General features: G+C 72.2%; 102 protein-coding genes, 1 tRNA gene, 2 pseudogenes and 1 riboswitch (2 of these 106 cut by a window edge). Of the genes and pseudogenes, 46 read left to right on the top strand and 59 right to left on the bottom strand.

Annotation, left to right across the window (positions count from 1 at the left end; genetic code table 11):
- The 4 genes from ACIG36_RS08095 to ACIG36_RS08080 all read left to right on the top strand — a co-directional run.
- Positions 1 to 387, top strand: partial view of a methyltransferase family protein gene (locus ACIG36_RS08095; protein WP_399923788.1) — the 3' portion only. 324 nt of this gene lie to the left of the window's left edge; only the last 387 of its 711 coding nucleotides appear in the window; the start codon falls outside the window, past its left edge; the stop codon is at positions 385 to 387.
- 58 nt (positions 388 to 445) lie between these two features.
- Complete coding sequence (locus ACIG36_RS08090; RefSeq protein WP_399923785.1) at positions 446 to 925, top strand: general stress protein; 480 nt, start codon at positions 446 to 448, stop codon at positions 923 to 925.
- A 147-nt stretch (positions 926 to 1072) separates the two neighbouring features.
- Positions 1073 to 1738: a DUF305 domain-containing protein gene (locus ACIG36_RS08085; RefSeq protein WP_399923782.1), complete on the top strand. Its 666-nt coding sequence runs from the start codon at positions 1073 to 1075 to the stop codon at positions 1736 to 1738.
- 168 nt (positions 1739 to 1906) lie between these two features.
- A complete protein-coding gene (locus ACIG36_RS08080) occupies positions 1907 to 2554 on the top strand; it encodes a hypothetical protein (protein WP_399923779.1) in 648 nt (215 codons plus the stop codon).
- A 54-nt stretch (positions 2555 to 2608) separates the two neighbouring features.
- On the opposite strand, the gene hypE is transcribed toward ACIG36_RS08080, so the two are convergent.
- From hypE to ACIG36_RS08020, 12 genes are all read right to left on the bottom strand, one after another.
- Complete coding sequence (gene hypE, locus ACIG36_RS08075) at positions 2609 to 3646, bottom strand: hydrogenase expression/formation protein HypE (protein WP_399923776.1); 1038 nt, start codon at positions 3644 to 3646, stop codon at positions 2609 to 2611.
- Positions 3643 to 4758 carry a hydrogenase formation protein HypD gene (gene hypD, locus ACIG36_RS08070; protein WP_399923773.1) on the bottom strand — a complete coding sequence of 372 codons (1116 nt, stop codon included), beginning with the start codon at positions 4756 to 4758 and terminating at the stop codon, positions 3643 to 3645. Before hypD ends, hypE begins: the two co-directional genes overlap by 4 nt.
- A 10-nt stretch (positions 4759 to 4768) precedes the next feature.
- The gene (locus tag ACIG36_RS08065) at positions 4769 to 6106 is read right to left on the bottom strand and encodes a Ni/Fe hydrogenase subunit alpha (protein WP_399923770.1); all 1338 of its coding nucleotides are present in this window, start codon (positions 6104 to 6106) and stop codon (positions 4769 to 4771) included.
- Entirely contained in the window at positions 6103 to 6906 is an 804-nt protein-coding gene (locus ACIG36_RS08060) for an oxidoreductase (protein WP_399923767.1), read from the bottom strand. Before ACIG36_RS08060 ends, ACIG36_RS08065 begins: the two co-directional genes overlap by 4 nt.
- A 1-nt stretch (position 6907) precedes the next feature.
- Positions 6908 to 7711, bottom strand: a complete 804-nt coding sequence (locus ACIG36_RS08055) for an FAD/NAD(P)-binding protein (RefSeq protein ID WP_399923765.1) — start codon at positions 7709 to 7711, stop codon at positions 6908 to 6910.
- Positions 7708 to 8109 (bottom strand): Crp/Fnr family transcriptional regulator, encoded by a 402-nt coding sequence (locus tag ACIG36_RS08050; protein ID WP_399924027.1) that lies wholly within the window; start codon positions 8107 to 8109, stop codon positions 7708 to 7710. Before ACIG36_RS08050 ends, ACIG36_RS08055 begins: the two co-directional genes overlap by 4 nt.
- Before the next feature lie 50 nt (positions 8110 to 8159).
- On the bottom strand, positions 8160 to 9338 hold the full coding sequence (locus ACIG36_RS08045) for a 4Fe-4S dicluster domain-containing protein (protein WP_399923762.1): 1179 nt from the start codon (positions 9336 to 9338) through the stop codon (positions 8160 to 8162).
- A 108-nt stretch (positions 9339 to 9446) separates the two neighbouring features.
- A complete protein-coding gene (locus ACIG36_RS08040; RefSeq protein WP_399923759.1) occupies positions 9447 to 12161 on the bottom strand; it encodes a GNAT family N-acetyltransferase in 2715 nt (904 codons plus the stop codon).
- 79 nt (positions 12162 to 12240) lie between these two features.
- Positions 12241 to 12507 (bottom strand): HypC/HybG/HupF family hydrogenase formation chaperone, encoded by a 267-nt coding sequence (locus ACIG36_RS08035; protein ID WP_399923756.1) that lies wholly within the window; start codon positions 12505 to 12507, stop codon positions 12241 to 12243.
- A gap of 5 nt (positions 12508 to 12512) precedes the next feature.
- Positions 12513 to 14843: a carbamoyltransferase HypF gene (gene hypF / locus ACIG36_RS08030; protein WP_399924023.1), complete on the bottom strand. Its 2331-nt coding sequence runs from the start codon at positions 14841 to 14843 to the stop codon at positions 12513 to 12515.
- Between the two features lie 5 nt (positions 14844 to 14848).
- Positions 14849 to 15355, bottom strand: coding sequence for a hydrogenase maturation protease (locus tag ACIG36_RS08025; protein WP_399923753.1), 507 nt, complete (start codon positions 15353 to 15355; stop codon positions 14849 to 14851).
- Between the two features lie 555 nt (positions 15356 to 15910).
- On the bottom strand, positions 15911 to 16783 hold the full coding sequence (locus ACIG36_RS08020; protein ID WP_399923750.1) for a universal stress protein: 873 nt from the start codon (positions 16781 to 16783) through the stop codon (positions 15911 to 15913).
- 181 nt (positions 16784 to 16964) lie between these two features.
- Between ACIG36_RS08020 and ACIG36_RS08015 the strand changes: the two genes are divergently transcribed.
- Positions 16965 to 17648 (top strand): pyridoxamine 5'-phosphate oxidase family protein, encoded by a 684-nt coding sequence (locus tag ACIG36_RS08015; RefSeq protein WP_399923747.1) that lies wholly within the window; start codon positions 16965 to 16967, stop codon positions 17646 to 17648.
- A 31-nt stretch (positions 17649 to 17679) separates the two neighbouring features.
- Positions 17680 to 20250: a cation-translocating P-type ATPase gene (locus tag ACIG36_RS08010; protein ID WP_399923745.1), complete on the top strand. Its 2571-nt coding sequence runs from the start codon at positions 17680 to 17682 to the stop codon at positions 20248 to 20250.
- Positions 20251 to 20270: 20 nt separating this feature from the next.
- Here the strand turns inward: ACIG36_RS08010 and ACIG36_RS08005 are convergent, their stop codons facing one another.
- The 15 genes and pseudogenes from ACIG36_RS08005 to ACIG36_RS07935 form a co-directional block, all read right to left on the bottom strand.
- A complete protein-coding gene (locus tag ACIG36_RS08005; protein WP_399923742.1) occupies positions 20271 to 21083 on the bottom strand; it encodes a DUF5710 domain-containing protein in 813 nt (270 codons plus the stop codon).
- 81 nt (positions 21084 to 21164) lie between these two features.
- Positions 21165 to 21821: a potassium channel family protein gene (locus ACIG36_RS08000; RefSeq protein ID WP_399923739.1), complete on the bottom strand. Its 657-nt coding sequence runs from the start codon at positions 21819 to 21821 to the stop codon at positions 21165 to 21167.
- A complete protein-coding gene (locus ACIG36_RS07995; protein ID WP_399923736.1) occupies positions 21818 to 22477 on the bottom strand; it encodes a potassium channel family protein in 660 nt (219 codons plus the stop codon). Before ACIG36_RS07995 ends, ACIG36_RS08000 begins: the two co-directional genes overlap by 4 nt.
- Positions 22474 to 25293, bottom strand: coding sequence for a cation-translocating P-type ATPase (locus ACIG36_RS07990; RefSeq protein ID WP_399923734.1), 2820 nt, complete (start codon positions 25291 to 25293; stop codon positions 22474 to 22476). Before ACIG36_RS07990 ends, ACIG36_RS07995 begins: the two co-directional genes overlap by 4 nt.
- A gap of 244 nt (positions 25294 to 25537) precedes the next feature.
- A complete protein-coding gene (locus ACIG36_RS07985; protein ID WP_399923731.1) occupies positions 25538 to 26431 on the bottom strand; it encodes a hypothetical protein in 894 nt (297 codons plus the stop codon).
- Between the two features lie 230 nt (positions 26432 to 26661).
- A complete protein-coding gene (locus ACIG36_RS07980) occupies positions 26662 to 26817 on the bottom strand; it encodes a hypothetical protein (RefSeq protein ID WP_399923728.1) in 156 nt (51 codons plus the stop codon).
- A gap of 229 nt (positions 26818 to 27046) precedes the next feature.
- Positions 27047 to 28465, bottom strand: a complete 1419-nt coding sequence (locus ACIG36_RS07975; RefSeq protein ID WP_399923725.1) for an NADH-quinone oxidoreductase subunit N — start codon at positions 28463 to 28465, stop codon at positions 27047 to 27049.
- Entirely contained in the window at positions 28462 to 29970 is a 1509-nt protein-coding gene (locus ACIG36_RS07970) for a NuoM family protein (RefSeq protein WP_399923723.1), read from the bottom strand. Before ACIG36_RS07970 ends, ACIG36_RS07975 begins: the two co-directional genes overlap by 4 nt.
- A 7-nt stretch (positions 29971 to 29977) precedes the next feature.
- Positions 29978 to 31921: a proton-conducting transporter membrane subunit gene (locus tag ACIG36_RS07965; protein WP_399923720.1), complete on the bottom strand. Its 1944-nt coding sequence runs from the start codon at positions 31919 to 31921 to the stop codon at positions 29978 to 29980.
- Positions 31918 to 32223 carry an NADH-quinone oxidoreductase subunit NuoK gene (nuoK, locus tag ACIG36_RS07960; protein WP_399923717.1) on the bottom strand — a complete coding sequence of 102 codons (306 nt, stop codon included), beginning with the start codon at positions 32221 to 32223 and terminating at the stop codon, positions 31918 to 31920. Before nuoK ends, ACIG36_RS07965 begins: the two co-directional genes overlap by 4 nt.
- Positions 32220 to 32783: an NADH-quinone oxidoreductase subunit J gene (locus ACIG36_RS07955; protein WP_399924020.1), complete on the bottom strand. Its 564-nt coding sequence runs from the start codon at positions 32781 to 32783 to the stop codon at positions 32220 to 32222. Before ACIG36_RS07955 ends, nuoK begins: the two co-directional genes overlap by 4 nt.
- Before the next feature lie 30 nt (positions 32784 to 32813).
- Positions 32814 to 33740 carry a complex I subunit 1 family protein gene (locus ACIG36_RS07950; RefSeq protein WP_399923714.1) on the bottom strand — a complete coding sequence of 309 codons (927 nt, stop codon included), beginning with the start codon at positions 33738 to 33740 and terminating at the stop codon, positions 32814 to 32816.
- Positions 33733 to 34959, bottom strand: a complete 1227-nt coding sequence (locus ACIG36_RS07945) for a hypothetical protein (RefSeq protein ID WP_399923711.1) — start codon at positions 34957 to 34959, stop codon at positions 33733 to 33735. The genes ACIG36_RS07950 and ACIG36_RS07945 overlap by 8 nt, the downstream gene beginning before the upstream one ends.
- A complete protein-coding gene (locus ACIG36_RS07940; protein ID WP_399923708.1) occupies positions 34950 to 35309 on the bottom strand; it encodes an NADH-quinone oxidoreductase subunit A in 360 nt (119 codons plus the stop codon). The genes ACIG36_RS07945 and ACIG36_RS07940 overlap by 10 nt, the downstream gene beginning before the upstream one ends.
- 73 nt (positions 35310 to 35382) lie before the next feature.
- Positions 35383 to 36228 (bottom strand): annotated as a pseudogene (locus tag ACIG36_RS07935) (class I SAM-dependent methyltransferase).
- Between the two features lie 42 nt (positions 36229 to 36270).
- Between ACIG36_RS07935 and ACIG36_RS07930 the strand changes: the two are divergent.
- A complete protein-coding gene (locus ACIG36_RS07930; RefSeq protein ID WP_399923705.1) occupies positions 36271 to 36873 on the top strand; it encodes a TetR/AcrR family transcriptional regulator in 603 nt (200 codons plus the stop codon).
- Between the two features lie 28 nt (positions 36874 to 36901).
- Here the strand turns inward: ACIG36_RS07930 and ACIG36_RS07925 are convergent, their stop codons facing one another.
- The 11 genes from ACIG36_RS07925 to ACIG36_RS07875 form a co-directional block, all read right to left on the bottom strand.
- Complete coding sequence (locus ACIG36_RS07925) at positions 36902 to 37645, bottom strand: hypothetical protein (RefSeq protein WP_399923703.1); 744 nt, start codon at positions 37643 to 37645, stop codon at positions 36902 to 36904.
- A 55-nt stretch (positions 37646 to 37700) separates the two neighbouring features.
- The gene (locus ACIG36_RS07920; protein WP_399923700.1) at positions 37701 to 38930 is read right to left on the bottom strand and encodes a DUF1015 domain-containing protein; all 1230 of its coding nucleotides are present in this window, start codon (positions 38928 to 38930) and stop codon (positions 37701 to 37703) included.
- A 79-nt stretch (positions 38931 to 39009) separates the two neighbouring features.
- On the bottom strand, positions 39010 to 40311 hold the full coding sequence (locus ACIG36_RS07915; protein ID WP_399923697.1) for an MFS transporter: 1302 nt from the start codon (positions 40309 to 40311) through the stop codon (positions 39010 to 39012).
- Positions 40308 to 41450, bottom strand: a complete 1143-nt coding sequence (locus ACIG36_RS07910) for a PLP-dependent cysteine synthase family protein (protein ID WP_399923694.1) — start codon at positions 41448 to 41450, stop codon at positions 40308 to 40310. The genes ACIG36_RS07915 and ACIG36_RS07910 overlap by 4 nt, the downstream gene beginning before the upstream one ends.
- Before the next feature lie 847 nt (positions 41451 to 42297).
- On the bottom strand, positions 42298 to 42765 hold the full coding sequence (locus ACIG36_RS07905; RefSeq protein ID WP_399923691.1) for a DUF6153 family protein: 468 nt from the start codon (positions 42763 to 42765) through the stop codon (positions 42298 to 42300).
- A gap of 326 nt (positions 42766 to 43091) precedes the next feature.
- On the bottom strand, positions 43092 to 45350 hold the full coding sequence (locus tag ACIG36_RS07900; RefSeq protein WP_399923688.1) for a heavy metal translocating P-type ATPase: 2259 nt from the start codon (positions 45348 to 45350) through the stop codon (positions 43092 to 43094).
- Positions 45351 to 45448: 98 nt separating this feature from the next.
- On the bottom strand, positions 45449 to 45745 hold the full coding sequence (locus ACIG36_RS07895) for a heavy-metal-associated domain-containing protein (protein ID WP_399923685.1): 297 nt from the start codon (positions 45743 to 45745) through the stop codon (positions 45449 to 45451).
- Between the two features lie 358 nt (positions 45746 to 46103).
- Positions 46104 to 47051 carry a hypothetical protein gene (locus tag ACIG36_RS07890; protein WP_399923682.1) on the bottom strand — a complete coding sequence of 316 codons (948 nt, stop codon included), beginning with the start codon at positions 47049 to 47051 and terminating at the stop codon, positions 46104 to 46106.
- Positions 47052 to 47159: 108 nt separating this feature from the next.
- Complete coding sequence (locus ACIG36_RS07885; RefSeq protein WP_399923679.1) at positions 47160 to 47471, bottom strand: hypothetical protein; 312 nt, start codon at positions 47469 to 47471, stop codon at positions 47160 to 47162.
- A 796-nt stretch (positions 47472 to 48267) separates the two neighbouring features.
- The gene (locus tag ACIG36_RS07880) at positions 48268 to 48534 is read right to left on the bottom strand and encodes a heavy-metal-associated domain-containing protein (protein ID WP_399923676.1); all 267 of its coding nucleotides are present in this window, start codon (positions 48532 to 48534) and stop codon (positions 48268 to 48270) included.
- On the bottom strand, positions 48531 to 49571 hold the full coding sequence (locus ACIG36_RS07875; protein ID WP_399923673.1) for a sulfite exporter TauE/SafE family protein: 1041 nt from the start codon (positions 49569 to 49571) through the stop codon (positions 48531 to 48533). Before ACIG36_RS07875 ends, ACIG36_RS07880 begins: the two co-directional genes overlap by 4 nt.
- Positions 49572 to 50219: 648 nt before the next feature.
- On the opposite strand from ACIG36_RS07875, the pseudogene ACIG36_RS07870 reads away from it, so the two are divergent.
- The 7 genes and pseudogenes from ACIG36_RS07870 to ACIG36_RS07840 all read left to right on the top strand — a co-directional run.
- Positions 50220 to 50387: pseudogene (locus tag ACIG36_RS07870) on the top strand (cation transporter); the annotation flags it as partial.
- Between the two features lie 288 nt (positions 50388 to 50675).
- Positions 50676 to 50746 (top strand) — tRNA-Pro (locus ACIG36_RS07865).
- A 358-nt stretch (positions 50747 to 51104) separates the two neighbouring features.
- Complete coding sequence (locus ACIG36_RS07860) at positions 51105 to 52427, top strand: phosphatase PAP2 family protein (protein ID WP_399923670.1); 1323 nt, start codon at positions 51105 to 51107, stop codon at positions 52425 to 52427.
- A 50-nt stretch (positions 52428 to 52477) separates the two neighbouring features.
- On the top strand, positions 52478 to 53080 hold the full coding sequence (locus ACIG36_RS07855) for a 2'-5' RNA ligase family protein (RefSeq protein ID WP_399923667.1): 603 nt from the start codon (positions 52478 to 52480) through the stop codon (positions 53078 to 53080).
- A gap of 109 nt (positions 53081 to 53189) precedes the next feature.
- A complete protein-coding gene (locus ACIG36_RS07850) occupies positions 53190 to 53546 on the top strand; it encodes a VOC family protein (RefSeq protein ID WP_399923664.1) in 357 nt (118 codons plus the stop codon).
- A 37-nt stretch (positions 53547 to 53583) separates the two neighbouring features.
- Positions 53584 to 55971 carry an ATP-binding cassette domain-containing protein gene (locus tag ACIG36_RS07845; RefSeq protein WP_399923661.1) on the top strand — a complete coding sequence of 796 codons (2388 nt, stop codon included), beginning with the start codon at positions 53584 to 53586 and terminating at the stop codon, positions 55969 to 55971.
- A gap of 92 nt (positions 55972 to 56063) precedes the next feature.
- Entirely contained in the window at positions 56064 to 56420 is a 357-nt protein-coding gene (locus tag ACIG36_RS07840; RefSeq protein ID WP_399923658.1) for a thioredoxin family protein, read from the top strand.
- Here the strand turns inward: ACIG36_RS07840 and ACIG36_RS07835 are convergent.
- From ACIG36_RS07835 to ACIG36_RS07825, 3 genes are all read right to left on the bottom strand, one after another.
- Complete coding sequence (locus ACIG36_RS07835; RefSeq protein ID WP_399923655.1) at positions 56417 to 57838, bottom strand: MFS transporter; 1422 nt, start codon at positions 57836 to 57838, stop codon at positions 56417 to 56419. The two genes, ACIG36_RS07840 and ACIG36_RS07835, sit on opposite strands and share 4 nt — an antisense overlap.
- Before the next feature lie 140 nt (positions 57839 to 57978).
- Positions 57979 to 58245: a hypothetical protein gene (locus tag ACIG36_RS07830; RefSeq protein WP_399923652.1), complete on the bottom strand. Its 267-nt coding sequence runs from the start codon at positions 58243 to 58245 to the stop codon at positions 57979 to 57981.
- A 2-nt stretch (positions 58246 to 58247) separates the two neighbouring features.
- Positions 58248 to 59924, bottom strand: a complete 1677-nt coding sequence (locus ACIG36_RS07825; protein WP_399923649.1) for a cytochrome bc complex cytochrome b subunit — start codon at positions 59922 to 59924, stop codon at positions 58248 to 58250.
- Between the two features lie 414 nt (positions 59925 to 60338).
- Here ACIG36_RS07825 and ACIG36_RS07820 point away from each other — a divergent pair, with 414 nt between their 5' ends.
- Positions 60339 to 61994, top strand: a complete 1656-nt coding sequence (locus ACIG36_RS07820) for an APC family permease (RefSeq protein ID WP_399923646.1) — start codon at positions 60339 to 60341, stop codon at positions 61992 to 61994.
- A gap of 194 nt (positions 61995 to 62188) precedes the next feature.
- The gene (locus ACIG36_RS07815; protein WP_399923643.1) at positions 62189 to 62812 is read left to right on the top strand and encodes a DsbA family protein; all 624 of its coding nucleotides are present in this window, start codon (positions 62189 to 62191) and stop codon (positions 62810 to 62812) included.
- 83 nt (positions 62813 to 62895) lie between these two features.
- Here the strand turns inward: ACIG36_RS07815 and ACIG36_RS07810 are convergent, their stop codons facing one another.
- Positions 62896 to 63213: a hypothetical protein gene (locus ACIG36_RS07810; RefSeq protein WP_399923640.1), complete on the bottom strand. Its 318-nt coding sequence runs from the start codon at positions 63211 to 63213 to the stop codon at positions 62896 to 62898.
- Positions 63214 to 63353: 140 nt separating this feature from the next.
- Between ACIG36_RS07810 and ACIG36_RS07805 the strand changes: the two genes are divergently transcribed.
- From ACIG36_RS07805 to ACIG36_RS07790, 4 genes are all read left to right on the top strand, one after another.
- On the top strand, positions 63354 to 64181 hold the full coding sequence (locus ACIG36_RS07805) for a hypothetical protein (protein WP_399923638.1): 828 nt from the start codon (positions 63354 to 63356) through the stop codon (positions 64179 to 64181).
- A gap of 113 nt (positions 64182 to 64294) precedes the next feature.
- On the top strand, positions 64295 to 66511 hold the full coding sequence (locus tag ACIG36_RS07800; protein ID WP_399923635.1) for a molybdopterin cofactor-binding domain-containing protein: 2217 nt from the start codon (positions 64295 to 64297) through the stop codon (positions 66509 to 66511).
- Between the two features lie 15 nt (positions 66512 to 66526).
- Complete coding sequence (locus tag ACIG36_RS07795) at positions 66527 to 67000, top strand: (2Fe-2S)-binding protein (RefSeq protein WP_399923633.1); 474 nt, start codon at positions 66527 to 66529, stop codon at positions 66998 to 67000.
- 91 nt (positions 67001 to 67091) lie between these two features.
- Positions 67092 to 68249 (top strand): methyltransferase, encoded by a 1158-nt coding sequence (locus tag ACIG36_RS07790; protein ID WP_399923630.1) that lies wholly within the window; start codon positions 67092 to 67094, stop codon positions 68247 to 68249.
- A gap of 11 nt (positions 68250 to 68260) precedes the next feature.
- Here ACIG36_RS07790 and ACIG36_RS07785 read toward each other — a convergent pair whose 3' ends face one another.
- On the bottom strand, positions 68261 to 68785 hold the full coding sequence (locus ACIG36_RS07785; protein WP_399923628.1) for an ATP-binding protein: 525 nt from the start codon (positions 68783 to 68785) through the stop codon (positions 68261 to 68263).
- Between the two features lie 230 nt (positions 68786 to 69015).
- Here ACIG36_RS07785 and ACIG36_RS07780 point away from each other — a divergent pair, with 230 nt between their 5' ends.
- Together ACIG36_RS07780 and ACIG36_RS07775 are read left to right on the top strand one after the other, a co-directional pair.
- Positions 69016 to 69252 (top strand): DUF397 domain-containing protein, encoded by a 237-nt coding sequence (locus tag ACIG36_RS07780; RefSeq protein ID WP_399923625.1) that lies wholly within the window; start codon positions 69016 to 69018, stop codon positions 69250 to 69252.
- Between the two features lie 114 nt (positions 69253 to 69366).
- Positions 69367 to 70284, top strand: a complete 918-nt coding sequence (locus ACIG36_RS07775) for a helix-turn-helix domain-containing protein (protein WP_399923623.1) — start codon at positions 69367 to 69369, stop codon at positions 70282 to 70284.
- A gap of 24 nt (positions 70285 to 70308) precedes the next feature.
- Here ACIG36_RS07775 and ACIG36_RS07770 read toward each other — a convergent pair whose 3' ends face one another.
- The 3 genes from ACIG36_RS07770 to ACIG36_RS07760 form a co-directional block, all read right to left on the bottom strand.
- Complete coding sequence (locus ACIG36_RS07770) at positions 70309 to 71124, bottom strand: SAM-dependent methyltransferase (protein WP_399923620.1); 816 nt, start codon at positions 71122 to 71124, stop codon at positions 70309 to 70311.
- A gap of 134 nt (positions 71125 to 71258) precedes the next feature.
- Positions 71259 to 72410, bottom strand: coding sequence for a helix-turn-helix domain-containing protein (locus ACIG36_RS07765; RefSeq protein WP_399923617.1), 1152 nt, complete (start codon positions 72408 to 72410; stop codon positions 71259 to 71261).
- Between the two features lie 544 nt (positions 72411 to 72954).
- Positions 72955 to 73935, bottom strand: a complete 981-nt coding sequence (locus ACIG36_RS07760; protein ID WP_399923615.1) for a trypsin-like serine peptidase — start codon at positions 73933 to 73935, stop codon at positions 72955 to 72957.
- Positions 73936 to 74244: 309 nt separating this feature from the next.
- Here ACIG36_RS07760 and ACIG36_RS07755 point away from each other — a divergent pair, with 309 nt between their 5' ends.
- Both ACIG36_RS07755 and ACIG36_RS07750 read left to right on the top strand, forming a co-directional pair.
- Positions 74245 to 75873, top strand: a complete 1629-nt coding sequence (locus ACIG36_RS07755) for a M48 family metalloprotease (protein ID WP_399923611.1) — start codon at positions 74245 to 74247, stop codon at positions 75871 to 75873.
- 18 nt (positions 75874 to 75891) lie between these two features.
- Entirely contained in the window at positions 75892 to 76947 is a 1056-nt protein-coding gene (locus tag ACIG36_RS07750; protein WP_399923608.1) for a hypothetical protein, read from the top strand.
- 7 nt (positions 76948 to 76954) lie between these two features.
- Here the strand turns inward: ACIG36_RS07750 and ACIG36_RS07745 are convergent, their stop codons facing one another.
- Positions 76955 to 77455, bottom strand: coding sequence for a pyridoxamine 5'-phosphate oxidase family protein (locus tag ACIG36_RS07745; RefSeq protein WP_399923605.1), 501 nt, complete (start codon positions 77453 to 77455; stop codon positions 76955 to 76957).
- A 68-nt stretch (positions 77456 to 77523) separates the two neighbouring features.
- On the opposite strand from ACIG36_RS07745, the gene ACIG36_RS07740 reads away from it, so the two are divergent.
- The 6 genes from ACIG36_RS07740 (at position 77524) to panD (ending at position 83550) form a co-directional block, all read left to right on the top strand.
- Complete coding sequence (locus ACIG36_RS07740) at positions 77524 to 78123, top strand: TetR/AcrR family transcriptional regulator (RefSeq protein WP_399923602.1); 600 nt, start codon at positions 77524 to 77526, stop codon at positions 78121 to 78123.
- 108 nt (positions 78124 to 78231) lie between these two features.
- Positions 78232 to 78789 carry an NADPH-dependent FMN reductase gene (locus tag ACIG36_RS07735; RefSeq protein ID WP_399923599.1) on the top strand — a complete coding sequence of 186 codons (558 nt, stop codon included), beginning with the start codon at positions 78232 to 78234 and terminating at the stop codon, positions 78787 to 78789.
- Positions 78790 to 79213: 424 nt separating this feature from the next.
- Complete coding sequence (locus tag ACIG36_RS07730; protein WP_399923597.1) at positions 79214 to 79867, top strand: DUF4360 domain-containing protein; 654 nt, start codon at positions 79214 to 79216, stop codon at positions 79865 to 79867.
- Positions 79868 to 80186: 319 nt separating this feature from the next.
- On the top strand, positions 80187 to 80774 hold the full coding sequence (locus ACIG36_RS07725) for an ATP-binding protein (RefSeq protein ID WP_399923594.1): 588 nt from the start codon (positions 80187 to 80189) through the stop codon (positions 80772 to 80774).
- Positions 80775 to 80974: 200 nt separating this feature from the next.
- Positions 80975 to 83062 carry a SpoIIE family protein phosphatase gene (locus tag ACIG36_RS07720; protein ID WP_399923591.1) on the top strand — a complete coding sequence of 696 codons (2088 nt, stop codon included), beginning with the start codon at positions 80975 to 80977 and terminating at the stop codon, positions 83060 to 83062.
- Between the two features lie 71 nt (positions 83063 to 83133).
- Entirely contained in the window at positions 83134 to 83550 is a 417-nt protein-coding gene (gene panD, locus ACIG36_RS07715) for an aspartate 1-decarboxylase (protein WP_399923589.1), read from the top strand.
- A 27-nt stretch (positions 83551 to 83577) separates the two neighbouring features.
- Here panD and ACIG36_RS07710 read toward each other — a convergent pair whose 3' ends face one another.
- Genes ACIG36_RS07710 through ACIG36_RS07695 form a run of 4 tightly spaced genes read right to left on the bottom strand, consistent with a single transcriptional unit; the run spans position 83578 to position 86623 of the window.
- A complete protein-coding gene (locus ACIG36_RS07710; RefSeq protein ID WP_399923585.1) occupies positions 83578 to 84324 on the bottom strand; it encodes an alpha/beta hydrolase in 747 nt (248 codons plus the stop codon).
- Positions 84325 to 84366: 42 nt separating this feature from the next.
- Positions 84367 to 85629: an MAB_1171c family putative transporter gene (locus ACIG36_RS07705; RefSeq protein ID WP_399923582.1), complete on the bottom strand. Its 1263-nt coding sequence runs from the start codon at positions 85627 to 85629 to the stop codon at positions 84367 to 84369.
- On the bottom strand, positions 85626 to 86156 hold the full coding sequence (locus ACIG36_RS07700; protein ID WP_399923579.1) for an ImmA/IrrE family metallo-endopeptidase: 531 nt from the start codon (positions 86154 to 86156) through the stop codon (positions 85626 to 85628). Before ACIG36_RS07700 ends, ACIG36_RS07705 begins: the two co-directional genes overlap by 4 nt.
- Before the next feature lie 17 nt (positions 86157 to 86173).
- Positions 86174 to 86623: a helix-turn-helix domain-containing protein gene (locus ACIG36_RS07695; RefSeq protein WP_399923576.1), complete on the bottom strand. Its 450-nt coding sequence runs from the start codon at positions 86621 to 86623 to the stop codon at positions 86174 to 86176.
- Between the two features lie 245 nt (positions 86624 to 86868).
- Here ACIG36_RS07695 and ACIG36_RS07690 point away from each other — a divergent pair, with 245 nt between their 5' ends.
- A complete protein-coding gene (locus ACIG36_RS07690) occupies positions 86869 to 87870 on the top strand; it encodes a ParB/RepB/Spo0J family partition protein (RefSeq protein WP_399923573.1) in 1002 nt (333 codons plus the stop codon).
- Positions 87867 to 88679, top strand: coding sequence for a winged helix-turn-helix domain-containing protein (locus ACIG36_RS07685; RefSeq protein ID WP_399923570.1), 813 nt, complete (start codon positions 87867 to 87869; stop codon positions 88677 to 88679). Before ACIG36_RS07690 ends, ACIG36_RS07685 begins: the two co-directional genes overlap by 4 nt.
- A gap of 51 nt (positions 88680 to 88730) precedes the next feature.
- On the opposite strand, the gene rbsK is transcribed toward ACIG36_RS07685, so the two are convergent.
- Complete coding sequence (gene rbsK / locus ACIG36_RS07680) at positions 88731 to 89633, bottom strand: ribokinase (protein ID WP_399923567.1); 903 nt, start codon at positions 89631 to 89633, stop codon at positions 88731 to 88733.
- A gap of 256 nt (positions 89634 to 89889) precedes the next feature.
- Here rbsK and ACIG36_RS07675 point away from each other — a divergent pair, with 256 nt between their 5' ends.
- Together ACIG36_RS07675 and ACIG36_RS07670 are read left to right on the top strand one after the other, a co-directional pair.
- Positions 89890 to 90678 (top strand): sigma-70 family RNA polymerase sigma factor, encoded by a 789-nt coding sequence (locus ACIG36_RS07675; protein ID WP_399923564.1) that lies wholly within the window; start codon positions 89890 to 89892, stop codon positions 90676 to 90678.
- A gap of 53 nt (positions 90679 to 90731) precedes the next feature.
- On the top strand, positions 90732 to 90935 hold the full coding sequence (locus ACIG36_RS07670; protein ID WP_399923561.1) for a hypothetical protein: 204 nt from the start codon (positions 90732 to 90734) through the stop codon (positions 90933 to 90935).
- A 67-nt stretch (positions 90936 to 91002) separates the two neighbouring features.
- Here the strand turns inward: ACIG36_RS07670 and ACIG36_RS07665 are convergent, their stop codons facing one another.
- A complete protein-coding gene (locus tag ACIG36_RS07665) occupies positions 91003 to 91245 on the bottom strand; it encodes a chaplin (protein WP_399923558.1) in 243 nt (80 codons plus the stop codon).
- 366 nt (positions 91246 to 91611) lie between these two features.
- Between ACIG36_RS07665 and ACIG36_RS07660 the strand changes: the two genes are divergently transcribed.
- On the top strand, positions 91612 to 93099 hold the full coding sequence (locus tag ACIG36_RS07660; RefSeq protein WP_399923555.1) for an SDR family NAD(P)-dependent oxidoreductase: 1488 nt from the start codon (positions 91612 to 91614) through the stop codon (positions 93097 to 93099).
- Positions 93100 to 93141: 42 nt separating this feature from the next.
- Here ACIG36_RS07660 and alaS read toward each other — a convergent pair whose 3' ends face one another.
- A complete protein-coding gene (gene alaS, locus ACIG36_RS07655) occupies positions 93142 to 95790 on the bottom strand; it encodes an alanine--tRNA ligase (RefSeq protein WP_399923552.1) in 2649 nt (882 codons plus the stop codon).
- A 16-nt stretch (positions 95791 to 95806) separates the two neighbouring features.
- Positions 95807 to 96862, bottom strand: a complete 1056-nt coding sequence (gene tsaD, locus ACIG36_RS07650) for a tRNA (adenosine(37)-N6)-threonylcarbamoyltransferase complex transferase subunit TsaD (protein WP_399924017.1) — start codon at positions 96860 to 96862, stop codon at positions 95807 to 95809.
- Between the two features lie 145 nt (positions 96863 to 97007).
- On the opposite strand from tsaD, the gene cbiE reads away from it, so the two are divergent.
- The 3 genes from cbiE (at position 97008) to ACIG36_RS07635 (ending at position 100571) form a co-directional block, all read left to right on the top strand.
- Positions 97008 to 98222 carry a precorrin-6y C5,15-methyltransferase (decarboxylating) subunit CbiE gene (gene cbiE, locus ACIG36_RS07645; RefSeq protein WP_399923549.1) on the top strand — a complete coding sequence of 405 codons (1215 nt, stop codon included), beginning with the start codon at positions 97008 to 97010 and terminating at the stop codon, positions 98220 to 98222.
- A gap of 215 nt (positions 98223 to 98437) precedes the next feature.
- Positions 98438 to 99208: a precorrin-4 C(11)-methyltransferase gene (cobM, locus tag ACIG36_RS07640; protein WP_399923546.1), complete on the top strand. Its 771-nt coding sequence runs from the start codon at positions 98438 to 98440 to the stop codon at positions 99206 to 99208.
- Between the two features lie 130 nt (positions 99209 to 99338).
- Entirely contained in the window at positions 99339 to 100571 is a 1233-nt protein-coding gene (locus ACIG36_RS07635; protein WP_399923543.1) for a serine hydrolase domain-containing protein, read from the top strand.
- 1 nt (position 100572) lies between these two features.
- On the opposite strand, the gene ACIG36_RS07630 is transcribed toward ACIG36_RS07635, so the two are convergent.
- Positions 100573 to 101727, bottom strand: a complete 1155-nt coding sequence (locus ACIG36_RS07630; RefSeq protein WP_399923540.1) for a cobalt-precorrin-5B (C(1))-methyltransferase — start codon at positions 101725 to 101727, stop codon at positions 100573 to 100575.
- Between the two features lie 62 nt (positions 101728 to 101789).
- Here ACIG36_RS07630 and ACIG36_RS07625 point away from each other — a divergent pair, with 62 nt between their 5' ends.
- Positions 101790 to 102542 carry a cobalt-precorrin-6A reductase gene (locus tag ACIG36_RS07625; protein ID WP_399923537.1) on the top strand — a complete coding sequence of 251 codons (753 nt, stop codon included), beginning with the start codon at positions 101790 to 101792 and terminating at the stop codon, positions 102540 to 102542.
- Between the two features lie 24 nt (positions 102543 to 102566).
- The gene (locus ACIG36_RS07620; RefSeq protein WP_399923535.1) at positions 102567 to 102851 is read left to right on the top strand and encodes a hypothetical protein; all 285 of its coding nucleotides are present in this window, start codon (positions 102567 to 102569) and stop codon (positions 102849 to 102851) included.
- Positions 102852 to 102974: 123 nt separating this feature from the next.
- On the opposite strand, the gene ACIG36_RS07615 is transcribed toward ACIG36_RS07620, so the two are convergent.
- Genes ACIG36_RS07615 through ACIG36_RS07605 form a run of 3 tightly spaced genes read right to left on the bottom strand, consistent with a single transcriptional unit; the run spans position 102975 to position 106638 of the window.
- Complete coding sequence (locus tag ACIG36_RS07615) at positions 102975 to 104498, bottom strand: precorrin-2 C(20)-methyltransferase (RefSeq protein ID WP_399923532.1); 1524 nt, start codon at positions 104496 to 104498, stop codon at positions 102975 to 102977.
- Positions 104495 to 105148: a precorrin-8X methylmutase gene (locus tag ACIG36_RS07610; protein WP_399924014.1), complete on the bottom strand. Its 654-nt coding sequence runs from the start codon at positions 105146 to 105148 to the stop codon at positions 104495 to 104497. Before ACIG36_RS07610 ends, ACIG36_RS07615 begins: the two co-directional genes overlap by 4 nt.
- 20 nt (positions 105149 to 105168) lie before the next feature.
- Positions 105169 to 106638, bottom strand: coding sequence for a cobalamin biosynthesis protein CobG (locus ACIG36_RS07605; protein ID WP_399923529.1), 1470 nt, complete (start codon positions 106636 to 106638; stop codon positions 105169 to 105171).
- 154 nt (positions 106639 to 106792) lie between these two features.
- Positions 106793 to 106866, top strand: a riboswitch (cobalamin riboswitch).
- Positions 106867 to 106978: 112 nt separating this feature from the next.
- Between ACIG36_RS07605 and cobN the strand changes: the two genes are divergently transcribed.
- The 6 genes from cobN to ACIG36_RS07575 all read left to right on the top strand — a co-directional run.
- Positions 106979 to 110647 (top strand): cobaltochelatase subunit CobN, encoded by a 3669-nt coding sequence (cobN, locus tag ACIG36_RS07600; protein WP_399923526.1) that lies wholly within the window; start codon positions 106979 to 106981, stop codon positions 110645 to 110647.
- Positions 110648 to 110752: 105 nt separating this feature from the next.
- The gene (locus tag ACIG36_RS07595) at positions 110753 to 111379 is read left to right on the top strand and encodes a Crp/Fnr family transcriptional regulator (protein ID WP_399923524.1); all 627 of its coding nucleotides are present in this window, start codon (positions 110753 to 110755) and stop codon (positions 111377 to 111379) included.
- A 146-nt stretch (positions 111380 to 111525) separates the two neighbouring features.
- Positions 111526 to 112407 carry a hypothetical protein gene (locus ACIG36_RS07590; RefSeq protein ID WP_399923521.1) on the top strand — a complete coding sequence of 294 codons (882 nt, stop codon included), beginning with the start codon at positions 111526 to 111528 and terminating at the stop codon, positions 112405 to 112407.
- Positions 112404 to 114461, top strand: coding sequence for a hypothetical protein (locus tag ACIG36_RS07585; protein ID WP_399923518.1), 2058 nt, complete (start codon positions 112404 to 112406; stop codon positions 114459 to 114461). Before ACIG36_RS07590 ends, ACIG36_RS07585 begins: the two co-directional genes overlap by 4 nt.
- Positions 114462 to 114471: 10 nt before the next feature.
- Positions 114472 to 115329 carry a hypothetical protein gene (locus tag ACIG36_RS07580; RefSeq protein WP_399923515.1) on the top strand — a complete coding sequence of 286 codons (858 nt, stop codon included), beginning with the start codon at positions 114472 to 114474 and terminating at the stop codon, positions 115327 to 115329.
- Positions 115329 to 115343, top strand: the 5' portion of a protein-coding gene (locus tag ACIG36_RS07575; protein ID WP_399923512.1) for a hypothetical protein. It continues 186 nt past the right edge of the window; only the first 15 of its 201 coding nucleotides appear in the window; it begins with the start codon at positions 115329 to 115331; the stop codon falls past the right edge of the window. Before ACIG36_RS07580 ends, ACIG36_RS07575 begins: the two co-directional genes overlap by 1 nt.

The raw sequence follows: 115343 nt of genomic DNA, 5'->3' as shown, positions 1-115343 counted from the left end.
GGATTCTGGCTCATCGCCGCCGCCTGGAAGGTCCTGCACACCGCCGCCCAGAACGACCGGCTGGCCACCACCGGCCCGTATGCCCGCGTGCGGCACCCGCAGTACGACGGCCTGCTCCTGGTGATGATCGGCTTCCTGCTCCAGTGGCCCACCATCCCCACCTTGATCATGTTCCCGATCCTCGTGTACGTCTACGCCCGCCTCGCCCGCAACGAAGAACGTGAGGTCGCCCAGCGATTCGGCGACGCATGGGACGCCTACGCCGCCCGCACCCCCGCCTTCTGGCCGCGCTTTGCTCGTCGTGCCGGCGTCCCGCCGGGCGACGGCGGTATCGCACCGGGTTCAGCCGCCGGTCAGCGACCAGGGCCTGGAGCGAATCACCCATGATCGCTGCGCCGGACGTGACGCCCACACCCCGTCCGTCTCGCCGAGAGGTAGTACAGCCATGACCTCGCCGCACCCCCCGACCGCCGCCGACCGCCCGGTGGTCGGCTCCTACCCGGACTACGACGGCGCTCAGCGCGCGGTCGACTTTCTCTCCGACCGCCATTTCCCGGTGGAACGCACCGCGATCATCGGCTCGGACCTGCGTATGGTCGAAACCGTGCTCGGCCGGCTCACCCGCGGCAAGGCGGCACTGGCCGGAGCGGGCACCGGTGCCTGGTTCGGACTCCTGATCGGGCTGCTGCTGTCCCTCTTCGCCGCAGGCCCCCACCACTTCCTGGTCCTGCTGCTCAGCGGCCTCCTCTACGGCGCCGTCTTCGGCGCCCTCTTCGGCTTTACCGGCCACGCGATGACCCGCGGCCGCCGCGATTTCGCCTCTCGTAGCCAGATCTTGGCAGCACGCTACGACGTGGTCGCCGACCCCCAGGTCGCCGACGAAGCCAAGGATCTGCTCATCGAGCTCGGCCGGCGCGAGACATGACCAGCCGGCTGTGATGGCGCCGGCGGCGCGAGAAGCATGGACCACCGCGCCCAAGCGGGCGCTGCCACGGCGCGCCACTCTCCGGGTCCGGAACGGAGCGCGTACAGGTAGGTAAGGCACATCCTCGCACCCAGGAGCCCGGAGTCCATGAACACGAGCCGTTCCCTGCCTCGCCGTGCCGTCACGACCGCCGCCACGGTGGCGGCAGCGGCGCTGATCCTGACAGCCTGTGGGGACAACGGCGGTAATGGTGGTGGTACCTCCACCAGCACACATGCCACTTCCGCGACACCCGGGGCGTCGGCGACGCCCTCGGTCCCGGCCGGGCCCCACAACCAGGCCGACGTCACGTTCGCTCAGGGGATGATCCCGCACCACCGTCAGGCCGTCGTCATGGCAGAGATGGCCGAGTCCCATGCCTCCTCCAGCGACGTCAAGGCCCTCGCGGAGAAGATCAAGAAGGCTCAGGCGCCGGAGATCGAGACCATGACCGGCTGGCTGAAAGCCTGGGGCGAGCAAGTCCCCGCAGGTATGGGCGGCATGGACCACGGAGGCCCCTCGGGCATGCCCGGCATGATGGGCGACCACGAAATGGGTCAGCTCAAGGGTGCCTCCGGCAGCGCCTTCGACAAGATGTTCCTGACCATGATGATCACTCACCACGAGGGCGCCATCGAGATGGCCAACACCGAGAAGCGTCAGGGCGCCTACGGGCCGGCCAAGGAGATGGCCGACACCATCGTCACCTCGCAGACCGCAGAGATCGCCCAGATGCGCAAGATGCTCGGTACCAGCTCACCGTCCCCGACCTGATCCCACCCTGGGCGGCACCCGAACGGTGCCGCCCAGGCACGGACCCGGATCGGCCTACGGAGAGCGTCAGGGCCTGTGATGGGCCCTGCCAGCTCACGACGCAGCCAGGGCGGATGCGCTTGTGGGCCGGACTGTCAACCGTGTAAACGTCGACGCGTGGACCCTGTCGTGTCTCTGCAGCACATCCCTCCTCCAGGCGCGCCGCTGCGCGGCGAAGAGCCGTTCATCGGTGCGGGAGGGGCAACGATCCTCGATTTCTGGCGGTACGCCTTTCCGGATCTCAAGACCAACACCACCCGCGGCCTGCTGGCAGAGTTCCTCGTACACCGCGCTGTCGGGGCGCAGCAGAGAAACCAGGAGTGGGAGAGCTTCGACGTACTCACCGCCGACGGGCTGAGAATCGAGGTGAAGAGCAGCGCCTACCTGCAGGCATGGGGCCAACGTAAGGTCACGAAGATCGTCTTCGATCGGCTGCGAACCCGCACCTGGAGTCCACAGACCGGTGACGCGACCGAGCCCAGCTTCAACGCCGACGTGTACGTCTTCGCCGTACACACCGCCACCAGCCACGACGACTACGACCCACTGGACGTCGGCCAGTGGCAGTTCTATGTCGTCCCCAGCCCCTTGATCGAAGCCAAAGGCACGAAGAGCCTGGCTCTGAATTCCGTCCGAGCCCTTGCAGGAGATCCCGTCCCCTACTCGGACCTGGCTGACCGGATTCGCGCCGCCGACCCTCGTGTGGCAAACACGAACGCGGAGCGCAGTCCCAGTACGACGAACCTCCCTCCCGACCGGCGCCGGCCCGCCCGCTGACCGGTTGCGGAACGCCCGGTATCTGCTCTTTTGGTGTTCGACCGTCTCCCGCCGTCAGCAGATGCGGGGCAGTTGTTCGCCGAGTGGCATGTCCACCACGCGCCGAGCACCTACCGCCGTCCGCATGACGACGCGGCCGGGGTGTCCGTCGGCCGCGAGTACGTTTCCGATGCGTACCGCGCCGCTGCCTTCCGGCAGGGAGCGCAAGGCGGCCAGTGCCGCGTCGGCGGCGTCGGGCGCGACGAAGGCGACCATGCAGCCTTCGTTGGCCACGTGCAGGGGGTCGAGCCCGAGGATGTCGCAGGCCGCGGCGACGGGCCCTGGCACCGGTACGGCGCCCTCGTCGATGTCGACCGCCACTCCCGAGTCGCGGGCGATCTCGTTGAGCGCGGCGGCCAGCCCGCCGCGAGTGGGGTCGCGCAGGACGTGGAGCCGGTCGCCGAGCGGGGCGAGGGCCGCAACGAGACGGTGGAGGGGGCGGGTGTCGGAGGCGATGTCGGCTTCGAAGCCCAGTCCTTCCCGAGTGCTGAGCACGGCCGTTCCGTGTAGGCCGATGGGGCTCGACAGCAGCACGGCGTCGCCCGCACGGGCGTCGGAGGCGGACGGGGAGAGCCCGGGGAGGCGTCTGCCGATGCCGGTCGTGGTGATGAACACCTGGTCGGCCGCGCCCCGGCCCACGACCTTGGTGTCTCCGGTGATCACCGGTACGCCCGCCTCCTGGGCCGCCTTGCCCAGCGAACGCAGCACGGCCTCCAGCCGCCCCAGTTCCAGTCCTTCCTCGACGATCAGGGCCACCGACAGGGCGATGGGTACGGCGCCGCGCATCGCCAGGTCGTTGATGGTGCCGTGGACGGCGAGGGAACCGATGTCGCCTCCGGGGAAGAACAGCGGGCTGACGACGAAGCCGTCCGTGGTCATCACGAGTGCGTCGAATCCGGGCAGGTTTGCGGCGTCTTCCAGCGGGCCGTTCTGCCCACCGAAAGCTGGAAGGACCGTGTGCTCCAGGAGTTCGGCGGTGAGCCGCCCGCCGGCGCCGTGACCGAGGAGGACCCGCTCGCTCTCCGCACGAGGTACAGGGCATTCGGCGATCATGAGGACGATCCCTTCTCAACAGGATGGGCGACGCGCCCCGCCGCGTGGAACGCCGCGCAAGTGCCCTCGGCCGACACCATGGGTGCGCCGAGCGGGTGGCGGGGCGTGCAGCGCGTTCCGTAGGCGGTGCAGTCGGTGGGCAGCCGTGCGCCGGTGAGGATGCCGCCGGCGATGCACTCGGGGTGCTCCGCCGAGCGCAGGCTGTCGACGTCGTACCGCCGCGCGGCGTCGAACGCGGCGAATTCCGGGCGGAGTTCCAGACCGCTGTGGGGGAGTTCACCGATGCCGCGCCAGGCGCGGTCGGTGACCTGGAAGACGCGGGCGACGGCGGATTGCGCCTCGCCGTTGCCCTGGCGGCGTACGGCCCGTACGTACTGGTTCTCGATCTCGGCCCTGCCGTCCTCGAGCTGCCGTGCGGCCATCAGGATGCCTTCGAGCAGGTCGAGGGGTTCGAAGCCGGTGATGACGACGGGTACCTGGTAGCGGGCGACGATGGGTTCGTACTCGGTCCAGCCCATGACCGCGCACACGTGCCCGGCCGCCAGGAACGCCTGGACCTCGCACTCGGGCGACTCCAGCAGCGCCGTCATGGCGGGTGGTACGAGGACGTGGCTGACCAGCATGCTGAAGTTGCGCAGCCCCAGGCGGGAGGCGTGCAGGACGGCCATGGCGTTGGCGGGAGCCGTGGTCTCGAAGCCGACGGCGAGGAAGACGACGTCCCGGTCCGGGTGCTCCTCGGCGAGCTTGACGGCGTCCATGGGGGTGTAGACGACGCGTACGTCCGCGCCACGGGCCCGCAGGGCGAGCAGGTCGGTGTGGGAGCCGGGGACGCGGAGCATGTCGCCGAAGCTGGTGAGGATCACGCCGGGCCGGGCGGCGATGGCCATGGCGCGGTCGAGGGTCTCCAGCGGGGTGACACAGACCGGGCAGCCGGGGCCGTGGATCATGCGCATGCCGGCGGGCAGGAGTTCGTCGATGCCCTGGCGGACGAGGGTGTGGGTCTGGCCGCCGCAGACCTCCATGATCTGCCAGGGGCGGGTGGCGGTGCGGTGGAGTTCGTCCAGCAGCCGGCGGGCGAGCTCCGGGTCGCGGTATTCGTCGAGGTACTTCACGCGGCGTTCCTCACGCTCGTTCGACGGTCAGATCGAGGAAGTGGGCCGAGCAGGAGATGCACGGATCGTGGTTGCGGATGGCCCGTTCGCACAGCCGGGTCAGCTCGGCGTCGGTGGCGTCACCGTGCAGCAGTCGGTCCTGGACGATCCGCCTCAGATCCTCCTCGATGGCGCCCTGGTTCTGGGAGGTGGGCGGGACGAGGCGGGCGTCGGTGACGAGCCCTTCGGCGTCGAGGGTGTAACGGTGGTAGAGGGTGCCGCGCGGTGCCTCGGTGGCGCCGTGGCCCGTCCCTGCCCGTGGCGGGACCTCCACGGCGGGCTGCGGCGGTCGCTCGTAGGCGTCGATCAGGCGCAGTGCCTCGTCCACGGCGTAGAGGACTTCGATGGCGCGGACGACCACGCTGCGGAAGGGGTTGCGGCAGATCTCCCCGGAGGCCGGGTCGGCCAGTCCGGCCGCCCGCGCCGCCTCCCGGACGGCGGGCGGGAGCCGGTGGCCGCTGATGGCGTACCGGGCCAGGGCGCCGGTGAGGTGCCGCCTGCCGTCCAGCCGGGCTTGGAGCGCGGTGGAATGGGGGACCTGCTCCTCGACCACGTGGGAGGTGAAGTCCGCGACAGGGAACGTCCTCGTGGCGTGCCCGTCACCGTGGGACAGCACGGTGGGGGTGCCCGTCTCGATGGCGTACGTTCCCGGTTCGGCCAGGGCGAGGAAGTCGGCGTCGCACTCGGCCTCGGGGAAATCGAAGCCGGCCACCCAGGCCACGGTCGCGAACGCGTCGTCACGCGCCTGCCGCAGCCGCTCGGTCAGGGGACGGAATTCGGTAGGTGTGGGGGTGCGGTGGAAACCGCCGACGCGGACGTTGATGGGATGGATGGAACGGCCGCCGAGGAATTCCATGATGCTGTTGCCGGCCTGCTTGAGCCGCAATCCTCGCTCGACATCGGCGCGGTGGGTCCGGGAGAGCTCGATCGCGTTCTCGCGGCCGAGGAAGTCAGGTGCGTGGAGCAGATAGATGTGCAGGGTCTGGCTCTCGATCCACTCACCGCAGTACAGCAGCCTCCGCAGTGCGGCCAGTTGCCCGTCGACGGTGACACCGCAGACGTTCTCGACGGCGTGGCAGGCGCTCATCTGGTAGGCGACGGGGCAGATGCCGCACACGCGCGAGGTGATGTCCGGTGGTTCGGTGTGCCGGCGGCCGCGCAGGAACGCCTCGAAGAAGCGCGGCGGCTCGTAGATGCTCAGCTCGGCCCGGGTGACGGTGCCGTCGCTGATCAGCAGTCGCAGTGCTCCTTCTCCCTCGACGCGGGCGAGGGCGCCGACGTGCAGGACGCGCGAGCCGCGGTGCGTCATGAGGGTGTCCCCCCTTCGCCGAGCAGCCCGGGTGGTTCGATCGCGGCGAAGTCGTGGACGTTGAAGGTGTGCAGGAAGCGGAGGATGTCCTCGTCGCTCATGCCGTCGCTGCGCAGCAGCGGGATCATCGCGGGCATGTTGGTCGAAGCCGACGGTCCGAAGCAGCCGTAGCAGCCCCGTCCGTAGGCCGGGCAGAGAGCCCCGCAGCCCGCGTGGGTCACCGGGCCCAGACAGGGGGTGCCGTGGGCGACGGGGAGGCAGGTGGTGCCGCGTCGTTTGCAGGCGAAGCAGACGCTGTGGTTGGGGATGTCGGGGCGGCGGTCGGCGAGGAAGGCGGTGATGACCTCGATCAGCTGGCCACGGTCGATGGGACAGCCGCGCAGTTCGAAGTCGACGGGGACGTGGGCCGAGATGGGGGTGGAGGTGGCGAGGGTCTCGATGTACTCGGGTTTCGCGTAGACGGTCGCGCGGAATTCGGCGACGTCGGCGAAGTTGCGCAGGGCCTGGACGCCGCCCGCCGTGGCGCAGGCGCCGATGGTCACGAGATGACGGGATTCGGCGCGGATGCGTCGGATGCGTTCGAGGTGCTCGGGGGTGGAGACCGAGCCTTCGACGAGGGAGAGATCGTACGGGCCCGGCTGGATGTCGCTCGACGCCTCGACGAAATGGGCGATGTCGATCTCGGCGGCCAGCGGCAACAGCTCGTCCTCGCAGTCCAGCAGGGTGAGCTGGCAGCCGTCGCAGGAGGCGAACTTGAACACGCCGAGCCGGGGGAGGGAACGTTCGGGCGGCTCGGTCATCTCACAGCTCCCGGACGGCGAGCAGGCGCTCAGCGCGGTCGTAGCCGACGACGGGCCCGTCCCGGCACAGGAGCAGGGGGCCGAGCTGGCAGTGGCCGCAGTGGCCGGTGGCGCAGTGCATGTTGCGTTCGAGGGAGACGTGGATGTGATGCGCCGGGACGCCGCGGTGCAGCAGTTCTCGCGCGGTGGCGCGGATCATGACCTCGGGGCCACAGACGAAGGCCGTGGTCTCGTGCGGGGTGAACACCGCCTGCTCCAGCAGGGTGGTCACCACTCCGACACGGCCGGTCCATTCCGGTCCCGCGCGGTCCACCGTCACGCCGCAGTACGGGCGCCCCCAGCCATCCAGTTCGTCCCGGTACAACAGGTCCTCGGGCGTGCGGGCGCCGATGAGGACGTTCAGCCGACCCTGGTCGCGGGGCGAAGACGACGCGGCCTGGACGAGCGGCCGCAACGAGGCCAGGCCGATGCCGCCCGCCACCACGAGCAGGTCGCGTCCGGCGGCGGCCGACAGGTCCCAGCCGGTGCCGAAGGGCCCCCGCACACCCACCTGCGTGCCCGGACGGACGGCGCACAGGGCGCGCGACACCGCGCCCACCCCACGGATGGTGTGGGTCAGGGTGCCGGCCCGCAGACCGGCGACGGACACGGGGATCTCGCCGACCCCGAAGGCGTAGAGCATGGCGAACTGGCCAGGCGCGAAGGCCGGCAGTGCCTCGCCGACCGGTCGCAGCTCGATCGTGCGGGTGTCGGTGGTCTCGGCCCGGTTGTCCACGACCTGGTAGGGGAGGGGGACGGCGGTCACTGCGCCGAACCGCTTCCGTAGGGGCCGTAGAGGTCCAGCAGCCGCGTCCGGGCGGACCGCAGGCGGTGACCGATGACCTCCACGACATACGTGAGCAGCGCGTGGTCGAGTTCCGGGCTGTGCTCGCACAGGGCGAGCACCTCGGCCGCGTCGAACTCCCAGGCCTCCACCGGGCGCGCCGCCTCGGCTCCCAGGTGCCACTGGTGTGGCGGGCACAACCACGACCAGCCGACCAGACCGCCCGCGCCGACGGTCTCCACGACCACGGCCCGACGGCCGGGCACATGGATGTCGAGGTTGACGGTGCCCGTGCGGATGACCCAGAAGCGGGCTGCTCGCTGGCCCTCCTCGAAGAGCCGTGCGCCCGTCGGGAACGACACTTCACGGCCCAGCTCCATGAGCCGCTCCCGAGGACCCGCCGGGATGGCTTCGAACAGACCGGTGCCTTTCACGACGCCTCGTCCTTTCTCCCGGCCTGCCGGTCGAGGGACTCTTGGTGCAGGGCATGGGCCTCTTCTGTGATGTCGATGGCGACCGGGCACCAGACGATGCAACGTCCGCAGCCCACGCAGCCGGAGCTGTCGAACTGGTCCCACCAGGTGCCCAGCTTGTGGGTGAGCCACTGGCGGTAGCGGCTGCGCCCGGTGCTGCGGACCGAGCCGCTGGGCAGGTGTGTGAACTCCAGGTCGTAGCAGGACTCCCAGCGGCGCCAGCGCTCGGCGTGGTCGCCGGTCAGGTCGGTGACGTCCTCGGTGGTGGTGCAGAAGCACGTCGGGCAGGCCATGGTGCAGTTGCCGCAGGTCAGGCAGCGGGCCGCGACGTCGTTCCAGCGCTCGGCATCCAGCGTGCCCGCAAGCAGCGCGCGCAGGTCGACTTCTGGCATGGTCCGGCCCATCCGCCCGGCGGCGGCCTCGACGTCCTCGCGAGCCCGCGTGCGAGTGAGGTCGTCGGCGGGCTGGCGCGGCAGGCTTGCCAGGATCTCCGCGCCCTCCGGGGTGCCGGCACGGGCCAGGAAACGGTGGCCCGCGTCGTCCAGCACCTCGGTCAGTGCGAGGTCGTAGCCGGGCTGCGCGGCGGGGCCGGTGCCCATGGAAACGCAGAAGCAGGTGGCACCTGGTTCGGTGCACTCGACGACGACCAGGAAGGCACCGCTGCGGCGTTCTTCGTAGGCGTCGTCCCGGTGGCGGCCCCCGATCATCACCCGGTCCTGGATCTGGATGGCCCGCAGATCACAAGGCCGTACGCCGAGAAAGGCGAACGAGATGGGCTCGGGGTGTTCGGCCCGGACCGTCATCTCACCGTCCGGTCCGCGGTCCGCGCTCCACTGCCGCACCCGCTGCGGGTGCAGGAAGTTCTTCCACGACTGCGGTCCGGCACTGTGGGCGAAGGCCGCGGCGTCGACCCGCCGTTTGATCCGGTAGTAGCCGCCCTCCAGCTCCACCCCCCAGCCGTAGGGAAGCTCGTCGGCGGACTCGAGCTCGGCCAGCACGATGGCGCCGTCCCGTTCGGTCGGCCCGACCACCGTCCGGCCCCGGGCGCGCAGTTCCCCTACGAGCGCCTCGATGCCTTCCAGGTCCAGCACACAGGCGCTGCTGTCGGCGTCCGGCGGTGCCGTCGCGGAAGCCATGACATCTCCTGCTCGCTCGAAGGGCGGTGCTGTCTTCAGCCTGATCACACCCCCGACGGCCCGCACGCCGAGCGAGCCGGGAGAGGGCGGGCCATCCGGGCGCGGGGCTCAGCGCAGACGTCGCAGATACGGGTCGTACGCCTGGCGGGGTTCCAGCCGAACGCGGGCGTCCAGCGCCATGACACCGTCCGGGCAGGCCACCACCGGATTCAGGTCGGCTTCGGCGAGCTGGGGGAGGTCGCAGGCCATCCGGGACAGGCACAGCAGCAGCCGTTCGAGAGCTCCGAGGTCGACCTGGGCTCCGCCGTGGCGGCCCGACAGGAGGACGGAACAGCGCGGGGAGGTGATGAGGTCGTCCAGGTCGAAGGTCGTGAGCGGGGCAAGGCGGGCCGCGTGATCGGCCAGCACGTCGGTGGCCGTACCACCCTGGCCGAAGAGTACGAGCGGGCCGAAGACCGGGTCCTGGACGACGCCCGCCACCAGTTCCAGGACGTGCGGGGCCTGGGGCTGCACCACCACGCCGGAGAGCCGGTCACCGAAATGGGCGACGAGGTCGCGGTAGGCGGCCCGTACGTGCCGCTCGCCCTGGAGGCCGAGGCGGACGGCGCCCTCGCGGGTTTTGTGCACGAGACCGGGCCAGTGGGCCTTGAGTACCACGCGTCCGTCCGGCCCGGCCAACCGCTCGGCCGCCGCCACGGCGGTCGCCTCGTCGCACACCCACTCCCAGGCCACCTGCGGGATGCCGTACCGGCTGAGGAACCGTGCACATCGGACCGGGTCGAGCCAGCCGCCCTCCGGCCGTTCGGCGAACCACTCGGCCACGTCCGCCTGTGCCCCTTCCACGTCGACGCCGGACGGTTCCGGCGGCAGGTTCTGCGGGCGGTTCCGGCGCCGGGCGTAGGCTGCCGCGTAGGACAAGGCGCGGGCGGCATCCTGCGGATCGGCGTACGCGGGCACGGCTCCACCACGCTCGGCCGGCAGCAGATCCACGCGCGCGGGCCGGTCCACCAGGACGAGAGCCGTCGTGCACGGTGTTCGTGCCGGGGCGTGGGTGAACGCCCGCACCAGGTCGTCGCCGGTGGCCGTGCCCAGAGCCGTCGGGACCAGGACGCCCAGCACGGCGTCGACGTCCCGGTGGGCCGCCAGCAGATGCACGCAGGCACGCAGCCGGTCTTCCGGGACGGCGGCGGTGGCGTCGACTGGATTGCCGACCGCCGCGCCATCCGGCAGCAGCGCCGCGACCTCCGCCGCCAGTTCCGGCTCCAGCGGCCGTACGCTCAGCCCGGCCTCGCTGCACGCGTCGGCCGCCAGCACGCCCACGCCGCCCGCGTTGGTGACCACGACGACGCGGTCGCCAGCAGGCAGCGGCTGGGCGTGCAGCAGCGCCATCGTGTCCAAGAGCTCCCCGATGGTCCGGGTGGCGATGATGCCGGCCTGATGGAAGAGCGCCTGCCGGGTCATCGTCGGTGTTGCGGCAGCGGCAGTGTGCGAGGCGGCTGCCCTTCGCCCGGCCTCCGACCGCCCTGCGTCCACCGTGAGCACTGGCATGCGTTTGCTGACCCGCCGTGCCGTCCGGGAGAACGCACGGGGGTTGCCGAACGACTCCAGGTGCAGTACCGCCAGATCGGTGCGTCCGTCCTCCTCCCACCACTGGAGGAGGTCGTTACCGCTCACGTCGTACTTGTCGCCGAGCGAGACGAAAGTGGATACGCCGATACCCAGCCGGGACAGCCCGTCCAGCAGGGCGATGCCCACGCCGCCCGACTGGGTGGCGACCCCGGCCGTGCCCGGAAGCGGGAAGCGGGCGGCGAAGGTCGCGTCCAGCCGGACGTCCTTCTCCGTGTTGGCCAGGCCCAGGCAGTTGGGCCCGACGACGCGCATGCCGTGCCGGCGGCAGGCCGCCCGGAGCCCCGCTGCCTGGGCCGCGTCGAGCCCGGACGTCACAACCGCCAGTGCCCGCACTCCGCGCGCGCCGCACTCCTCGGCGACGGTGGGAACCGCGTGCGCCGGTACGGCCAGCACAGCCAGGTCCGGGGCATCGGCGAGGCCGGAGACGGTGGGGTGGCAGGGCAGGCCGTCCAGGGCGGGACCGTGCGGGTTGACGACGTGCACCGGGCCGGTGAAGCCGTTGGCACGCAGGTTTCGCAGGATCACCCGGCCCACGGATCCGGGGCGGTGGCCGGCGCCGACGACAGCCACCGACCGAGGCCGGAGCAAGGGCCGGAGGCTCGCGACGTCGGCGGTGCGCCCGCGTGTGTCGAGGGCGGTCAGATAGTGCTCGTCCGGCGTCAACGCCACCCGAATGTGGATCTCCGGCCCCTCGAAGCGCCGTCGCACGGGCAGCCCGAGGTCGGCGAAGACCCTGATGACTCGCATGTTCTGGCTCAGCGCGTCGGCCGTCAGCTCCTGGATCCCCTCGGCCCGAGCGAGGTCGACGAGATGTTCCAACAGCAGCGTTCCGACGCCGCGGTGGTGCCACTTGTCCGCCACGGCGAGGGCGACCTCGGCGACTGTCGGTCTGCCTCTGGGCTGATCGGTGGATGTCGCGTGATACTCGGCCAGCCCCACCACGTCACCGTCCGCCTCGGCCACCAGCGCCCGGTCTCCCGGCCCGGCGCCCAGGCACAACGCGTCCGCCGCCTTCTGCGCGACGAGGGGGCCGGTGGAGAAGAAGCGCAACCGCAGGTTCTCGGGGGACATGCGCTCGTACAGCCGGAGGACCGCCGCACGGTCCTCCGGCACGACAGGTCTGACCCGCACGGTCGTGCCGTCGGCCAGCAGCGCGTACACCGCAGGGGCCGGCGACTCCGGGGTACGGGTCATGGCACGGTCGCCTCCTCGCCTTCCAGCATGGCCCGCGTCGTGCGGGGACGCATGGGGCCGGGCGGGCACTGTCCCTACGTCAGCGGGAGCGGGGCAGCGGCTCCCCGAGTTCCCCCTCCACGGCGTCGGCCATGGCCCGGAGCACTTCCAGGGTTCGCTCCGCCTCGGCCTCGTCGACCGTGGTGATGGCGAACCCCACGTGGATCACGACGTACGTACCCACGGCGGCCTCGGGTGTGTAGGCCAGGCACGCCTCGCGGCGGACCCCGCCGAAGTCGACCGTGGCCATCCGTAGCCCGGCACGGTCATGGATCTCCACCACCCGGCCCGGAATGCCCAGACACATCGCCGTCATCCTTCCCGCAGGCGAGCCGCGGCCACTGCCGCCTGCCCGTAGCTGATTCCCCCGTCGTTGACGGGCACGGCACTGCTCACCAGCACCCGCAATCCCTGGTCCTCGAGCAGGGCTCTCGTCTCCGTGAGAAGACGCGCATTTTGGAAGCAGCCACCCGAAAGACAGACGGTCCCCGGCGCCCCGGCTGCCACGGCCCGCTGGACCAGGCCGGAGGTCACCTCGGCCAGTGTGCGATGGAAGGCCGCAGCCAGCGCGCCTGTCTGCTCGCCGGCCACGGCGCGGTCGAGCAGGGCGGTCAAGGTGGGGACAGGGTCGTACACCCACAGCCCGCCGGCCCGCGCGAGGCGCCAGGGGAGGGCTTCGACGCATTGGTCCCCCGCCGCCGTCTCCAGGGCGACGGCCGCCTGCCCTTCGTAGGTGGCGTCGTCGCACAGGCCGAGCAGGGCGGCTGCGGCGTCGAAGAGGCGCCCGGCGCTGGACGCTCGCGGACAGTTGACGCCCCGTCCGACCATCGTCCGGACCACTCGGGTCTCGCCCGGCGCGAGGCGCCGCTCGAACGCACCGACCAGGGAGGGCGGAAAACCGGGCTCGCCGAGCGCCTCGGCTCCGTACAGGTACCCCAGGACCATACGGGCCGGCCTGCGCACGGCAGCCGCCCCGCCGGGCAGGGGAGCCGTGGCGAAGCGCCCCACCCTGCGGTAGCGGGCGAGATCGGCGATCAGGATCTCCCCGCCCCACAGCGTGCCGTCGTCACCGAGGCCCAGTCCGTCGTAGGCCACCCCGAGGAAAGGACGGTCCAGCCCGTGCTCGGCGGCGCAGGCGGCCACGTGCGCGTGATGGTGTTGAACGGCGATCCGCCGCCCGGCGGGCCGGGCCAGTGCCCACTGGGTGGACAAGTAGCCGGGGTGCGGGTCGTGGGCCACGACCTGGGGTTCGATCCCGGTCAGCCGTACCAGGTCGGCGCAGGCCGCTTCGAAGGCGTCCAGTGTGCGTGCGTCCTCCAGGGTGCCGGTGTGCGGTCCGAGCACGGCGTGGGTGCCTTCCGCGAGCGCGAAGGTGTGCTTCAGCTGCGCACCGGCTGCCACGACCGGCCGGTCGGCCAAGACGGGGATCGCGAGCGGGGCAGGGGCCAGACCACGGGCCCGGCGCACGGTCAGGACCGTACGGCCCACCGGGCGCACCACCGAGTCGTCGTAGCGGGCCCGGATGGGCCGGTCGTGGACGAGGAAGCCGTCGGCCACGCCCGCCAGCGTCTCCCGGGCCGACGCCTCGTCGATGGCGATGGGCTCCCCCGAGCGGTTGCCGCTGGTCACGACCAGCGGCCTGCCGAGGTCGCGCAGCAGCAGGCGGTGCAGCGGCGTGGTGGGCAGGAACACGCCGAGCAGGTCGGTTCCCGGGTGCACGCCGGGTGCGATGCCGGAGCCCTGGCGGGCCGGCGCCAGCACCACGGGCGCGGCTGGGGACGTCAGCGCCGTCAGCCTTGCGGAGGACATTCGTGCCAGTTGCCGGGCGGCGGCAGCGTCGGCGGCCATGACAGCGAACGGTTTGGCCGGCCGCCGCTTGCGGTTGCGCAACTGCTCCACGGCCTGTACGTCGGTGGCATCGCATACCAGTTGGAATCCGCCCAATCCTTTGACCGCCACGATGCCGCCGCTGTCGATGACCGACTCAGCAGCAAGGAGGGCTTCCTCGCCGGTGAGGTTCTCCCACTCCAGGCGGGGGCCGCAGTCGGGGCACGCCACCGGTTCGGCGTGGAAGCGCCGGTCTGCGGGGTCGGCGTATTCGGCGGCACACGCGGCGCACAGCGGAAAGCGCCGCATGACGGTGCGCTCACGGTCGTACGGAAGGTCTTCGATCACGGTGGCGCGCGGCCCGCAGTCCGTGCAGTTGACGAACGGGTAGCGGTAGCGCCGGTCGGCGGGGTTGAACAGTTCGTGCAGGCACGCTTCGCAGGTGGTGACGTCCGGCGGGATCTCGCGGGGGCCGGGTCGGCGCCCGTCGGTCCGGGCACTGGCCCGGACGGTGAAGCCCGAGCTCGGTGGCGGAAGAGGGCCGGACAGGTCCGCCACCGCCAGGCGGCGGATGTCGGCCAGTGGCGGCGCCTCCGCGCGCAGCAGCTCGACAAGGGTCTGCACCGCTGGTGGCGGCCCGGCCACGGTCAGCTCGACACGCCCGTCGGCGTTGAGAACCCACCCGTCGAGCCCCAGCCGCGTCGCCAGCCGATGGACGAAGGGACGGAAGCCCACGCCTTGAACCCTGCCCGAGACCGTGATCGTCCGGGCGACCCGGCCCGGGGCCTCCGAGGCGGTCGTCGAGCCTCCGGGCACCACCCTCACAGCCGCACGCTCCGGGGTCTGGCGAGGTGGCGGGCGATCTCCTGCTGGACACGTTCCGTGAGGGGCTCAACCGCAGCATTGACCGCTGGGGTCAGCCCCGTACCCAGGGAACCGTCGGCTCCTTCGACGGCGTAGACGATCAGGCGCCGGGGCATCCGGTCGAGCGCACGCGCCAGCTCGACCGCCTCGCCCAGGCCGAGCCCGTGACTGCTCGCTGTGCCCGCCGGCCAGGCCTTGTACCCGTCCAGTTCCAGTCGGTGGATCCTGCCCGGGTGCCCCGGGTGGGCATGGGCGGCGTCCACGACCACGGCCAGCTCCGCGCCTTCCCACAGCCCGATCAGTCGGCCCGGTTCTCCGTCACTGCACACAAGCCGGATGCCGGCCGGCAGGCCGCCGTGGGCCGCGTGTTCCCGCAGCCGGGCGACGACCATGGGCCCTACGCCGTCGTCGCGCCGGAACTCGTTGCCGACCCCGATGACCGTGATGTGGCTGGAGACCGCCATGATCCGCTCCCTGTGCTCAGCCCTCTCGCCCGTGGTGCCTCCACCCTCGCCGAGACACCGTCTGCGTGCTCGGGACCGAGTACCGCCCTTTCGGAGCAAGGAGCCGTGAGATCACTTCGTTTCCTTTGACTGAGTCCCATCAAGGCGGTTCCGCTGAACGATGCTGTCTTGGCCCGTCCGGGTCATGGCGTGACAGTGTGCCGGAGGCCGTCCGCCCCAGCAGCTGGGCGGCGCTGTCGGCCGACGCTTTACTTGTACGAAGTCCCCATGGCCCTGTCCTAGGACTCGGAGCCGCTGCTCGGCCTCGCTTTCACCGGTGATGTACGAGCTGTGAGCGGCGGACCCGGCCCGGTACGCGGCGCACTCGTCTGGACGACGCCAGGAGACGATCCACCGCCGACCTCGCCGCGTTGCCGGCCGACGCGCGGCGGATCACCTGTTGCCCCGAGGGCCGTTCCCTCACCGTCGCTCACCGAGCTCGCCGCACGCGTGCACCACCGGATCGAGAGGGAGGTCCTGCGCGGCGCGGGGTGACGTGCAGGGCCGTCGCGGGCCTCACTGGTGCGGCACCACCGCGACGGGGCAGCCCGCCCGGTGCAGGGCGGCGTGGCTAACCCGGCCCAGGTGGAGGCCGAATCCGTCCTGCCGGCGGGTTGCTCCGAGTACCAGCAGGTCGGCGTCGGTCGCAGGTCCGAGCAGCACCCGGTGGGCAGGCCCCTCCAGCACCGTGCGCCGGACGGACACCTCCGGGTGTTCGGCCACTGCCGCTTCCAGCACCTCGTCCAGGACGGCGGTCGCCTGCTCCTCGTAGGCTCGGGCCCCCGATTCCAGTGCGCTCATGGGGTCCGTCGTCGGACTGCGCCAGGCCCGCACGGCATGCAGTTCGCAGCCGCGCGCGGCTGCTTCGCGCAGCGCGAAGCGCACGGCCGTGGCGGCTTCGTCCGCCGGGCCCACACCGACGACGACCCGGTGGCTCAGGCCCCGGATGTTGCGCTCCTCACCCCGTACGACGATGACCGGGCAAGCGGCGCGGCCGGCCACGGCGAGACTCACCGATCCCAGCAGAAACTCCTTGACAGCTCTGTGGCTGGAGGAACCGGTCACCACGGCGGTTGCCTCGCGCGACTCCTGCACCAGCGCGTCCGCCGCATCGTCCGGCACCATCACGACATGGACCGGCAGGTCGGGGGAGAGCTGCCGGGCGCGCTGCTCGGACGAGGCGACGATGTGCTGAGCCGCCACTTCCTCTGCTGGTCGTTCACCCGTGAAGGAGGGCACTGCGCCTTCGTAACGCTCCCACAGTGATGCGTAGACCACGCGCAGGGGGAGGCGGAAGCGGGCTGCTTCCTCCACTGCCCAGTCGAGGGCCGCGAGGCTGCCGTCCGACCCGTCGACGCCGACGACCACGGGGTGCTCCACTGTGCTCACCGCCTTGCCGGTATGCCGGACCGTTCGTCGGCCCATGCCCATCCCCCGCATCCATCCACCATCCCTCGCCGCCGCCGACGCGGCACGTCAGGACACGCCCGGCGTCCGGAGTGCGGCCAGTGACCGAGCTGGGGAAGATGAGACGGAAGATGCTGCTGCGACAAGGAGGCGGGAGGCGGCCATGGCCACGGAACCAGGGGACGAGGCTGGCTCTCCTCGGCTACGCCCCGGCAGCGACCTCGGCCGGCGTGTGGCCCAACGCCGCGCGGAGCTGGGCCTCACCCGCGAGGAGACGGCCGCCCGTGCCAGGATGGACCCCGGCTACCTCGCATATGTGGAGTCCCAGGCCGGTTCCGTCTCGCTGGAGGCTCTCACCGGGCTGGCGAACGCACTCGAGACCTCGGTCTCCGCCCTGCTGGGTGGGGGAACCGAGGAACCTCCTGGGAGAGGGCCCCTGGCGCGTAGCCCGGTGCTCGAGGAGCTGTCGCTTGCGGAGTGCTGGGAGAAGCTCGCGGCGGGCGGTGTCGGCCGGGTGGTCTTCTCCAGGTCGGAAGGACCGGAGGCCGCGCCCGTCAATTACCGGTTCGCCGGTGACGCCATCGTTTTCCGCACGGCCGCCGGAGGCGCGCTCGCGAGTGTTGTCGGCGGTGAGGTCGCCTTCGAGGTCGACAGGATCGACGAGGCGCGCAGTGAGGGGTGGAGCGTTCTCGTTCGGGGGGTGGCCGAACCGGTCACCGATCCACAGGAGCAGCAGCGCCTGCGGGACACCGCCGACCCGCAGCCTTGGGCGGGCGGCGAACGGGACACCTGGGTGCGCATCCCGCTCGGCACGATCAGCGGCCGCCGCATCCGCAGCGGCCTGTAGACCCGGCCGGGGCCGGGGAGACGACCTGCTGGTGACGACGCCACCGCAGAACCCCCAGGGTCTGACCGAGTCGGAGGCGGCCGACCGCCTGGCCCGCCACGGCCCCAACGTCGTCACGTCCGTCCGCCCCACACCGGTGTGGCGCCGGGTCCTCGCACAGCTGCGCGACCCGTTGATCCTGGTGCTGCTGGTCGCCATGACGCTCACCATCGCCACCGGTGACCTCGTTGACACGTCGATCATCGGGATCGTCATCGTGGCCAACAGCGCGGTCGGTGTCGCGCAGGAGGTGCGCGCGGAACGGGCCGTGGCGGCACTTCGGGCGCTCAGCGCCCCGGTTGCCCGTGTGCTGCGTGACGGCGCCGAGCGCGAGGTCAACATTGCGGACGTCGTACCCGGCGATGTGGTGCTGCTGGGCGAGGGTGACATCGTTCCCGCCGACGGCTGTGTCGTCGAGGCGGCCAGGCTCTTGGTCGACGAGTCCTCACTTACGGGTGAGTCCGTGCCGGTGGCCAAGGAGACATCGCCGGACGACATGTCCGCCGGGGTCGTGTCGGCGGGGACGGTTGTTCTTCGGGGCCGTGGCCGCGTTGAGGTGACGGCGACCGGTGCCGCCAGTGCCACGGGCCGGATCGCCGCCCTGATGGCTGCGCCGCCCGGCCTCACCCCGCTCCAGCACCGGCTGGCGCGCTTCGGCCGCGCCCTGGCCCTGATCGCCGTCGTGCTGTCCGCCGTGGTGCTGCTCGGCGGGATCGTGCGCGGGCAACCGGTGGAGCTGATGGTGGTGGCGGCGATCAGCCTGGTCGTCGCGGCCGTCCCCGAGTCCCTGCCTGCTGTGGTGACGCTCGCCCTGGCCCTGGGCGCCCACCGGATGGCCGGGCGGCACGCCATCGTCCGCCGGTTGCCGGCCGTCGAGACCCTGGGCTCGATCACCGTACTGGCCACGGACAAGACCGGCACCCTCACCGAGGGCCGCATGGCCGCCCAGCGGTTGTGGACCCCGGCGGGTGGTGAAGCCACTGTCTCCGGCGTCGGCTACGCGCCCGAAGGGCGTGTGGAGCGGGACGGGTCCGTCCTCGGCGCCGACCAGGCACCCGACTTGGTCGAACTGCTCACGGCGGCGGTACTGTGCAACGACGCCGCGCTCCGACCGCCCGATGCCGACGACATCGCTTGGACGGCGCTGGGTGATCCCACAGAAGCCGCCCTGCTGACCGCCGCTGCCCGACTCGGCCTGGATATCGCGGAGTTGCGTGCCGGCATGCCGCGCGTGGACGAGATTCCATTCAGCAGCGAGCGTAAGCGCATGATCACGGTGCACCGTCGGCCCGACGGGCAATGGAGGGTCACCTGCAAGGGCGCGCCCGAAACCGTCCTGTGCGGGCACCTCCTTGCCGAGGGCGATCCGGAGTCGCGCCACCAAGCCCTGGCGCGGGCGGGAGAGTGGGCGCGCGAGGGCTACCGGGTGCTGGCCGTGGCCACGGCCGACAGGGCGGACTCCCCGCCGGACGACTGGGAAAGCGGCCTCGGTCTGCTCGGGCTCGTCGCGATTCTCGACCCGCCGCGGGAGGCCGCCGCCGGAACGGTCGCGGCGTGCCGGGCGGCGGGCATCACGCCCGTGCTTGTCACCGGAGACCACCCGCTGACCGCCGCAGCCGTCGCCCGGCGGCTGGGCATCGCCTCAGCGGAGGAGGAGGCTGTCACTGGTGAGGGGATCCGAAGCGGAACGGCTGGGGACCCAACGGCGGTGCGCGTGTTCGCCCGTACGACACCGGAGCAGAAGCTCGGCATCGTCGAGTCCTGGCGGGGCACCGGACATGTGGTGGCCATGACGGGCGACGGTGTCAACGACGGGCCGGCGCTTCGACGGGCCGACATCGGCGTGGCCATGGGGCGGCGGGGGACGGAAGTGGCCAGGCAGGCCGCGGACCTGGTCCTGGCCGACGACGACATCGGCACGGTCGTCGCCGCCGTCGAAGAGGGACGCCGGGTCTACGCCAACGTCCGGCGATTCCTCCTCTACGCCCTGGCGGGTGGCAGCGCGGAGATCCTGGTCATGCTCGCCGGCCCCGCCCTGGGGATGGTCCTGCCGTTGCTGCCGGCCCAGATCCTGTGGATCAACCTCCTCACCCACGGCCTGCCCGGGGTGGCGTTCGGCGCCGAGCCCACCTCCGGCGACTCCATGCACCGGCCGCCCAGACCACCGGAGGAGAGCGTGCTGGGGGAGGGGCTGTGGGCGCGCATCCTCACACTGGGCACTCTCATCGCGGCGGTCACTCTGGCCGTGGGGTACTGGGCACACGGCACGGGCCGCCCCTGGCAGACGCTGGTCTTCCTGGTCCTCGGCGCCACCCAGCTGGGCGTCGGCCTGGGCTCCCGGGCCCGGCCCGGCACCCTGGCCAACCCCTTTCTCCTCCTGGCGCTTGCGGCAGCGCTGGCACTGCAGATCGCAGGAGCGTATGTGCCGCTCCTGCGCGGACTACTGGACACCCGGCCCACGGCCCCGCCCGATGTGGGCTTCGTGGGCGCGGCGTTCGCGCTCGGGTACGTGGCTATGCGCCTGCAGGCGTGGCTCGTGCCGGAAGGCGGCAGGGCTCGGTGAGCCCGGCCCCGGTGCACGCCTCAGACGCGGCGTGCACCGCGGAACAGGCTACGGACGAAGGCCGAGGGCGCGTCCTGCCGGGGTACGGACGGGGGTACCGACGGCATGCCCCGCGTCGCCGAGGGCGTCCCGGCGGCGGCTTCGGAGGCCAGCGTTGCCGCCGCGATTCCGCGGCGGTCCGGTGCGTCCGGCGGGGGAGTGACGGTGATGCCGGCTTCCGTGAGGATGCTGAGGTCCAGGCTCCAGTTGAGGGACGAGCGCTGCTCCCATAGCGTGAAGGCGGCGTCGACGTGTTGCCGGGCCTGTCCCGGGCTCATCCCGGTGACGTGCACCAGGTGGGCTAAGGCCTGTGCCTCCAGACCGCGGAGCTGGGCATAGCCGAAGTGGGTCACGGTGTGGCAGTCGGTGCACAGGCAGATCAGGCGCCTGAGCGTCTGCACGCGGCGCGTCTCGTCGTACGTCCACCGCTCATGTGCCTCCAGCCACCGCTTGGCCCGGCGGTCCTCTTCCGCTCCGCAGGCTTCGCAGCGCATGCCGGCCCGGCGGGTGATCATGCGGCGCAGGCGTTCCCAGTCGCGCTGGGCGACGCAGGAACGGACGTTGGTGAACCAGCAGCTGCTGGGCACCAGGTCCACGAACAGCCCGCTGCCGAGCGTACGGTCCTCATCCGGCAGCAGGTCCGGGACGTCCGTAGCGGCCGCCCACGGGGCGAGGGCGGCCATCCCCTCGCGCGGCGCGTACCAGCGCTTGGCGGCAGGATCCCAACGGGCTCCGGCCGCCTTCGCGGCGTCCTTCTGCGCGTACGGAACGTCCAGCCATATCCGCTCAACCACCCTGGTGGCCCTTCCCTGTCGGCGATGCGGTCACGCTATCGGCACGGCTGTGTTCCTCGCCGGCGTTCACGAGACCTTCCCTTATTGGAAGGCGGCGTGAATCTCACGTTCCGACGCCTCGTGCGAGACGAGCAGGACCTCATCCCCCGACTGGAGCACCAATCCGGGAGCGGGATCGGTAGGTTGGCCGTCGCGGATGACGGTTGCGACGACCGTACCGGCGGGGAGCGGGACGTCGCTCAGTGCCCGGCCGGCGGCCCGGGACTGTTCGGTGAGGGCCGTCTCGATCACGTCGACCCCGGCTTTGCTCAGTCGCAGCAGGGCCACGGTGTCGGTGGCCGCCGTGGCCTCCTCGATCAGCGATACCAGGGGTGCGGCGGCCGGGAGGGCGATGTCGACACCCCAATTCCAGTCGAACAACCAGGCGTTGTCGTCATCGTTGACGCGGGCGGCCACGCGGGGCACCGAGAGGTGTCGCTTGGCCAGCAAGGCGATGACGAGGTTGGTGTCGTCCTGCCCCGTCGCGGCGACGACCAGGTCGGCCGTCCGGGCGCCGGCGTGCTCCAGGACCGCCGGCTCGCAGGCGTCCCCACCGATCAGGCCCGCAGCCACCTGACCCTGCAGCTCGGCGACGCGCTCCTCGTCGGCGTCCACGAGCGTCACCTGGTGGCCGGTGGCGACCAGGACCTGGGCGATCTTTGTGCCGAGCCGGCCGGCTCCGGCGATCACGACCTTCATGTCCCCAGCTCCTTGTCGAGGAAGGTACGCAGCCGGACCAGGGACTTGGCGGCGACGGCGAAGGTGACCACGTCGTGCGCCTCCGCCAGGGTGCCGTGGGCGGGTAGGAGGGAGTGCCCGGCGCGGGTGACTTCCACGACGCGGATCTCTCCATCCACGTCGAAGTCGGTGACCGGCCGGCCTGTCAGATAGTGGGGGAGGGCGGAACTCACCAGGACTGTCTCGCCGTTGCCGAAGGTGAGCTCCGGCTCGAGGTGCCGGTGCAGCAGCATGCGGTGGATGCGGTCGACCGTCCAGCTGACGCTGGCGATGGTCGGGATGGCCAGTTCGCGGTAGAGGCCGGCGCGCCGCGGGTCGTAGACGCGGGCGAGGACCAGCGGCACCCGGTAGGTCTCCTTCGCCGTGCGGGCGCAGACGATGTTGCTGTCGTCGCGGGAGGTGACGGCGACGAAGGCGTCGGCGTGCTCGATGCCGGCGGATTCCAGGGCGGTGCGGCTGTAGCCGTTGCCCACGTGGAAGCGGCCGGAGAAGTTCGCCGGGAGCAGGCGGCGGGTGCGGGCATCCTGGTCGATGACGTGGACGTCGTGTCCTTCGGCGACGAGCCGGGTGGCCAGCGTGGAACCGACCCTGCCGCAGCCGACGATGATCAGCCTCATCTGTGTGTTCCCTCTTCGGCAAGGGTTTTCCGACGTCGCAGCCACCATTTCCTGGTCTCTTCGGCGACCAGGAGGAGCAGCCCGAGGCAGGCGAGCACTGCCCAGTCGGCGGGACTCAGCGGGGCGGTGTGGAAGACGGCTTGCAGAGGTGGTGCGTAGCTGATGGCGGCCATCAGGGCGATGCCCAGTGCGCCGGCGGCCAGCAGGCGGGGGTTGGAGAACAGGCCGGCGCGCAGCACGCTCTGCCGTTCTGTGCGCACCGCCAGGGCGTTGAAGAACTGGCTGACGACGATGCCCGCCTGGGTCATGGTGATCGCCTCCCGGTAGACCGGGTTGTCCGAGGTGAACGCGGAATAGGGAATCCCGGCGGAGTTCACGCGCCAGAAGAACACGGCACACACGCCGATCGCCTGGATGGAGCCGAGGAAGAGGAAGCGCCGGACGACGTCGGTGGAGAAGAGCCGTTCGTCGCGCGAGCGGGGTGGGCGCTGTATGACGTCCGGCTCGGGCGGCTCGGTACCGAGGGCGAGGGCGGGCAGGACGTCAGAGCCGAGGTCGATGGCGAGGATCTGCACGGCGCTGATGGGGACGAGCGGGAAGCCGGTGAAAGTGGCGGCGAGGATGGGCACGAGCTCGGCGATGTTGTGGCTGAAGAGGTAGACGAGGAACTTGCGGATGTTCTGGTAGACCGAGCGGCCCAGCCGTACGGCGACGGCGATGGAGGCGAACGAGTCGTCCAGCAGCACCATGACCGCCGCCTCGCGCGCCACGTCCGTCCCGGACGCGCCCATGGCCACGCCGATGTCCGCGTGCTTGAGGGCGGGTGCGTCGTTGGCGCCGTCACCGGTGACGGCCACCACGTCGCCGCGCTGCTGGAAGGCGGTGACCACCCGCATCTTGTGCTCGGGGCTGACCCGGCACAGCAGCAGCTCCCCGGACTGCGCCAGCAGCCGGTCCAGGTCGTGGTCGTCCATGGCGTCCAGCTGGTCCCCGGTCACCACGGTGGGGTGCGGCGTACGGACGATGTCCACCCGCCGGGCCACGGCTTCGGCGGTGAGCGGGTGGTCGCCGGTGACCATGACGATGCGGATGCCGGCGGAGCGGCAGGCGGCCACGGCGGCGCTGACCTCGGGGCGGGGCGGGTCCAGCATGCCGACCAGCCCCAGCAGCGTCAGCCCGTTCTCGGCCTCGTCTTGTGTCGGCCGGGGGCCGGAGACGGTACGGGCCGCCACGCCGAGCACCCGCAGGCCCTGCCCGGCGAGTTCGTCGGCGGCCGCGGCGACGGCGGCGCGGGTGTCGCCTGTCAGGGGACCGGGCGTTCCCTGCCAGTCGATGTCGGAGCACCGGGACAGCAGCTCGTGCGGTGCCCCCTTCACGTAGGCGCGGTGTCCGTCGACGCCCGGCTCCGCACACACCACGCTCATCATCTTGCGCACCGGGTCGAACGGATACTCGGCCGTACGAGGTGTGGCGGCCTCGCCGGACACCGGGTCGAGGCCGGCTTTCGCCGCCGCGACCAGCAGGGCGCCTTCGGTGGTGTCACCCAGCACCCGCCATCCCCGGTGGTTGGACGGCGGCATCAGCCGGGCGTCGGAGCAGAGTGCCGCTGCCCGGAGCAGTCCGTGCACCTGGCTGTCGCCGGAGACCTCGCCCACGGGCGCGTATCCGACGCCGGTCACGGTGTGGGTCACGCCGCCCGCCCAGACCGCCACGACGGTCATCTCGGCCTCGGTGAGGGTGCCAGTCTTGTCCGTGCACACCACCGTGGTGGAGCCCAGTGCCTCCACTGCCAGCAGCTTCTTCACCAGCGCGTGCCGACGGGCCATGCGCCGAACCCCGACGGCGAGCGACACCGACAGCGTCGCCGGCAGCCCCTCGGGCACCAGCGCCACCATCACCCCGAGCGCGAACACGAATGACGAGACCAGCGACTGCCCGGTCGGCAGGCGCACGGCGAACAGCACGGCCCCGGTGGCCAGGGCCGCCACCGCCACCCGGCGCGCCATGACGGCCACCTGCCGCTGCAACGGCGTGCGCTGCCGCGGCGCCGCGGCAGCCAGACGGAAGATCCGCCCGAACTCCGTCGCGGCACCGGTGGCGCAGACAACGGCCTTGGCCGAGCCGACCACCACGTCCGTCCCCATGAAGACGGCGTTGCGGGCTTGGAGCACCGGCCCGGCGGCCACCGCCTCGGCCGTGCGAGTGACCGCGTCGCTCTCGCCCGTCAGCGCCGCGTTGTTCACCGACAGGTCGTAGGCCTCCACCAGCCGGCAGTCCGCCGGCACCGCGTCCCCCGCCTCCAGCAGCACCACGTCCCCGGGAACCAGCTCCCGCACCGGCACCTCCCGCCGCTCCCCGCCGCGCAGGACCCGGCAGGCGTGGGGGACCATCGCCTGCAGCGTCTCCGCGGTCCGCTCGGCCGCGTACTCCTGCAGGAAACCGATGACCGCGTTGAGCACCACGACACCGAGGATCGCGACGGCCAGCTGCAACGTTCCGCTGTCGCGCGGAGTCTGCAGCCCCCAGGCCAGAAAGGTGATCGCAGACGCGACGATCAGAACCACGGCAAACAAGTCGGTGAACTGGGCAGCCAGCTGCCGCCAGGGCGCTCTCCGAGCAGCGTGCGGCAGCTCGTTCGCCCCATAGCGCACGGCACGGGCCGCCGCCTCGGTGTCCGAAAGGCCGCCGGGATCGCCGCCCAGAGCGGCGAAGACGTCCGCCGGCGGCAGAGTCTGCGCAACGGGGCCGCCCTCGGGCGACGGTGTTTCGGAACCGGGAACGTCCCCGGGCCGCAGCAGGCCCGTGGTGGCAGGCATCAGAGCCTGCTCCGGCGGCTCAGGGTGCCTCGGCGCACGGCACGGACCACGTCGATACCTCCTTCGGGCACACCCTCGCAGGCGAGGGCTCGGAGGACTTGGAAGGCCGAAGGGAAACAGCGGACGAGCACCCGTTCGCCGGACGGGTACCACGGCGGCTCTGGCCGAGCATCTTCAGCGTGTGTGCCGCTGACAGGGGCACACGTCCATGAGGAACCGAGAGTGAGTGCCCCCGCTTGCTGGATCAGCCGCCGATGGTCTCCCGTTCGAGGGCGCGACGCAGCTGTTCGAGCTTCGGGGGCAGAAGGTCGGCGAGCCCGTAACGATGGCGTCCGCTGTTGTAGCTGCGGATCAGCCCGCGCTGTTGCAGAGGCATGCCCTGACGACGCCGGGTGTACGACATGTCGTCCCGCGGCGTTCCAGCGTGGTTGTGGGCGAGCGAGACCCAAAGCGCCTCGGCACTGCCCTCGAGGGTCTCGGTCAGCTCCGCGCGCATGGGCAGCCAGCGGTCGAGAGCAGCCCGGCTCAGGGGCGACAGGGGCATGGTTTCAGGGTGCGGCGGGGCGTCCGTGCCGTGCTGTGGACGGCGGAGGACCACAATGCTGCGGCCGTCCCCTGACACGTGGTCGATGCGCTGGGCCACTAGCTCGCCGGCCCGCGCACGGGTGTCGAGCATCACTGCCAGTACGGCGAGGAGGCGTGCCTGGCCGGGAGACCGAACCTTCGACACATCGCGGTGCAGTCGGCGTCGCAGGGAACGGAGCTGCTCGCTCTCGGGGACAGGTTTCAGCGCGACAGGTCCCGTGATCTCCATGGCGATCGCCGGGAGTCCCGCTGCCAGGCGGATGATCTCCAGGCAGGCCAGCCGGGCCGCGTTCGTCGCCTCCGACGTCGGTGGCTTCCCACCGTCCACCAGGCGGCTGCGCAGCGCGCCGGTCTCCGCCACCTGGACGTAGAGCCGCAGAACTGCCTCGTCGAGGAGCTGCGGCAGCTCTCTCCCAGCTTGGCCGGGCAGCACGTCCTGCTCGAGTGCGGCGGTCAGCTCCTGACGCACCATGCCGAGTTGACGCTGGCGTGACGTTCCTACTGCCAGGCCGCGGACGAGCTCGTCGAGAACCGCGATGGATAGGTATGACACAGAGGCATTGTGCTGCAATGAGCAGTGAGGGTTCCTAGTAACAGGCCCTGAGAGGTCGTGGTGGCCGCGAAATCGGCTCGGGCACCGGTCGGCCGGTGGTCTTGGCGCGCATCAGGGCGCCGGTCCGGCGGGTCTGCCGGGCGGCATCGCCATACAGGTCGCCATGTCGCCCCGGTTCCAGGAACGGGTTGCTGATCATGCGCTGCGCCCCCGCCGGGGGTGCGAGCGGATCAGCTGTGCTCAGCAGCGACCTGCTGCAGCCAGCGCCGTGTGTGGCGGCGGCTTGTCAGCAGCACCACCGTGGCGTGTTCTGCGGCGTATTGCTCGATCTTGGTCATGACACGGGGCCGCAAGTTGCGCCGGTACGTGGCGACGTACTTGATCACGCCCCAGTGGATCGCGCCGCTGATGGCGGTGGGACGGAGGCGTCGGTGCCGTCGACGAGCGGGCCGGCCTGAACAAGGACACCGGGTCGCCATGAACAGCGGCTACGGCGACCGGAACGCCGGCTGGGCGGCCTGGAAGGCGGGCAGCGCGCTCAAGTAACCCCACAGTCGGATGCACGGGTGCGAGCTCCGCCCCCGTGGGCTCCACCCGTGCACGCTTCCGTTCCTGTCAACCGGCCAACCCCCCGCCGAACAGCGCCAGGACGGGTCCTGCGGCGATACCCAACGCCAGGGACGCGGTCGCCGCGCCGTAGGCCAGCGCGCTGGGCGGGCGGATCGCCGGCCGGGGCCCGGCGGCGGCTCGCCCCAGGACTGCGGGGGCGATCCAGCGCAGGTAGTAGAAGAGGGATGCCACCGTGTTCACGGCCGCGACTACGGCCAGCCACGCGAATCCCCCGTCGAACGCGGCGCTGAACGCCTCGAGTTTGCCGATGAAGACGGCGGTCGGAGGGGTGCCTACGAGGCCCAGCAGGCAGACGATCAGGGACAGGACGAGGGCCGGGTGGCGTTGTGCCGCGCCTCGGTAGTCGTCGATGCCGTCGGCCTCCGGGAGGGCGCAGACGACAGCGAAGGCTCCGAGGTTGGTCATCGCGTAGCCGGCCAGGTAGAAGAGCAAAGCCTTCTGCGCCAGTTCGGCGTGCCCGGCCACCGCTACCGGCATCAGGAGATAGCCGACCTGGCTGATGGTCGAGTACGCGAGCAGTCGTTTGACGTCCTGCTGGAAGAAGGCGCCGAGGTTGCCGAGTGTCATCGAAGCGGCGGAGAGCACGGCGACGAGGGTGGACCAGGGGAACGACGTGTCCGCCAGGGGGCCGACGGCCAGCCGGTACAGGGCCGCGAGAGCGCCGATCTTCGGCACCGTGGTGAGGAAGGCGGCGACGGCGGCGGCACTGCCTTGGACAGCGTCCGGCACCCAGAAGTGGCTCGGCACCCCGCCCGCCTTGAACAGCATCCCGGCGAGCAGCGCGACCGCCCCTGCGGCGACCAGAGGCTCAGGAGCGTGCGGGAGTTCCGTACGGAGCATCGCGTACCCCGTTCCCCGGCCGGCGGCGAAGAGGAGGGTGATGCCGCCCAGCATGACCACGCCGAGCAGCGCGCCGACCACGTAGTACTTGAGGGCGGCCTCGGTGCCCGGTCCGTCCTTGCGGAATCCGGCCAGGGCGTACGCGGGCACGCTGGCGAGGAGGTAGCCGGCGGCGAACAGCAGCAGATCCTGTGCCGCGGCGAGCATCAGCGTGCCCAGTGCGGAGAGCTGGACGAGTACGTACCACTCGCTCTCCCTGGGCAGGGCGCGCACGTCGACTGCTCCGAGCGCCAGCACCACCAGGGTGCCGCCGAGGATGACGACGCGCGCCGTGTTCGTCACGGCGTCCACCGCGAAGGCGCCGCCGAACGCGGTCATGCGCGGCCCGGACGCGGCGACGCCTGCCGCCGCGATGCCCCCGGCACACGCGGCGCCGGCGAGTACGCCGACCACCCATTGACGGTGCCGTGGCAGCCAGGCTCCCACCAGCAGACCGAGCACCGCGCTCGCGGCCAGCAGCACCTCGGGGAGGAGATCCAGGGGGTTCTCGTTCATCCCCGTCATCGGCCGAGCAGCTCCAGAACGCCGGCCGAGGCGGGCTCGACGACGTCGAGCAGGAAGCGGGGGAGCAGTCCGATGACGACGGCCAGGGCGAGCAGGGGGAGGAGGGCGGCACCCTCGTGGGCCCGGATGTCGGGGAACGGGCGGTCGCTGCCCGGCGCGGCCGTCGGCAGCCGCAGCGGTCCGAGGAAGACCCTTTGCAGTGCGCGCAGCAGCAGGCCGGCGGTGAGCACGATCCCGAACAGCGCCAGCCCGGTGGCCACCGGCCGCGGGCCGAGGCTGCCCGTGAAGATCTGGAACTCGGCGATGAAGCCGGAGAAGCCGGGCAGGCCGAGCGAGGCGAAGACCGCCACGCCCGTCAACGCGGCGAAGACCGGCGCCCGCGAGCCCACGCCCGAGTACGCGGACATCTCGTACGTACGCCCCCGCTCGTAGAGCACACCGGAGATCAGGAACAGGGCCCCGGTCAGCAGGCCGTGGCTGACCATCTGGACGACCGACCCGGTCACCGCCAGACGGCGCGCGTCGTCCTGGCCTCCGCCCAGGGTTCCCGCCGCCGCGAGCGCCAGGATGATGTAGCCCATGTGGTTCACGGACGTGTAGGCGACCATCCGTTTGAAGTCGCTCTGGGCGAGAGCGACCAGAGCGCCGTACAGCACGGAGATCAGCCCCACGACGACGAAAACCAGGGCGTAGCCGCGCCATTCGCCCGGCAGCATCGGCATGGCGATGCGCACGAACCCGTAGGTGCCCATCTTCAGCAGGATGCCGGCGAGGATGGCCGAACCGACGGCGGGCGCCTCGGTGTGGGCGGGCGGCAGCCAGGTGTGGAACGGGAAGGTGGGCGTCTTGACGGCCAGCCCGACGCTGACGGCCAGCAGGACCAGGCCGCCGTACACGGAGCGTCCGGCCAGCGGGTTCTGCCGGGTCAGCTCGACGATGTCGAAGGTGTGCGGGGCGGCGGCGAGGTAGAGGCCGATGAAGCCCAGCAGCAGCGCCAGCGAACCGATGAAGGTGTAGAGGAAGAACTTCAGCGCGGCGCGCCGGGCTCCCGGGTGCCCCCATCCGGCGATGACGAAGTACATCGCCACGATCGACAGGTCGAAGAAGAGGAAGAAGAGGATCAGGTCGAGGGCGACGAACAGCCCCAGACACGTGGTCTGGAGGAACAGCAGGAGTGCCGCGAACTCCTTCACCCGTCTCCTCTCGCCCAGTGCGTACAGGGCGCAGGCAAGGAACAGCACGCAGGTCAGCGCCACGAGAGGCAGAGAGAGCCCGTCGACACCGACGTGGTAGCCCACACCCGCGCTGGGGATCCACCGGGCGCGCTCCTCGGACTGGACGCCGCCGTCGTTCCGGTACCCGGCCCATACCGCGAGGGCCAGCGCCAGGTCGGCCGTGGACGCCGCGATCCATGCGCCGATGAATAGCAAGCGCGGTGCGCGGTTCGGTACGCACAGCAGCAGTGCCGCGACGGCCGTGGGCAGCAGGACGATGACCGAGAGCACTGCGGGGTCACCTCACGAGGACGAGCACGAGGGCGAGGACGGTGAAGGCCGTGACGGCCTGGGCGAGGTACTGGTGCAGCTGCCCGGTCTGCGGCCTGCGTGCCCACCGGCCCAGCACGCGCGACGCCGTGGCGACGCCTTCCACCACTGCGTCGATCACCCGCTCGGGCTCACGGTAGGTCACGTCGGCCAACACGACTGACCGGCGCGCGGAAGCGTCGACCGCCCGGTCGATGCGCGCCTCGGCCTCACGGTGGATCCAGCCGGCGAGGTCGAGGGCACGACGCGCCGCCCCGGTGACGGCGCGGTCGAGAACCTTGTCGTCGAAGACGGCCAGGGCACGGGCGGTCTTGATGACCGGCCGGACGACGAGCGCATGAGCCGCGCCCTCCAGACCGAGCCAGCCGTCGTACCAGGACCTGACCCGGTGAGGAACCGGGAGCGGCCGTGCCCCCCAGGACCACACGACCACCGAGACGAGGACGGAGATACCTCCGGAGAGGAAGAACTCCCATACCTGCACGGTCGCCGCGCCCATGCCGAGCACACGGTCCAGGGCCTCCCGCAAGGGCGGCAACGCCACCGCCGTCAAAGCCAGGCAGCACACGGCCAGAGCGAGCAACGACCCGTTCGCGAGACGCGCCGCCGACCGTCGGCCCGGCTCGGTGCTGCCGACCGCTTCAGTGGGGGAAACGGGCCGCCACACGAACCACAGGGCCTTGACGCTGTACACGGCGGAGATCGCGGCAGCCGCCAGTCCGAGCGCGTACACCCCGGTGCTGTCCTCCAGGGCGCCGGCGAGCAGGACGTCCTTCGCCGCCCACAACGACAGCGGAGGCAGTCCCGCCAGGGTCAGCGCGGCGACGGTGAAGGCGAGACCAGGTGTTCGAGCCCGACGGGACGCCCCACGGAGCGCGGGGAGCGTCTTGGCTCCGAGCACGGTGAGCCAGGCGCCGGCCACGAGGAAGGCGAGGCTCTTCGCGGCGGCGTGGGCGATCAGCTGAAGCGTTCCGCCGGTGACGGCCCCTGCCCCGGCGGCCAGCACCATGAAGCCGATCTGGGCGCAGCTTGACGCGGCCAGGAGCTGCTTGAGGTCGGTCTGCGCCACCGCCACCAGGCCCAGCGCCACGGCCGTTGCGGCCCCCGTCCAGGCGACGGCCGGTCCGCCCCAGCTCGTGGCGCTCAGCAAGGGGCCCAGTCTCAGCAGCAGGTAGGCGCCGGCCACGACCATCGTCGCCGAGTGCAGGAGTGCCGAGACGGGGCTGGGGCCCTGCATAGCCCGGGAGAGCCAGAAGCTGAACGGCAGCTGGGCCGACTTCCCGAACGCGGCCACGACGGTCCCCGCCGTCACGACCGACAGCCACGGCTCGGCCAGGCGGGGCAGGCTGTCGAGGGCCAGGGGCCCGGTGCGGGCGCCGGCCAGGGCGGCGCCCGTGGCGAGGTAGAGGCCGAGGTCGGCCGCGCGGGTCGTGAGGAAGGCGGTGTTCGCGGCCCGTACCCGCTCCGGCCCGCGCCACCAGTAGCCGATCAGCGCCCAGGACGTCGCGCCCATCACCTCCCAGCCCATGAGCAGCACGGTGAGCGTGGCGGCGGTGACGGTCGTGAGCATGGCGCCCGCGAAGACGAGCATCAGACCGTAGAAGCGGGCCCTGGCCTCGCCCGGTCCGATGTTCCATGTGCTGAAGAGCAGCACGGCGAACGTGATCGCGGTGACGGTCACCACCATCACTCCGGAGAGCCCGTCGATGGTGAGCCGGACCGGAAGGTGTGCCAGGAACGGCGCCTGGACCGAGGCATGGTGAAGGGCGCTGACGCAGGCGAGGACGACCTCGGTGAAGGAGATGGCGACGGCGACCGGGGGAGCCACCCCGTCCGCGGGACGTCCGGCGGCAGCGAGGAGCACCCCGGCCGCCAGCGGCAGCGCGACCAGCACCCATGGCAGCAGGTTCACTCCTTCAGCTCCGCGGCCATGTCGGTCATGTCGACCTCCCGGGCCCTGAAAAGCGCTGTGACGACCGCGAAGCCCATGGCCATCTCCACCGCCATGACCGTGACCGCCAACACGATCAGGACCTGCCCGTCGGCGGCTGCCGGAGCGATGAAGTGCCAGACGGCGGCGACGGCGAGGATGATGCCGCCCAGCATGAGCTCGAGTCCCATCATCAGCATCACGATCGACTGCTGGGTCAGCGCGCCGAACAGCCCGACGCTGAACAGCGCGGCGGCCACCAGCAGCAGACTCTCCAGGTTCACCGGCCGCCGCCGCCTCGTACGGGGTCGTCGGCAGGCCGCGTGCGCAGGTCGTCGCCGAGACGGTCGTACCGCCCCCGGTGGGTGGCGAGCACGACCGTGGCGACGATGGTCGCGAAGAGGGCCATGCCCAAGGTCATCATGGTGAGCATCTGCGGCCCCATCAGCGACATGCCGAGCGCCTCCGTCGGGTCCTTCGGCGGACCCTCCCGGCGAGCGGGCCAGGGGGCGAGCAGGATGCCGGCGACGAGGGCGGTGAAGACGGCGGCGCAGATGGCGACCGCGCCCTTCGTGTTGTGCACCATGGTCATCGGCATGAGCCCGGCCGGGTTCATCATGTACATCACCATGAACACCGCCATGATGGCCATTTCGATGGTCATCATCAGGATGGTCACCACGCCGAGATAATCGAGCCCCAGCAGCACCACCTCGCCGCCCACGCAGAGCAGTGAGGTCAGCAGGGAGTAAGTGGCCCGGGCCATGGAGTCGAACCGGAACACCATGACCCCGGCGGCGACCGCCGGCACGGCCAGCGCCCAGAAGACCACAGTGTCGGACACCACGCGCTCAGCCCCCGTTCCCCATGCTCATCAGTCGAGTACGACGACGGCGACGAACAGGGCCTGAAGCAACGTCAACGGCACCAGGACGACCCAGGCCAGCTCCATGTAGCGGTCCATCCGCAACGTCGGGAAGGCGCGGCGGCCCGCCACCAGTACGGCCAGGACGACGGCCGTCTTCAGCAGCGTCCAGACCCACCCGGGCAGCACCGGCCCGTGGCCGCCACCGAGAAACAGCGGCACGCTCATGCCGGCGCTCACCACGAGCAGCAGCCACCGGCCACCCAGCAGCATCAACCGGTCCGCCCCCGACCATTCCGCGACAGCGCCTCCCGCCGCGTCACGGCCGACCGGGTGGCCGAACGGTCCCCAGAAGGACATCGCCATCGCGCTGAGCAGGTAGACCACGAAGGCGGCGGGCATCCAGACCACGAACCACAGCCCCTGCTGCGCGTCGACCACGTCACCGACACGCAGCGAGCCCGCTCCGAGCGCCGCCGTGGTCAGGGCCAGCATGTGCGGCAGCTCGTAGGCCAGCCCCTGAGCGAGGAACCGGTAACCGCCGATCAGGGACAGCGCCGAGTTCGGCCCCCACCCGGCCAGCCACACCGCCGCCCAGGCCAGTGCCTCCATCGCGTTGAACCACACGATGCCGACGTCGAGGTCGCTCACGGACCGGAAACCCAGCGGCAGGACCAGGCCAGCGAGGACGGCGGCCAGCGGCAGGAGGATCACCCCGCTCCGGCCGAGGGCGATGTCGGCGGCGGTCGTACGACGACGCCGTTGCCCGAGGAGCCTCAGCGCCTCCCGCAGCGGCCCGGTACACCGGGACAGCGCATTCGCTCGGTCTTCCGGCCCCCTCGTGAGCGCGGCGTCGAAGCCGGCGGTGACGAGCGCGGCCATCACGACGAGGACCAGGAGGACGACGGTCGCCCACAGCGGGGCCGCATCACTCATGCATGGCTCCTCCCGACACCCGGGGGCCGGAGAGTTCGTCGATGTCCGGGTCGAGGCTCGCCAGGATGATCCGCGCGGCCGCGAACTCGGCCCCCTCCAGGAGTCCGGGCAGCACGGTCAGCAGGGCCAGCGACGGCGTACGGTTGTCATCGACCCTGCCGCGAGGGCCCATCGCGTCCTCGCGCCCCAGCACCCGGTCGTCCTCGAAGCCATGGGCGGCACCGGCGACTTCGTCCAGCCAGACCAGGAGCCGGCCGTGGGCGTCACCATCCGCGACGGCCGCCGGACCCGTCACCCCCGCCTCGTGCGCCCGCCGCGCCGACAGCTCACCGAGGCCGCCGATGGACCACCGCAAGGTACTCGACCGCTCCACCCGCCGGGCGAGGCCCTGGACGTCCCGGCGCACCGCACCGCTCGGCACCCCCGCCAGGACCGAGTCGCGCAACCGACGGGCGTGGGCAGCCGTATCGCTCCACCCGGCGACGGCCAGAAGGCGGCCCATGCTGTCCAGATGCGCTGCGCACCGGCGGCGAGCGGCTGCCCCACGCGACACTCGTTCGCCGCGCGCGGCCCGCTGCCACGGCTCGCTCCAGAAGGGGATGCCTTCCGGTGGTACGGGCAGGTGCCGGACCTCCACGCTCTGCACCACGTCTCCTTGGAGGGCGACCTGGAGGACGAGCCCGGAGGGCCAGTCGGCGAGCGACGGGCCCAGCGACAGATGCAGCCGGTCGAGCTGGAGCCCGTCCCGGTCGTCGGCCCTGTCCGCCATGGGAAGTCCCGCGATCAGAGCTGTCTCGTCCATGCCGTGGTTCGCGTGACCGCCGCCGTGATGCCCGTTCCCGTGCCCGTGGCCGCTGTGCTTCTCGGGCGGATCCGTGCGGCTGTGCGGGACGTCGATGACCTTCCCCGGCTTCTCCAGGAGCCACCTCCATCCCTTGTCCAGCGCCAGCGGTACCTGGGCGGGCTCGGTGACGGTCACCCGGGCCCGTGGCAGAGGAACGGCCCGCCAGAGCTCCTCCAGCCACGAGGCGCACTCGGCTGCGGGCGATCCCGCGACGGCCAGCAGGTCCGCCTCGGCCGGCGAACCCGCCGACCGCCACCGGCGCCGGCAGACCTCGGCCTCGACCGCCAGGCGCACCCGAGTGGCACCCGGTACCGTCACCAGGAACACCGCAGGCCGGTCGAGCGCACGGCGCAGGACCGCCCCTCTCAGGCCCATCGGAGGGCGCCCTCGCGCCAGGCATAGACCACGCCCGCGAGCAGGATGCCGAGGAAGGCGAACATCTCGATCACCGCGCTCATCCCGACCTCGGTCACCACCCTCACCCACGGGTACATGAACAACATCTCCATGTCGAAGGCCAGAAAGATCATGGTGACCGCGTACCAGCGCACGTGGAAGCGGGAGAAGGCGTGCTCGCGGGGAACTGAGCCGCCGCTGAACGGGACCGCCGGCACGGGATCCGGTGCTCCGCTGAGCCACAGCCCCACTCCGTACACGGCACCGATCCCCGCCAGCACGACGGCGAGGAGGACGAGCACGGGCTCCCACGCATTCACCCCCGGCATTGTGAGCGCCCGGCGGGCCGGTCCCTCGCAGACTCGCCTGACGGCGCCACGTCCGGCGGAATGAGGGGGCTCGCTACATCGGCCGGTCGGCCGTGACCAGCCAGGCAGTGCTGCGCAGGAGCACCGCGCCGTCCTTCTCGTGATTGCGCAGGGTGTCCGTGAGCCTCTGACGGGCTCGTTCCTGGATCTCATGTCCGACCTGGTTGGTCAGGTGACGGCCGGGACCGGGGTCCAACAGGAAGGCGGCCGCGTCGTCGGCGTCCCGGCCTCACGTCCCGTACGCCTCGACGTGTGTGATGTGAGGGTGCTCGAATCCTGCGGCGGACAGCACGTCGCTGACGCGATCCGCTTCCGCAAGGGAGAACATTCCCGGTCCTCCCGCAGCGCCGAAGCCCCCGACAGGCAGGATGTCGCGCAGTGAGGCGATGGCCTGGAGCCACTCGTTGCCCTCGGGCTCGGCGGCACAGACGAACGCCACCCGGCCACCGGGACGGAGCGCGTGAAGGACGTTGGTGAAGGCGGCGACGGGGTCGGCGAAGTACATCACACCGAAGCGGCTGATCATGACGTCGAACGTGTCCGGTTCGAGTGGATGGACCTGGGCGTCTCCGTGCTCGAACGTCACGTTGCCGAGGCCCTCTTGCTCTGCGGACCTGCGCGCGCACGCCAGCATCGGCCCGGAGAGATCCAGCCCCAGAGCCCGGCCGTTTCGGGCCCGGCGCGCGGCCAGTCTGGTCGTGCAGCCGGCTCCGCAGCCGACGTCCAGTACGCGGTCGTGCTCGTCGATCGCGGCAGCGGTGAACAGGGGCTCGTTGAAACCCGCGTTCACAGCGCCCCAGCGCTCCTGGTTCCGGGCCCAATGGGCGCCCTCGTAACCGTTCCACGCCTGGCTCTGCTCGGATGTGAAGGTCTGCGGCATACGGACGAGAGGGCTCTTGAACTCGTCACGGGAGAAGCCCCTGTGTCACCGCGTGGAGTAGCGATCAACGATGTCCGCGAGCGGCTCTTCGACGCCGCGGAACGGGTCCTGGCCCGCGAGGGCCCGGCCGCACTGTCCAGCAGAGCGATCACCGCCGAGGCGGACTGCGCCAAGGGCCTGCTGCATGCTCACTTCGACGGACTGGACGCATTCGTCGCCGAGCTGGTCCTGGACCGGTTCGCGCGCACCGCACGACAGGCCGCAGAGCTCCCTGCGCGAGCGGGCCACGCGGACGTGGCCGGCAATCTCGTCGCGATCGCGCTGACCCTGCTCGACTCCCTGAACCCCGCGGTCGTCGCCCTGGCCTTGACCCGTCCCGCCGCCACCCTCCGGATCCGCCAGGCGCTGGAGGCCGGTGCGCCCGGCTTCACCGTGATCCAGGACGCGGTCACCTCCTACCTGGACGAAGAGCGGCGGCTGGGACGCCTCGCGAAGGAAACCGACACGGCCTCGGTCGCGCTCGCCCTCGTGGGGACCGTCCACCACCTGCTGATGACGAGCTGGGCCGGTGCGCCCGACCCCCGCGAGCAGACGGAGCGACTGGTCGCCCAGCTAGTCGCTCCCAGCCTCGGAGAGCGGTCGTGACCGGCAGGGCGGCACTGGTCGACGTCGATCAGTGGGAGTGACCGCCCTTGTGGGGCTGCTCCTGCTTGGCGGGAGACGGTGGAGCTGACGGCCCTCCGGAGGCCGGCGCCGCAGGTGCTTCTTCCTCGGAGTGCTCGTCCTTGTCCGCGGGCTCCTCGGCGCCGTGGCTGTGACCACCACTGCCCGCCGGCCGCTCGGCGATGATGTCGGCGGCCAGCTCGCGAAGTCCGGCGAAGGTGATGAGCGCGACGACGAGGACTCCCAGCCCGAAGACGCTGAAGATCCGGCGCCAGGGCTTTTCCGCCTCCTTGAGGACGTAAGCGACGAAGGACACCGCCATGCCCATGGGGACCAGCATCGCCGCGCGGTCCGGGAAGTCGTCGAAGTGCTGGAGGCCGCCGCTGAGCATGCCGATACCGAAGGAGAGCATCAGCGAGGCGCCGATGACCAGGAGCATGCGCGGCAGGGCCGAGCGTTCGCGCTTGAGGATGAACTCGTTGAGGACGGTCGCGGCGAGGAAGACCAGGACGCCGTAGCCGGCGATCCGGGTGTAGCGGGCCGGGTCGAGCGGGTGGTGCACCACCGCGCCGCTGACGAGTCCCGCGCCGACGAAGTACCCGACGTAGCCGAGGTAGCGCCCGGGCAGCGAGTCACCCCTTCGAGCCCGGCGCGCACGGCGCGAGCCTGCCCGGCGGGCCGCCGCACGACCGGGTGCGGGGGAGTGGAGAGGCTCTGCGGCGAGGGGACGTTCGGCGAGGTGGTGCTGGGACAACGGGTTTGCCTTTCGGGGTGGTTGAGGAGAGAGGGAGAGAGCGAGCGGCCGCGGCTTACGACCCGTCGAGGCGGCGCATGATCAGGCCTACGGCGGGTTTCGGGCCGAACGAGGTGGACTTCCGGGGCAGCATGACGCCTGCTCGAGCCAGGTCCCGTACGTCGCCTTCGGCCATGGCGGGCAACAGAAGAGCGGTACCGCTGCCCGGCCGGGCCACGGCCGCCGTCGCCTCGGCGACGTCGTGGACGTGGCGGACGGCGCCGGGCAGGTCGGGCACCGACCAGGTGTGGGACACCAGCAGGTGGTCGGCGACGGCCGCGGGGAGAGCACGCCACTGCCGGGGCTTGCCGAGGAGGGCTTCGTTCAGTGTCTGGGGGTGAGGGGTGGTGATCGTCCAGGCTCGTCCGGCGCCCGTGAGCACCATTTCGCCCGGCCCCGGCGGGCGTGGCCCCTCCGGCAGCGGACGTACACGCGCGACATCGGAGGCGGCTGCGGCTGCCTTCTCCGGTTCCACGCCGGGTATCACCCGATGGATCGCTGAGAGTCGCAAGGGGACAGCGGAGGAATCCACCAGCAGGGCCAAGGCACTGCGCCAGGGGTTCGGGCCCGGTCCGTCGTGCCGCTCGCGGAGGTTCCGCAGAGCGGCGTAGCGATGGTGGCCGTCGGCTATGAGGGCCGGATGCCGGGTCAGTCCGGCCGTGAGGACGGCTTGTTCCTCCGGTTCGGTGCAGGCCCGGAGCGTGTGGGTGATGGCGCCGGTCCGGACGACGGCCAGGGCAGGTCGGCGGACGATGCGGTCCATCAGGCGTGCTGCGGCCTGTGTCGTGGAGTCGCAGGCGAGCAGGAGCGGCTCGGGCTGGGCGCGCAGTGCTGCCATGAGCGCGGCTCGTACGGTGACCACGTGTGGTTCGACGTCCTCGTGCGGGAGGACCGTGCTCCCGCCGGTGGCGGGAAGGTCCAGTGCACCGATGACACCGCGCTGGAGCAGTTCGTGGCCGGCGTGCTGCTGGTAGACGTACAAGGCGGGACCGGCGTCCCGGACGAGCACGCCACCGCGCAGCCAGCGCTCCATCTCTATGGCTGCTGCCTGGGGGTTCTTGGCGTGCAGCAGCCGGGTGATGTGGTGCGGCCGGGTGAGAAGGGCGCGTACGCGGGCCGGGCCGATGTCGTCGTACGGGGGACACACCACGGTGGAGAGGTCTCCGACGCGGTCGGGGTCGTAGCGGATTCCTTGGAAGGGCTTCAGCGGCGGGACTGCGTGGCCGCGGAGAGTGGTGGCGAGCATGGATGCTCCTGGAAGTTGGGCGTGGCCGGTCCGGGGGCGGGCACCGCGAGGTGTGCCCGCCCCCGGGGAGTTCGGCGGATCAGGCGGTGACGGTGGCTTGCCGGTCACGTTTGCCGGTCGCGGCTGGCGTCAGGCGGCCGGTGCGGTGCAGGCCGAGGACGGCCAGCGCGCAGACGCCTCCGGTGGTGGCGAGGACCAGCCAGGGGAGTGCCGGGGCGCCGGCGGAGCGGGCCGTGTCGAGTGCCACGCCGGTGAGGAGGTTGCCGATGGTGATGCCGATGCCGCAGATGGTGTTGTAGAGGCCGTAGTGCGTGGCCACGTACCGGTTCTCGGCCAGGGCGACGATCGTGTCCATCTCGAAGGGGTAGGCGAGCATGGTCCCCAGCGCGATGAGGAGTGCCGAGAGGAGCGGCGGCACGACGGCCAGTGCCCAACGGCCCGGTCCGGCGGCGGGCACCGGCACCGCGGTGGCCGCCAGGAGCGGCAGAAAGGCGATGCCCAGGGCAGTCAGTCCGGTGACCAGTGACCTTCCGGCGCCCCAGTGTTCCTTGCACCAGGCCGTCAGCCGGGTCTGCCCCAGGATCGTGGCCAGGCCGGAGGCAGCGAACAGCAGCCCGACGCCGACCGTTCCGACCTGCTCGCTGCCGGCCAGGCGGCGCACTTCCAGGGGAAGCGCGAGGTAGACCTGGAAGGACAGCGCGTAGGAGCCGATCATCGCGAGGGAGAACAGGAGGAACGGCCGGTTGGACACCACCGTGCGCCACTGGGAGAGCACCGACGTCGCCGGGCTGTCCGGGTCGTGCGACGGGGTACGGGCCGGCAACGCGCGGATCTGCACGATCGACAGCACGGTGAAGACGCCGGCCGCGACCAGGCAGGTCAGGCGGAAGCTCACTCCCGTCAGCGCCACTCCGACCAGCGGGCCCAGGAGGATGCCGGCCTGGTAGAAGACGTTGAAGAGTGCGAACGCCTCCACCCTGCGCTCACCGGCGTCATGGGCGAGGTAGGCCCGTACGGCCGGGTTGAACAGGGCTCCCGCCAGTCCGGTGGCCGCCGATGCGGCCAGCAGCGCGGGCAGGGAGTCGACGATCCCGAGGACCGCGAAGCCGACGATGCGCAGCATCAGCCCGGTGATGATCATTGGCTTGTAGCCGAAGCGGTCGGCCAGGGTGCCGCCGAAGAAGAACATGCCCTGCTGGCTGAAGTTGCGCACACCCAGGACCAGCCCGACCGTCCAGGCGGCCATGCCCAGGTTGCCCGACAGGTACTGGGCGAGGTAGGGCATGAGCATGTAGAAGCCGAGGTTGATGGTGAACTGGTTCGCCATCAACAGCTGGACGCTGCGGTCGAACGTGCGGGCTTGCGACAGCGGATTCTTCACGACCGGTCCTCGCCGTCCGTGCTGGGCGCACTGTCCGCGACGGTGGTGTCGTCCCGTTGTGTGGTCACCGGATCGACGACGGTTGTGCACCGGGTCCAGCGGGTGACCTCCTTTTCGTCCGGCCGTCCCACGACCTCGGGTTCGACCGGCGGCGGTCCCTCGAGGAGACCGTGGGCGGCGCAGTAGTCGTCGTCGTAGACCGTGCCGAGGTAGCGCTGCGGGCCGTCGGGGAAGACGGCGGCGATGCGGGTCTCGGCGGGCAGCGTGCGCGCGAGCCAGCCGGCGACCAGGGCGACCGCGCCGACGCTCCAGCCGCCGGTGGCGTAGTGGGACGCGGCCAGCCGGCGGCAGGTCCACACGGCCTCGGCGGGGGAGACCCAGTGCACCTCGGAGAAGTGCTCGTAGGCGACGTTGCGGGGGTAGATGCTCGATCCGAGACCGCGCATCAGCCGGGTACGGGCGGGCTGACCGAAGATCGTCGAGCCTATGGTGTCGACGCCGACCAGCTTCAGTTCCGGATAGAGGCTTCTCAGGACGCGGGAGATGCCGGCGGAGTGGCCACCCGTACCGACGCTGCACACCAGGACGTCGATATGGCCGAGCTGGGCGGCCAGTTCGAGGGCGAGCGGAGTGTAGGCAGCGACATTGTCGGGGTTGTTGTACTGGTCCGGCACCCAGGAATCCGGGTGTTCCTTCCGTAGCCGGTCGACGTGCTCGCGGCGGGCCTGCTGCCAGCCGCCGGCCGGGTGCGGCTCGGAGACGACGTCGACGCGGGCCCCGTAGGCGGACAGCAGCCGGGTCATGGACGGTTCCAGGCCGGGGTCCGTGACCAGGGTGACGGGGTGCCCGTAGACCATGCCGGCCAGAGCGAGCCCCAGCCCGAGGGTGCCGCTGGTGGACTCGATGATCCGGCCGCCGGGCCGCAGGTCGCCACGGGCACGGGCCCGCTCCACCATGTGCAGGGCGGGACGGTCCTTGATGCCACCGGGGTTGAAGCCCTCCAGCTTGGCCCAGAAGCCGCGCCCGGCGGGGGCGAGGGGCTCGGACACCCGCAGGACGGGGGTGTCGCCGACCAGGCCCGAGATGCCGGAGGTGCTCGGGTGGGCGGAACTGACGTGCTGGGACGTCAGGGGGTCCATGGTTCGCCTTTCGGTCGATGCGTTGGTGAGGAGTGCTCGTTCCGCGTGTCCGGTCCGGGCGCGTTCTCGGCGCGCTCCTGAGCGGCTCCACGCGGCGGCCGGATGACGCCGGCCGGATCGGCGAGCTCCTATTTCCGCCACCGACAGAGGCGGGCGAGCCTCTCCCGGCCCGATCGCTCGCTGTTCGCTCCGTACAGCGCGCGGGCAGGGGCAGGCGATGGGGGCAGTACGTTGACGGGCTGGTTCGTCAGAGCGCCTGAGGGGTCGGGCCCGTGCGTGGGGTGGGGCGCGGTGAGGTCGGCGCGACGCTGAGCCGCTTGCTGGCACGAGGTGCAGTCGTGCGGAGCGGGAGTGCGGTGAGTGGAGCTGTGACCGACGGATGCGCTGTGGTGGCCGGCGAACCCGTCCATCACCCGCGGGACGCCGTGCGGATGGCCGGATGCGTACGTGGGCAGGGGGCAGCCCACCAGGAGCAGCAGCAGACTCCCCACGACGACTGCCGGAAGCCAGCGGGCGAAGCGGAAGTGGTGTGGTGTCGAAAGCCGCAGGCATTTACGGCTCTTGAATGCGGGCGTTGGGGGCAGAGGCCATTTCCATCCATGGCCCCCGGGCGTATTGCGCGGCACAGGCACTCCGTACGACGTCCACATCGGCCGGAAATTCCGGGTGTGTGGAGGCGGGTCAGACGGGCGGCTGGCGGTGCCAGGGCATAGCGCAGTGTCGTGCCTCGGAAATCTGAGGAACGCTGCGATGCGGCACCAGGAACCGGAGGCAATGGGCTATGAGTTCAAGATGAACTCAGCATGCATGCCGGGCGAAGCCCGACCGGTTCCGGAGAGCCTGGCTTCTAAATGCGCAGGATGTGTACGGCTGCCGACGACGGGCGTTCGGGGGCGCTTGCAGGCAAGCTGACAGTCGCCGCGGCCGGGGTGCTCAACGCGGAGACGGTGCCGAACGGCATCGGGCACTCGGGTGCGGAGAGGTCCGGGCCTTCCTGCGGCTTACCGGACGCGCATTCCTCGGCTGCGTGAGCGGTCTCGTCGTTGCCGTGGTGACCGTTGGTGTCGTCCTGCTTCAGCACAGTGGACGACGCGGAACCAGGGTCCGAACCTCCCTGTGCCTCATGGCTCTTGCCGGTATGCACGAAGGTGGGCATGGCGACCGGGCTGCCGGTCGAGTGGCTGACGGCGCTCTCGCCGCTGATGCCGTGGGTGTAGAGGAACCCGAACAGCAGCAAGGCCAGCCACAGCAGACGCGACGGACCTGCCACCGGGCGGTGGCTCCGTCGACGGAATGTGGGCTGGGCCGAGACCATGACGTGATCCTAGCGTCATGCCGGCCCGCTCATGTCACCGCACCGTCCCAACGGTGTGTGAATCAGCCAACGTGCAGTTGCTGTATGGGCATTACGCCTCAGTTCGTCTCCGCTATCAGTACGCAAAAGGTCAATCGTTTCGCCTGTCCGGGAATGTTCGGCTCCTGGAAGTTTGGGCGACTTAAACGCTCCGTAATTATTGAGCGTTCAGCCATCAGGAGCTGCCGTTGAGCTTTGCGGAGCTCTCGGATACTGCCGGATTTCAACGCGGCGCGCCCGGCACCGCGAATGCGGTACCGGGCGCGTGAGCCGGGCGGTGAGGGCTGTCAGTGCGCGCTGCGGAAGCGGCGGAGGCGGAGGCTGTTGCCGACGACGAAGACCGAGGAGAAGGCCATCGCGGCTCCGGCGATCATTGGGTTGAGCAGGCCGGCGGCGGCGAGGGGAAGGGCTGCGACGTTGTAGCCGAAGGCCCAGAAGAGGTTGGACTTGATGGTGCCGAGCGTCTTGCGGGCGAGGCGGATGGCGTCGACGGCGGCGAGGAGGTCGCCTCGTACGAGGGTGAGGTCGCCGGCCTCGATGGCGGCGTCGGTGCCGTTGCCCATGGCGAGTCCGAGGTCGGCCTGGGCGAGGGCGGCGGCGTCGTTGACTCCGTCGCCGACCATGGCGACCGAACGTCCCTCTGCCTGGAGGCGCTTGACGACGTCGACCTTGTCCTCGGGCATGACCTCGGCGATGACGTCGGTCGGGGCGATGCCGACCTCGGCGGCCACGGCCTCGGCCACGGCCTTGTTGTCGCCGGTGAGCAGGATCGGCGTCAGGCCGAGGGCGCGGAGCCGGGTGAGGGCTTCGGCGCTGGTGGGCTTGACGGCGTCGGCGACCTCGAGGACCGCGCGGGCCTGGCCGTCCCAGGCGACGGCGATCGCCGTGCGGCCGGTGGCTTCGGCGGTCTCCTTGGCCTGCCGCAGTGTGTCGGGGAGCGTGATCGCCCATTCGGCGAGGAGCTTCTCGCGGCCGACGAGGACGGCGTGACCGTCGACGACGCCCTGGACGCCGAGACCGGCGATGTTCGCGAAGTCCTCCGGGGCCGGCAGCTCGCCGACCTTCCCGGCGGCGCCCGCGGCGACGGCCTGGGCGATGGGGTGCTCGGAGGCGTGCTCCAGGGCGCCGGCCAGGCGCAGCACCTCGTTCTCGGTCTCGCCCTCGGCGAGGTGGACGCCGAGCAGGGTCATCTTGCCGGTGGTGACGGTACCGGTCTTGTCGAGGACGATCGTGTCGACCTTACGGGTGGACTCCAGGACCTCCGGGCCCTTGATCAGTACGCCGAGCTGCGCGCCGCGTCCGGTGCCGACCATGAGGGCGGTCGGGGTGGCCAGGCCCAGGGCGCAGGGGCAGGCGATGATCAGGACGGAGACGGCCGCGGTGAAGGCGGCGGTCCAGCCTTCGCCGGTGGCGACCCAGAAGCCGAGGGTGGCCAGGGCGAGGACGATGACGACGGGGACGAAGACGGCGGAGATCTTGTCGGCGAGGCGCTGGGCGGCGGCCTTGCCGTTCTGGGCGTCCTCCACCAGCCTGGCCATCCGGGCGAGCTGGGTGTCGGCGCCGACACGGGTGGCGCGGACGACGAGACGGCCCCCGGCGTTGACGGTGGCGCCGGTGACCGCGTCGCCGGCGGACACCTCGACGGGGACGGACTCGCCTGTCAGCATGCTCGCGTCGACCGCCGAGCTGCCGTGCTCGACGACGCCGTCGGTGGCGATCTTCTCGCCGGGGCGGACCACGAAGCTGTCGCCGACGGCGAGTTCGGAGACGGGGACGCGGACTTCCCGCCCGTCGCGCAGCACGGTGACGTCCTTGGCGCCCAGCTCCATCAGCGCCTTCAGCGCGGCTCCGGCGCGGCGCTTGGAGCGGGCCTCGAAGTAGCGCCCGGCCAGGATGAACGCCGTCACTCCGGCGGCGGCCTCGAGGTAGATGTTGCCGCTGCCGTCGCTCCGGGACAGGGAGAATTCGAAGGGGTGGGTCATGCCCGCCATGCCGGCGCTACCGAAGAACAGGGCCCACAGGGACCACAGGAACGCCGCCGACGTACCGACCGAGACCAGGGTGTCCATGGTCGCGGCACCGTGGCGAAGGTTGGTGAAGGCGGCCTTGTGGAACGGCCAGGCGCCGTACACGACGACCGGTGCGGCCAGGGTCAGGGACAGCCACTGCCAGTTGGTGAACTGCAGTGCCGGGACCATCGCCATGGCGATCACCGGCACGGACAGGACGACCGAGGTGATCAGGCGCTGGCGCAGCGGCGCCAGGGTGTCCGGCTCGGGTTCGGTGCCGTCCGTGCTCTTCTCGGGGGCGGCCGGGGGCTGGGGGAGGGCGGCGGTGTAGCCGGTCTGCTCGACGGTGGCTATCAGGTCGGCCACCTCCACGCCCGCCTCGAAGACGACCTTGGCCTTCTCCGTGGCGTAGTTGACGGTGGCCTCCACGCCGTCCATGCGGTTGAGCTTCTTCTCGATGCGGGCCGCGCACGAGGCGCAGGTCATGCCGCCGATCGCCAACTCGACTTCGGCTGAGGCAGGGGCGGTGATGCTCATGATGCTCCTCGTGCGCGGACGGGGGTGGGGGTGGGACGGGATGGTGCTCGTGGACGGCGGGTCGGCAGGGCGTTGGCGGTCCGCCGTCGAGCCGAGGATCAGTGGGCGGAGAGGTTCTCGGCCCGGCCGGTGAGCTCGTAGCCGGCCTCGTCGACGGCGGCGGCGATCTGGGCGTCGTCGGGCTCGGCGCCGGTGGTGACGGTGACCAGGCCCGTGGCGACGTCGACGCGGACACCGGTCACGCCCGCCACGGCCGAGACCTCCTTGGTGACGGCCGTCTCGCAGTGGCCGCAGGTCATGCCCTGGACCTTGTAGACGGTGGTGATGCCAGCGGTCTTCTCGTCGCGTGTGGCGGCGGAGGTGGAGCAGCTGTTGTCGGGGGAGCAGCAGGACATGGGGTGCCTCCGGTCGTTGATCTTGGGTGGGCGCCTCGCGAGCGCCCTCGTAGAGATTTATACCCCCCGGGGGTATCTAGAGCAACCCCCGGGGGGTACCTGAATGCGAGGTGGACGCCTGTCGATCTGAGGCGGAAATGCCCTGGTTGATGCCGAAATGACGGCCCTGCGTCGAGGGAAGATGCGCGGGAGGGTCGCCCGGCTGTCGATACCCCCTGGGGTATCTCGCGATCGTCGTCGACAGGTACCGCAGGGTCTGCGGCCTCGGGCATCGCTGTGGTGCCGGCCCGGTGGGCCGGCACCCTGGCCAGGAGAAGGGTGGCGGGGCGCCGCTCGAGCGACGCCCCGCAGGAGTGGGTCAGCCGACGCGGAGGGTCAGTGCTGCGGTGTGGAGCTTGCCGCCGGTCTGGAACTGGAGGAACAGGCGCCAGTTGCCCGGCTTGTCGAGCTGGGCGTGGAAGGACAGATCGGGTCCGCCCTTGTCGCCGTTGACCTTGGTCTCCGGGTGGAGGTGGGCGAAAGCCTGGTCGCCCTCGTGGAAGGCGGTCAGGTGGGCGTAGGTGTCCAGGTAGGGCTGCAGGTCGGTGACCGGCTTGCCGTCCTTGCTGATGCTCACGGTCATCGGGCCGGCGGTGCCGGCCTTCAGCTCGCCCTTGACGGCCACGGTGTAGCCGTCGACCTCAGTGCCGGCGGTGGCCGCCGGGAGGGGGGTGTCCTTGGCGTCGCCGGGGACGGTGACGGTGCGGCTGAGGACGAAGTCCTTGCCCTTGCCCGGCCCGCTGTCCGGGGTGAAGGAGGCGTACGTCCTCCATGTACCGGGCTCGAGGGCGGCCAGGTCGGCGGTCCAGGTGCCGTCATCCGCCATGGTGGGGTGAAGGTGCTGGAAGCCGGTGAGGTCCGAGCGGATGGCGTAGAAGTGCATCCGCTTGGTCTGGTCGACGGCGAAGCCGGTGACCGGCTTGCCGTCCGGACTGGTGATCTTGAACTTGTACCCGGTGGCCTTGCCCGCGGGCAGTTCCTTGGCGTCGGAGACCAGGCTGTAGCTGTACTTGGTGTCGGACAGGCCGTCGTCCTTGCCCATGCTGCCGTGGTCCATGCCGGCGTGACCGCTGTGGTCCATGCCGGGCGCCGAGGAGGCGGACGCGGACGGCGTCGAGCCGTGCGAGCCGTGATCCATGCCGGGCATGGAGGAGTCCGAGGAGTCCTTCGAGGAGCCGCAGGCGGCGAGGGCCAGTGCGAGGGCGGCGGTGACGGAGGCGGCGGCGACCGTGCGCCGACGCGGAGAGACGCGGGAGAAAACAGACATCGTGTCGAGTCTTTCGAGGTGTGCGCGGCCTCGATGGGCACACGCGGGTGTACGGGACGGGAGCCGTGCCGGTTCGTGAGGGCCTTCCTCAGAACCGGGCGGCGGCTGTCACGTCCGCGCGACGCACACCTGGAGCAGCAGATTTCGTCCGCTTCTCGGCGGCCCACGGCGCCGAGACCGGCAGGCGCGAAGGCGGCCTGCCTGCTGCCATCCACCGAGGATCGCGAAGGCGAGGAGCACCAGCGGCCCGGCCGACGCCAGCTTGGCCTGATCACGTGCAGGGGTGGAGGTGCACAGCGCCCCCGCCATCATGGGCACGTCCGGCTTCGCCGAGGCATGGGCCGGCGAAGCGCCGCCGGCCAGGTGACGATCATGGCCCGCGACCGAGGCCGGCACGTGCCCGGCGGGATGCGAAGCCATGGGCATGGTGCTGCTTGCCGGGGCTGACACACCCCCGTGGCAGCCGTCCACAGCCGCAGCCGGATTGCCGTGCATGAGGAACAAACCGAGCAGGACCGCGCACACGGTCAGCGCGCGGGCTGCTGCTGCCCTGCGTGCTGGTGAGGTGTGGGTCACTGCTGAGGCCTTCCGAGGGGGTGCTGCCTTGAGAGTAGCGTTCCGCCCTGCGGCTCCGCCGAGATTCGTGCCACATCTGTCCTGGGTGAGGCGGATCGACCATGTGGCGGTTCCGGGACGTGTGACGTCGAGGAGCTGGAGCTTCGTCGCCGCGGGGCGGCAACGCGGGTCATCCGTAGGCGGAGGGAGTAGGGAATCGGAACCTTGCGGACATCGGGCCCGCGTCCCGCCCCGACCGGGAAGTGATCTTCGATGACGTACTGGCACGATCACGGCGTCAGTGGGTGGGGCTGGTTCGCGATGATGGCTAGCATGATCGTTTTCTGGGCGCTGGTCATTACCTTCGTCGTCCTGCTCTTCCGCGCCTTCAGTCGCAATCGCGCTGCCAGCGGTGAACACCCCACCGCACCGGGCGGGCCCGAGCAGGCTGGTCCACCCCGGAGCAGATTCCCGCCGAGCGGTACACGCGTGGCGAGATAGACGACGAGGAGTATGTCCTGTACCGCGTTTTCCGTAGGGAGCTGCGCTGGCATCCCGCCCCTGGCCAGGGCTTCGTCCAGGTGGTGCCGGTCGGAGAGTGACCCCCGAGGGGCCTGCCGACCGGGTACCCCCGGCCTGCAGGCCCGCGGACATCGCACGCTCACGGGGCGAGGGACGCCCGATACCCGGCGCGCTGAACCGCTGCGACCAGCTCGTCCCGCACGACCGGCCCGCTGCCACCGTCAAGGGTGACCGTGGTGCGCCCGGCCTTGACGTCGGTGCGGGATGCGCGCACCCCGGGAACTTCTTCCATCTCGTCGTCGATGAGCAGGCCGCAGCTGTTGCAGTGCATGCCCTCCACCAGCAGCACGACCTCGTCGGCCGTCGGCTGCTGCGGCTCCTGGCGCTTCCTGCCGAACAGCTTCATCGGGTGCCGCCTTCCTGGAAGTTGATGTTGCCGCTGACCATGCCCATGGAGCAGGTGAAGCGCAGGGTGCCTGCCTTGGGGGTGCCCAGGTCGACCTGGGTGTCGTCGTCGGTCTCGACGATCTCCTGGACGCCGAGGGCGGGGATGGTGAAGCCCCGCGCGCACCCATTGGCACCGTTGCCGTGCAGGACGAGCGTGGTGGGCACACCGGCCTTCGCGGTGATGGCGGTGGGGGAGTAGACGCTGGTCACGGTGACGGTGACGATCTGCTTGCCGGAGGCGTCGGTGCGTACCGCGTCAGCTGTCCCGGCGGCCTGGGCGGACTGGGGCTGGAAGGAGACCCAGCCGCCGGCCTGGAGGCCGGAACCGATCGTCCACAGGCCCACGGCCAGCACCACCACGCCGGTGATGATCGCCAGCCGGCCGGAGAAGGCACGGGCCGAGTGCCGGAAGAGGTAGCCGAGCAGTGCGAAGAGCGGCGCAGTGCCAAGCACGAACCCGGCCATCACTGCGGCTCCGGCTACCGGCGAACCGGAGGTGATGGCGATCAGCTCCACCGAGAGCGTGACCCCGCAGGGTACGAGCACGGTGGCCAGTCCCAGCAGCGCGGGAGCGAGGGCCGAGCGGCCCTTGGCCATCTGCCGCACGGCCCGGCCGAAGGAGGCCGGTGGCCGGAGCACCAGACGGCCGACCGCCTTGACACCGAAAAGATCCAGCGCGAAGAGCAGCATCAGAGCCCCGGCGGCCAAGAGCAGTACCGCCTGCGCGCGAGGACTGGGCTGCAGCGCGGCGCCGAACACTCCGAGAAGGGCGCCGAGGATGGTGTGGGAGACGAACTTGCCGCCGAGGAAGGCCCCGACCGGGCCGAGCGGCTCCAGGACCGACTGGGGCGGCGCCGCGGGGGATTGCGAGGACGAACTGCCCCGGCGGGTCACCGCGCCGGCGAGCAGCCCTCCTTGGACAGCGGCGCACGAGGCGCCGCCCGCGAGCAGACCGGTGCCGGCACCGGTGAGGAACAAAGCGATGGACGACGGCATGCGTCGACACTCCTGATCGGACAGGGTGGCACGCCGGTTTCAACAGCAGACGGGCGTGCCGGATCGGGCAGGGGAAGCACGACGTCCGGCCGGGCGGCGGCACGGCGGACGGTGTCCTGTCAGGTCCGGGACACGCACAATCTGTGAAGATCAGGATCTGATGCGTAAGGGGGCGGCGCGCCAGGCAGCGGCACCCAGCCCGCCGGAGAAGCGTCCACACGCTGCGCTTGCACGGTGACCGCAGTCCCATGGAGGCCGGGAGCCGGAGGGGTGGCGGTGGACGTGCAGTGGTCTCCGGCAGTCAGGCAGCTCGCGTCCGGCATCGCGGTGTCGGCCGGCGCCTTCGCGTCGCGGCCGTCGCCATGGGCGCTGCCGCCACAGCCGTCGGCGTGCGCCTGGGCAGTCTGCGCGACACCCATGCGGCCGGCATCAGCCATGCCCGGCATCGCCGCAGCCATGGCAGGGCGGGCGATACCGCTGAGGCAGACCAGGAGCGCGCACGCCAGCAGCACACCGGCCCAGGACCGGATGAGTGTCGGCGCGCTTCGCATCACGAGCCGAATGCTAGCCAACCCCGGCGAGTGATCTGTCGACCGTCCCGTCCTTCATCCCCCGGAAGCGGGACATGTAGCTGAGCCCGGAACCGACAACGCCACCCTCGGCTGGTCTTGGGCCGACCCCATCGCCGCCTTCGTCATCGCCGCGATCGCGGTCAAGGAAGGCCGCGACGCCTGGCGCGGCAAGGGCTGCTGCCCGGCCCCCGCCGCGGCGATCCCCGCACACGATCAGGAAGCGGACGCCTGCGGACGCCGACCGGATGATCGTCGATCGACTAATAACAGGCCCCACGCGACTCCGCCGGTAGGTCCAAGAAACGACCCAGCCGGCAGCGGGGTGTCGGCCGCCACCCGGTGCGTACTGGCTCAGGGGCTCCGGTCGGGCCGCAGTAGGCTGATCTTGTCGTCAGTCGACAACGCAGGTACAGGGGGAGGCGGCGTGGCGCGGCGAAGGCACTGGGGACCACTTGGGGACCACACGGTAGGCGCGCAAGTGGGCAACTTGCTCGTTACTGAACGAACCGCCCAGCCCATTTGTCCTGATTGCCGGTGGTGTGGCATCCCGACCCTTGACTGGGGGTCAAGGGGTCGTGGGTTCAAATCCCGCCGTCCCGACCAGCGATTTTCGCAGGTCAGAGGCCGTTTCCTCGTGATGAGGAGACGGCCTTTCTGATGTTTCGTCGGCTTCCGGCCGCAAGGCGGCCGCGGGCGCGGATGATCTTCCGGTCCGGTGCGGTGCTGATTCCCGGATTGATCCCTGGATTGGTCGTCCTTCGCGCCATCCGCGACCCACGAAGCCCGCCCACACCGCTCCGCTAGCATGTTCGAACTCGTGACGATCGCCGTCAACCGCCCGTCCTTCACAAGAAAACACGCCATCCAGCACAAAAACCGACCCGGTTCACCAACACCTCACAAATCGGCCAATTAATTGATATCTATAGCATCGCGGGTGTTCTCGCGAATAAACCGAAGAATGACGTCCGCCGCGTGGCGACGATATCGGGCGATAGTGTGGGCCGTGGTGGGTGTGGTGGCCCTCGGGTTCCTCGTCGCGCTGGAAATCGCCGCTCGCCGGTACGGCCTCCCCGGGCCGATGACCAACCAGGCGAAAGAGGTGATCCTCGCCCCCAAATCCGGGCCACTGCTGTACGGCAGCATGGCCTTGATGATGGTGGTGCTCACCTGGCGGCAGCGGTTCATCGCGACCGGTGTCGCGGTCGGCATCGACCTCGTCTTCTTTCTGGTGCGGTGGGCGGCCGACGTCAAGGTGGCCTCCGGGTACGGCCATCCCTTCGGCAACGGCGCGTTGTGGGTGATCCTGGGCTGTGCGGTCATCGCCGTCACGCGCCGCACCGGCCGTGAACGGGCCCTGATGCTGAAGGGCGTCGGGCTGGGCCTGCTCCTGGTGGCCGGCCGCAAGACCGGTGACACCTGGCTGCTCATCACGTCGAAGACCCGCCCGATGGTGCTCGACCAGTACGTCGCCACCGCCGACCACGCACTGGGCAACCCGTCGTGGCTGGTGGGCCGGATCGTCGACGCCAGTGGCCCGATCGGCACCCATGTTCTCGACTGGGTCTACATTCAGCTCGCGGTGGCCGCGGTCGTCGTCGCGATGTACCAGCTGCGGCACGTGGCAACCGAGCGCCGCTTCCCGCGCCACCACCTGGTGCGCACCTTTCTGGTGATCGGTCTCCTCGGGCCGGGCATCTACATGATCTTCCCGGTGGTCGGGCCGATCTTCGCCTACGGCGCCGACGGCGGGCACTGGGCGGTGGCCGACCTGTGGCCGGACACGATGCCGACGGTGACCGCCCCGCAGCACATGCCGTTCGACGAGATCACGCCACGCAACTGCATGCCCAGCCTGCACACGGCGTGGGCCACCGCGATATTCATCCACTCCCGCACGGGACCGCGGATTCTGCGATACGCGGGCACGTTCTGGCTGATCGCCACGCTCGGCGCGACGCTGGGATTCGGCTACCACTACGGCGCGGACATCATCGCCGGCGTGGTGTTCACGATCACGATCGAGACGGCTCTGCGCTCGCTCGCACGTGGCTGGGACCGGTCGGGAATCCAGCTGGTCGCCTACGGTGCGACGGTCTTCGCCGCGCTCCTGCTCTCGTACCGCTATCTGCCGATGCAGATGGCCGAACGCCCATGGGTGTTCGGACCGCTTCTCGTCCTGGCCATGGTCTCGGTGATCTATGGCTACATACGGACCACCAGACAGTGGGAGCCGAAGGCCGCGCCGGCGCGGCGACGGGAACCGCAGCCCGAACTGGTGTGAGACCGGTAGAAGCGGACGCGGAACGGTCGTGACCCGGTGACCATGGTGGTGTGGACGGGAACCCGGCCTTCGACGGGTCCGGGCCGGTGGGCGCGCTCGAGGTGGCGCCGACGGCCCGGACGGCGGTGGCGTGGCTGCCGCCTCCGGAACTGTGGCCGGCGATCCAGGCCATCCGCCGGGAGCACGATCCGCAGGTACGGCGGTGGCCACCGCATGTGAACCTGCTGTTCGGCTTCGTACCGGAGGAGGAGTTCGCGCGGGCCGTGCCGCTGCTGTCCGCCGGGGCGGCGGAGAGCCCGGCGTTCACGGCGCGGCTGGCCGGCGTGCGGTACTTCCGGCACCGGCACGACGCGACGGTGTGGCTCGATCCCGCCGCGGCGGGCCCGGCACCGTGGGCCCGCCTCCACGAGGAGCTGGGATCGCGGTTCCCGCTCTGCCGCGGGCGCGGCGGCCGCTTCACCCCGCATCTGTCCCTCGGGCGCACACAGGAGCCCCGGCGGCTGGCCGCCGAGTGCGCGGACCGGCTCGGCGCACTGCCGGCCGTGGTCGACGAGGTGGTCCTGCTCTCCCGGCGCGGCGAGGAGCCCATGCGGCCCCGGGCCCTGATCGCGCTGGGCTCGGGCCGGGTCCGCCGACCACCGGACATCCCCTAGCGCCGCGACCAGGGCGGGCGCCGTGCAGCTACCGGATGCGGAACCCGCAGCCGCGGCTAGCGTGATCGTCATGGACATCCCGGCCTGACCCACGACGTGAGGAACGACCATGACCGGCTCTTCCACCCAGGGAATCAAGACCGTGCTGCACCCCGTCTCCGACCTGGCGGCGGCCAAGGAGATGTACACCGCCCTGCTCGGCGTACCGCCGGAGGCCGAGGGGCCCTACTATGTCGGCTTCGAGGCCGCGGGCCAGCACATCGGGCTGGTACCGGGCGGCGGACCGCAGGCCATGACGTCGCCGGTAGCGTACTGGCATGTGCAGGACATCGAGGCGAAGCTGGCCGAGGTGACCGCGGCGGGTGCCACCGTGAAGGAGCCCGCGCGCGACGTCGGCGGCGGCCGCCTGGTGGCCACCGTCACCGACCCCGACGGCAACGTCCTCGGGCTGCTCCAGGACCGATGAGAGGCGGGGCCCCGGGCCCCGACGGATGGAGAAGACGATGAGCACGGCCAGGAGGACGGACACGCGGCCGCCCGCGCCGCACGACGCCGACAGCCACGATCTGATCCGCGTGCACGGCGCGCGCGTGAACAATCTCAAGGACGTCACCGTCGAGATCCCCAAGCGCCGCCTGACCGTGTTCACCGGCGTCTCCGGCTCCGGGAAGAGCTCGCTGGTGTTCGACACGATCGCCGCCGAGTCGCAGCGGCTGATCAACGAGACCTACAGCGCCTTCGTGCAGGGCTTCATGCCGACCCTGGCACGGCCCGAGGTCGACGTGCTCGACGGGCTGACGACCGCGATCATCGTCGACCAGCAGCGGATGGGCGCCGACCCCCGCTCCACGGTCGGCACCGCCACCGACGCCAACGCGATGCTGCGCATCCTCTTCAGCCGGCTCGGGAAGCCGCACATCGGGCCGCCCGGCGCGTACGCCTTCAACGTCCCCTCGGTCCGGGCGAGCGGTGCGATCACCGTCGAGCGCGGTGACAAGAAGGCGGTGAAGGCGACCTACACCCGCACCGGCGGCATGTGCCCGCGCTGCGAGGGCCGGGGCACGGTCTCCGACATCGACCTCACCCAGCTCTACGACGACTCCAAGTCGATTGCCGAGGGGGCGTTCACCATCCCCGGCTACACGGGCGGCGGCTGGAACACCCGGCTGTACGCCGAGTCCGGCTTCTTCGACGCGGAGAAGCCGATCCGCAGGTTCACCAAGAAGGAGCTGCACGACCTCCTCTACCGCGAGCCGACCAGGATGAAGATCGCGGGCATCAACATGACGTACGAGGGGCTGGTCCCGCGGGTCCAGAAGTCGATGCTCTCCAAGGACAAGGAGGCGATGCAGCCGCACATCCGGGCGTTCGTGGACCGGGCGGTCACCTTCACCACCTGCCCCGAGTGCGACGGCACCCGGCTCACCGCGGCGGCCAGATCGTCGAAGATCAAGAAGGTCGGCATCGCCGACGCCTGCGCGATGCAGATCAGCGACCTGGCCGCATGGGTCCGCGGCCTCGAGGAGCCGTCCGTGGCGCCGCTGCTGGCGGCGCTGGGGCGGACCCTCGACTCGTTCGTGGAGATCGGGCTGGGCTATCTCTCGCTCGACCGGCCGTCGGGCACGCTGTCGGGCGGCGAGGCGCAGCGCGTCAAGATGATCCGCCACCTCGGCTCCTCGCTCACCGACGTCACCTACGTCTTCGACGAGCCGACCACCGGCCTGCACCCCCACGACATCAGCCGGATGAACGACCTGCTGCTGCGGCTGCGGGACAAGGGCAACACGGTGCTCGTCGTGGAGCACAAGCCGCAGACGATCGCGATCGCCGACCACGTCGTCGACCTCGGCCCCGGCGCCGGGACGGCGGGTGGCACCGTCTGCTTCGAGGGCACCGTCGAGGGGCTGCGGGCCGGCGGCACCGTCACCGGCCGCCATCTCGACGACCGGGCCGCCCTCAAGGAGACGGTGCGCGAGCCCACCGGCCGGCTCGCCGTCCGCGGCGCGACGGCGCACAACCTGCGGGGCGTCGACGTCGACATCCCGCTCGGGGTGCTCTGCGTGGTCACCGGCGTCGCCGGCTCCGGCAAGAGCTCGCTCATCCACGGCTCGCTCCCGGCCTCGGCGGGCGTGGTGTCGGTGGACCAGACGCCGATCCGTGGCTCGCGGCGGAGCAACCCTGCGACGTACACCGGGCTGCTCGACCCGATCCGCAAGGCGTTCGCGAAGGCCAACGGCGTGAAGCCGGCGCTGTTCAGCGCCAACTCCGAGGGCGCCTGCCCCACCTGCAACGGCGCCGGCGTCGTCTACACCGACCTGGCGATCATGCAGAGCGTCGCCACCACCTGCGAGGACTGCGAGGGCAAGCGGTTCGACGCGGCGGTGCTGGAGCACCACCTCGGCGGCCGTGACATCAGCGAGGTGCTCGCGATGCCGGTGACCGAGGCCGAGGAGTTCTTCGGCGCCGGCGAGGCGCGCACCCCGGCCGCGCACAGGATCCTTCAGCGGATGGCGGACGTCGGGCTCGGCTACCTCACCCTCGGCCAGCCGCTCACCACGCTGTCCGGCGGCGAACGGCAGCGGCTCAAGCTGGCCGGCCACATGGCCGAGAAGGGCGGCGTCTACGTCCTCGACGAGCCGACCACCGGCCTGCACCTCGCCGACGTCGAACAGCTGCTCGGCCTGCTCGACCGGCTCGTCGACTCCGGCAAGTCGGTCATCGTCATCGAGCACCACCCGGCGGTCATGGCGCACGCCGACTGGATCATCGACCTCGGTCCCGGCGCCGGCCACGACGGCGGCCGGATCGTCTTCGAGGGCCCACCCGCCGACCTCGTCGCCGCCCGCTCCACCCTCACCGGCGAGCACCTCGCGGACTACGTCGGCGCCTGACCGCCGAACGGGTGACCACATGGCCATGTGTGCCGCGCGCGGGCATGGTGACGAGGGGAGGCGGGGGATTCGTTGCCGAGGATCGGAGACCCATGGCCGTCACGTCACTGACGAACCTGACGGAATACGAGGAGGCCATCTCCCGGGACAGACCGGTGGTGGTGAACTTCTGCGCGTCCTGGGCCCCTCTGTGCCGGGCCATCACACCCGCGTTCGAAAGGTTCTCGCGGCTTCCCGAGTTCGCCGGCACGGTCGACTTCCGCAGGGTGGACCTCGACGAGGCCTTCGACGTCGCCCAGAAGGCGGGGGTCGGCCCCATTCCCGTCTTCATGGTGTTCCACAACGGCACCAGGCTCGACGAGATCGTCGCCCCCGACCCGGAGTCGCTGCGCGAGCTGATCGTCAGGGCGAGCGCCATCGGGCCCGGCCGGGGCGGGGCAGGCGCCTAGGGCGTGTCCTGGGCCGGCTCGGTGTCCTTCTTCCTCTGCCGCGACGCGTGGGCCACGAGGAAGAGGGACGCCCCGCAGGCGGCGACCAGCAGCCAGCCGGGACGGGACGCCCGCGCGAGCTCGCTCGGGGCGGCGCCCGTGACCAGGCCGCCGGCGACGGCGATGCCGAGGGCGGAGCCGAGCTGGCGGGCGGTGGACGTGATGGCTCCGGCCACACCGGCACGGCTGGGCGGCAGTCCGCTCACCGCCGTGTTGGTGATCGGCGCGTTGGCGAAGCCGAACCCGGTGCCGATGAGCAGGTAGGCCGTCAGGAGCAGGAACACGCTCGTGTCCCGGTCGAGGCCGACCAGGCACAGCCCGCCGGCGGTGATGAAGCCCGCGGCCAGGGCGAGCGGCAGCCGTGGCCCGAGGCGGCCGACCAGCTGGCCCGACAGGGGCGCGCAGACGGTCGCTCCGACGGCCAGGGGCAGGGTCGCCAGGCCGGTGGCCAGCGGCGTCCATCCCCGGGTGTGCTGCAGGTAGAGGGTGTTGAGGAGCAGCACCACGTTCAGGGCGGTGAAGACCGCCACGGCGCCGAGGGCCGCGCTGCTGAAGGCCGGGCGCCGGAAGAGCCGCAGATCCATCAGCGGCTCGGGCCGGCGGGACTCGACCCGCACGAAGGCGGCCGTCGCCGCGGCGGCGAGCGCGTACATGGTCAGCGCCGCGGGCGATGTCCAGCCGATGCGCGGCCCTTCGATGAGGGCGCCGACCGAGACCCCGATGACCACTGCCAGCAGGGCCTGACCCGGCAGGTCGAGCCGCCGCGCCCGCTGTGCCTCCTGCGCACGGGACCGGGGCACGAAGATCGCACTGAGTACGAGGGCGGCCACGACGACCGGCGCGTTGATCCAGAACACCGACCGCCAGCCGAACGCCTCGATGAGAGCGCCGCCCGTGACCGGTCCGGCGGCCATGCTGAGCCCGAAGACCGCCGCCCAGACGCCGATCGCCTGCGCTCGCTCCCTCGGGTCGGGCATCGCGTTCACCACGATCGCCAGGGCCACGGGGCTGAGCATCGAGGCGCCGATTCCCTGGGCCGCGCGGGCCACGATGAGCACTCCCGCCGACGGGGCGATCGCGCAGGCCAGTGAGGCGACGCCGAAGACGGTCAGGCCGAGCTGGAACACCTGCCGGCGTCCGAACCGGTCTGCCAGCGCACCGGAGGAGATCAGGCATGCGGCCAGGACCAGGGTGTACGCGTCCACGGTCCACTCGAGACCGCGCGTCCCCACGCCCAGGCCCTGCCCGATGGCGGGCAGGCCCACATTGACGATGGTGGTGTCCAGGCCCACCAGGAACATGCTCAGGCAGCAGACGGCCAGCACCGTCCAGCGTCTGCGCGCACTCAGAAGGGGGTGGGGCGGGTTCCGGTGCTGCACAGGGTGAGTCGTCGTCGTGGCCACGGGCCGGCTGCCTCTCGCGTTGGGGAGCAACTGCCCGGCCAGCTTCCGGCGGGACCACTACCATCGCCCAGAATTTTTGCGGAGGCCGCAAAAAAACCGGCGCCCGGCCGGATCGTTCAGGGGCCGTCGACGGGCAGCGTCCACGCGTTGACGAGCCGCCTCGCCCGCCCGGCGTCGTCGGCGAAGACCAGCACCTGGAGCTTGCGCAGCGCCCGGCGCGGGCCGTAGGACCTGCGGGTGCAGGGGGCGACGGTGGACCGGATCCCGCAGGTGTCGAGGAACTCGCGGACCGCTTCGGCGGCGGTCGCCGTACCCACGCACGCCACGGGCACCAGCAGCCCGTAGGGGTAGGTACGGCGGCCCGCCCTCGCGCGGCGTCTCACGGTCAGTGGTGGCCTTCGGGAACCCGCTCCGGCTCCGCGTGGCCGTGCGCCGCCATGAGCTGCCGGTACTCCTCCGCCTCCGGCTTGGGGATCTGGCCGCCCTCGCCGAAATAGGACCTGGAGATGCGGGCCCGCAGCCGCTCCGACCAGGGGAGCCTGCGGCGGACGCCGTGCTCGTCCACCTCCGGCGAGAGCTCGTACGGCACCGGCTGCTCGTGCGCGGTGTGGAAGTACAGGTCGGTCTGCGTCAGCGGCTCGTGGATCTCCACGAACTCGCCGTGCGGCTTGCGCAGGATGACGCCGCTCTCGCGGCCGTGCAGGACCTTCTCGCGGTCGCGGCGCTGGAGGCCGAGGCACCACCGCTTGGTGATGACGAAGACCAGCACCGGCAGCACGAAGAAGCCGATGCGGCACACCCAGGTGATCGCGTTGAGCGAGATGTGGAAGTGCGTCGCGAAGAGGTCGTTGCCGCCGCCCACCAGCAGGAGCGCGTATTCCGAGATCCAGGCCGCCCCGAAGGCGGTGCGGCTCGGGTTGTTGCGGGGGCGCTCGGTGATGTGGTGTTCGCGGTTGTCCTTGGTGAGCCAGGCCTCGAAGAAGGGGTAGCACCACAGCACGAGCAGGATCATCGGGAAGATCAGCAGCGGGATCAGCACCCCGAGCACCAGGGTGTGGCCCCAGAGGTTGATCTCCCAGCCCGGCATGATGCGGATCAGGCCCTCGGAGAAGCCCATGTACCAGTCGGGCTGGGCGTCGGTGGTCACCTGGTCGGGCCGGTACGGCCCGTACGACCAGATGGGGTTGACCTGCGCGATGGCCGAGAAGACCGCCAGGATCCCGGTGACCAGGAAGAAGAAGCCGCCGGCCTTGGCCATGTAGACCGGCATCAGCGGCATGCCGACGACGTTCCTGTTGTTCCGTCCGGGCCCGAAGCCCTGGGTGTGCTTGTGGTAGAAGACCAGGATCAGGTGCGCCACCAGCAGGGCGGCCATGATGCCGGGGATCAGCAGCACATGGACGGTGAACAGCCGCGGCACGATGATCGTGCCGGGGAACTCCCCGCCGAAGAGGAACATCACCAGGTACGTGCCGACGATCGGCAGGGACAGGATCGCGCCCTCCATGAACCGGATGCCCGTGCCGGAGAGCAGGTCGTCGGGGAGCGAGTAGCCCATGAAGCCGTCGAACATGCCGAGGATCAACAGGCCCGCGCCGAAGAGCCAGTTGAGCTCCCGCGGCTTGCGGAACGCGCCGGTGAAGAAGACGCGCATCATGTGCACCAGCATCGCCATGATGAAGACGAGCGCCGCCCAGTGGTGCAGCTGGCGCAGCAGCAGGCCGCCGCGGATGTCGAAGCTGATGTCGAGCGTCGACCTGTACGCCGCGGACATGCGGATGTCGTGCAGCGGCGTGTACGAGCCGTGGTAGACGACCTCGCTCATGCTGGGCTCGAAGAACAGCGTCAGATAGACGCCGGTCAGGATGATGATGAGGAACGAGTAGAGGGCGACCTCGCCCAGCATGAAGGACCAGTGGTCCGGAAAGATCTTCCGCAGGTTCGCCTTGGCGAGGGAGAACACCCCCAGCCGCCCGTCGGCCCAGGTCGCGAGTCTCTCACCCCGCGATGCCGGGGCGGTGGGGGCCGGGCCGGCCGCGGGGGTGTGTGGCGTGTCGGTCATACGTGAGCGCTCCCGGCCTGGAAGGGCAGAGCGTCCACGCTTGCCCCTTTATCCTACAAAATTCACCGTTTTCTGCACGATCTCCCTTATCTTCCCTGTGCTGTGCCGCTGAACGCGCTATTTGCGTGGAGTGTCGCCTGACGGCCCATCGGAGACGGGGCGGGCCGCCGACCCCGCCCGGCCCGCCTGATGTGCCGTCGGGACGCGAGTGGAGTCGCTTCCTCCGATTGTCGTAGTATGTCCGGCGTCGCTATTGCGTCCTCGGTCGTGCCCGGTGTCCGCTCCCGGGGGCCGATTCCGGCGGAGCCGATGGGGCCGAATGGGGCCGGTACGCAGTGCAGGTGTTCGTTTTCCGCTCGGCCCGGCAGGTGGCGGCTTCCAGTCCTGGTCTCCCCGCAGAACGGAAAACACCTCGTGGATCTGAGCGCGGCCAATAAAAAGGGCCTCAGCCTCTTCGCCCTGATCATGATCGGGCTGGGGTCCATCTTCGGCTCCGGCTGGCTCTTCGGAGCCGGCCAGGCGGCCCAGGTCGCCGGGCCGGCCGCGCTGGTCGCCTGGGTGATCGGCGCGATCTTCATCGGCATGATCGCCATGACGTACGCCGAGGCCGGCGCCGCCTACCCGCTGCCCGGCGCCATGGCCCGCTTCGGCTCCATCTCGCACGGACCGGTGCTGGGCTTCGTCACCGGATGGGCCGTGTGGATCGCCACCGCCTCGCTGATCCCCATCGAGGCCATCGCGGGCACCCAGTACATGTCCTCGTGGAGCTTCGGCTGGGCCCGCGACCTGGTCGCCGACGGGCGCCTGACCGGCACGGGCATGGCGACGGCCCTGGTCCTGACCGTCGCTCTGTGGCTGGCCTGCTACTGGTCGGTCGAGCTGCTGGCGCGGGCCAACAACCTCCTCACCCTGGTCAAGTTCGCCATACCCGTCCTCGCGGTCGCCGCGCTCATCGCCTCCGGCTTCCACACCGGCAACTTCACAGCGCACGGCGGCTTCGCCCCCAACGGCTGGTCCGCCGTCCTCACCGCCGTCAGCGCCTCGGGCGTCGTCTTCGCCTTCAACGGCTTCCAGGCCGTCGTCAACCTCGGCGGCGCCGCCAAGAACCCCGGCCGCGCCATCCCGCTCGCCCTCGTCGGCGCGCTCTCCCTCGGACTGCTGATCTACCTGGCCCTGCAGGTCGCCTTCCTCGGCGCCGTGCCGCCGGAGCGGCTCGCCGAGGCCGGCGGGTGGAGCGGGGTCAACTTCGCCTCGCCCTTCGCCGACCTCGCCAAGCTGCTGATGCTGCACTGGGTCGTCACCATGCTCCAGTTCGGCGCCTTCATCTCCCCGAACGGCGCCAACATCGGCAACGTCGCCTCGGCCGCGTACCTCGCGCAGAACCTCGCCGAGACCGGCTTCTTCCCCAAGAAGATCGCCGAGGTGCACCCCCGCTACGGCGTCGCCCGCCCCGCCATGTGGCTCAACCTGGGCTTCTCCGTCCTGCTGCTGCTCACCGTCGGCCACAGCTGGGAGGCGCTGGCCAGCGTCGTCTCCGCCGCGATGGTCGTCTCCTACCTCATGGGCCCGATCGCCGTCGGCGTCCTCCGGCAGACCAAGCCCGACCTGCCCCGCCCCTTCCGCCTCCCCGCGGCCAGGATCCTCTGCCCGGTCACCTTCGCGTTCGCCGCCTGCGCCCTGTACTGGTCGAAGTGGCCCAACACCGGCAAGGTCGCCCTGCTGACCCTGCTCTCGGTGCCGATCGCCGCCGTCGTGCTGCGCCGCCGCGGTGAGACGAGCCTGCGCCGGCAGTTCGCGCCCGCGTGGTGGATGGTCGGCTTCCTGCTGTGGATGGCGTTGCTGTCGGCCCTGGGCAGCGAGCAGTTCGGCGGCCACGGGGTGATCCCGGGCGGCCTCGACATCGCGCTGGTCGCGCTGTCGTCCGTCGGCTTCTACTTCTGGGCGGTCCGCGCGGGTGTCCAGGCCCACCGCGCCGGCCTGCCCGGCCCGGACCCCGTCCTCGGCGACGCCGCCTCCGCGTCCGTGCCGGAGCCCCGGCAGGCGGAGCCGGCCGGGACCGCCGTTTCCTGAGGCGGACATCCACTGAAGCAAGCGGGGCCGTGGCTCGTACGAGCCACGGCCCCGCTTCGGTGCATACCGGCAGGCGGTGCAAAGAATCTTCGAGCCTCCGGGAATGTCTGACTGAGCAGATACTGTTATGTCAGATGAATTCGCTCGCGGCCCGCGGGCACCCCGGCACACCCCCTCGAAGGAAACGCCCCCCCATGAAGCTCGTCTACGTCTTCGACGCCTACTGCGGCTGGTCCTACGGGTTCGCCCCCACCCTGGCCGAGATCGGCCGGCGCCACCCGGACCTCCCCGTCGAGGTCGTCTCCGGTGGCCTCTTCACCGGTGCCCGCCGCGTACCGATCCGTGAGTTCGGCTACGTACAGGGCGCCAACGCCAAGATCAGCGAGATGACAGGCGTGGAGTTCGGTGCCGCCTACGAGCGACTGATCGCGGACGGCTCGTTCGTCATGGACTCCGAGGCGGCCGCCCGCGGCATGGCCGCCCTGCGGCAGGCGGCCCCCGCCCACCGGGCCGCCGAGCTGGCCGAGGCCCTGCAGACGGCGTTCTACCGGGACGGGCAGAGCCTGTCCGACGCCGGGACCTACCGCGCGATCGCGGAGCGGGCGGGGCTCGACGCCGACGCCGTCGTCGCCGCCTTCACGGCACCGACCTCCCGTGCCGCGGCCGAGGCGGACTTCCGTCACGCCCGGGGGCTGCGCGTCGAGGGCTTCCCCACACTGCTCGCCGTCGACGGCAACCGCGGGGCCGCGGTCCTGGCCGTCGGCCGCGCCACCGCCGACCGGATCGACCAGCGTCTGGCCGCCCTCGCCGCCTCCTGATCACCCGCATCCCGCGGGACACGGCTGAGCCCGGCCGCGGCACGCCGCGGCCGGGCTCAGCCGTGTGCCTCCTCCGGGAAGGGTCACTTGGGGTTGTACTTCACGCTCCTGAAAGCGGCGCCGCCGTTGTCCTGCCCGGGGGCGAGACGGACCGCCTTGCCCTTGCAGTTCTTCTGCGGGTAGACCTCGAGCGGCTTCTTCATGTAGTTGCGCGCGCCGCTCGCCTCCTGCTCCATGGACATGCACTTGTTCTCGGGAAGCGTCGCCACGAAGTAGGGCTTCTTCTTGGGGCCCACCCAGGCGAAGCCACCGCCTTCGGCGGCCGAGCTCCCCGTGGGCAGCGACGCGGCGAGGAGGAGACCTCCCAGGACGGCAACAACTGCGTTGCGGAACAGGCGCATCACGGATCCTTCGTCTCGACAGTACGGCGAACCGGGCGAACAGCCCTCGCAGCGGTCAACGACGCTCGGCCACCCCACGACACGGTGCGTGACGGCGCCCGGGTAGTTTCGGCAGGGAGAGCCGATCTTCCAGGAGAGCCATGACATCCGCCCGCCCCCGTGTCCTGTACGTCACCGACCTGGCCTTTCAGGCCAAAGGGAGGCGGTACTGCGACGAGGACATCTACCTGAGCTCCCGGCTCAGGGAGGATTTCGACGTGGCGCTCTGTCACCCTCTTGACGCAGCCGCCCTGATGGACGCCTTCGACGCGGTCGTGGTCCGCAACAGCGGGCCCGTGCTGCACTACCAGGCCGCCTACGACGCCTTCCGCGAGCGCGCGGCCCAGCGGCGGACGCGCGTGTACAACCAGCTGTCGGGCAAGGCGGACATGCTCGGCAAGCGGTACCTCCTCGAGCTGACCGCGGCCGGGTACCCGGTCATCCCCACCGCCGACCGCCCGCAGGACCTCGCCCTGCTGCCGGAGGCCGCCGAGTACGTGGTCAAGCCCAAGCTCGGCGCGGACTCCATAGGCCTGGAATTCCGCACCCGGGACCGGCTCGCGGACCTGGCGTTCGGTGAGATCCTCGTCCAGCCGCGCATCGACTTCCGCTACGAGGTCTCGTTCTTCTTCGTCGACCGGGCCTTCCAGTACGCGCTGTACGCCCCCGACCCGGCCCGGCGCTGGGAGCTCGAGCCGTACGCGCCCACCGCGGCGGACCTGGCCTTCGCGCAGCGGTTCGTCGACTGGAACGCCATCGACCACGGCATCCAGCGCGTGGACGCCTGCCGCACCCCGGAGGGCGGGCTGCTCCTCGTCGAGCTGGAGGACCTCAACCCCTACCTGTCGCTGGAGCGCATCGCGCCCGAGGCCCGCGAGTCCTTCGCCGCGAACATGGCGACGTCGCTGCGCCGGCTGATCGACTCCTGACCAAGCGCTCCTGACCAAGTGGCTCATCTGCCCCTTGAACCCCGCCTACCCCCCGGTCATGATCGGCGGGGGTCCGGCACCGGCGGCGGGCCGGGCGGGGAAGGGGAGCGCACATGGCGCGGCACAGCAGGCGTGGATTCCTCAGCTATCTGGTCGCCGCGCCGACGCTGGCGGTGGCCACCCGGATCGGCCTGGACGGCGCCGCGCCCGGCGCGGCGCACGCGCAGGGCCAAGCCGTCGTGCCCACCCCGCCCCAGCCGGCCGACCTCGTCGACCTCGGTGACCTGCTGATCCTCGCGGGTGCCCCCACGGCCCACATGCTGGTGCTGCGCGTCGGCGAGGACGGCACGGTGACGTTCCGGCTGCCCCGGGAGGAGGTCGGACAGGGGCTGACGACGGCGGTGGCGATGCTGGTCGCCGAGGAGATGGACGTCCCCCTCGCGCGGGTGCGGGTGCAACTGGAGGACGCCCGGCCTGAGCTGGTGTTCGGTCAGTTCACCGGCAGCTCCAACTCCATCCGGTCGCTGTACGACCCCGTCCGGCACACCGCCGCCGCGGCACGCGCCCGCCTGGTGGCCGCCGCGGCCCGGCAGTGGGACCTGCCGGCGCGGCGGCTGAGCACGCGCGACGGCGCCGTCGTGGCGCCGGACGGGCGCAGCGCGCCCTACGCGTCCCTGGCGGCCGCCGCCGCGTCGCCGGACCTGGGCGCGCTCACCGCCGCGCCCAAGCCCGAGTCCGAGCACCGGCTCGTGGGCACCCCCACCTCGCGCATCGACGCCCGCGCGATGGTCACCGGCCGGCAGCGCTACACCCTGGACCTCGACGTGCCCGGCGCCAAGCCGTGCATGGTGCGCCGGCCACCGACCCTGGGCGGCACCGTGCGCGCCGTGCGCAACCGGGACGCGGTCCTGGCCATGCCCGGCGTCCTGGCCGTCGCGGTGATCCCCACCGGGGTGGCCGTGGTGGCAGAAACGTTCGGTCAGGCGCTGGACGCGAAGAACGCCCTCGAGGTGACCTGGGGCCCCGGCCCCGTCGACGGCCTGTCCGACGACGGCATCCGCGCCCGGCTGCGCGCGGCGACGTCCCTGACGCCCCCGCCGCTGCTCTCCCGGCACCTCGAGGCCGAGTTCGACTTCGCGTTCGTCAGCCACGCGCCCCTGGAGACCAACTCCGCCGTCGCGGACGTACGGGCGGACCGGGCCGAGATCTGGTCCGGGGTGAAGGCGCCCATCGTCGCCCGGCAGACCATCGCGGCGGAGCTGGGGCTGCCCGTGGACCGGGTCACCGTCCATGTGGTGCAGGCAGGCGGCTCGTTCGGGCGCCGGCTGTTCTTCGACGCGGCGCTGGAGGCGGCGCGGGTGTCCAAGGCCTGCGGGCGACCGGTGCGGCTGATGTGGTCGCGGATCGACGACATGCGGCACGGCCGGATGCGGCCCGCGACCCACCACAAGCTCCGCCTCACCCACGCGCTGGGGCAGGTGCTCGCCCTCGAGCACCGGGTGGCCGCCGTCGAGACGGACTTCCGGCACGGCCTCGGCGAGATCATCACCGCGACGGCGGCGAAGCTGCCGAGCGGGCTGGGCAACGCGACGTTCGCGCAGACCCTCTTCCACACGACGGTCAAGTCCCCGTACCACTTCGGCCTGACCACACAGCGGCTGACCGAAGTGCCGCTGAGGATGCCCACGGCCTCCTGGCGGTCGGTGTACTCGGCCAACACCCGCGGGGCGGAGGAGATGCTCGTCGACGAGCTGGCCGCCGCGCTGGGCGAGGACCCGGTGGCCTTCCGCCGGCGCTTCCTCAAGGACCGCGCGCAGCGTGCCGTGCTCGACAAGGTGGCGGCCGAGGGCGGCTGGGGCCGGCCGATGCCGCCCGGACGGGCGCAGGGCGTCGGCTTCCACGAGGAGTACAAGTCCCGCACGGCGTGCCTGGTGGAGATCGACGCGGCCGACCCCGAGCGGCCGCGCGTCACCAAGGCGGTGATCGCGGCCGACGTGGGCCGGCCCGTCAATCCGCGCGGGCTGGAGGCGCAGCTGCTCGGCGGACTGACGGACGCCCTCTCCACGACCCTCAGCGCGGGGCTGCACATCGACGACGGGCTGCCGCTGGAGGGGAGTTACTCGCAGTTCCACTACGCCCGGCAGCAGGACTCGCCGCCCGAGGTGCGCATTTTCGTCATGCCCGCCACCGGGGAGCCGGGCGGGGCCGGCGAGCTCGGGGTGCCCGCGGCGGTGGGCGCGATCGCCAACGCCTACGCCCGTGCGACGGGGACGCGACCCCGCCGCTTCCCCGTCAACTTCGACGTCGACTTCACCCCGTTCCCGCGCTGACCCTGGAGCCCTGCCGTGCCCTCCCACACCTTCACCGTCAACGGGCGCACCGTCACCGTCGACGCCCCCGACGACCTTCCCCTGCTGTGGGTCCTGCGCGACCTGCTCGGCATCCGCGGCCCGAAGTACGGCTGCGGCATAGACGTCTGCAAGGCCTGCACCAGCCATCTGGACGGGGCGGCCGTCCGGCCCTGTGTCGTGCCCGTCGCCGAGGCCGCGGGCCGCCGGGTGACCACCATCGAGGGCCTCGCCGACGGCGAGAAGCTGCACCCGGTCCAGGAGGCCTGGCTGGAGCAGGACGTCGCCCAGTGCGGCTACTGCCAGCCCGGACAGATCATGGCCGCCGTCGACCTGCTGCGGCGCACCGGCGACCCCACGGACGCCGACATCGACGCGATCGCGAACGTCTGCCGCTGCGGCACGTACTTCCGCATCCGCGAGGCGATCCGCAGCGCGGCGGCGAAGATGCGGTCGGCACCGGGACAGTGAGTCCTCCGGAGTCCTTCAGAGGTCCCCCGTCCGCCCCTGCTGCCGCTCGGTGCGCGAGGGGCGCCTGGGGCTCGGTTAGCCTGAGGGCACGATGAACTGCCTGACGACGCCCTGGGGCGAGATCGAACTCGCCCGCTTCCCCGAGGACCCCCGCGACACCCTGCGTGCCTGGGACGCCGCCGACGAATACCTGCTGCGGCACCTGGCGGGGGAGGACGACGGCGCACCGGTGGACCTCTCGGGCACCGTGGTCGTGGTGGGCGACCGGTGGGGGGCGCTCGTCACCGCGCTCGCCGCGCGGCGGCCCACGCAGATCACCGACTCCTTCCTCACCCAGCAGGCGACCCGGGCCAACCTGGCGCGCAACGGGGCCGACGCGGACGCCGTGCGGCTGCTGTCGACCCGGGACACGCCGCCGGAGCGGATCGACGTGCTGCTGATCCGCGTGCCCAAGAGCCTCGCGCTCCTCGAGGACCAGCTGCACCGCCTGGCACCGGCCGTGCACGAGGGCACCGTCGTCGTCGGCACCGGCCGGGTCACCGAGATCCACACCTCCACGCTCCAGCTCTTCGAACGCGTCCTCGGCCCGACCAGGACCTCGCTGGCGCGCAAGAAGGCCCGGCTCATCTTCTGCGCGCCCGACCCGGCGATCGCGCGCGAGGCCAGCCCGTGGCCGCGCAGCTACGAGCTGCCCGCCGACGCCGGGGCCGGCGCCGGGCTGACCGTCACCAACCACGCCGGCATCTTCTGCGCCGACCGCCTCGACATCGGCACCCGCTTCTTCCTGCAGCACCTTCCCCGGCACACGGGCCCCGAGCGGATCGTCGACCTCGGCTGCGGCAACGGCGTGGTCGGCACGGCCGCCGCCCTGGCCAACCCCGCCGCCGAGCTGGTCTTCGTCGACGAGTCGCACCAGGCGGTCGCCTCCGCCGAGGCCACGTTCCGGGCGAACGCCGGGACGGACGCCCCGGCCGAGTTCCTGGTGGGCGACGGGCTGTCGGCCGTCGCCCCCGGCAGCGTGGACCTGGTGCTGAACAACCCGCCCTTCCACTCCCACCAGGCGACGACCGACACGACGGCCCGGCGCATGTTCGCCGACTCGCGCAGGGCCCTGCGCCCCGGCGGCGAGCTGTGGGTCATCGGCAACCGCCACCTGGGCTACCACGTCAGGCTGCGCCGCCTGTTCGGCAACTGCGAGGTCGTCGCGAGCGACCCGAAGTTCGTCGTCCTGCGGGCCGTGCGCACCTGACCGGCGAGGGGTCAGCCCGTCGTGATCCGGGCCCAGACCGTCTTGCCGGTCGCGTGCGGCGGTGAGCAGCCCCAGGCCTCGCTGAGCGCGGCCACGATCTGCAGGCCGCGGCCGGTCTCCGCCAGCCCGTCGGCCTCCCGGGCCGCGGGAAGGGCGGGGCTGGGGTCGGCCACGGCACACACCAGGGCGTGCTCCTTGCACAGCAGGGCCAGCCAGGCCGTCGCCGGCTCCCTGCCGGGCGCCGGCCTGCCGGGCCGGCGCAGCGCGTGGCGGATGGCGTTGGCGACCAGCTCCGCGGTGACCGTCGTCGCGTCGTCGGCGTAGTCCGCCAGGTCCCAGCCGGCGAGCGTCCGGCGCAGGAAGCCGCGGGTGCGGGCGGGGCTGCACGGGCCGGCGTCGAACCGTATGGCGGCGAAATGCGTCGTGGACAGCCCGAGAGCGACCCCCCAGTCGTGCCGGCTCGCATGCAGAATCGCATCGAGTGTGGCGGTACGGCCCCGCGCCGTCGTCGCGCGCGGACATCCGCAAGAGGTCACGCCGCGGCTAAGTCGCCTGACTGCAGCCATAGTTCATCCCCCCGAGGGACGTTTCGTCGAGGGCGCCGGGATGGGCCCGGCTAGTCAGTATCCTCACTGATCCCGTCGATGCAATTGCAGAGGGAATTGCATCACCCTCGGCGCGTCAAGAACGTGTGTACGTGCGACGGGTCGGCGGTCCATGAAGGGGGCGGGGCGGTTGTTCGATCGCATCGGAGGGAAGGCCGGGAATGCAGCAGGTCGACAATGGTGTGCAGGCCAGTTCGATTACTGGCGTGGTCTGGGTCAAGAGCCGTCACAGCACCCCGAGCGGAAACTGCGTGGAGCTGGCGGCACTGCCTGACGGAGGGGTGGCGGTTCGGAATTCCCGCCACCCGCAGGGGCCCGCTCTGGTATATACGCGCGACGAGACGATCGCCTTCATCGCCGGGGTGAAGGACGGCGAGTTCGACTTTCTCGCGCGCTGACGACGCACCGACGTCGTGCCGAAGTCGGCTGAAATGAACCGCCGTTAGGGCATGCGGCGGGGCTCCGGGGGGTCATACTGTGCGCGCCACCGGTATGACCCCCTAGGAGTCGGCATGTCCGCACCGTCGTATTCCTCTTCCCCGACGTCCTCGTCCGCTGTGATGCGCCATCTGCGCGACCCGTATGTGGGAGCCACCGCGCTCGGCATAATGCTGGGGCATCAACTGCGCGCGCTCCGCGAGGAAGCGGGCATCACGCCCGCCGCCGCGGCCGACCGCATCCGCGGCAGCACATCGAAGATCAGTCGCATGGAGACGGCCAGCAGCCCCCTCAAGGAACGCGACGTCGACGACCTGCTCCAGCTGTACGGAGTGGGCGAGGCCGCCCGCTCCGAGTACCGCCGGCTGGTCCGGCGCTCGGCCGAACCCGGCTGGTGGCAGCAGTACGGCGACGTGCTCCCCGACTGGCTGGAGACCCTGGTGGGCCTGGAGCGCGACGCCCACGTCATCCGCGCCTACGAGGTGCAGTTCGTCCCCGGCCTGCTGCAGACCCCCGCCTACGCCAGGGCCGTCGTGCACAGCGGCCACCGGCTGGCCTCGCCGGAGGAGATCGAGCGCCGCGTCGACCTGCGGTCCACCCGGCAGGGCATGCTGGCCGAGCCCGGCTCCCCGGTCCTCTGGGCGGTGATCGACGAGTCGGTGCTGCACCGCTGCATGGGCGGCGAGGAGGTGATGCGCGAACAGATCGAGTATCTGCTCGCCGTCACCCGCCGCCCCGGCGTGACGCTGCAGGTCGCCCCCTACGACCTCGGGCACTCGGTGTCCGTGGGGCCCTCGCTCACCTACCTCCGGTTCGCCGCGCCCATCCTGCCGGACATCGTGTACATCGAACTCATGAACAGCGCGCTGTATTTGGACAAGCGCGACGACGTCGCCAGGTACCTCGCCGCCCTCGACGAACTGAGCGCCCTGGCGCTGACGCCGACCGAGAGCCGCCACCTGCTCAGGGAAGCCCTCGACCGGTACCGCTGACGCCGGCGGACCGCCCCGGCGGCGTCAGCCGACGCGGCCGACGCCGCCGAACTCCAGCAGATCCCCGCCCGGCCGCCCGGGGGCCACCTCCGGGCCGGGCCGCCAGGCGGAGACCTCGACGAGGCCGGGCTCGAGGACCTCCAGGCCCTCGAAGCACGCCGCCACCTCCCGGCGCTCCCGCACCCGCCCCCAGGCGCCCCCGGTGACCTCCAGCATGAAGTCGGTGACGGACCGGCGGGTCTCCGCGTCGTCGCTGACCAGCTGGCAGACCACCAGGCAGCTGCCGGGGGCCAGCCGCCGGGCGAGGTCGCGCACCAGCAGCTCGGGGGCGTCCTCGTCGGGGACGCAGTGCAGGACGGAGACGAACAGCGCGGCCACCGGCTCCGCGAAGTCGATGAGGCCGGTCACCCGGGGGTGCCCCAGGATGCCGGCGGTGTCGCGCAGGTCGGCCCGGACGACGGCCGTGCGCTCGTCCTCCTCGAGCAGCGCGCGGCCGTGCGCCAGGACGACGGGGTCGTGGTCGATGTAGACCACGCGGGCGTCCTCGTGGACCCGCTGAGCCACCTCATGGACGTTCTCCCGCGCCGGCAGCCCGGAACCGTGGTCGAGGAACTGGCGGATCCCGTACTCGGCGGACAGCCGGCGCACCACCCGGCGCAGGAACCGCCGGTTGTTCCGGGCGATGAGCGCGGTGCCGGGCGCCCGCCCGAGTAACCGCTCGCAGGCCTCCCGGTCGGCGGGGTAATTGTCCTTGCCGCCCAGGTAGTAGTCGTACATCCGGGCGACACTCGGCACCGTCGCGTCGATCCTCACGGGCGGCCGTGCCCTCCTGTGCTCCATCTGACCCCTTCACCGCGTCTCGGCAACGAATTTCCCCCGGGCGGACGGAAGTTCACATCCTAGGGAGAGAAATGGAGCGGTGCGAGACCACGATGGCACGGTGCCGGGAGGACGTCGGCGAGGAGCCGCCCGCGTCACCCGCCCGTGGCGGCGGGCGGCGAGTCGGCGGCCCCGGCGGGGGTGTCGACGGTGGCGAGGAAGCCGTAGTGGAAGGCCTCCCACAGCGGGCGGATGTCCGCGGGCCGCCCGTCCAGAGCGGTGACGAGCAGGCTCGTGGACGCCCAGTCGGGCACCCCCTCGCCCTCCAGCAGGTCCTGGATGACGTGATGGGTCAGGCGGCCGGAGGAGGCGTTGCGGATGTGGGCGTGGCCGGGGCGGCCGGCCGCCAGGTACAGGCCGCGCAGCGCCGCGCGCAGCCGGTCGGCGGCGGCGCTGATCGAGTCCCGGGGCGCGGGCCCGAGGCCGTGCGCCGCCTCCCACAGCACGCGCAGGTCCGCCGGGTCGCCGCCGAAGGCCTCGGCGAGCGTGTGCACGACCGGCCAGGCGGGCATGCGCTCGCCCGCCAGGATCCGGGAGACGTACGAGGGCGACAGACCGTTGGCCAGCGCCACGTCGCGGATGGTGAGGCCGCTGAGCGCGTGCAAGTGGGCGAGCGCGGCGGCGAGTTTGCGTGCCGCGTGGTCGACGGAGGCCTCGTCGGGCGGCAGCCCCGGAGGGCCGGCGCAGGCCGTGGCGTCCGGGACGCGGGGGCAGGGCAGGTCGGCGCGGCCGGCCGCCGCTGTCGCCCGTTCGGCGTCGCGGCGCTGCAGCCGGCGCCGCACCTCCCGCTCGTTCCACCGCTGCCGGGCGGTGGTCTCGCTGACGCTCGCGGCGTCGCCCACACGCTTCCAGTTCGCCCCCGCGTTGCGCGCGTCCTGCACGGCCGCCGCCTGGTAGTACTCCACCTGCTTCAGCAACTCCCCGGCCAGACGCAGCAGGACCGCTAAGTCGCGGCCCGCGTGCTCGGCCTCGAGCAGCTGCGCCGCGTTCAGCTGCAGGTCCTCGGCGATCCGCAGCCCCAGCGGGCGCGAGCTGTGGGCCCTGGGCGGCAGGGCCTGCCCGTCGCGGATGCGCTGGGCGCGGCGCCGGCACGGGGGGCCGCAGTACACCTTCTTACGGCCCGGTCCGCCGGTCTGCCGCACTTCGCCCGCGCACATGGGGCAGACACCGATGTGCGGAACGGCGTTGGGAACGGCGTTCGGAACGGTGTGCGGAACAAGGTGTGGAACGGTGTGCGGAACGCTCACTGCTTCATCCTTCGTGCGTCGCTCTGACATTTCTCTCTCCACCCGCGTGGTGCTTCGCGGTCCGCCGAACGGACGGCGTCGGACGGGAAGGACGACAACCGCGAGAAATCCATTGGGGCCGCGGCGTGACAACCCGGGCAATTGCGCGGTGCACGTGCATCCGCCACTGCTAGGGTCGTGTCCGCCATCGCCTGCCCAGGGCTCCCTCGGTCAAGGGAACTTAGCGTCTTCGCCGACCCCTCTGCCATCGAGGCGGTGGGTAATGAAGAAAATCAGCCGCCCAGGGGGATAAACGGCAAACACCGGTGTTTCCGGGGGTATACGGAGTTCCCGGGCCGTGGTGCGATCAAAAGGGAAAGGCATCCGGTCGGAAGGCGGCAATTTCGGTGCGCATTCCGGTGTCCCCGTGGACATGGCGCGGAGAACGGCCCCTGTGGGGGGAGCGAAGTCAGCCGGGAAAGCACGCACCCCAAGGCGCCGGGGCGCCCTGGGGTGCGCTGCTTCTGTGACGGTCGTCAGGCGATTGGGGTCAGGTGGTGTGGGGTCAGGCGATCTGTGCCTGCTCGTAGAGGTTCTTGACCTCGTCGCCGAAGTACGGGCCGAACATCCTGTTCGGCAGGAAGGTGTAGCCGAAGCTGTTGACCGACACCTGCAGGCCGGTGCCGGTGGCCTCGTCGAAGGAGGTGAACCAGGGGCCGCCGCTCGAGCCGCCCGTCATGTTGCAGCCCAGGCCGTGGTCCTTGGTGAGCAGGAAGTCCTTGGAGGAGTTCCCGCTGCAGTGGATGAGCTTGCTGCCGTCGTAGGGCGAGGCGGCGGGGAAGCCGAAGGCGTACATGGCCTTGTTGTAGCCGCCGTTGAACTCCAGGCCCTGTGCCCCGACGACCTCGGCCAGGCTCTTGCCGTCGAGCCGGCCGACCACCGCGGCGCCGACGTCGTAGTTGATGTCCTCGCTCGCCACCCACTGCGGGGTCGACATCGTCTTGGCCGCCGACCACGTCCCGTAGGGCGTCTGTCCGTCGTGATAGCCGGGCGCGAACGTCCAGTTGGTGTGCCAGTTGCCCTGGTACTTGACGCAGTGCCCGGCGGTGATCACGGTGCTGGCGTTCTTGCTGGTGACCGCGTCGGCCGAGCAGGAGGCGGTGCGGCCCTGGAAGGAGAAGAACACCCGGCCCGAGGTCTTCACCACCGCGCCGCCGCCCGTCCACGGACCGCCCGCCTGCGGGAAGGACGCGGCGCGCGCGGTCGCGGTGGTGGGCGCCACGGTCGTCCGCTCGCCGCCGGCCTTCGGGACGGACACCGCGCCGGGATCCACGGAGATGAGGTCGAGCGGAACGGCCGCGCGCATGCGCTCGGGGGTCCAGAACTCGCTGACCTTCCGCTGTTCCTCCGCGGAGTCGGCGGCGGTGTGCACGGTCCGGGGGGCGGGGGCCGCGGCGGCGACGGTCGGGGCGGCCTGGGTGCCCGCGGCCACCAGGGCGCCGGCGGCCAGCAGGATTCCGGCGGTCGTACGGCGGGGTCGTCTCACGCGTACTCCTTCTGCCGAGGCCCCGGCGCGCGGACCGCGCGGGGCCGGGTGGGGGGCCGGACCGCGCGGTGGGCGGTCCAGGCAGATGAGTGGTGCGGATTCGAAGGTGCGTCAAGCAGCGTGCCACGGGACGCCGGATATTGACAGGGGCGCGTCAATCACCTCCTCGGGGTTGGGCTCATTCCGTCCCCATGTCGGCTCGGTGCGCCGACCCGGTAATCGGTTTGCCCGTTCGAATGCTCGTCCGGCATGATTGCCCGGCTCACCGCCGATTTGACCCACCTCCGACCCGTGCGAGGTCCCTGCCCCATGGGCGTTTCCCTGCGCGCGCTGCGCGCTCTGCTGCTGCTCGCCGGCTTCTACCTCCTGTGCCTCGCCCTGCTCGGCGTCTTCGCCGGCCTCGCGCTCGCCGCGCACCACTGGGCGCCCTTCCCCGTCGCGCTGAAGCTCGACGTCGTCGTGGCACTGCTCGCGATCCCGGTCGTCCGGGGCATGACGTTCTTGCGCGCACCCCAGGACGACGGCGAGGGCGGACTGCCCGTCACCGAGGCGGCGCAGCCGGAGCTGTGGGCGGCCGTGCGGCGGGTGGCCGCGGCGGCCGGCACCCGGGCTCCCGACGAGATCCTGCTCACCGGCAGCGTGAACGCGGGCGTCTCGGAGAACGCCCGGATGCTCGGTCTGCTGCCGGGACGGCGTCGTCTCTACATCGGCGCCCCGCTGCTGGCCGGCCTCACCGAGGCGCAGCTCCTCGCTGTCCTCGGCCACGAGTTCGGCCACTACGGCAACGCCGACACCCGGCTTGCCGCCGTCACCCTGCGCGGCCGTCACGCCGTCGACCGGACCGTGCGCTCCTTCACCGAACGGGCCGACGCGAAGGTGGAGAAGGAGCGGGCCAAGCAGCAGAAGCGCGCCGACAAGGCCCTGGCCAAGGGACGGCAGCCCAAGGCCGTGGACACCACCGGCGCCGGCTTCGGCCACCGCCAGATGGCCCGGCTGTTCCTCGCCTACTCCAGGTTCTTCCTGCGGTCCACCCAGAGCGTCGCCCGGCAGCAGGAACTCGCCGCCGACCGGGTGGCCGTGCGGATCGCCGGCCGGGACGCCGCCGCCTCCGCCCTGCGCGCGACAGCGGCGCTGGACGCCGCCCACGGCTTCTACCTGCGCAACTACGCCCTTGTGGGCACCCCTGCCGGGCTGCTGCCGCCGTACGGGCAGTTCTACGGCGGACTGTCGCGGCTGCTGGCCGAGCCGGGCCGGCAGGAGGAACTGGCCGAGCTGCGCGACGAGGTGCCCGAGGAGGAGACCTCTCCCTACGACGCCCACCCGCCGACCGCCGAACGCCTCCGCCTGATCGAGGCGCTGCCCGACGACGGACGCGGCCGGCACGAGCCCGTACGGCCCGCGACGGCCCTGCTGCACGACACCGAGCGCGTGCTCGGCGAGCTCGAGGGCGCCACGCTCACGCCGGAGGCGCTGGCCATGCGCCGCGTGGACTGGCCGGAACTGCTCCACCTCGGCCTGCGGGCCGACTGCGACGCCGACGCCGAACCCCTGCGGCAGGCCCTGCGCGAGACCGTCGGCAGCGACGCCGGCCTGCGCGCGCTCCTGGACGTCGCGGACGGCGGGGGGCTGTGGCGCGTGGCGGACCGGCTCCCCAAGTCCGAGGAGGCGGCCAGGGCCCGGGGGCGGGCCGCGCGGGAGTTCGTACGCCCGTACCTGCGGTACACACTGTCACGGCTCGTGGTCCTCGAGCTCGTCGACGCCGGGCTCGCCCGCTGGGAGATGTCCTGGTCGCAGGGCACCCGGCTGAGCCTGCCGGAGGGTCTGGAGGACCGGCTGGGCGAGGCCGTCGAGGCGGCGACCGAGGACACGCCCGACACCCGTCCGCTGCGGCACCTCCTGCCGTGGCCCTCCCCCCACGTCACCACCCAGACCATCTAGCGAAGCGAGCACCCTTTCGTGGCACGACTGCTGCCCCTTCTTGTCATCGCCGTCGGCGTCTACCTCTGGATCAGGTCCCGGCGCAGGGCGCGCGGATCCGGCACCTACGCGGGCACGGGGGCGAGCGCCCGCAAGCTGGGCTTCCTGCCCACGAGCGGCCAGAACACCGAACGGTCCATGCGCGACCCCGAACTGGACGCGCTGACCGCCTCGGTGCGGGCCGGCCAGTGGGAGCCCGTCGCGCGGGCCCTCGCGGCCGTGGGCAAGGACTGGGAGCGCCGCTCGGCGATGATCATCGAGGTCGCGGACGAGGCGGCGAAGGAGGACGGCTGGCTGACGGCCTGGGAGGCGGCGCGCCCGGACGACCCGGACGCCGCGGCCGTCCGCGCCAAGTCCACCGTCTTCCTCGCCTGGGAGCTGCGCGGCAGCGCCTGGGCGAAGGACACCACCAGCGAGCAGTTCGAGGGCTTCCGCCGGGTGCTGCGGCGCTCCCTGGAGGACATCGAGCGGGCCAAGGCCCTCAACCCCGAGGACCCCTCCCCGTACATCACGGAGATCTGGACCGGCCTCGGCCTGGGCTACCCGCACGAGAAGATGCACGAGCTGTGGGCCGAGATCACCGCCCGCGCCCCGTACCACTACGAGGCGCACTTCAGCGCCCTGCAGTACTGGTGCGCCAAGTGGCGCGGTTCGCAGGAACTGGCCCGGGAGTTCGTGGAGCGGGCCGTCGCCGCCGCCCCGCACGGCACGCTGCTGCCCGCGCTGCGCCTGGTGTCCTGGTGGGAGCATCGCGACAGGGAGGCGTCGGAGAAGGACTACCGCGGGCCGGAGCTCATGTCCTACGTCGACGCGGTCCTCGCGGACATCCCGATGGTGCCGCCCACGCATCCGCGGCTCGCCGAGGTGCGGCACCTGACGGCGTACTTCCTGGTGCGCCAGGAGCGGTACGCCGAAGCGCTCGAGCAGTTCCGCATGGTCGACGGCCATGTGGGCGCGGTGCCCTGGTCGTACTTCCCGGAGCCGGCGGAGATGTACTGCGCCTTCCGGGACCTCGCGGCGGCGAAGGCCCGCTGACCCGCTGTCAGGGCCGGCGGTCGGCGTGGACCGGCGTCCAGCCGGTCCCGTCCCGCTCGACGACCGCCGGCACCAGGCCGAAGGGGGCCGGGTGCACCTGGCGGGTGAAGTCCATCAGCTCGATGCGGCGGGGCCGCAGCCGCAGCAGGACGTAGTCGTCCCCGGCCGGCCCGCCGGGGAAGAACGCCTCGAAGCTGTCCTTCCAGTGCGCGAGCCGCAGTTCGGGGTCGTCCTCGACGGTCGCCTCGCCCTCGAGGACGACATAGGCGTAGGCGGCGCGGTCCTCGACGGCGTAGGTCACCTCGGGCCGGCGCGCGATGCCGGCCGCCTTGCGCGAGCGCGGGCTGGTGCCGATCCAGACCGTCCCGTCGTCGTCGACGGCCACGTGCTCGACGAGCCGGGTGTGCGGGCGGTCGCCGTCGTGCGTGGTGAGGAAGCCGTAGGGATTGCTCCGGGCGAGCCGCAGGGCGGCCTCGAAGAGCGATGCGGCGGTGTGATCGGTCGTCATACGGCACCTGTTTCGTGGCGGCGTTACCATACGCTGGCGTACGGTCAACCGTACGGTACCGTACGTTCATGGTGCAACGGCGAGAGCGGAACCCCCGGGACACCGGCGGGCGGCAGCGGCTGAGCGCGCGCGACTGGGCGGACGCGGCCCTGACGGCCATAGGGGAGGGCGGGCTCGCCGCCGTCGCCGTCGAACCGCTCGCCGTGCGGCTGGGGACCACCAAGGGCAGCTTCTACTGGCACTTCGCCAACCGCGACGCGCTGATCGAGGCCGCGCTCGAGCGGTGGGTGGAGGTCTGCACCGAGGACATCATCGCCTCGCTGGAGTCCGAGCCCGACCCGCTGACGCGGCTGCGCAGGCTCTTCGCCGAGGCGATCGCGGCGTCCGACCGCGATCCGCTGGAACTCTCGCTGCTGGCCACCTCCGCGCACCCCCAGGTCGCCGCGGTGCTGCGGCGCGTCACCGAACGCCGCCTCGACTACCTCGCCCGGCTCTTCACCGAACTCGGCTTCCCGCCCGACGAGGCCCGCCGCCGCGGCCTGCTCGGCTACACCGCCTACCTCGGCCACACCCAGCTGGGCCACGCGGTGCCGGAGGTGCTGCCGCCGGGCGGTGACCGGACCGCCTATGTGGACTCCGTGATCGAGGCCCTGTTGGGCCGGGCCTGAAACCCGCGTGTTAAGTTCGCCGACTCGGCGGATACGCCGTCACATCCGGCGCGGGCCAGCACAGTTGGCTCGCACCTCGCCCTTGTCACAACAGGAGAACCGATCACCGTGAACGCCATCCGCGTCCTTGCCATATCCGGAAGCCTGCGTGCCGACTCCGTCAACGCCCAGATCCTGCGCGCCGCCGGCACGCTGGCGGACACCGAGGTGAAGCTCGAGCTGTGGGACGGCCTGTCGGCCGTCCAGCCCTTCAGCGAGGACGACGAGGCCGAACCGGGCGCCGGCGTCCAGGAGATGCGCGCGGCCATGGGGGCGGCGGACGCGCTGCTCTTCGCCACCCCCGAGTACAACTCCTCCCTCCCGGGCCAGCTCAAGAACGCCCTCGACTGGGCCTCCCGCCCCTACCGCCAGTCCGCCCTCACCGGCAAGCCCGTCGCCGTCATCGGCGCCAGCCCCAGCGGTTTCGGCGCCAAGTACGCGCAGGCCGAGCTGCGCAAGGTGCTCAAGGCCTCCGACGCCGAACTGGTCGGCGACGAGCTGTGCGTGCCCAAGGCCAACTCCGTCCTCGGCGAGGACGGTCTGCCGGTGGACCAGGAGCTGCGCGACGCCCTGGTGGGGCTGATCCGCGCGCTGGGCGAGGCCGTCCGCGCCGGCGAGTCCGCCTGACGCCACACCTCACCGCCCGGCGGTGAGCAGGGGGCCGCGTCCGTTCGCCGGGCGCGGCCCCCACGGCGTGCATCGGGTGGCGGGCCCTTGGAAGCGAGGATTCCGTCGTGGACGGGCCCCGGCCCCCGAAGCCGCCGCCGACCGGTCGGCGCTGAGGCTCTGGCCAACACCTGTTCGGGCCCCTACCATGCGAACGCTCCCAGTCCCACCGGGCTGCGGGGGAAGCTTCGCAGGTTGGCATGGGCATGACCGTCGATGACCATGTCGGGCTCCGTCACCCGCGGACGTCTCCCGGCTCGCCCGGCGCTTCAGCGTTCCGATGCCCGCCCCTTCCGCTCGGGGGAAACAGCCGTCGCCAACGGGCACGGGATGTCTGTCCTCCCCTCGGGTCCTCGAGGGCCCGCAGCCAACAGATTGGAGCGTCATGCCCGCCGGTCTCTTCACCGCAGGTGCCATAGCGACGTTGCTCGCCGCGCCGCTCTCCACGCACAACGCCTCGTCGGTCATCACCAACCCGCCGCCGGACAAGATCGTCATCGAGGTCGCCACCGTCAACGGCTCGGGTTGTCCGGCCGGGACCGCCGCCGTCGCGGTCTCGCCCGACAACACGGCCTTCACCGTCACCTACAGCGACTACCTCGCCCAGGTCGGCGTCGGCTCCAAGCCCACCGACTTCCGCAAGAACTGCCAGCTGAACCTGAACGTCCACGTGCCGCAGGGCTTCACCTACGCGATCGCCGCCGCCGACTACCGCGGCTACGCCAAGCTCGAGCCCGGGGCGTCCGGCACCCAGAAGGCCTCGTACTACTTCCAGGGCTCACCCGTGACGACCCCGAGCAGCCACACCTTCAGAGGCAGCTACGCGGACAACTGGCAGGCCACCGACAGCGTCCCCATCGCCGCACTGGTCTGGCACCCCTGCGGCGAACTCCGCAACTTCAACATCAACACCGAGCTGCGCGTCAACGCCGGCACCTCCGACCCCACCAAGACCAACAGCTTCATGACCATGGACTCCACCGACGGCAGCATCAACACCGTCTACCACCTCGCGTGGAAGGAATGCCCCAAGCCGTAACCGGGTCCGCAACGGGGGCGGGGGCGGCCGGCGGGCCGCCCCCGCCCAACGCGCCGCGGCAGGACGCCGATGGCCGGATCGTGTCGCTCCTCACACCGACTTTATGCCCCGGACACCCCTCGCCACCTGCTGTTATCGCACTACGCGCAGCACCGGTGACCCATCGGGTATAGACCTGTGGCGAAAAACGGGCGAATGTTGGGGGAATTCCATCGCGAAGAAACCGCGGTCCACGTGCTCGTGGAACGGGACCGCGCCGGCGCACCGGACGAGAGATCGGCCGGAGCCCTTCGCGCCTCCTCGATCGCACCAGAGCCACATGCCTGCATTCAGTCGCGACCTCCTGGGTCCCACGCATACGGCCGACGCCATCACCAGCGCTCCCGATGCCATCGCGGACGCGGCCACCCGCCCCCTCCGACTCCTCGGCCCCTGGGGCCAGGGAGCCTCGTCCTGCCTGCACGGCGCGCCCGCGCCCTGGACGACCCGCTCGCTGCCGGCCGGCCCACCCCCCTCACGGGCCGTCTCGCTGCCCTCCTCGCCCCGGTCCGTCGCGGCCGCCCGCCGCTTCGCCGGCGGCCTGCTGGCCGAATGGGGCCTGGAGGAGCTCACGGGCGACGCCGTGCTCCTGCTCTCCGAGATCGTCACCAACGCCATCGTGCACGTGCCCGCCGGCTCCGGCGACGTGGAGCTCGTCCTCAGCCGGACCCAGGGCCACCTCGTCGCCCAGGTCACCGACGGCGGCGGCCGGCTGCCCCGGTGCGCCCGGGTCGGCCCGGACAGCGAGAACGGCCGCGGCATGTGGCTCGTCGAGCAGATCGCCGCGCAGTGGGGCCACCACGCCTCCCACACCGGCACGACCGTCTGGTTCGCCCTGGCGCTGCCCGCCGCCCCGCCCCGCGACTGACCCGCACCACGGGGGCGCGCGGCACGGCGGCACACACCACCGATGCCGCCGGCCGGCCGCCCGCGGGCTGCGAGGTGTGCCGGTTCCGAGGGAACATGGAAGACGCTGCGGCACGACGGGCGGGAAGGAGACTTCACGGGACCGGACCGGGCACGTTCCGGCACGAGGCCGCCGCACCACCCCGAGCGGGAGGACCTCGCATGGGCACCACCGACGCATTCCGGCCCGACCCGGGCCGCGCCAGGGCGGCCCCCTACGAGGCCGGCGGCCTGCTCGACGTCCTCAGCGTGGCGGCCGTGGTGCTCGACCAGGACGGGCGGATCGTGCTCTGGAGCCCGCAGGCCGAGGCCCTCTTCGGCTGGAGCGCGGCCGAGGCGCTCGGCCGGTACGCCGCCCAGCTCCTGGTGGACGAGCGGAACCGCGACGAGGTCCTGCGGCTCTTCGCCAAGGTCATGGGCGGCGGCGGTACCTGGGCCGGCGTCTTCCCCACCCGGCACCGGGACGGCACCATCCGGCTGCTGGAATTCCGCAACATGCGGCTGGAGGACAAGGACGGCCGGATCTACGGCCTCGGCATAGCCTCCGACCAGGAGATCCTGCGCGACGTCGAACGCGACCTCGCCCTCTCGCTGCGCCTGGTGGCCCAGTCCCCGATCGGCCTCGCCGTTCTGGACACCGAGCTGCGCTACGTCATGGTCAACCCCGCGCTCGAGCGCATCCACGGACTGCCCGCCCGCGCCCACACCGGCCGCCACGTCCGCGACGCCCTGCCCTTCATGGACGACGCCGACGCGGACGCGATGGAACGGGCCATGCGGCAGGTCCTGAAGACCGGCACCCCGTTGGTGGACCAGTTCACCGTCGGCCCCACCGCCGACCCCGCCGCCGGCGAGCGGGCCCGCCTGGTCTCCTTCTACCGGCTGGAGGACCCCGCCGGCCGCCCCCTGGGCCTGGCCACCTCGGACGTCGACGTCACCGACCGGCACCGCACGGCCACCGAGGCCCGCCGCAGGCTCGCCCTGATCGCCGACGCCTCCGTCCTCATCGGCACCACCCTCGACCTCGACCAGACCGCCCACGAGCTGGCCCAGGTCGTCGTGCCCGACCTGGCCGACGTGGCCGCCGTCGACGTCCTCGACGCCGTCCTGCACGGCAGCTCCGCCCCGCCCGACGACCGGGCCGCGGTGTTCCGGGCGCTGGCCGTCGCCCCGGCCGACGCCACCGGCGTCACCGACGCCGTCCGGGCCGCCGACCCGCCGGGGGAGATCGCCAAGTACGACGCCGACCGGCTCGTCGCCCGCTGCGTGAGAACCGCACGGCCCGTGCGGCTGCCCCACGTCACGCCCGGGGACCTGCCGCGCATCGCCCGGGACGCCGCCGCGGCCGAGCTGCTGGGCCGCGCCGGGCTGCACTCCTACCTGGCGGTCCCGCTGATCGCCCGCGGCGAGGTGCTCGGCGCGCTCGACCTCAAACGCACCCGCAACCCCGAGCCCTTCGGCGAGGACGACGTGGTCCTCGCCGGGGAGCTCGCCGCCCGCGCCGCCGTCTGCATCGACAACGCCCGCTGGTACCAGCGCGAGCGCGCCACCGCCCTCACCCTCCAGCGCGACCTGCTGCCCCAGCGGCCGCAGAACCTGGTGGGCCTCGAGGTCGCCTACCGATACCAGCCCGCCGGCGCGGCGGTCCAGGTCGGCGGTGACTGGTTCGACGTCATCCCCCAGGGCGAGGACAGCAGCGCCCTGGTCGTCGGGGACGTCATGGGCAGCGGCATCAACGCCGCCGCGGCCATGGGCCAGCTGCGCACCGCCGCCCGGACGCTCTCCGGGCTCGGCCTCGACCCCGCCCAGGTGCTGCGCCACCTCGACCGCACCGCCAGTGGTCTGGACCAGACGATCGCCACCTGCCTCTACGCCGTCTACGACCCCCGCCTGGACCGCTGCTGCGTCGCCAACGCCGGGCACCTCCCGCCCGTCCTGATGCGCCCCGGACAGCGCCCGGCGCTGGTCGACCTGCCCACCGGAGCCCCGCTCGGCGTCGGCGGCGTCCCCTTCGAGAGCGTCGCGGTGCCCCTGGCACCCGGTGACCAGCTCGTGCTGTACACCGACGGCCTGGTGGAGACCCGCGGCGAGGACATCGACAGCCGCCTGCGGGTGCTCACCGGCCTGCTCGACGGGCCGCGCCTGGGCCTGGAGGCCACCTGCGACCTGCTGCTCGGCGAGCTGCGCGAGGACAACGACCAGGACGACGTCGCCCTGCTCATCGCCCGCGTCAGGGCCCGGGAGGAATGAGCGGCGAGTGCCGGACCTCACCCGCGACGCCCTGGGAACGCCCCCCGTCGGGCACATAAAATGACCGCACCATGTATCGCACCATGATGAAGTCCAAGATCCATCGCGCCACCGTCACCCAGGCGGACCTGCACTACGTGGGTTCGCTGACCGTCGACGCCGACCTGATGGAAGCCGCCGATCTGCTGCCCGGCGAGAAGGTCGACATCGTCGACATCAACAACGGCTCCCGGCTGTCGACCTATGTCATCGAGGGCCCCAGGGGCACCGGAGTGATCGGCATCAACGGCGCCGCCGCCCGTCTGATCAGCCCCGGCGACCTGGTCATCATCATCGCCTACGGACAGATGGACGACGCCGAGGCCCGCGCCTTCGAGCCCCGGGTGGTCTTCGTCGACGAGCACAACGCCGTGGCCGACCTCGGCAGCGACCCCGCCGCCGTGCCCGAGGGCTCCGGCCTCTCTCGCGGGGACCGTGTGGCGGGCTGACGCCCGCCACACGTCACCGTTCCGCCGTCAGGCCGCCGGAGCCCCGGCGGCCTGGGCGATCGCATGGGCCGTCAGGTGCGCGGCCGCGCGGACGTGCTCGTCCTCGCTCGGCCGGCAGCGGTCCAGCTCCGGGTCGTACACCGCCCCGATCGCGCCCGCGTGATTCGCCCGCACCTCCTCCAGCCGGGCCGGCCAGCGGTGCGTGGTCAGGGCGCCCAGCAACTCACGTGAGAACGTGGTGTCCATCAGCTCGTCCGCCGTGCCGTGCACCAGGGTGACCGGCACCGGCAGCGGGCTGGCCGGGCCCCCGCCCGCCAGGTCGTTGAGCGGGGGAACGCCCGTCGTGCGGGCCGGGCGGTCGTAGCGCGAGGCGATGCCCACGACCGCCGCCGGCCGCCAGCCGTCCGCCACCTGGGGGCGCAGCGCGACGCCCATCGCCGCCGAGGCGCCCGCCGACCAGCCGGCCAGCACCATCCGCTCCCCGTCGCCGCCCAGCGCCGCCGCGTGCGTGCGGGCGTACTCCAGCGAGGCCAGCAGGTGTGCCCTGCCCCCGTCCGCCGCGTCCGAGCGCCAGTCGGGGACGAAGACCAGCACGCCCGCCCCGGCCACCGTCCGCGCGAGCGGTTCGAGGACGTCCCGCTCGTCGGGGCCGATGCCGTGCCAGAGCAGTACCGTCGGCAGTGATGTCGCGTCCGTGACGGGCAGATAGACATCGATGAACTTGCCGGCGGAGGTGGTGGCGAGTTCGTGTTTCACTTCACGTGGTACTGGCACGGTGGCCCTTCCGGATCGTGTCACGCTTACCGCAGGACGCTATCAATTGGCATCGGCCGACTGCTGTGGCACCGGCTCCACTTGAACGCCGCCGGTGCGAGCACCGCCGGAATCCGCTGGTTCGGCGGCATTCCCGGGCAGGGCGGCGAACGCGGTGGCGACGTGCACGAGCCACACCGTTTCCTCGGCGAGATCCCTCCGTGCCGCGGCGCGATCGGCCGAGGTGCCCGCGCTCGCCGCCCCGGCGCGGCCCCGGGCCTTGTTCGCCAGCGCGGTCCTGATCCGCACCGCCTCGACGCGGGCCCGTACCTCGCTTTCCGGCAGCCCGGCGGCCACCGCCTCCTCGCGGGCCTTCTCCGCCGCCACCGGATCGTGCCGGTCGCGCAACGCCAGTTGCCCGTCGCGGATTTCGATGACCCTGCGGTAGAGACGGAATTCCAGTTGCCGGAATTCCAGCCGGTCGGCGAAGGCGCCGCGTGCCGGGGCCAGCGCGATCGTGGGAACCGCCTCGTGCAGAGCGGCCCACAGGGGATACAGGCGGCGGTGCCGCCGGTACGCCGTCAGCCAATGGCCGGCGGCGGCGACCCGGGGGCCCCAGCCCGGCAGCGTCCAGCCCACCAGGGTGAGCGCGGAACCGAGATCCCCGCACAGCCAGGCGACGTTCTCCCAGGCGCGCAGGTCGAAATCGAAGACGGTGCCCAGGACGTTCCCGGCCCGGATGAGCCCGTAGCCGAGGGTCGCGAAGGCGCCGACGGCGATGACCCGCAGCCCGCGCCGCAGCCAGGTCCGCCCGGCCACTCGGGAATAGCCCCAGCAGACGCGGAAGACATTCGCCTCGCCGATGAGATAGACGCCCACGTACAGGGAGAGATAGGCGACGTAGTAGGGGTCGTGGACGTAATAGAGGGTGAAGCCCTTCACCCGCTGCACGGTCGGGGTGAGCAGGCAGAAGAGCGTGACCAGCGCCACCAGGGACGCCGCGCAGAAGGCCAGTTGCCACCGGACGATCCGGCGCGCCCGCTCGGGCGGGCGCGCCCAGTACGTCAGGACCACCTGCTGCCCGACGACCAGGGAGAGCACACAGCTCTGCGCGAGAACGGCCGCGATGTTCGGCACGCCCGTCAGCTCGTCCACCCGCACCCACACCGGGGGCAGGGAGACGAAGAAGCTCAGGCCCGAGAGGGCGAAGACGGCGCACAGGGCGGCCAGGGCGGGATCCCTGGGATTCTGCCGCAGCGCGCGCAGCTTGTAGAAGAGGCCGGACCAGGCGGCGACGACCCCGAGGGTATGAAGGAAAGTGATCACATCTCGTCCGAAGTGGAGCCGCGCAGGGACCTGTCCAGTCGTTCCACACTCTCCGCGGCCTCACGGGGCACGGACCAGTTGCGTTCGAGTGGCTGCCGGTTGGCCTCCTGGAGGATGAGTGAGGCGACCATCTCGGCTTCCTGTTCCTCGGCCGAGGTGTAATAAGTGCGCTGGAGCACGCCCTGGACCATTCCCGGATCGAGATTGGGCAGCAGCAGCCGGGACGTTTCCTCGCCCAGTACCGCGTTTTCCTTGTGGCCGCAGATCACATGCCCCAACTCATGGGCGATGATGTGTTCCTGATGGAGTGGGCTGGTATCGTGCTCGTAGAAGATGTAATCGACATCCGGTGCGGATATCCACAAGCCGCACGGCCCGTCGACGGGTAGTCGGACGGGCTCGAGATGAATGGGTCGGCCATGCCGTTCGGCCACTTTTCGGGAGAGTTCCCAGACGTCGAACGGCGACGGGATGTCCAGGCCGCGAACCAGCTCCAGACTGCGCTGGTGCAACCTCTTGAAATTCACGGGTGCCCCCGTAGTAGCTAGGGGTTTCTTTCGGACGGACCGGTCCGGCTCGTCGGAAGTCCTTCCAACTCCCGGACCCGCTCGATCACTTCGTTGATCGAGTGCAGGCTCTCGGGGGACAACCCGGCCGCGCGGAGTGCGACGCGCTGCACCTGGGTGTCCCGCAGAGCCACCAGTAGACGCAGGTCGGCATTGACGGCCTCGGTGACCTGATCGTCGAAGAAATAGGCCGGAGGCACGCCGAAGAACTTCGCCAGCGCCTCCACGTGCCGCAGCGTCGGATTGTTCCGCTGCCCCTTGCGCAGCAGCCAGATATAGCTTCCGGAAATCGACACTCCCCCCGCGGTGATCGCGCGTGCCACTTCCTCCGTGCTGTAGGGCTCCCGGCCGGCCGGTACCACCGTGCTGAAAAGGTGGTTCAGCTTGTCGGCCAGTGTGGACTCGGCCGAGGCATCGGGCTCGTTCATGATCGCACCTCCCTCCTGCGGTCAATCTAGCTTAAGCGCCCCACACATGGTTCATGTGCCCGCGAACGCAACGTGGTTGACAGCGACGGGCCCCGATGCTTAGCGTCCTGTCTGTCGGCGGATCGACTGGTGTTGGACGGCTCGCGAGAGCAGCCCACATCAGTTGGAGGAGGAGGGTCACCAGACGCCCGCCTCCCCCGAGTGCGAGGTCCGCCAACGACCGAGGTTCAGCCGGAGGGGGCGCAGTGACGGTTCCGGAACCGGAACAGCAGCAGATCGCCGTACTTTCTCCTGACGCACTGTTACCCGCGGACTCCCCGCGGGTGGAGGGCGAGGACCTCAGGCACGTCCAGACGCTCGCCGCGCTGGACGTGCCACTGCCGCCCATCGTCGTGCACCGCGCCACTCTGCGGGTCGTCGATGGTATGCACCGGCTGCGAGCCGCTCGTCTACGGGGGGATGAGCGGATCGCAGTCCGGTTCTTCGACGGCAGTCCCGACGACGCCTTCGTCTACGCGGTCCGGGCCAACATCCTGCGCGGCCTGCCGCTGACCCAGGCGGACCGCTCGGCGGCCGCCGAGCGCATCATCCGCAGCCATCCGCACTGGTCGGACCGCCTGATCGCCTCGGCGACCGGACTGGCCGCCAGTACCGTCGCCGCGGTCCGCAGACGCTCGGCCGGCTCCGGCACCCAACTGCCCGCCCGCACCGGGCGCGACGGCCGGGTCCGGCCGCTCAACGCCGCCGAGGGCCGCCGCCGCGCCGGCGCCCTCATCGAGGCCAGGCCGCAGGCCAGCCTCCGGGAGATCGCGGGCATCGCCGGCATAGCCGTCGGCACCGCCCGCGACGTGCGCCTGCGCATCCGCCAGGGCCGCGACCCGGTGCCGAAGAAGCTGCGCGACGCCGAGAACCGCGGCCGGGCCGGCGAGCCCGCCGTACGGGCCGCCGCGCCCGCGAGCACCGCCCCGCAGGCCGCCACCGCGCGGCCCGTCGCGACGGCGTCGGTGAGCACCGAGCCGCTGCTGCGGACCCTGCGCACGGACCCCTCGCTCCGCTTCACCGAGGGCGGCCGGGCCCTGCTGCACCTGCTCTCCGCCCACGCCATGGGCGGCGAGCGATGGCGTGGGCTGCTCGACGCGGTGCCCGCCCACCGGCGGGCGGCCGTCGCCCAGGCCGCCCGGCACAGCGCCGAGGCCTGGCTGCGCTTCGCCGGTGAACTCGAGCGTCGCACCGGGGGATCGCGATGACCCTCGCGGACGTCCGGCCCGGAGCCGTCTCCTTCACCCTCCTGGGGCCGGTGTCGGCGCGGGTCGGCGAGGAGCCGGTGGTCGTCGACGGCCGCAGACAGCGCGTCGTCCTCTCGCTCCTCGTCCTCGCCCGCGGCCGGGTCGTCCCCACGGACACCCTCATCGACGCGGTGTGGGGCGACCACCCGCCGTTCTCGGCACGCACCCGGATCGCGCTGTGTGTCAGGGCCCTGCGCCGGGCGTTCCGCGCCGCGGGGCACAGCAGCACGGTCATCGCCGCCGCGCCCCCGGGCTACCGGCTGCGCACGGAACGGGCCGGCTTCGATGTCCGCCGGTTCGACGACCTGGTCACCGACGCCGACCGCGCCGCCGGGCGCGGCGAGCTGATCCGGGCGGGCACCCTCTACGGCGGTGCGCTGGACCTGTGGAGCGGCCCCGCGCTGCAGGGCGTGGGCGGGCGGCTGACCGAAGGCGCCGCGGCCCGGCTGGAGGCGCGGCGGCGCGTGGTGTGCGAGGCGCTGCTGGACGTCGGGCAACGCCTGGCGGATGACGGGCTCTTCGACGAGGCGGGCGCCGCGCTGCGGTCCGCCCTGCGGGCGGCCGAGGCGCTGGCCGACCCGGCGCTGACCGCGCGGGCCCATCTCACGCTGGCCCGCCACCTGGTGACGATCCGTCGCCTCACCCTGGCCCGGCGGCACTTCCGGGCCGCCGCGGCCCTGGACGAGGGACGGGCGGACATGGAGCCCTTCGAACGCGGACCGCTGCGGGGCGAGGCACTGGACCTCGTGCCACGGCAGGCGGTGCGATAGCGCAGGGGTTACGGGCTCCCTCCCGTAACCCCTGCATGGCCCGCGGGCCGCTCACACACCCAGCTCCCGCGCGGTCGGGTACGAGGCCTGCGCGCCCTCGCGGGTCACCGACGCCGCGGCCACCCGCACCGCGAAGCGAGCCGCCTCGTCGAGGGCGGCGCCGCCCGCCAGGCGCGTGGCCAGCGCGCCCGTGAAGGCGTCGCCGGCGCCCGTGGTGTCGACGACCTCGACCTCGACGCCCGGCACCACCACCGGCTCCGTGGCGTCCGCGTCCAGCGCCAGGGCGCCGGCCCCGCCGAGCGTGACCACGACCGACCGCGCGCCGCGCTCCCGCAGGGCACGGGCCCAGTCGGCCGGGGTGCCGTCCACGACGCCCGACAGCCGCCGGGCCTCGTGCTCGTTGACGACGAGCGGGTCGGCCGCCGCCAGGAGCCGGGCGTCGAGCGCGTCCGGCACCGGCGAGGGGTTGAGCACGACCCGGGTGCCGCTCTCCGCGGCCACGTCGACCGCCGCCGCTACGGTCGCCGGCGGGATCTCCAACTGGAGCGAGAGGACCGCCGAGGCGGCGATCACCTCCCGCGAGGAGCGCACGTCCGCCGGGGTGAGGTGGGCGTTGGCGCCGGGGGAGACGACGATCGAGTTGTCCCCGTCCGGGTCCACCACGATCAGCGCGGTGCCGGTGCGGGCCCCCCGCTCGACCAGCACGTGCCGCACGTCGGTGCCCGCCTCGCGCTGGGCGTCCAGCAGCAGTCGCCCGAACGCGTCGTCGCCGACGCGGGCCAGCAGGGCCGTGCGGGCGCCGAGCCGGGCAGCCGCCGCGGCCTGGTTGGCGCCCTTGCCGCCCGCCGACTCCACCAGGTCCGTGCCCGGCACGGTCTCGCCCGCGCCGGGCCGCCGCTCCACCCGGACCATCAGGTCGGCGTTGGCCGAGCCCACCACCAGTACGTCGTACATGCGCCCCTCACTCCTCCGGCGGCCACCCACGGAAGCGTTCCGCTTCACCTCACGGCACGTAACCGTACAGGCGCCCCGAGTCGCGGGACGCGCGGGCCGGAGTCATGCTGAGACGACCGCGGCCGACACCGGCCGGCCCCGGCCCCGTGACGCCCGGTCCCCGTACGCGACCCGGCCCCGAGGGCCGGGCGCGCCCCGGAAGACGCTCCGGCCGGCAGGCACTCCTTGACGCACGAGCGAGGGGACAACTGTGACCATGGCTGAGACAGCGCCCCGTGCACACGACCGTGACGCCGACGCGGCCGGCACCGCCGAACTCTTCCTCCGCCTGGCCTCCCTGCCCGCCGGGCCGGAGCGCGACCGGCTGCGGCAGGACGTGATCGCCGCCTGGCTGCCGATGGCCGAGCGGGTGAGCAGGCGGTTCCGCAAGTGCGGCGAGAGCCCGGCGGACCTGCGGCAGGTGGCCGCGCTGGCCCTGGTCCACGCCGTGGACCGGTACGACCCGCGGCTGGGGTACGCCTTCGAGTCGTTCGCCATCCCCACCATCAACGGGGAGCTCAAGCGGCACGTCCGCGACCATGTGTGGTCGCTGCACATCCCGCGCCGGGACCAGGAGCTGCGGGCGGCCGTCCGCTCCGCGTGGGCGCGGCTGGAACAGCGCGGCGCGGGGACGGACATCACCGTCGCGGAACTGGCCGCGGAGGCGGGGCTGACCGAGGGGGAGGTGCGGCGCGGCCTCGACGCCGACGGGGTGCACCACACCCTCTCCCTCGACCATCCGGTGGCCGGGGCCGACGAGCTGCCGCTGGCCGACACCCTCGGGCGCTGCGACAGGGCGCTGGAGCTGGTCATCGACCGGCAGTCGCTCAAGCCGCTGCTGGACGCGCTGTCCGAGCGGGAGAAGTACGTCCTGTACTGGCGCTTCTTCGGCAACCTCACGCAACAGCAGATCGGTGCCCGCCTCGGGGTCTCCCAGATGCAGATCTCCCGCATCCTCAGCCGCACCTGCGCCCGGCTGCGCCGTCAGCTGCTGGCGGCGGCCTGAGGTCCGTTCCCCCGCGCTTCCCACCCCTCCCACAGCAAGGGCAGGACCGTGCCATGGAGACCAATCACTCGCACCTGACCCCGGACCTCCCCCCGATCGTCGAGATTCCCGACCTGCCCGGCGCCCAGCACGACCGCCCGGCGTCCGGCGCCGAGGGCCCCGAGCGTGACCCGGAAGGCGGTCCCGGACACGGCAGTGGCGCCCACCAGGAGGTCGGTGGGCGCCACGAACGCGCGGGAGAGGGATCCGGCGGCTGACTGTGACCCGCTCCCGCGCGGCGCGCGGTCCGGCTGTTGACGCGCGCGCTCTGGGGGTGGGGCGAGGTCAGCTGTTGACGCAGGTGTTGCCGAACGTCGGGTTCAGCAGGCCGATGAGAATGTCGATCGAGTTCCCGCAGAGGTTGATCGGCACGTGCAGCGGGACCTGGATGACGTTGCCGGAGACGACGCCGGGGGAGCCGACCGCCGCACCCTGTGCACCGGAGTCGGCGACGGCGAGACCGGCGGCACCGGTGATGGTGGTACCGACGGCGGCGGTCAGGACGGCTGCCTTGGCGATACGCGACATGGCTAGACCTTTCTAAGGGGTGTTGAGAGGCAATTGTGACCGGCGTTTCAGGATGACATGACCCAATATGGGCCCCATGACGCGTAATTAACCCGGAAAGGCCAATAAGTCGGATGTAATGTCCGGTGGTTGGGAACGCGGATCCCGGCAGCTCCGTGCGGTCCCCGGCGGTTGCCGCCGGCCGCGAAGGGCGGCGCCCGCCCGCCCCGGGGGCGCCGGGCCGCGGCGCGCGCCGGGGGCGCCGCCACCGGCGCCCCCGGACGGTCCGGCCACGGCCCGCGATCACGGGTTTGGCGCTGCCGCACCCGGCTACGTACAGTTTCCTGGAACCTTTATCGAACAAGCGGACTGGAAACGACAGCGGCCATGACCGTCACTGAAGAACACCACGACGGTGCAGGCCACCAGCCGGGCACCTCGGGCATAGACCCGGAGCGCATGGCGATCTGCCTGAGCGTGCTCGAGGAGCTCGACCGGCTCCCCGTCGACCACCCGGACGCGATCGCGGTCCGGCGCGCCACCTCCGGGATCTACCGGACGGTCAAGCAGCGCCGCCGCCAGGAGCGCCGCGCGGCCAAGACCGCCCACGACCGTCAGGTGACCGAGGCCACGGCCACCGGCTCCGCCGACCGCATCGACGACGAGACCCAGGGCATCCTGCCCAGCTCCACGACCGTCGGCGAGATCGCGGGCATCCTCCAGCGCCCCCGGTCCTGCTACATCTGCAAGACCCGCTACGTCGAGGTCGACGCCTTCTACCACCAGCTGTGCCAGGAGTGCGCGGCCGAGAACCGGGCCCGCCGCGACGCCCGCACCGACCTCACCGGGCGGCGCGCGCTGCTCACCGGCGGCCGGGCGAAGATCGGCATGTACATCGCGCTGCGGCTGCTGCGCGACGGTGCGCACACCACCATCACCACCCGCTTCCCCAACGACGCCATCCGCCGCTTCAAGGCCATGCCGGACAGCGACGAGTGGATCCACCGCCTGAAGATCGTCGGCATCGACCTGCGCGACCCGGCGCAGGTGGTCGCCCTCGCCGACTCGGTGGCGGCCGAGGGCCCGCTCGACATCCTGATCAACAACGCCGCCCAGACCGTACGCCGCTCCCCGCGCGCCTACAGCGAGCTGGTCGCCGCCGAGTCCGCCCCGCTGCCCGCGGGCGAGCTGCCCGCCGCCGAGGTCATCGGCACCTTCGGCAGCGGCGCCGTGGACGCCGTCGCCGCCCTGCCCGCCGCCCGCCGCGAGGGTGAGGGCATCACCGCGCAGGACGTCACCGACCTGGCGCTCGTCGGCGGCTCGGCCACGCTCGCCCGCATCGAGGCGGGCACCGCCATCGACGCCGGCGGGCTGGTGCCGGACCTGGACGCCACCAACAGCTGGATCCAGACCGTCTCGGAGGTCGACCCGGTCGAGCTGCTCGAGGTCCAGCTGTGCAACTCCACGGCACCGTTCATCCTGATCAGCCGGCTGCGGCCGGCGATGGCCGCAGCCGCCGCCCGCCGTACGTACGTGGTGAACGTCTCCGCCATGGAGGGCGTCTTCAGCCGCGGCTACAAGGGCGCCGGCCACCCGCACACCAACATGGCCAAGGCCGCCCTGAACATGCTCACCCGCACCAGCGCCCAGGAGATGCTGGAGAGCGACGGCATCCTGATGACCGCCGTCGACACCGGCTGGATCACGGACGAGCGCCCGCACCCGGACAAGGTCCGCCTGGCCGCCGAGGGCTTCCACGCCCCGCTCGACCTCGTGGACGGCGCGGCCCGGGTCTACGACCCGATCGTCCGCGGCGAGCAGGGCGAGGACCTGTACGGCTGCTTCCTGAAGGACTACCGCCGCTCGAACTGGTAGGCGGCCCCGCTGCTCCGGGCCCACGGCCCGGAGCAGCGCCCCTCAGTCCCGTCGCACCAGCAGCCCCGGCACGGCCCGCAGGGCCTCCGGCAGGGCGTCCGCGGCCAGCCCGCCGCCCTGGGCGACCTCGGCCGAGCCGCCGCCGCGGCCGGACAGCAGGGCCTTCACCAGCTCCCCCGCGGACATCCCGGACTCCCGCGCGGCCCGGTTGAGGGCGACCGCCAGCGTCGCCTTCCCCGCCGCCTCGGCGCCCACCGCCGCCACCCCCGGCCGGTCCTGCGGCAGCCGGTCGCGCACGGCCAGCGCCAGCGAGCGGGCGTCACCGTCCGTCGTCGCCGTCACCAGCAGCGCCGCGCCCACCTCGGCGGCGGCCGAGGCCAGCTCCGCCGCCCGGCCCAGCTCCGCCCGCCGCCGCAGCTCCTCCGCCCGCTGATCGGCCGCCTTGAGCCGGTCGAGCAGCACCGCGACCCGCTCCGGCAGCTGCGCGCGCGGCGCCTGGAGCTGCTCGGCCAGCCGCGCCACCAGGTCGCGCTCGCGCGCCAGATAACCGAAGCCCTCGAACCCGACGGCGGCCTCCAGCCGCCGCATCCCGGCCCCCACCGAGGACTCGCCGGTCAGCGCCACCACACCGATCTGCGCGGCGCGCTCCACGTGCGTGCCACCGCACAGCTCGCGCGACCACGCCCCACCGATCTCGACCACCCGCACCCGCTCGCCGTACGTCTCGCCGAACAGCGCCAGCGCGCCCAGCTCCTTGGCCTCCGGCAGGGACATCCACCGCACGTCCACCGCCAGGTCGCGGCGCAGCGCCCGGTTGGCCGCCTCCTCGACCTCACCGCGCGCGGCCGGCCCGAGCGCCCCGCGCCAGGGGAAGTCCAGCCGCAGATAGCCGGGCCGGTTGTACGAGCCGGCCTGCAGCGCCGTCGGGCCCAGCACCTGCCGCAGCGCGGCGTGCAGGACGTGCGTGCCGGAGTGCGCCTGACGGGCGCCCAGCCGCCATTCGGGATCGACGGACGCCCGCACCGCGTCGCCCACCGCCAGCTCGCCCGCCGTCACCCGCACCTGATGGACCACCAGCCCCGGCAGCGGCCGCTGCACGTCCAGCACCTCGGCCTCGACCGACGCCCCGGTCAGCGCGCCCGCGTCGCTGTCCTGGCCGCCCGACTCGGCGTAGAAGGGCGTCCGGTCCAGGACGACGGTGGCGATCCCACCGGCACCGACCGCCTTCAGGGGGCCGTCCGGGCCGAGCAGGGCCAGCACCGTGGAGTCCGTCAGCAGCGTGTCGTAGGCCCGCCAGTCCGTGGGCCCGTGGGCGTCCAGGACCGAGCGGAGCGCCGACGTGTCCAGCGCCCCGACCGACTTGCGCGTACGGGCGTCGGCGCGGGCGCGCTCGCGCTGCTCGGCCATCAGCGCGGTGAAGCCCTCGCGGTCGACCTCGACGCCCTGCTCCTCGGCCATCTCCAGCGTCAGGTCGATCGGGAAGCCATAGGTGTCGTGCAGCAGGAACGCCTGCTGCCCCGGGAGCAGATGGCCGCCGCTCGCCTTGACCTCGGCCACGGCCGTGTCCAGCACGGTGGTGCCCTGCCGCAGCGTCGAGCGGAAGGCGTCCTCCTCGGCGTACGCCTGCTGCGCGATCCGCCCGAACTCCTCGGCGACCTCCGGGTAGCTGTGCCGCATGCAGTCCCGGGCGACCGGCAGCAGCTCCGGCAGACAGGGGTCCTGATGCCCCAGCAGCCGCACCGAGCGCACGGCCCGCCGCAGGATGCGGCGCAGCACATAGCCGCGGCCCTCGTTGCCGGGGGCGGTGCCGTCGGCCAGCATCATCAGGGCGGTGCGCACATGGTCGGCGACGACCCGCAGCCGCACGTCCGCCTGGTGGTCGGAGCCGTAGCGCACGCCGGTCAGCTCGGCGGCGCGCTGCAGCACGGGCCGGGTCTCGTCGATCTCGTAGAGGTTGTCGACGCCCTGCAGCAGGGTGGCCATGCGCTCGAGGCCCATGCCGGTGTCGATGTTGCGGCGGGGGAGCTCGCCCAGGATCGGATAGCCGGTCTTTCCAGCGCCCTCGCCGCGCTCGTACTGCATGAAGACCAGGTTCCAGAACTCCATGTACCGGTCCTCGTCCACGGCCGGCCCACCCGCGCGCCCCAGCGCGGGCCCCCGGTCGTAGTACAGCTCGGAACACGGGCCGCAGGGGCCCGGGACGCCCATGGACCAGAAGTTGTCCTCGTCCCCCCGGCGCACGATCCGCTCGTCCGGCAGCCCGGCGACGCGCCGCCACAACTCGGCGGCCTCGTCGTCGGAGTGGTGCACGGTGGCCCAGATGCGCTCCGGATCCAGCCCGTACCCGCCGTCCGCCACGGGCGCGGTGGACAGCTGCCAGGCGTAGGAGATCGCCTCTTCCTTGAAGTAGTCCCCGAACGAGAAGTTCCCGTTCATCTGGAAGAACGACCCGTGCCGCGTCGTCCGCCCGACCTCCTCGATGTCCAGCGTCCGCACGCACTTCTGCACGCTGGTGGCGCGCGGCCACGGCGGCGCGGCCTCGCCGGCGAGGTACGGCTTGAAGGGGACCATGCCCGCGTTGACGAACAGCAGCGTCGGGTCGGGCGTGGGCAGCGGCGCGCTGGGCACCACGGTGTGGCCGCGCTCGGCGAAGAAGTCGAGGAAGCGACGGCGGATGTCGGCGGTACGCACAAGGGCCTCCGAAGGATCAAGCGGCGCGGACGACGCGGGCGACGGGATGGAGCGCCGCGTACTCCAGGGGCGCGGACGGGTCGATGGACACATCGAGCGGCGCGGGTTCGGCACCCGCGCGCACCAGCAGGTCACCCACGGCGGCGATCATCGCGCCGTTGTCGGTGCACAGCCGCAGCGGCGGGACGCGCAGCTCGATGCCCGCAGCATCGCAGCGCGCCCGCGCCAGCGCCCGCACCCGCGAGTTGGCGGCCACGCCGCCGACCACGACCAGGGTGCCCACGCCGTGCTCGGCGCACGCCGCGACGGCCTTGCGGGTGAGGACGTCGGCCACCGCCTCCTGCAGCGAGGCCGCCCCGTCCGCGACGGGCAGGACCCGGCCGGCCGCGCGGTGCTGCTCGACCCAGCGGGCGGCGGCCGTCTTCAGCCCGGAGAAGGAGAACGCGTACCGGTCGTCCCGCGGCCCGGTCAGCGGCCGCGGGAAGGCCACCGCACGCGGATCCCCGTCCCGCGCGGCCCGGTCGATCGCGGGCCCGCCCGGATAGGGCAGCCCGAAGACACGGGCGACCTTGTCGAAGCACTCACCGGCGGCGTCGTCGAGGGTGTCGCCCAGGTGCAGGATCGGATCGCGCGCGAGATCCCGGACGAGCAGCAGCGAGGTGTGCCCGCCGGAGACGATGAGCACCATGCAGGGGTTCGGCAGAGGCCCGTGCTCGAGGGTGTCGGCGGCGACGTGCCCGGCCAGATGATGCACACCGTAAAGAGGCACGCCCAGCGAATACGCGAGCCCCTTCGCCGCGGCGACCCCGACCTGCAGGGCACCGGACAACCCGGGCCCGGTCGTCACCGCGACGGCACCGATGTCGCCCATCCCCAGCCCGGCGTCGGCCAGCGCGGCCCGCACCACGGGCGCGGCCGCGTGCACATGCGCCCGTGCCGCGATCTCGGGCACCACACCGCCGTAGCGCGCGTGCTCGTCCATGCTCGACGCCACCGCGTGACCCAGCAGCTTCCCGTCCCGGACCAGACCGGCGCCGGTCTCGTCGCAGGACGACTCGATCCCCAGCACCACCGGTGAACGCTTCACGAGCACGCCTCCTGCCTCTCTTCAGTAATTGCATATCCTATGCAACAAGAGTCCCGCGCACGGTGCCGTCACCCCAGGTCAGTAGAGTTCCGATGCCCCTTGATCGCAGCCCGAACCCGAGGTACGCCCCGTGAGCACCGCCCCCGTGACGGTCGTAGGCATCGGAGCCGACGGCTGGCCCGGCCTGGCCCCCACGTCCCAGGAGGCGCTGCGCGCCGCCGAGGTACTGGTGGGCGGCCCCCGCCAGCTGGACCTGCTGCCGAAGGAGTGCACCGGCGAACGAGTCACCTGGCCGACGCCCCTGCGCCCGGCCGTCCCGGGCCTGCTGGACGCGCACGCCGGCAGGCGCGTGTGCGTACTGGCCAGCGGCGACCCCATGTTCTTCGGCATCGGCCGCACACTCACGGAGGTGCTGGGGCCCGGGAGAATACGGGTGCTGCCGCACCCGTCGTCCGCGTCGTACGCCTGTGCGAGGCTGGGCTGGCCCCTGAACGGGACGGACGTCATCAGCCTCGTGGGCCGCCCGCTGGGCGCCCTGTCCGCGGCACTGCACGACGGCCGCAGGCTCCTGGTGCTCAGCGCGGGCTCGGGCACGCCCGCGGAGGTGGCGGCCCGGCTGCGCGAGCGCGGTTACGGGCCGAGCCGGATGACGGTGCTGGAACAGCTGGGCGGCGAACGCGAACGCCGTATCGAGGGCACGGCAGCGGACTGGCAGTCGGAACCCGTCGACGCGCTCAACGTCATCGCCGTCGAATGCCACCGTGACCCCAACGCACTGCGCCTGCCCCTCACCCCCGGCCTTCCGGACGAGGCCTTCGAGCACGACGGCCAGCTGACGAAGCGCCACGTACGAGCGGCGACCCTGGCCGCGTTGGCGCCGGCCCCGGGCGAACTGCTGTGGGACGTGGGCGGCGGATCGGGCTCCATCGGCATCGAGTGGATGCGAGCACACCCGTCCTGCCGGGCCGTCACAGTGGAACGCGACGCGGTACGAGCGGAACGCATCGCCCGCAACGCGGAGGCACTGGGCGTGCCGGCCCTGGACGTGGTGACGGGGCGCGCCCCGTCGGCCCTGGCAGGCCTGCCGACGCCGGACGCCGTCTTCATCGGGGGCGGCCTCACCGCCCCCGGCCTCCTCGACGCCTGCTGGGAGGCGCTCCGGCCGGGTGGCCGCCTGGTGGCGAACACGGTCACGCTGGAATCGGAGGCGCTGCTGACGGGTTGGTACCGGCGCCATGGCGGCGACCTGACGCGCCTGGCGGTGGCGCACGCCGTCCCTGTCGGGGGCTTCACGGGCTGGCGCCAGGCGATGCCGGTGACGCAGTGGTCGGTGACCAAAGCGTGAGCCTGCCGGCGCCGGGGGGGTACGGCCGGGTTCGGGTGCGGCCCGGTGGGCCGGTTTGTGCCCACCCGTTCCGCCCTGCGGAACGACTGCCCACAAACCGGCGGGCGGTCGGCGTACGAACGGGAGGGCCCGTCCCAGCCCGACCCGGCCCCGCCCCACAACGCACCCGCACCGACAACTCACCCGCACCCGCCCTCAAGGAGAGACCGAACCCCATGACCGTGTACTTCATCGGCGCCGGCCCCGGTGCCGCCGACCTCATCACGGTGCGGGGCGCCCGGATCCTGTCCCGGGCCGCCGTCTGCCTCTACGCCGGCAGTCTCGTCCCCCGTGAACTCCTCGCCGAGTGCCACCCCGACGCCCGCCTCGTCGACACCGCCCACCTGAACCTGACCGAGATCACCGCCGAGTTCGTCCGTGCCCACGAGGCCGGCCAGGACGTGGCCCGGCTGCACTCCGGTGACCCCGCCGTCTTCAGCGCCGTCGCCGAGCAGATCCGCCGCCTCGACGCGCACGGCATCCCGTACGAAATCGTCCCCGGCGTCCCCGCCTTCGCCGCCGCGGCAGCGGCCCTCGGCCGCGAGCTGACCGTCCCGACCGTCGGCCAGACCGTCATCCTCACCCGCGTCGCCCAGCGGGCCACCCCCATGCCCCCCGGCGAGGACCTCGCCACCCTCGGCCGCAGCGGCGCCCTGCTCGTCCTCCACCTCGCCGCCCGCCACGCCGACCGGGTCGTCGCCGAACTCCTCCCGCACTACGGCCCCGACTGCCCGGCCGCCGTCGTCGCCATGGCGAGCCGCCCGGACGAGGTCGTGCTGCGCGGCACGCTCGCGGACATCGCGGACCAGGTGCGGGCGGTCGGCATCGTCCGTACGGCGGTCATCGTCGTGGGCCGCACGCTGGCGGCGGAGCAGTTCCCGGACAGCTTCCTGTACTCGGCGACCCGGGACCGGGACAACTGCGGCAGGACCGTGCCGGGCACCTGACCACCGAACCCGTCCAACGGGGGCCGATGCGGAGATGTGGACTTGGTCATAGCCCGCCGTCCCCCTCCTGTGATGCCCTTGGAATGATCATTCGGCCGCTGACCAGGCCACGCATTCCAAGGGGGGCTCCATGACGGAGCGAACGACCAAGAAGCACAGCAAGCTCGTCGCACTCGCCGCGACGGTCGCCGTGACGGCCGGCGCCGTGACGGCGGGCGTCGTGGGAACGGCGGCTCCGGCCGCGGCCGCGACGGAGACCGGCGGCTCGTCCGCCGCGACGCAGAAGGCCCTCGACGGCCTCGTGGCCGCCGGCATGCCGGGTGTCGCCGGCGAGATCCGTACGCCCAGGGGGAGCTGGTTCGGGAGCGCCGGCTACGCCGACACGACCACCAAGCGCAAGCGGACGGCCGCCGACCACTTCCGCGCGGGCAGCATCACCAAGACCTTCGTGGCCACGACGCTCCTCCAGCTGGAGGCCGAGGGCAAGCTGAGCCTGGACGACTCGCTCGAGCGTTGGCTGCCCGGCGTCGTGAAGGGCAACGGCTACGACGCCACGAAGATCACGATCCGTCAGCTCCTCAACCACACCAGCGGTGTGCACGACATGGTGTACACCCCGGAGTGGGACAAGGACATGAACGGCCCCGGCTTCTTCGAGCACCGTTACGACGTGAAGACCCCGCAGGAGGTCATCGCGTACGGGCTGAAGTACGGCCCGGACTTCGAGCCGGGCAAGGGCTGGAACTACTCGAACACCGGGTTCGTGCTGGCCGGCATGGTCATCGAGAAGGTCACCGGGAAGCCGTACGCGAGCGAGGTCGAGCGGCGCATCGTCAAGCCGCTGGGGCTGAAGGAGACGACGTTCCCCGGCACGGACCCGAAGCTCCCCGCCCCGCACCCGGTCGGCTACTCCAAGCTCTACGTCCAGAACCCGGGCCCGGAGATCCACGACGCCACCGAGTACCGCCCCTCCTGGTCCGGCGCGACGGGCGAGGTGGTCAGCACCAGCGGCGACCTCAACCGCTTCTACAGCGCCCTGCTGCAGGGCAGGCTCCTGCCGCGCAAGCAACTGGACGCGATGCTGACGACCGTGGAGACGGGCCAGCACTTCAAGTACGGCCTCGGCATCATGTCGCGCTCACTCTCCTGCGGCACGACCGTCTGGGGTCACGACGGTGTCGTGTGGGGCTCCCTGTCCGGCGCCGCAGCGACGCGCGACGGCAGGACGGCGCTCACCTTCAACATCAACGGCGATTGGCTCGACCAGAGCCCTCCCTTCGAGAACATGTTCGAGGGTGCGTTCTGCGGCACGACGGCGAAGAAGCCGGAGTCCCGCGCGGCGCTGGGCCCGGTGAACCGCTAGCTCACCGCTCCCGGGGCTCCCGCGGCCCCTTGGGCTCCGCCCGCCCCACGATGACGCCCGCGCGGTCGATACAGATGACGTCGACCGCGACGGGCGCACCGCGCAGCACCGCCAGTGCCTCGTCGCGGGCGCCGGCGGCGACGAGGTCGCCGAGCGGAACGCCCGCCGCCTCGCACAGACGCAGGGCCTCCAGGCCCGTGTTGGCGCCGGTGACGGCGGCGGCGAGGGCGTCGTCACCGCCGCCGTGCCGGGCGAGCTCCGCCAGGAACTCCTTGTTGACCTGGGAACGGGCCGAGTGGAGATCGAGGTGACCGGCCGCCAGCTTGGACAGCTTGGCGAAGCCACCGGCCACGGTCAGCCGGTCCACCGGGTGCCGTCGGATGTACTTCAGCACCGCGCCCGCGAAGTCGCCCATGTCCAGCAGGGCGTCCTCCGGCAGGCCGTGCACGGCGACCGCGACCTTCTCGGACGTCGCGCCCGTGCAGCCCGCGACATGCGTGCGGCCCGCCGCGCGGGCCACGTCCACGCCGCGCCGGATGCTGTCGATCCACGCGGAGCAGGAATAGGGGACGACGATGCCGGTGGTGCCCAGGATGGAGATGCCGCCCAGGATGCCCAGGCGCGGGTTCCAGGTGGAGCGGGCGATCTCCTCGCCATGATCGACCGAGACCTCGATCTCCACGTCGCCCGTGCCGCCGTGCCGGGCGGCGACACCGGCGATGTGCTCGCGCATCATCTGACGCGGCACGGGGTTGATGGCGGGCTCGCCGACCGGCAGCGGGAGGCCGGGCCGGGTGACCGTGCCCACGCCGGGCCCGGCGCGGAACACCACGCCGGATCCGGGCGGCAGCGCCCGCACGGTGACGCGGATCAGCGCGCCGTGGGTGACGTCGGGGTCGTCCCCGGCGTCCTTGACGATGGCCGCCATAGCCCGCCCTTCGCCCAGCTGCTCGGCGGCGAGGGCGAAGGCGGGCGTCTGCCCCTTGGGCAGGGTGATCGTCACCGGGTCGGGGAAATCGCCGGTGAGGAGCGCGGTGTACGCGGCCGTGGTCGCGGCGGTCGCGCACGCGCCGGTGGTCCAGCCGTGCCGCAGACCGGTGTGCTGCAGCTGCGCGGTACGCCCGCCGGTGGGCTTGGCGGCCTCGGTCTCAGTCATGTGCCGCACCGGTCGTAGGCTGGGTCGTTCCACACACGGAAACGGAAGGGGAGGGGCACCCGGTGAGCGCCAAGCGCCACATCCTGATCCTCGGCGGCACGACCGAGGCCCGCCGCCTGGCGGGGACGCTGGCCGCGGACCCGGCCCTGCGCGTGACCAGCTCGCTCGCCGGACGCGTGGCCCGACCGCGGCTGCCGGCGGGGGAGGTGCGCATCGGCGGGTTCGGCGGCCCCGGCGGCCTCGCCCGCTGGCTGCGCGAGCAGCACGTGGACGCGCTCATCGACGCCACCCATCCCTTCGCCGGCACGATCAGTTCCAACGCGGCACAGGCTGCCGCGGACGCCCGTGTTCCCCTGCTGGCCGTGCGCCGCCCCGGCTGGGTCGCCGGTCCGGGCGACGACTGGCACCCGGTCGGCTCGCTGGCCGAGGCGGCGCGGGCCCTGCCCGCCCTGGGCGAGCGGGCGTTCCTGACGACGGGCCGGATGGGCCTCGCCGCCTTCGCGCACCTCGAGGGTATGTGGTTCCTGGTCCGCTCGGTGGACCCCCCGGAGCCCCCGATGCCGCCGAGGACCCAGGTGCTGCTGGACCGCGGCCCGTTCACGGTGGAGGGCGAACGGGAGCTGCTGCGCCGCCACCGCATCGACGTCCTGGTGACGAAGGACAGCGGCTCGTCCGCCACGTCCGCCAAACTCACCGCCGCCCGCGAGGCCGCCGTCCCGGTCCTGATCGTCCACCGCCCCCCGCCCCCACCGGACGTCCCGGCGGTCGAGGACCCGGCGGAGGCGGCGCAGTGGCTGAGGCGGACGCTCGGCTGAGGCGATCGTGCGATTCCGGCCCGGGTGCTGGCTCGTGTCGCCTCGTCCCGTCTCGCCGAGTTCCAGGCGGACCGCGACGCGGCCTTCACCGCCGCCACTCAACACGCCTCGTTCAACCCCATCCGTCTCTTCCAGATCAAGTGGGCGACCGAGATCGAGATCGAACGTCGCCCCGGCCTGGCCGCCCGCTACCGTGCCGCGCTGGACGGCGCGAACACCTTCGACCGTGACGACCCGAGATGGCGCACGGCCATGGACGAGTGCATGGCCGTGCGCGACGAGGCCCGTGCCGCGGTGACCGGTGACTGACACCTGGGCGTGGGAGTAGGACCCCGACCCCGGATACGTCATCGGCGGCATCGACAACCTCGCTTTCGTCGCGAGGATCGAGGAACGGGCCGACGAACTGGTCGCGGCCCGGCCGTCGCTCGCTCAGCCCTCCCGGCCCTCCGGGTACCGCCTCGGGGTCCAGACGATTTCCTCGGTGTCCGTCTCGCCTCGGCGGACCGTGCGGGTCTGGGTGGAGCCCACGATGAGGAGGGTGCGCATGTCGACCTGGGTGGGGTCGAGTTCGCCGAGGGGGACGACGCGTACGCGCTCCTCGGGGCCGCCCACGTCGCGGGCCAGGACCACCGGGGTGTCGGGGGAGCGGTATTCGAGCAGCAGGTCGCGGGCCTTGCCGACCTGGTGGATCCGGCTGCGGGAGCCGGGGTTGTACAGCGCCAGGACCAGGTCCGCCGCGGCCGCCGCGCGCAGGCGCTCGGCGATGACCTCCCACGGCTTGAGGCGGTCGGAGAGGGAGACGACCGCGTAGTCGTGGCCCAGGGGGGCGCCGGCGCGGGCCGCCGCCGCGTGGGCCGCCGTCATGCCGGGCACCACACGGACCGGGATCGCGCGGTACGGGTCCTCGGAGGCGACCTCCAGGACGGCCGTGGCCATGGCGAACACCCCCGGGTCACCCGAGGAGACGACCGCGACCCGCCGCCCCTGGCGGGCGAGGTCGAGGGCGAACTCGGCGCGTTCGGACTCCACCTTGTTGTCGGAGGCGTGCCGCCGCTGACCCGGCCGCACGGGCACCCGGTCCACGTACGTGGTGTAGCCCACCACGTCCTCGGCCGCCGCCAGCGCGCCCCGCGCCTCCGGCGTCAGCCACAGCGGCCCCGCCGGACCCAGGCCCACGACGACGACCTCGCCCCGCCCGTCGGCGACCGGTTCCGCGCCCACGCGGCTCGGCAGCACCGCCACCGAGAAGTACGGCACCGACTCCGGGTCGACGTCCGCCACCCGTCCCGTGCGCTCGCCGCTCATCGTGGCGCGCTCCACGTACCGCGCCTCCGCCAGCCGGCCCGAGCGCTCCAGCGCGCCCCGTACCGCCGGGAAGGTGCGGCCCAGCTTCATCACCACCGCCGAGTCGGTGGCGGCCAGGCGCGCCGCCAGCTCCTCCTCGGGCAGGGTGCCCGGCAGGATCGTCAGCACCTCCTCGCCCTCCACCAGCGGTTCGCCCAGGCGGGCCGCCGCCGCGCTCACCGACGTCACGCCCGGCACGACCTCCGTCGGGTACCGGTCGGCGAGCCGCTTGTGCATGTGCATGTACGAGCTGTAGAAGAGCGGGTCGCCCTCGGCGAGGACGGCCACCGTGCGCCCGGCGTCCAGGTGCGCCGCCAGCCGGGCCGCCGCCTCCTCGTAGAACTCCTCCATCGCGCCCCGGTAGCCACCGGGGTGGTCGGTGGTCTCCGTCGTCACCGGGTAGACCAGCCGCTCCTCGATGTGGTCGGGGCGCAGATGGCGTTCGGCGATCGAGCGCGCGATGCTGCGCCCGTGCCGGGCGCTGTGGTACGCGACGACGTCGGCCGAGGCGATGACCTCGACGGCCCGCACGGTCATCAGCGACGGGTCGCCGGGGCCGAGCCCCACCCCGTACAGACGGCCCGTCGTCACCGGATGCTGCTCGCTCACTCTTCCTCGCTCGCTATCGCGTTGATCGCGGCGGCGGCCATGGCGCTGCCGCCCCGCCGCCCCCGCACCACCAGGTACTCCAGTCCCAGAGGGCTGTCGGCCAGGGCGTCCTTCGACTCGGCGGCGCCGATGAAGCCGACGGGGATGCCGATGACGGCGGCCGGGCGCGGCGCGCCCTCCGCAACCATCTCCAGCAGGCGGAACAGCGCGGTCGGGGCGTTGCCGACCGCGACCACCGCGCCGTCCAGCTTCTCGCGCCACAGCTCCAGCGCCGCCGCGCTGCGGGTCGTCCCCATGCGCCGCGCCAGCTCCGGCACCGCCGGGTCGGCGAGCGTGCACAGCACCTCGTTGTCCGCGGGCAGCCGCTTGCGGGTGACCCCGCTGGCGACCATGTTGGCGTCGCACAGGATCGGCGCGCCCGCGCGCAGCGCCTCGCGCGCCCGCGCCACCACCTGGGGCGAGTACGCCAGGTCCCGCACGAGATCGGTCATCCCGCACGCGTGGATCATGCGTACCGCGACCTGGCTGACGTCCTGCGGCAGCCCGCCGAGGTCGGCCTCGGCCCGGATGGTGGCGAAGGACTGGCGGTAGATGGACGCGCCGTCCTTTTCGTAGTCGAACACTGTGCCCTCGTCGCCTTCGTTCTTCATGTGGTCCGTGTGGTTCGTGTTCACGTTGTCGGTCGTGGTGTGGTGCGCCGGGCGGCGGAAACCGCGTCGGCCACCGCGTCGGCCAGGTCGTGCGGCCCGGGTGCCGGGCCCGCCGCCGCTGCCGCGGCTGCCGCGGCTTCGGTGTCCGCCGCCCCGTCCCGCACGGTGACCCGGTAGCCGTCGCCGGTCGCCAGGACGTCCACCCAGTGGCCGTCGGCCGGGTGCCCGCAGCGCCGTTCGCAGCCCGACCAGTAGACCGGCAGCAGCGGTGTCGTTCCGTCAGGGCGCGCCCCGGAAAGGCACGCGGCCGCGTCGGCGCGTACGTCCGCCAGCGACTTCGCGCAGCCGCCCCGGCCCGCGCAGGCGCCGGCCCGGTGCCAGGCGGACGCGGCGGACGTGACCAGCCCCGCGTCCGCGAGGTCCGCGAGCCGGGCCGCGGCCACCGGGGCCGTGAGGCCCGGGATCACGACGCCGCGCCAGGGTGTCACCCGCAGTTCGCCTCCGCCGTCCCGCTCGGCGGTACGGGCGAGGAGCCGCCACCGGTCGCCGGTCAGCCGGCCGAGCGGGGCGGCCACCGACAGGGCGTACCGCCCGCCGGGGCCGTGGACCAGGCCCGGTTCGGCCGGGGGGCCGGTGGGCGGCGTCGCGTCGGCGACGACCTCGCACGGGATGCCGGCCGCCGCGAGCCGGGCGGCCAGCCGGTCCGGGCGCGGCCGCCGTTCGGGGGCGAGTTCGCGCACGCGCCAGGCCGTGACGCCGTGCTCGTCCAGCGCCGCGAGGAACTCCCGCGCGGCGAGCGCGGCCGCACGCGCCGCGTGCCGGCCGGCGACGCGCAGCGCGGGGGACCCGGTGGCGAGGTACAGGAGGGCCTGCCCGTCCCGCCCGTCCTCGTCTGCGATCAATGTCACATCCGGGCCGAGCGCCACGATGTCGCCCCGCCCGTCGTCCAGGCCGAAGAGGAACCGCCCGGACAGAGCGGACAGATCCACCCTGCCGTCCGGGAGGCCGTCCGCGTCGCCGCCGGGGCCGCTGCCCGGGTCGTCGTCCGCTCCGCCACCCGCGCCGCACAGCAGCGCGTCCAGCTCGCGCGCCCACGCCTGGACGTCCGCGGCCGCGGGCCCGTCCAGCCCGCACAGCGGCGAGGCCGCCACATTGCGGATCCGCTCGTTCCGGTCGGAGGGCAGCAGTCCGGCCCGGCGCAGCCGGGCGGCCAGTTCGCCGCCGCAGCCGGAAGTCAGGCCGCGCAGCTGGAGGTTGCCGCGCGAGGTGATGTCGAGACGGCCGTCGCCGAGCTCCTCGGCCGCGTCCGCCAGCACGTGCGCCTGACGAGCCGTCAAAAGCCCGGCCGGTACCCGGACCCGGGCCAGCGCCCCGTCGTCCGCGGCGTGCAGCCGCAGCGCGCCGGGGCACGCGTCGCCGCGCTCGCGGACGGTGGTCCCGCCCGGGTCCGGGTTGTCCCGGTCCGGGGCGGATGTGGGGGGCAGGGGCATGGCGGCGAGCATACCGACGCCCACCACCGGCGCACCGTGCCGTACCGGATCACCAGCGCTTACTATGCTCACCGGCGGGCAGTGTCCCATGGACGCCGTCCCAGCGGACGTCCTGCGGACGAACGCCCGTCAGACGCCAGCGACGGCGACAGGGGAGGAAGCCGGTGAGACTCCGGCACGGTCCCGCCACTGTGAGCGCGGCAGCGATGCCGCGCGAGTCAGGAACTCCCGCCGTCCTCCAACCGCCCGGGGCGCGGACCCCGAGGAAGGCCTGCCGCCGCATGCGCACATTCCGGCCCCGCGCACCCCGGGCGACCCTCGAAGCACTCGGGAGCGCCGCGTGATCCTTCTCCTGTCGACGTCCGACACCGACCTGCTCAGCGCCCGCGCGGCTGCTGCTCACGGGGGCCCGGTCCCGTACCGGCTCGCCAACCCGTCCCGGCTCGCGCTCGACGAGCTCCCCTCGCTCCTCGAGGGCACCGACCTCGTCGTCGTCCGGCTCCTCGGCGGCATCCGCGCCTGGCAGGAGGGGCTGGACCAGCTGCTCGCCCAGGACCGTCCCGTGGTCGTCCTCACCGGCGAACAGGCCCCCGACGCCCAGCTGATGGAGGCCTCCACCGTCCCCGTCGGCATCGCCGCCGAGGCCCACGCCTACCTCGCCCACGGCGGCCCCGCCAACCTCGAGCAGCTCGCCCGCTTCCTCTCCGACACCGTGCTGCTCACCGGCCACGGCTTCGAGCCCCCGGCCGCCGCCCCCACCTGGGGCGAGCTCGAGCGCACCCCGCGAGCCGTGCACACCGACGGCCCGCTCGTCGCGGTGCTCTACTACCGCGCCCACCACATGAGCGGCAACACCGCCTTCGTCGACGCCCTCTGCGGCGCCGTCGAGGACGCGGGCGGCCGCGCCCTGCCGCTGTACGTCGCCTCGCTGCGCGCCCCCGAGCCCGAGCTGATCGAGGCCCTGGGCGCGGCCGACGCCGTCGTCACCACCGTCCTCGCCGCCGGCGGCACCCGCCCGGCCGAGGCCTCGGCCGGCGGCGACGACGAGTCCTGGGACGCGGGTGCCCTCGCCGGCCTCGACGTGCCGATCCTGCAGGCCCTGTGCCTGACCGGGTCGCGCAGCGCCTGGGAGGAGAACGACGAGGGTCTCTCGCCGCTCGACGCCGCCACCCAGGTCGCGGTGCCCGAGTTCGACGGCCGCATCATCACCGTCCCGTTCTCCTTCAAGGAGATCGACGAGGACGGCCTGCCCGCGTACGTCGCCGACGCCGAGCGTGCCGCCCGCGTCGCCGGCATCGCCGTGCGCCACGCGCGGCTGCGCCACATCCCGGCCGCCGAGAAGCGGATCGCGCTCGTCCTGTCCGCGTACCCCACCAAGCACTCGCGCATCGGCAACGCCGTCGGCCTCGACACCCCCGCCAGCGCCGTCGCCCTGCTGCGCCGGCTGCGCGAGGAGGGGTACGACTTCGGGATCGAGGAGGTCCCCGGCCTCGAGTCCGGCGACGGCGACGAGCTGATCTACGCCCTCATCGAGGCCGGCGGCCACGACCAGGACTGGCTCACCGAGGAGCAGCTCGCCCGCAACCCCGTGCGCATCCCGGCCGCCGACTACAAGCGCTGGTACGGGCAGCTGCCGCAGGAGCTGCGCGAGTCGGTCGAGGAGCACTGGGGCCCGCCGCCGGGCGAGATGTTCCTCGACCGCAGTCGCAACCCCGAGGGCGACATCGTCCTCGCCGCCCTGCGCCGCGGCAACCTCCTCGTCCTCATCCAGCCGCCGCGCGGCTTCGGCGAGAACCCCATCGCCATCTACCACGACCCCGACCTGCCGCCCTCGCACCACTACCTCGCCGCCTACCGCTGGATCGCGGCCTCCCGCGAGGACGGCGGCTTCGGCGCCGACGCCATGGTCCACCTCGGCAAGCACGGCAACCTCGAGTGGCTGCCGGGCAAGAACGCCGGCCTGTCCGCCGCCTGCGGCCCCGACGCCGCCCTCGGTGACCTGCCGCTGGTCTACCCCTTCCTCGTCAACGACCCCGGCGAGGGCACCCAGGCCAAGCGCCGCGCCCACGCCACCCTCGTCGACCACCTGGTGCCGCCGATGGCCCGCGCCGAGTCCTACGGCGACATCGCGCGCCTGGAGCAGCACCTCGACGAGTACGCGCAGATCTCCGCCATGGACCCCTCCAAGCTCCCGGCGATCCGCGCCCAGATCTGGACCCTCATCCAGGCCGCCCGGCTCGACCACGACCTGGGCCTGGAGGACCGCCCGGACGACGACGGCTTCGACGACTTCCTGCTGCACGTCGACGGCTGGCTGTGCGAGGTCAAGGACGCGCAGATCCGCGACGGCCTCCACGTGCTGGGCGGCGCGCCCACCGGTGAGGCGCGGGTGAACCTCGTCCTGTCGATCCTGCGCGCCCGCCAGATCTGGGGCGGCACCGCGGCCCTGCCGGGCCTGCGCGAGGCCCTGGGCCTGGACGAGTCGGCGGCGACGCGCACGGGCGCGGACGAGGCGGAGGCCGAGGCGCGCGCCCTGGTGGAGGCGATGGAGGCGGCAGGCTGGGACCCGGCGGCGGTGGCTACTGTTGTGGGCAATCGTCCCGCAGGGCGGGACGGGTGGGCACAACCCACGGTGCCGGGCACGGATGATGCAGGCCTGGACCCCGTAGCCGCGATCCTGGACTTCGCGGCCCGCGAGGTCGTCCCCCGCCTGGCAGGCACCACCGCCGAACTCGACCACGCCGTCAAGGCACTGGCGGGCGGATTCGTCCCGGCCGGCCCTTCGGGTTCCCCGCTGCGCGGCCTGGTCAACGTCCTGCCGACGGGCCGCAACTTCTACTCCGTCGATCCCAAGGCCGTCCCCAGCCGCCTGGCCTGGGAGACCGGCCAGGCGCTGGCCGACTCGCTCCTGGAGCGCTACCGCACCGACAACGGCGAGTGGCCGCAGTCGGTCGGCCTGTCCCTGTGGGGAACGAGCGCGATGCGCACGGCGGGCGACGACGTGGCGGAGGCGCTGGCGCTGCTGGGCGTCCGCCCGGTGTGGGACGAGGCGTCGAGGCGAGTGACGGGACTCGAACCCGTCACTCTCGAGGAGCTCGGCCGCCCCCGCATCGACGTCACCCTGCGCATCAGCGGCTTCTTCCGTGACGCCTTCCCGCACGTGATCGGCCTCCTGGACGACGCGGTGCGCCTGGCGGCGTCGCTGGACGAGCCGGCGGAGGGGAACTTCGTCCGCGCCCACGCCCAGGCCGACCTCGCCGCCCACGGCGACGAACGCCGCGCCACCACCCGCATCTTCGGCTCCCGTCCGGGCACGTACGGCGCCGGCCTGCTCCAGCTCATCGACAGCCGCGACTGGCGCACCGACGCCGACCTCGCGGAGGTCTACACGGTCTGGGGCGGCTACGCCTACGGCCGCGGCCTGGAGGGCCGCCCGGCCCGCGAGGAGATGGAGACCGCCTACAAGCGGATCGCGGTGGCCGCCAAGAACACCGACACCCGCGAGCACGACATCGCGGACTCCGACGACTACTTCCAGTACCACGGCGGCATGGTCGCCACCGTCAAGGCACTGCGCGGCAGGGCGCCGGAGGCGTACATCGGCGACTCCACCCGCCCCGAGACGATCCGCACCCGCACCCTCGTCGAGGAGACCTCCCGCGTCTTCCGCGCCCGCGTGGTCAACCCCCGCTGGATCGAGGCCATGCGCCGCCACGGCTACAAGGGCGCCTTCGAACTCGCCGCCACCGTGGACTACCTGTTCGGCTACGACGCCACCACCGGCGTCGTCCCCGACTGGATGTACGACAAGCTCGCCCAGACCTACGTCCTCGACCCCGAGAACCGCGCGTTCCTCCAGGACGCCAACCCCTGGGCCCTGCACGGCATCGCCGAACGCCTCCTGGAGGCGGAGAGCCGCGGCATGTGGTCCAAGCCGGACGCCGAGACGCTCGACGCCCTGCGGCAGGCCTTCCTGGAGACGGAGGGCGAGCTGGAGGGCGGGGAGTAGCGCCGGCGAAGCCGGGGGCGGGCCGAGCGCCCGCCCCCTAGAGTGCTGCCCATGACCGGGGGATTACACGGGCCGGGCCATGGCCTCGGGGTGACGCTTCGACAGATGATCGGTGAGTCGCTGTGGAACGCCCTGGTGGCCAAGGGCCGTCTGCGCGACCACCGTTCGGGGGATGTGCTGCTGCGGCAGGGAGACCGCGGTACGCACGTCCTCGTGCTCTGCGGCGGAGTCGTGAAGGTCTCGCGCGTCGAACGGGACGGCCGGGTGCGGGTCCTGGCCTTCCGGGGCGGCGGGGACGTGGTCGGTGAGGCGGCGGTGATCGAGGAGGACGAGACCCGGCTGGCCTCGGTCGAAGCCATCGCAGACTGCAGGGTGTCGGTCGTGAACAAGCGGGAGTTCCTCGACTTCCGTGATCGGCACGATCTGACGGAGGCACTGCACCGGCACACCGCGATGCGCTGGAGAGAGGCCACGCGAGTCGGCGACGGCGATTCCCGGACGCGGTTGGCCGGGGCGCTTCTCGCCCTGGCGTCGGCCGCCGGCCGGGCGAGTTCGCCGGCCGGCGTCGAAGTGGCCGTCACCAGACTGGACCTCGCCCAGTACCTGGGGATCTCCCGCAACACCGTGAGTACGACGATGCAGTCATTCGGTGACCGGATCGTGAGGGCCGAGCGCAAGAGCATCACCATCCGTGACGCTGCCGCTCTCCGCTCGATCGCAGGCGACGGCTGACGAAGTCCTCTCCTGTGATGCCCGTCACGAAGTATGCGCACTGCGGGTGCACAGGTGACCGGACACCCCCGCGAGGATCGAGGGCGACAAGCCCGGCACGGTGAGCGTGCCGAGTGCCAAGCCCTTTCTTCGCAAGGGAGTTCCGCATGCCTTCTGTCGACATCCCTTCCACCGGACCCGAGCCGTGGAGCGTGAGCCGCGACCTGCCGCCCTACCGGGGCATCCTCGCCGTCGACGCGAAGGACTTCACCGGCAGGCCCGCCGTCGATCACGTGGAGATCACCTCGATCATTCCCCAGCTGCTGGAACACGCCCTCGACCGTGCAGGCCTGCGGCAGCTGTGGGCGGAGCAGAGGTTCGCCAACAACACCGGCGACGGATTCGTCCTCGGCTTCGACCCCGTGGCCCTGCCGCGCGTCATCCACCCCTTTCTGGCCGAACTCCAGGAAGTGCTGACCGACTACAACATCCACGCGACCGGTACCCGACGGCTGCGCCTGCGCGCCAGCCTTCACGTCGGCCCCCTCCCCGACGGCGGGGGACCGGGCGACGGCAACGGCACGCCTCGCAACGACACCCACCGGCTGCTCGACTCCCGGCCGGTACGGGCCATCCTCTCCGCGTCGAGCGAGAGCATCACGCAGGTTGCCGCGATCGTCTCGCAGCGGGTCTTCGAGGACGCCGTCCTCTCCGGCTACACCCGGCGCCACCCCGACCACTTCATCGAGGTCCCCGCCACTGTCGAGGGCAAGAACTTCCAGCAGCGAGCCTGGCTGTACGTACCGGCCCCCTCGGGGAACCTCTACGACCGGCGGATCCTGGGCGAGGACGCCGTCCCGTCCGCCGAGGCACAACCGCGCGCGGGCGAAAGCCCCGCCGGTCGCCCCGAGTCCCCCGCACAGCAGCCCGCCGCCCCGGTCGCACGCTACGACCGCAGCTTCATCTCGAACCCCGGGACCGTGCACGGCGGCCAGCACATCAACAACTACGACGGCCCGGGTCGGCCCGGCGAGGGAACGGTCCGGTGAACCCGGCCGACCTCGACCTCACCGAGCTGTTCGGCGGCGGGGAACGGCCCGTCATGGTGTGGAACCTGACGGACAGCTTTGTGACCCTGGCCGGGACCGTACAGGGCGGACAGCACCTCGACGCCCGGGACGGCACGGCAGCCGGGCCGCCGCCCCCGCATCCCACCGTGGAACGGCGCGAAGGTGACATACCCGCCGAGAGCACCGCCCTCGCGATGCGCGGGTTCGCCGAACCCCCCTGGTTCCCCGCCGCGCTGGCGGAACTCGGCGGCCGTCTCCTCTTCCTGACCGCCCCCGTCGGCAGCGGGCGCAGGACCGCCGCGCTCAAGCTGTTGCACCGGCACACCGCCGGCTTCGCCCTGCGTGCCGTCGACGCCGACGCCGACCTGGCGACGTGGACCGCGACCAGCACCACGGCCCGGGGCTACCTCGTCGACGGCCTGCTGGAGTCCCGGGTGCTCGCCCTGGACGCGCTGGGGCTGGACGCCCTGCGTACCCGGCTCCGCGACGCGGACGCCTGCATGGTCGTGGTCACGAAGGACACCCCGCCCGTCGTCGCCCATCTGCGGGACCTGCTCCAACGAGCACCTGTACGGGCGTTACCACCGCCCCCGCGTGCGGTCCTGGAAGCCAAGCTCGCCACCGTCTTCCCCGGCTTCGAACGGCGGCAAGCCCTCCTCGACACCCTGCCGGCCGGCTTCCTCGACGAGACCCTGCAGCGCTCCCTCACCCCGGCCCAGGTCGTGGAGATCGCCACCGAGATCGTCCGGGTCGCGCACGGCGATGTGGCGCCGGAGGCCATCGGCGAGCACCTGAGCCTGCACGCGACCGACCGGGCACCCCACCTGCTCGCGTCCGTACGGGGGGACGCGCAGGACCTCGCCCTCCTCCTGGCCACCTGCGTCTTCGAGCACTTCGACCACGCCCTGGTCGAGGAGGAGGCCCGGCGCCTGCTGGCGGTCGCCGGCGGGCGGCTCGACGCGGTCGTGCCCCCGCCGGAGACCGGGGACACCCCGGCCGGCAACCCCGGCTTCGTCTTCCGCCGCTCCCGGCACGAGCGGCTGACCGCCATCGAGGCCCACGTCGCCGACCGGGAGGTGCGCACCACCTCCACGCACAGCTACTTCAGCGAACCAGTGGCCTTCGTCCGGCACCTCCAAGGCCGGGCCGTGCTCGACCACGTCTGGCGCGAGCACCGCGACGCCGGTGAACTGCTCGTGGAATGGCTCCGGCAGACACCCGACGCCCAACGGCGCGCCGAGCGGGCCGGGTTCATCCTCGGTCAGTTCGCGCAGTGGAGTACCGGCCCACTGGCGCTCGCGCCCATCGAGCGGCTGGCGGACTCGGACCGGCCCGGCGACCGGCGGATGGCGGCCCGCGCCTTCGGGGCCGCGTCCGCCGATCCCGTCCTCGCCACCGCCGTCAAGAACCGGCTGCGGGGCTGGTCCCGTGCCGCCTCCGAGTCGCTGCGCTGCACGGCCGCGCTGACCTGCGCCACCGAGTTCGGCCTGGCCCGCCCCGAGGTGGCACTGAACCTGCTGCACACCATCGTGACGGCGCGCGACGACGGCTCCGCCGCCGTCGACTCGGCCGTGCGGCGCGCCGTGGACGCGCTGTTCGCCGAACCCGCCCTGCGGCCCCGGGTGATCGACGCGCTCACCCGATGGTCCGGCGCGCCCGGGGCGGCCGGGCGCGCGGCCTGTGCCGCGGTCGCCCAGCTGCTGAAATCCGCCGCCACCACGAGGGAACAGGGGGAGTGGTGGAGCGGCCACCTGCATTCCGGTGACACGCCCCCTGGCCTGGAACTCGTCCGGGCCGCGCTCATGGAACCCACGAGCTTCGAAGCCGCCCGCGCCGCGCTCCTGGAGTGGCAGCGGCGTGCGGACACCGACCCCGGGCGCGCGCGGGCCGTCGAGCGGCTCACCGACGCGCTGGCCCCACGGCTGCGCGGCGGCGTCATGCGGCTGTTCGCCGACCTCGAGCGCGCGTACCCCGCCCCCGGCAGCCTGCGGGCCGCCCGCGCCCTCGCCGCATGGCGCGCCACCCTTCAGTGAAAGGCCGAGCATGACCACCATCACGACCCTGCCCGCCCCGTACTCCGTGCCGGACCCGGTCGGCGTGGCACCGCTGTGGACCCGGGGCCGGCGCGGCCCCCTTCGGGAGCTGGTCCGCTTCCGTCTGTCGCATCCCGACCACATCGCACTGGTGCTGATCGACGGCGACGGCCGCGCCGTATCCGAGCCCTCCGGGCGGCTGTCCCTGGTGAAGGCCGCCACCGGCGGCTACGCCGAGGCGTACCTCGTCGACACCGGTCCCCGCAGCGGGGTGTGGCAGCTGCCCGTCGGTGCCGAGCCCGCCATGCTGGAGATCACTTGGTGGGTCGCGGACCCGTCCCGTGCGGTGCTCGACGGTCCCGGGCCCGGCGACCCGTGGGCCACCGTCAGCGGCCACCTGGACCGTTTGCTGCAGACCATGTCCGCCCGCGGCCGTGCCACCGGCCAGGAACTCACCCCCTGGCACATCGCCCAGTACCTGTCGCACCCGCAGCCCCTGGAGGGCACCGGACTGGTCTGCCGCACCGAGACCACGTCGCCGGACTTCGAACCGTCCGGGCCCGGCGCCGCCGGTTCCCCGCCGCACTTGTGGTCGCCGCAGCGGCGCGAGGAGTACGAGTTCTACCTCCAGGCGGTCCGTACTGGCCCCGACGCGCTCGCCGCCCTGTGGCTTCTGCACCACCCGAACGAGGTGCAGAAGGTCCTGGAATGGGTCACCGACCACCCCCGGCCCGCCGAACCGGGGCCCCGCGACCGCGACATCACCCGCGCCCTCCTCGACCGGCTCTCGGTGGAGGAGCGCGAACAGCTCGCCAGGGCCACCGCCGAGCGCATCCACGCCATGACCGCCACGGAAAGGGAGAGCTGATGCCTGAGCACCGC

This window comes from Streptomyces sp. NPDC053048, from assembly GCF_044547045.1.
Taxonomy (GTDB): domain Bacteria; phylum Actinomycetota; class Actinomycetes; order Streptomycetales; family Streptomycetaceae; genus Streptomyces.
Note: the sequence above shows the minus strand (reverse complement) of the source record. Positions and strands in the feature narration are given on the sequence as shown.

Bases quoted from the DNA above. Each gene is read 5' to 3' on its own strand.
- ACIG36_RS07590 (WP_399923521.1), top strand. From the start codon at position 111,526: ATGCCTTCTGTCGACATCCCTTCCACCGGACCCGAGCCGTGGAGCGTG.
- ACIG36_RS07665 (WP_399923558.1), bottom strand. From the start codon at position 91,245: ATGTCGCGTATCGCCAAGGCAGCCGTCCTGACCGCCGCCGTCGGTACC.
- ACIG36_RS08000 (WP_399923739.1), bottom strand. From the start codon at position 21,821: ATGAAGGTCGTGATCGCCGGAGCCGGCCGGCTCGGCACAAAGATCGCC.
- panD (WP_399923589.1), top strand. From the start codon at position 83,134: ATGTATCGCACCATGATGAAGTCCAAGATCCATCGCGCCACCGTCACC.
- ACIG36_RS08045 (WP_399923762.1), bottom strand. From the start codon at position 9,338: ATGGCTTCCGCGACGGCACCGCCGGACGCCGACAGCAGCGCCTGTGTG.
- ACIG36_RS07720 (WP_399923591.1), top strand. From the start codon at position 80,975: ATGGGCACCACCGACGCATTCCGGCCCGACCCGGGCCGCGCCAGGGCG.
- ACIG36_RS07860 (WP_399923670.1), top strand. From the start codon at position 51,105: ATGACGTCCGCCGCGTGGCGACGATATCGGGCGATAGTGTGGGCCGTG.
- ACIG36_RS07595 (WP_399923524.1), top strand. From the start codon at position 110,753: ATGATCGGTGAGTCGCTGTGGAACGCCCTGGTGGCCAAGGGCCGTCTG.
- ACIG36_RS07660 (WP_399923555.1), top strand. From the start codon at position 91,612: ATGACCGTCACTGAAGAACACCACGACGGTGCAGGCCACCAGCCGGGC.
- ACIG36_RS08015 (WP_399923747.1), top strand. From the start codon at position 16,965: ATGGCCACGGAACCAGGGGACGAGGCTGGCTCTCCTCGGCTACGCCCC.
- ACIG36_RS07900 (WP_399923688.1), bottom strand. From the start codon at position 45,350: ATGAGCATCACCGCCCCTGCCTCAGCCGAAGTCGAGTTGGCGATCGGC.
- ACIG36_RS07685 (WP_399923570.1), top strand. From the start codon at position 87,867: ATGACCCTCGCGGACGTCCGGCCCGGAGCCGTCTCCTTCACCCTCCTG.
- ACIG36_RS07875 (WP_399923673.1), bottom strand. From the start codon at position 49,571: ATGCCGTCGTCCATCGCTTTGTTCCTCACCGGTGCCGGCACCGGTCTG.
- ACIG36_RS07745 (WP_399923605.1), bottom strand. From the start codon at position 77,455: ATGACGACCGATCACACCGCCGCATCGCTCTTCGAGGCCGCCCTGCGG.
- ACIG36_RS07805 (WP_399923638.1), top strand. From the start codon at position 63,354: ATGACATCCGCCCGCCCCCGTGTCCTGTACGTCACCGACCTGGCCTTT.
- ACIG36_RS07890 (WP_399923682.1), bottom strand. From the start codon at position 47,051: ATGTCTGTTTTCTCCCGCGTCTCTCCGCGTCGGCGCACGGTCGCCGCC.
- ACIG36_RS07895 (WP_399923685.1), bottom strand. From the start codon at position 45,745: ATGTCCTGCTGCTCCCCCGACAACAGCTGCTCCACCTCCGCCGCCACA.
- ACIG36_RS07630 (WP_399923540.1), bottom strand. From the start codon at position 101,727: ATGACTGAGACCGAGGCCGCCAAGCCCACCGGCGGGCGTACCGCGCAG.
- ACIG36_RS07670 (WP_399923561.1), top strand. From the start codon at position 90,732: ATGGAGACCAATCACTCGCACCTGACCCCGGACCTCCCCCCGATCGTC.
- rbsK (WP_399923567.1), bottom strand. From the start codon at position 89,633: ATGTACGACGTACTGGTGGTGGGCTCGGCCAACGCCGACCTGATGGTC.
- ACIG36_RS07850 (WP_399923664.1), top strand. From the start codon at position 53,190: ATGACCGGCTCTTCCACCCAGGGAATCAAGACCGTGCTGCACCCCGTC.
- ACIG36_RS08040 (WP_399923759.1), bottom strand. From the start codon at position 12,161: ATGACCCGTACCCCGGAGTCGCCGGCCCCTGCGGTGTACGCGCTGCTG.
- ACIG36_RS07825 (WP_399923649.1), bottom strand. From the start codon at position 59,924: ATGACCGACACGCCACACACCCCCGCGGCCGGCCCGGCCCCCACCGCC.
- ACIG36_RS07675 (WP_399923564.1), top strand. From the start codon at position 89,890: ATGGCTGAGACAGCGCCCCGTGCACACGACCGTGACGCCGACGCGGCC.
- ACIG36_RS08060 (WP_399923767.1), bottom strand. From the start codon at position 6,906: ATGACCGAGCCGCCCGAACGTTCCCTCCCCCGGCTCGGCGTGTTCAAG.
- ACIG36_RS07770 (WP_399923620.1), bottom strand. From the start codon at position 71,124: ATGGAGCACAGGAGGGCACGGCCGCCCGTGAGGATCGACGCGACGGTG.
- ACIG36_RS07920 (WP_399923700.1), bottom strand. From the start codon at position 38,930: ATGCTCGCCACCACTCTCCGCGGCCACGCAGTCCCGCCGCTGAAGCCC.
- ACIG36_RS07815 (WP_399923643.1), top strand. From the start codon at position 62,189: ATGAAGCTCGTCTACGTCTTCGACGCCTACTGCGGCTGGTCCTACGGG.
- ACIG36_RS07800 (WP_399923635.1), top strand. From the start codon at position 64,295: ATGGCGCGGCACAGCAGGCGTGGATTCCTCAGCTATCTGGTCGCCGCG.
- ACIG36_RS07810 (WP_399923640.1), bottom strand. From the start codon at position 63,213: ATGCGCCTGTTCCGCAACGCAGTTGTTGCCGTCCTGGGAGGTCTCCTC.
- ACIG36_RS07910 (WP_399923694.1), bottom strand. From the start codon at position 41,450: ATGGACCCCCTGACGTCCCAGCACGTCAGTTCCGCCCACCCGAGCACC.
- ACIG36_RS07945 (WP_399923711.1), bottom strand. From the start codon at position 34,959: ATGGGCCTGAGAGGGGCGGTCCTGCGCCGTGCGCTCGACCGGCCTGCG.
- ACIG36_RS08065 (WP_399923770.1), bottom strand. From the start codon at position 6,106: ATGACGCACCGCGGCTCGCGCGTCCTGCACGTCGGCGCCCTCGCCCGC.
- ACIG36_RS07940 (WP_399923708.1), bottom strand. From the start codon at position 35,309: ATGCCGGGGGTGAATGCGTGGGAGCCCGTGCTCGTCCTCCTCGCCGTC.
- ACIG36_RS07885 (WP_399923679.1), bottom strand. From the start codon at position 47,471: ATGGCTTCGCATCCCGCCGGGCACGTGCCGGCCTCGGTCGCGGGCCAT.
- ACIG36_RS07610 (WP_399924014.1), bottom strand. From the start codon at position 105,148: ATGAAGAACGAAGGCGACGAGGGCACAGTGTTCGACTACGAAAAGGAC.
- ACIG36_RS07990 (WP_399923734.1), bottom strand. From the start codon at position 25,293: ATGCCTGCCACCACGGGCCTGCTGCGGCCCGGGGACGTTCCCGGTTCC.
- ACIG36_RS08085 (WP_399923782.1), top strand. From the start codon at position 1,073: ATGAACACGAGCCGTTCCCTGCCTCGCCGTGCCGTCACGACCGCCGCC.
- ACIG36_RS07995 (WP_399923736.1), bottom strand. From the start codon at position 22,477: ATGAGGCTGATCATCGTCGGCTGCGGCAGGGTCGGTTCCACGCTGGCC.
- ACIG36_RS07755 (WP_399923611.1), top strand. From the start codon at position 74,245: ATGGGCGTTTCCCTGCGCGCGCTGCGCGCTCTGCTGCTGCTCGCCGGC.
- ACIG36_RS07725 (WP_399923594.1), top strand. From the start codon at position 80,187: ATGCCTGCATTCAGTCGCGACCTCCTGGGTCCCACGCATACGGCCGAC.
- ACIG36_RS08025 (WP_399923753.1), bottom strand. From the start codon at position 15,355: ATGGCGGTCTCCAGCCACATCACGGTCATCGGGGTCGGCAACGAGTTC.
- ACIG36_RS07840 (WP_399923658.1), top strand. From the start codon at position 56,064: ATGGCCGTCACGTCACTGACGAACCTGACGGAATACGAGGAGGCCATC.
- ACIG36_RS07880 (WP_399923676.1), bottom strand. From the start codon at position 48,534: ATGAAGCTGTTCGGCAGGAAGCGCCAGGAGCCGCAGCAGCCGACGGCC.
- ACIG36_RS07580 (WP_399923515.1), top strand. From the start codon at position 114,472: ATGACCACCATCACGACCCTGCCCGCCCCGTACTCCGTGCCGGACCCG.
- ACIG36_RS07730 (WP_399923597.1), top strand. From the start codon at position 79,214: ATGCCCGCCGGTCTCTTCACCGCAGGTGCCATAGCGACGTTGCTCGCC.
- ACIG36_RS07780 (WP_399923625.1), top strand. From the start codon at position 69,016: ATGCAGCAGGTCGACAATGGTGTGCAGGCCAGTTCGATTACTGGCGTG.
- ACIG36_RS07845 (WP_399923661.1), top strand. From the start codon at position 53,584: ATGAGCACGGCCAGGAGGACGGACACGCGGCCGCCCGCGCCGCACGAC.
- ACIG36_RS07950 (WP_399923714.1), bottom strand. From the start codon at position 33,740: ATGAGTGATGCGGCCCCGCTGTGGGCGACCGTCGTCCTCCTGGTCCTC.
- ACIG36_RS07605 (WP_399923529.1), bottom strand. From the start codon at position 106,638: ATGCCCCTGCCCCCCACATCCGCCCCGGACCGGGACAACCCGGACCCG.
- ACIG36_RS07740 (WP_399923602.1), top strand. From the start codon at position 77,524: ATGGTGCAACGGCGAGAGCGGAACCCCCGGGACACCGGCGGGCGGCAG.
- ACIG36_RS07790 (WP_399923630.1), top strand. From the start codon at position 67,092: ATGAACTGCCTGACGACGCCCTGGGGCGAGATCGAACTCGCCCGCTTC.
- cobM (WP_399923546.1), top strand. From the start codon at position 98,438: ATGACCGTGTACTTCATCGGCGCCGGCCCCGGTGCCGCCGACCTCATC.
- ACIG36_RS07635 (WP_399923543.1), top strand. From the start codon at position 99,339: ATGACGGAGCGAACGACCAAGAAGCACAGCAAGCTCGTCGCACTCGCC.
- ACIG36_RS08035 (WP_399923756.1), bottom strand. From the start codon at position 12,507: ATGTGTCTGGGCATTCCGGGCCGGGTGGTGGAGATCCATGACCGTGCC.
- ACIG36_RS08050 (WP_399924027.1), bottom strand. From the start codon at position 8,109: ATGGAGCTGGGCCGTGAAGTGTCGTTCCCGACGGGCGCACGGCTCTTC.
- ACIG36_RS08090 (WP_399923785.1), top strand. From the start codon at position 446: ATGACCTCGCCGCACCCCCCGACCGCCGCCGACCGCCCGGTGGTCGGC.
- hypE (WP_399923776.1), bottom strand. From the start codon at position 3,646: ATGATCGCCGAATGCCCTGTACCTCGTGCGGAGAGCGAGCGGGTCCTC.
- ACIG36_RS07775 (WP_399923623.1), top strand. From the start codon at position 69,367: ATGTCCGCACCGTCGTATTCCTCTTCCCCGACGTCCTCGTCCGCTGTG.
- ACIG36_RS07975 (WP_399923725.1), bottom strand. From the start codon at position 28,465: ATGACGGGGATGAACGAGAACCCCCTGGATCTCCTCCCCGAGGTGCTG.
- ACIG36_RS07905 (WP_399923691.1), bottom strand. From the start codon at position 42,765: ATGGTCTCGGCCCAGCCCACATTCCGTCGACGGAGCCACCGCCCGGTG.
- ACIG36_RS07695 (WP_399923576.1), bottom strand. From the start codon at position 86,623: ATGAACGAGCCCGATGCCTCGGCCGAGTCCACACTGGCCGACAAGCTG.